We start from the raw sequence: 114,625 nt of genomic DNA, 5'->3' as shown, positions 1-114,625 counted from the left end.
CCCGGCGCACATGGTGCTGGGCCTGTGGCAGCACCTGCAGGCCTCCTGGGGCCCGGCCCGCGACATCCGGGCGAACCAGCCGCTGATGGCGATGTCGTCGGCGCCCTCGGTGGAGCCCGACCCGCTGGTGCGGCGCAGCCAGATGTCCGAGCTGGAGCTGCTGGTCCCGGCCTGCGTGGCGATGTTCACCGAGGAGGTCGGCTACTCGCCGGTGGCGGCGGACGGCGGGGCGGTCTACCGGGCCCAGGTCAGCGGGCTGGTGGCGGCCGGGCGCTCGTACGTGCGGATGGACGAGACGGAGTCCGGCCCGGTCGTGGTCTTCAAGGCCGAGCTGGGCTCGGTGGTCCCGGAAGCCGTTCAGGTGCAGGGAGTCTGGGTGAACCCGCGCTACCGGGGCCAGGGGGTGGCCGCCCCGGCGATGGCGGCGCTGGTCGAGTCGGTGCGCCGCGAGGTGGCCCCGGTGGTCTCGCTCTACGTCAACGGCTACAACACCAGGGCCATCCGGGCCTACGAACGAGTCGGCTTCCAGACCGTCGGCACCTACGCCACCATCCTCTTCTGATCGGCCGACACCAGGCTCCGGACCACCCGCATCCAGACCTCCCGATCCAGCCGGCCAACTCAGCGCTCGCCCACCGGCAGCGCGGCGGCCGGGCAGTTGGACGTGTCCGACCAGACCGGCTCAGCTTGTCGCCTCGCCGCACCGCCTCATCGCCTTGCCACCTCATCGCCTTGCCTTGCCGCACCGCCTCATCGCCTTGCCTAGCCTCATCGCCTCATCGCCTCATCGCCTTGTTTGCCGCACCGGCCTGCGCAGCCCACCACGCGATGTGTACACCTGGCACATCCGGTACCGGATGTGCCAGGTGTACACATTCGAGGGTGGCCACTGCGGACGCTGACGGTGACCGACCAGGCAGGTTCGTAGCTGTCGGTGAATGGCGGGCGGAGGCGGCTACTGGGCCATGCGCTCGCGGGCCCGGGCACGGGCCCAGGTGTCGGCGGCCAGGACGCCTTCGATGCTGAGCTCGCCGGCCTCGGTGTGGTCGGCCAGGACGTCGCCGACCACGTCGAGAATCTGGGTGAAGCCGAGCCGGCCCTCGTGGAAGGCCCAGACGCATTCCTCGTTGGCGGCGTTGTAGACGGCGGGGAACGTACCCGCCTGCTCACCGGCGGCCCGGGCCAGGCGCACTCCGGGGAAGGCCTCGTCGTCGAGGGGGAAGAAGTCCCAGCTGGAGGCCGTGGTCCAGTCCAGGCCGGGATTGGCGCCGGGCACCCGGGCGGGCCAGCCCATCCCCAGGGCGATCGGCAGGCGCATGTCGGGCGGCGAGCACTGGGCCAGGGTCGAGCCGTCGGTGAACTCGACCATCGAGTGCACGATCGACTGCGGGTGCACCACCACGTCGATCCGGTCGAACGGGATGCCGAAGAGCAGGTGCGCCTCGATCACCTCCAGACCCTTGTTCACCAGGGTGGCCGAGTTCGTGGTCACCATCAGGCCCATGTCCCAGGTCGGGTGCTTCAACGCCTCGGCCGGGGTGACGGCCGAGAGCTCGGCCCGGGTCCGGCCGCGGAACGGGCCCCCGCTGGCGGTCAGCACCAGGCGCTTGACCTCGTCCGCGGTCCCCCCGCGCAGCGCCTGGGCCAGGGCCGAGTGCTCCGAGTCGACCGGCACGATCTGGCCGGGCGCGGCGGCGGCCGTGACCAGCTCGCCGCCGATGATCAGCGATTCCTTGTTGGCCAGGGCCAGGGTGTGCCCGGCGCCGAGCGCGGCCAGGGTGGGCGCCAGGCCGATCGCGCCGGTGATGCCGTTCAGCACCACGTCGCAGGGCCGGGCCGCGAGCTCGGCCGCGGCGTCCGGGCCGGCCAGGATCTCGATGCCGTGGTCCTTCCCGGCGAACGCGGTCAGGGCCGCCTCGAGATCCGGCAGCCGGGACGCGTCCCCGATCGAGACCACCGGAACCTGCAGCTGCGCCGCCTGCTCGGCCAGCAGACCGACCTGGCTGCCGGCCGCCAGGCCGACGATCCGGAAGCGGTCGGGGTTGTTCTTGACCACGTCGATCGCCTGGGTCCCGATCGACCCGGTGGAACCCAGCAGCACGACGTCACGACGCTCGACAGACATGCCGCGCATCTTGCCAGTCAGAGAGCTATGCCCACGTACTTGGTCTCCAGGTACTCCTCGATCCCCTCGACGCCGCCCTCGCGCCCGTAGCCGGAGTGCTTCACCCCGCCGAAGGGAGCCGCCGGGTTGGACACGATGCCCTGGTTCAGTGCGACCATGCCGGTCTCCAGGCCCTCGGCCACCCGCAGCGACCGCGCGACGTCCCGGGTGAACACGTAGGCGACCAGCCCGAACTGGGTGTCGTTGGCCATCGCGAGGGACTCTTCCTCGGAGTGGAAGGTGGTGATCGGGGCGACCGGCCCGAAGATCTCCTCGGACAGCATCCGGGCGCCCGGTTCGACCCCGGTGAGCACGGTCGGGGCGTAGAAGTACCCCCGTTCTCCTACCGCTGAGCCGCCGACCAGGACCTTCGCGCCCGCGTCGACCGCATCGGCGACCAGCTCGGCCACCTTGTCCCGGGACTTACCGTCCACCAGCGGGCCGACGTCCACACCTGCTTCGGTACCCCGGCCCAGTTTCAGAGCCCCCATCCGCCCGGCCAAGCGGGCCGCGAACTCCTCGGCCACCTTCTCGTGCACCAGGAATCGGTTGGCGGCCGTGCAGGCCTCACCGATGTTGCGCATCTTGGCCAGCATCGCGCCGTCGACCGCGGCGTCCAGATCGGCGTCGGGGTAGACCAGGAACGGCGCGTTGCCACCGAGTTCCATCGAGACCCGCAGCAACTGGGTGGCGGACTGCTCGACCAGCTTGCGCCCGACCGGGGTGGACCCGGTGAACGAGAGCTTGCGCAGGCGATGGTCACGCACCAGCGGCTCCACCACCTCCGGGGTGCGCGAGGTGGAGATCACGTTGAGCACGCCGTCGGGCAGACCGGCCTCGGCCAGCAGGCCGGCCAGCGCATACATCGACAGCGGGGTCTGCGGCGCGGGCTTGACCACCATCGTGCAGCCGGCCGCGATCGCCGGGCCGATCTTGCGGGTGCCCATGGCCAGGGGGAAGTTCCACGGGGTGATGAAAAGGCAGGGCCCGACCGGCTGTTTCATGGTGAGCAGCCGGGTGGCGCCGTTCGGGGCGGTGGACCAGCGCCCGGCCACCCGCACCGCCTCCTCGGAGAACCAGCGGAAGAACTCCGCGGCGTAGGCGATCTCGGCCCGCGACTCGCCCAGCGCCTTGCCCATCTCCAGGGTCATCAGCAGGGCCAGGTCGTCGGCCCGGTCCACCATCAGCTCGTAGGCCCGGCGCAGGATCTCGCCCCGATCGCGGGGCGCGGTGGCCGCCCATTCCTTCTGTTTGTCCGCCGCCGCGGCCAGCGCGTCCCGGGCGTCGGCCACCCCGGCGTCGGCCACCTGGGCAATCACCTGACCGGTCGAAGGATCTTCGACGTCCATCCGGGCCGAGTCGGCCGCCGGGCGCCACTGGCCGTCGATGAACAGGCCGCTCGGGACGCCGTCGAGAACCGCGGCCTCATCGGCCGCCAGGCCGGTCGTCGTGCTCATCTGCCAGCTCCTTCGCACCGGTCGAACAAGATCCGACCAGATCGGACAGGGTGGAAGAACCCTATGCTGGGCGCATGCCCGACTCCACCCTCCCCCAGTCCGGCGCGGCGCGCGAGGTCACCCAGAAACGTTCGTTGGTCACCGAGCTGCCGGGCCCCCGGTCCCGGGAACTGGCGGCCCGTCGGGATGCCGCGGTGGCCTCGGGCGTGAGCAGCCTGATGCCGGTGTTCGCGGCCCGGGCGGCCGGGGCGATCGTCGTCGACGTGGACGGCAACCAGCTGATCGACCTGGGCTCCGGCATCGCGGTCACCACGGTCGGCCACAGCGTGCCGGCCATCGTGACGGGCGTGCAGGAGCAGATCGAGGCGTTCAGTCACACCTGCTTCACGATCACCCCGTACGAGGGGTACGTGGCGGTCTGCGAGGCGCTGAACCGGCTCACCCCGGGCGACTTCGAGAAGCGCTCGGCGCTGTTCAACTCGGGTGCCGAGGCGGTGGAGAACGCGGTGAAGATCGCCCGCCGGGCCACCGGCCGCGACACGGTAGTGGTGTTCGACCACGCGTACCACGGCCGGACCAACCTGACCATGGCGATGACCGCCAAGAACATGCCCTACAAGGACGGTTTCGGCCCGTTCGCCGGTGAGGTCTTCCGGGCGCCGATGTCGTACCCGCTGCGCGATCCGCTGGGCACCGACGGCGCGGCCGCGGCGGCCCGGGCGATCACCGAGATCGAGAGCCAGGTCGGGGCGCAGCGGGTGGCCTGCCTGGTGATCGAGCCGATCCAGGGCGAGGGCGGATTCATCGAGCCGGCCCCGGGTTTCCTGCCCGCGCTGGCCGCCTGGTGCACGGCGAACGACGTGGTGTTCGTGGCCGACGAGGTCCAGTCCGGCTTCGCCCGGACCGGCCGGATGTTCGCGGTGGAGCACGAGGGGGTCGTACCCGACCTGGTGGTGACGGCGAAGGGGATCGCGGGCGGGATGCCGCTGTCGGCGGTCACCGGGCGAGCCGAGATCATGGACGCGGCGCACGCCGGCGGGATCGGCGGCACCTACACGGGCAATCCGGTTTCGTGTGCGGCCGCGCTCGGCGTAATCGCCACGATCGAGAGCGAGGGGCTGGTGGAGACCGGCCGTCGCCTGGGTGAGCGGCTGCGCAGCTTCCTGCTCGGCCTGCAGGAGCGGTTCCCGGAAATTGGAGACGTCCGGGGGCGCGGGGCGATGCAGGCGATCGAACTCGTGGTTCCCGGCACCCACACACCCGACGCGGCGCTGGCCGGGCGGGTGGCCAAGTACTGCCACCAGCAGGGCGTGATCACGCTGACCTGCGGCACCTACGGCAACGTGCTGCGGTTCCTGCCGCCGGTGACGATCGGGGACGAGTTGCTCGACGACGCGCTGTCGGTGCTGGCCGAGGCGTTCGAGACCGTGCGGTGAAGCTGGACCGGGGGCGGCTTCGGCGGCTTCAGGCGCTCGAGGAGGAACGCTTCGTCGCCGAGCGCCCGCGGTCCCAGGGCCTGGCCGAGCAGGCCCGCGAGCACCTGACCGGTGGCGTGCCGATGTCGTGGATGGTGAAGTGGCCCGGGCCTTTCCCGGTGTTCGTGAACGAGGCCTACGGCGCGCACTTCACCTGCGCCGACAGCATCGATCACGTGGATCTGTGCCTGGGCGACACCGGCGCGATGAGCGGCCACTCCCCCGCCGCCACCGCGGCCGCGGTCCGCGAGCAGGTGGTGCGCGGCATCACCTCGATGCTGCCCACCGCCGACGCGGCGCTGGCCGGGGCCGAGCTGGCCCGCCGGTTCGGCCTGCCGCAGTGGCAGTTCACGCTGACCGCCACCGACGCCAACCGGCACGTGATCCGTTACGCCCGGCACCTGACCAGGCGCAGCAAGATCGTGGTGATCGACTACTGCTACCACGGCACGGTCGACGAGACGTTCGCCGTGCTCTCGCCCGAGGGCAGGACCGTCTCGCGGCCCGGCAACATCGGTGCACCGGTGGCCCTGGACCAGACCACCGTCGTGGTGCCGTTCAACGATCTGGCGGCGATGGAACGAGCTCTGGCCACCGGTGACGTGGCGGCCGTGCTGCTGGAACCGGCGATGACGAACATCGGCATCGTGCTGCCGGATCCGGGCTATCACGCCGGCCTGCGCGCCCTGACCAGGCGGTTCGGCTCGCTGCTGGTGATCGACGAGACGCACACGCTGTGCGCGGGCCCGGGCGGCAGCACGGCGGCCTGGGGTCTGGAGCCGGACGTGGTCGTGGTGGGCAAGACCATCGGCGGCGGCATCCCGGCCGCCGCGTTCGGCATGACCAGCGAGATCTCGGCGCAGATCCAGGCTTCGGTAGAGCTGCCGGACATCGACGTGGGCGGGATCGGCGGCACGCTGGCCGGTAATGCCCTGTCGATGGCGGCGGTCCGGGCCACCCTGACCGAGGTGCTGACCGACGAGGCGTTCGCCCGGATGGAACAGCTGGCGGTGCGCTGGACCGAGGGCGTGCAGGCGGTGCTCGAGGAGTTCGGCGTGCCCTGGCACGTAACCCGCCTGGGCTGCCGCGCCGAGTACGCCTTTTCGGCGCAGGCCCCGCGGACCGGTGGTGAGGCCGCAGCGGCCGACGACTTCGAACTGCAGCAGTACCTGCACCTACAGGCGCTGAACCGGCACGTCCTGCTCACGCCGTTCCACAACATGGCCCTGATCAGCCCGGCCACCACCGAGGCCGACGTGGACCAGCACTCGGCGGCGTTCCGGGAAGCGGTCAGCGCCCTGTTCTCGTAGGGGCCTAATGCCGGTAGTAGGGCGCGTTCTCGGGAGCCAGCGGGGTGTTGCCGAGGATCAGGTCGGCGGCCTTCTCGGCAAGCATCAGCACCGGGGCGTAAATGTTGCCGTTGGTCACGTAGGGCATGGCCGAGGCGTCGACCACGCGCAGCCCCTCCACTCCGTACACGCCCATCGTGGCCGGGTCGAGCACGCTCATCTCGTCGGCGCCGAGCTTGGTGGTGCAGGAAGGGTGCAGGCCCGTCTCGGAGTTGTCGCAGACCCAGGAGATGATCTGCTCGTCGGTGACCACGTCGGGCCCGGGCGCCATCTCACCGTCGTTGTACTCGTCGAAGGCGGCCTGGGCGAAGATCTTCCGGGCCACCCCGATCGCCTCGACCCACTCGCGCCGGTCGTTCTCGGTGGACATGTAGTTGAAGCGCAGCGCCGGATGCTGCCGCGGATCGGTCGACTTGATCTTCACCGAGCCGCGGGAGTCGGAGAACATCGGCCCGATGTGCACCTGGTAGCCGTGACCGTTGGTGGGCCGGCTGCCGTCCCGGTCCACCGCCAGGGGCAGGAAGTGGAACATCAGGTTGGGGTAGGGCACCGAGTCGTTGCTGCGGACGAATCCGCCGCTCTCCAGATGGTTCGAGGCGGCCGGGCCGTCGCGGTGCAGCAGCCACTGCAGGCCGATCGAGGGCCGCCGGCGGATCCGCAGCCAGGGCGTCAGCGAGACCGGTTCCTTGCAGCCGTACTGCACGAACGCCTCGAGGTGGTCCTGCAGGTTCTCGCCGACCCCGGGCAGGTCCTGGTTGACCTTGATCCCCAGGGACCGCAGTTCCTGCGCGTTGCCGATGCCGGACAGCTGCAGCAGCTGTGGGCTGTTGAACGCGCCGCCGCAGAGAATCACCTGACCGGCCCGGACCGTGCGCGGCCCGCCGAGCCGGCCGCCGCCGAGCATCTGCGAGTACTCCACGCCGACCGCCCGGCCGTCCTCCACGATCACCCGGTGCACCAGCCGCAGCGTCTTCACCGTGAGGTTGCGGCGGTGCTTGACGGGGTGCAGGTAGGCGTCGGCCGCGGACATCCGCCGGCCGTCGTGAATGGTCTGGTCGAACCGCGAGAAGCCTTCCTGGCGGTAGCCGTTCACGTCGTCCACCAGCTCGTAGCCGGCCTGCTGGGCGGCGGCGAAGAACGCGTCGTAGAGCGGGTTGGGGGTGGCGGCGCGCTCCAGGGTGAGCGGGCCCGCGGAGCCGCGCCACTCGTCGCCGCCGGCCAGACAGGTCTCCAGCCGCTTGAAATACGGCAGGCAGTGCGCGTAGTCCCAGTCCTGCATGCCCTTGTCGGCGGCCCAGCGCTCGTAGTCGAGCGGGTTACCGCGCTGGAAGACCATGCCGTTGATGCTGCTGGAGCCGCCCAGCATCCGGCCCCGGGGATGCGGCACCCGGCGGTTGTGCAGGTAGGGCTCGGGCTCGCTGAAGTACGACCAGTCGTACAGCGGGTTGCCGATCACCATCGGCAGCGCGGCCGGCATGTGGGTGAGCACGTCCAGGCCGAAGTCGGGCCGCCCGGCCTCCAGCACCAGCACCTTGACCGAGGGGTCGGCGGACAGCCGGTTCGCCAGGATGCAGCCCGCCGACCCACCGCCGACGATCACGAAGTCGTACTGCATCGGGCTTTCGTCTCCTCAACGCCGGCGGAACCCGGGCAGATCGGATCGGCCTGCTCAGCGGGGGTTTTGGCCAGAGTACACATTCACCGGAATACCCGTCGCAGCCCACGGTAAGACTATTTCTGGCCTTACGTAAGGGTTGGGTCGGACATATTCGCAGGGATAACCTGACGCGCCGTCAGAAATAAGCGGCGCGACACTGCCCAAAGTGAAATGCAATATACGGACGGTGGTCCCGGACCAACGTCCCGAATCCCTTTCCTTACGTCAGGTCAGAGTTGCCCGCACTCCTGGGCGAACCCCGCGCAATTCTCACGCTACGGGAGACAGCGCAGGTCAGCGGGGTGGAAAGTGTTCTCGGGCAACCTGACTCGTTGATACGGTGACCCCGTCCCGAGCGGCTTGCGCCGGGGCACCGGAAAACTTTTCGGGTAAACATTTCGCCAGCGCATATCCCCCTTCAGGAGAGCCATGTCCACGCCAGTCGCCGAGAATCGTGTGCCTGTCTACCGGCCTTACCTCGGCGCCGAGGTCGCCTCCGCAGCCCAGTCCGCGCTGGAGGCCGGCTGGCTCGGCATGGGCAAACTCAGCAGGGAGTTCGAACTCGAACTAGAACGCTTCCTCCACCTGGACGAACGCCGAGTCGTCTCCACCAACTCCTGCACCGAGGCCCTGCACATCGCCGCCCGACTCATCGGCCTCGGCCCCGGCGACGAAGTCATCGCCCCCGCCTTCACCTACGTCGCCGGTCACCAAGCCATGAGCCGCACCGGCGCCGACATCGTCTTCTGCGACATCGAAGACGAATACCTCAGCATCGACCCCGCCCGGGTCGAGGAACTGATCACCGAGCGCACCAAGGCCATCCTTGCCGTCGACTACCTGGGCCTGCCCTGCCAACTCGACCGCCTGATGGAAATCGCCGCCAAGCACAACCTGCGCGTCATCGAAGATGCCGCCCACGCCTTCGGTTCGTACAACCAGGGCCGGGCAGTCGGCTCGTTCGGCGACATCACCTGTTTCAGCTTCGGACCGGTGAAGACCATCACCACCCTCGAAGGCGGCGCAGTCGTCACCTCCAACCCCGCCGACGTCCAAGCCCTGCACGAACTGCGTCACCTCGGCATCGACTCAGACACCGACGCCAGGTACAAGAACCAGCGCAACTGGGAATTCGACGTCGTCCGCCAGGGCTACCGCTGTCATCTCGGCTCCGTCCCCGCCGCGATCGGCCTGGCCCAACTCGCCAAGGCCGACGAGTTCATCCACAACCGCCAGGAATACTGCCGGACTTACGACAAGGCCTTCGCCGAGCTCGCTGCCCGTGGCGACATCAAGCTGTTCGACACCGAATGGAAAGACGTGGCGCCGTACATCTACGTGCTGCGCCTGAGCGACGGCGGCCGGCGCCAGGCCCTGATCGAGCACCTGAACGCCCGGGGCATCGCCACCGGCATCCATTTCCTCGGCGCCCACGAGTTCAGTTTCTATGCGGGCAGCCGGCGTGGTGAGATGCCGGTGACCGAGGCTGCCACCCAACAGGTGCTGACCCTGCCGCTGCACCCGTACATGGACGAGGACACCCTGAACCGGGTCTCGCAGGCAGTCATCGAGTTCTTCGCCCCCGACCTGGAGACCGCATGAGCACCGCCGACCCGACCGAGACGCTGCCCACCCTCAGCGTGATCGTGACCTGTCGCAACAGCGCGGCCACGCTGGAGCGCACGCTGAACTCCATCGCCCGGCAGGAGTACGCGGGCTGGTGGGAGGTGGTCGTGGTGGACAACGCCTCCACCGACGCCACCGTGGCGATCGCACAGAAGTTCCAGAACCGGCTGCCGAACTTCCGGGTGCTGCGGGTGCCGAAGCCCGGTTTCCAGGCCTCCGGGCTGAACCACGGCATCGAGCAGACCACCGGCGAGGCCATCGTCTTCATGGACAGCGACGACCTGGCGGCCGACGGGTACCTGGACAAGATGGCCCGGGCGATGGCCACCGAACCGTACGTGGGCGGCCAGCTCGACGTGCTCCGGCTGAACCCGCTGGAGGTGCGTGACCGGCGAGAACTGCTGCAGGTCGAGCGGATCGACAAGTACTGCGGTTATCTGCCCGCGGTGGTCGGGGCCTCGATGGGCGCCCGGCGGGAGGCGGTGCTCAAGGTGAAGGGCTTCGACGAGTCGCTGCCCACCCAGCACGACCTGGACATCTCCTGGCGCCTGGCCGCCGCCGGGGTGCCGGCCACCTTCGTCCCCGGCGCGGTGCTGCACTACCGCTACCGCACCGGCCCGCGCCAGATCTTCGAGCAGGAGCGCGGTTACGGCGTGGGCGAAGTGGTGCTGTACCGCAAGTTCCGCAAGCAGGGCATGCCCGGCCGGGGGCTGCGGGAGGCGGCCGGCGACTGGGTGCGGGTGCTGCGGGCTCTGTCCCAAGTGCTGTTGCCCGGCGGTCCGGCGCGAGTGGCCACGGCGGCCGGGATTGCGGTCGGCCGGCTCGAAGGCAGCTGGCGCTACCGCACGCCGTATCTCTAGGAGAGCTCCTAATGCCCCAGTAGCGGCGACATCAGGCGGGCGGCGACCGAGGGACGCGAGGTCAGGCGTTCCTCGGCGTCGGCTGCGGTCATCGCCCGCAGCCCGGCGTTGGTGCCCAGCCAGCGCAGCGGTTCCGGCTCCCAGTTCGGTGAGCGGTGTCCCACCCAGGGCAGCTGCACCAGCTCGGTCTCCTGCTGCAGCACCAGATCGCGCAACGTCCGGCCGGCCAGGTTCGTGGTCGAGAGCCCGTCGCCCACGTAGCCTCCGGCCCAGCCGATTCCCGAGAACCGGTCCAGCCCCACCGAGGCGTTCCAGTCCCGGGCGATTCCGAGCGGGCCACCCCAGCGATGGGTGATGCCGAAGCCGCGCAGCGCCGGGAACAGGCCGTTCAAGGTCTGCCGCAGCCCCGCGAACACCTTCGGATCCTGATCGAAGTCCGGTCTGATCCGGGAACCGAAATGGTAAGGCGCACCGCGGCCACCGAAGGCGAGTCGATCGTCCCTGGTTCGCTGCCCGTAGATCACCAGATGCCGCGCATCGGTGAAGGTCTCTCCACGCGACAAGCCGACGCCGGCCCAGAATTCCGGGGGCAACGGTTCGGTCGCGACCATCAGCGAGTAGATCGGGGCGATCGTCCGGCGTGCCCCGGGCAGCTGCGAAGTCCAGGCCTCGGTCGCCCGGATCACGTGCTCGGCCCGCACCGTTCCCCGGGCCGTGCGAACGCGCGGGCCACCGGCCGAAGAACGCGGCAGAATCTCCAGCGCAGCAGTCTGTTCCAGGACCAGCCCGCCGAGCTGCTCAACCTTCTCGGCCAGACCCCGCACCAGGAAGGCGGGCTGAATCCGGGCGCAGTTCGGGGTGTATCCGGCCCCGACCACCCGATCAGCCCGCAGCCGCTCGCCGGTCTCCACAACGTCCCATAATTGGTATCCGTCCACCCCGCCGAGCTTCTGATCAGCCTCGACGGCCGCGCGCACGCGTTCCAGCTGCACCTGCGAGCGGGCCAGTTCGATGGTGCCGCCGCGCTCGAAATGGCAGTCGATGCCCTCCGCCGCGGCCACCCGGCCGACCTCGTCCACCGTCTCGTTCATCGCCCGGCGCATCGCCAGGGCCTGGTCCAGCCCGTGCTTGCGGGCCATCGCCTCGACCCCGGACGGGAACAGGGCCGAACACCAGCCACCGTTGCGACCGCTCGCCCCGAACCCCGCGATCTGTGCCTCGAGCACCGCCACCCGCAGCATCGGCCGGGCCTTGAGCAGGTAGTACGCCGTCCACAGACCGGTCAGGCCGCCGCCGACGATGCAGACGTCCACGTCCAGATCTCCGTCCAGCCCGGCGCGGGGCTGAAGCGGATCACCAGCCGCCGCGGCCTGGTCCAGCCACAGCGACACCGACCGGTAGTTCACGATCTTCTGTCCGTGGGGCTCACAGCTGGTTCCACGCCTGTGTCAGCACCGAGCGCAGAATGCCCTCGATCTCGTCGAAGTCGGCCGGACCCAGGGTGAGCGGCGGGGACAGCTGGATCACCGGGTCTCCCCGGTCGTCGGCCCGGCAGTACAGACCGGCCTCGAACAGCGCCTTGGACAGGAAACCCCGCAGCAGCCGCTCGGACTCGTCCTCGTCGAAGGTGGCTCGGGTGGTCTTGTCCTTGACCAGTTCGATGCCGTAGAAGAAGCCTTCGCCGCGCACGTCGCCGACGATCGGCAGGTCGAGCAGCTTCTCCAGGGTGGCGCGGAAGATCGGGGCGTTGCGCCGGACGTTGTCCAGCAGGCCTTCGCTCTCGAACAGGTCCAGGTTGGCCAGCGCGACCGCGGAGGAGACCGGATGCCCACCGAAGGTGTAGCCGTGCGGGAAGTAGTTCGTGCCCTCCTTGAACGGCTCGAACAGCCTATCGCTCGCGATCATCGCCCCGATCGGCGAGTAGCCGCTGGTCATGCCCTTGGCACAGGTGATCATGTCGGGCACGAAGCCCATCTCGGCGCAGGCGAACATGCCACCGACCCGGCCGAACGCGCAGATCGTCTCGTCCGAGACCAGCAGCACGTCGTACTTGTCGCAGATCTCGCGGACCCGCTCGAAATAGCCCGGGGGCGCGGGAAAACAACCGCCGGCGTTCTGCACCGGCTCCAGGAACACCGCGGCCACCGTGTCCGGGCCCTCGAACTCGATCGCCTCGGCGATCCGGTCGGCGGCCCAGCGGCCGAACTGCTTCGGGTCGTCCCGCAGGTCTTCCGCGGCCCGGTAGATGTTGGTGTTGGGCACCCGGAAGGCACCCGGGACCAGCGGCTCGAACATCTGCTTCAGACCCGGGATACCGGTGATCGACAGCGCGCCCTGAGTGGTGCCGTGGTAGGCGATCGAGCGGGAGATCACCTTGGTCTTCAGCGGTTTGCCGTTCAGCTTCCAGTACTGCTTGGCCAGCTTCCAGGCGCTCTCCACCGCCTCCCCGCCGCCGGTGGTGAAGAAGACGCGGTTCAGGTCGCCGGGGGCGTACTGAGCCAAACGGTCGGCCAGTTCGATCGCAGGGGGCGTGGCGTACGACCAAAGGGGGAAGTAGGCCAGCTCCTTGGCCTGTTTCGCCGCCGCCTCGGCCAGTTGCTCACGGCCGTGCCCGGCCTGGACCACGAACAGCCCGGCCAGGCCGTCGATGTACTTGCGGCCCTCGGAGTCGAAGATGTGGTGGCCCCGGCCGCGGACGATCACCGGTACCGGTTCCGGCTCGGGAGCGAAATAGCCTGAGTGGCGGGTGAAGTGCAGCCACAGGTTCTCGCGCGCCTTCTCCTGCAGGGCCTGGGTCAGCGCATCCTGCGGCGGGCTCGTCGGGCCGGTCGGGCTCTCGGGCGTCGTGGTCAACGGGTCCCCCAGTTGTAGAGCTGCTTGCGGAGCTTGAGATAGACGAAGGTCTCGGTGGCGCGGACCCCGGGCAGCGCCCGGATCCGCCGGCTGACCACCTCGAGCAGGTGGTCGTCGTCCTCGCAGACCACCTCGACCAGCAGGTCGAACGAGCCCGCGGTGACCACCACGTAGTCCACCTCGGTCATCGCCGACAGCTCGTCGGCGACCGACTCGATCTCCCCGTGCACGGTGACGCCGATCATCGCCTGCCGGGTGAAGCCCACCTGCAGCGGATCGGTGACGGCGACGATCTGCATGACTCCGTTGTCCAGCAGGCGCTGTACGCGCTGCCGGACCGCGGCTTCGGACAGGCCCACCGCCTTGCCGATCGCGGCGTAAGGGCGCCGGCCGTCTTCCTGCAGCTGCTCGATGATCTGCTTCGAGGTCTCGTCGAGCGGCTGTGCGGCGTGCGGGCGGCCGGCCGGCCGTACGGGTTTGCGCGTCACCCCTCGATCTTGACCGCGCTATGGGCGATTGACAATAGATTCCGTCGTTTCGGGAGGCGGGACGATCGCTTTCCTCGCCCACGGCGTGCTTCAGCTCACGAAACCGCAAACCAGAATTGAGGACGTCGTGGCTGGGTGGCGGCCACCTCTGGGGGCACCTCCCGGCCCGCTAGGGCTGGGGGACCGTTGCTCTGTGTTTCGGTTCCGAAGCCCTTCCCCGCCTGTGGGTAACGAACACGTTGCTTTTACCTGGCAAACGCCACGGAAACCTACGCTGACTCCTTGCCGTGCATCTTTACTCCGTGTCAGTATCCGAGGCGATCCGTCCCGGTTCCTCCTGCCGCTGACGCACCGCTGTCGAGTGCTGGTCGCCGCGCAGATCAACTACGTGGTGCGAGACCGGCGCCGCTGCCGAATTCCGCACTTAGGTCTGAGGTCTCGCCCTCCGGCCGGTCCCGAAAGCGCTCCGCCGAAGTGCCGCCGAAAGTGCGCTGTCGAAGTGCGCTACCGAAGTGCCAGGAAAGGACTCCTGTCTCATGACCCAGCGCCGCCGACCCCTCTCCCCCGAAGCCGCGGCCGTGATCCGCGCGCAACAGGCGGCCGGGCGATTCAGCCGCCGATCACTGTTCACCGGCGCGGGTACCGTCGGGCTCGGCGCCGCCCTCGCCGCCTGCGGTACCTCGGCCCCGGCCAGTTCCGGCGGCAGCGACGAGGAGCCCTCGGCGGTGCAGGACAAGTCCGCCTCCGAGAAGGTGGTCAACTGGGCCAACTGGACGCTGTACCTGGACTACGACGAGAGCACCAAGACATACCCCACGCTGCAGGCCTTTTCCCAGGAGACCGGGATCAAGGCCAGCTACGACGAGGCGATCGAGGACAACGACTCGTACTACGCCAAGATCCAGGGTCAGCTGCGCAACGGGCAGGACATCGGCCAGGACATCGTGGTCTTCACCGACTACATGGCCGCCCGGGTGATCCAGCAGAAGTACGCGCAGGAGCTGGACCAGGCCAGGATCCCGAACGCCGGGAACCTGCTCGAGAACCTGAAGACGGTCAGCTACGACAACGGCCGCAAGTACTCGCTGACCTGGCAGTCCGGCTACGCCGGCCTGGCCTGGAACAAGGAGAAGCTGCCGCAGGGGCTCAAGAGCGTCGACGACCTGTGGAAGCCCGAGCTCAAGGGCAAGGTCGAGGTGCTCTCGGAGATGCGCGACACGCTCGGGCTGATCATGCTCCAGCAGGGCGTGGACCCCTCCGGCGCGTTCACCGCCGATCAGTTCGGCAACGCCCTGGACGTTCTCGACGAGCAGCTCTCCAGCGGCCAGATCCGCCAGGTCAAGGGCAACTCCTACACCCAGGACCTGATCTCCGGGGATGCGCTCGCGGTGATCGCCTGGTCGGGCGACATCACCACGCTGAACGCCGAGAACGGCGACAAGTGGGAGTTCGCGATCCCCGAGGCCGGCGGCACGATGTGGAGCGACAACATGCTGGTGCCGATCGGCTCGCCGCACAAGGCGAACGCCGAGGCGCTGATGAACTACTACTACGACCCGGAGGTGGCGGCCCAGGTCGCCGCCTACGTGAGCTACGTCTGCCCGGTCCAGGGCGCTCAGGAGGTCATGCTGGCCAGCCCGGACAAGGAGATGCAGGCGCTGGCCGAGAACCCGAACATCTTCCCGACCGAGGCCGATCTGGCCAAGGTCAAGGTCTTCCGGGCGCTGGAGGGCACCGAGGAGACCGAGTTCAGCTCCGAGTTCCAGCGCGTGCTGGGCAACTGAGGCATGACCGCCTCGCGATCGGACCTGCGGCTGACCGGGCTGACCAAGCGGTTCTCCGGGTTCACGGCCGTCGACGGGCTCGACCTGACCATCTCCCAGGGTGAGTTCTTCGCCCTGCTCGGGCCTTCCGGCTGCGGCAAGACCACCACGCTGCGGATGATCGCCGGCCTGGAGGAACCCACCGGCGGATCGATCCACCTGGGCGATCTGGACGTCACCGAGAAGAAGCCGTACCAGCGGCCGGTGAACACCGTCTTCCAGAACTACGCGTTGTTCCCGCACCTTTCGGTGTTCGAGAACGTGGCCTTCGGTCTGCGCCGGCGCGGGGTCAAGGACGTGAAGAAGCAGGCACTGGAGGCCCTCGACCTGGTCGAGCTGGGGCATCTGGCCCAGCGCCGGCCGGCCCAGCTGTCCGGTGGGCAGCAGCAGCGCATCGCCCTGGCCCGGGCCGTGGTGAACCGGCCGCAGGTGCTGCTGCTGGACGAGCCGCTGGGGGCGCTGGACCTGAAACTGCGCCGCCAGATGCAGATCGAGCTCAAACGGATCCAGACCGAGGTCGGCATCACCTTCGTGCATGTCACGCACGACCAGGAAGAGGCCATGACGATGGCCGACCGGGTGGCGGTGATGAACCACGGGAAGATCGAGCAGCTGGGTGCGCCCGCGGAGCTGTACGAGGCGCCGGGAACCACTTTCGTGGCCAACTTCCTGGGCCAGTCCAACCTGGTGGCGGTCACCCGCTCGGGCACCGACGGCCAGTACACAATGGTGGACGTCGGTGGGCAGAAGCTGCGGATCCGCACCGACCGCTGTTCGAGTGAGGGCGAGCTGCTGCTCGGCGTCCGCCCGGAGAAGATCCGTCTGCACAGTGCGGCCGATCCGGTGCCCTCCGGGCTGAACCAGCTGACCGGCGGCGTCGTGCTGGACGCCAGCTACCTGGGTGTCTCCACGCAGTACCTGGTGCGGATGCCGTGGGGTCAGAACCTCACCGTGTTCGCGCAGAACCTGGGCATCGGCGAACGTTTCTCCGACGGCTCGGCGGTGCAACTGGCCTGGGAGCCGGACCACAGCTTCGGCCTGGCCGGTGACGCCGGGGCGGGCGTCGAGTCCACCTTGGAGGACTGAGCGATGGCTGCTCTTACCCCGGCCTCGGTGGAGCCGGACGAGCTGCCCCGGGCCTCCGGCCGTCAGCTGCGGACCGTCCTGCTCCTGCTGATCCCCGGCCTGCTCTGGCTCGGCGTCTTCTTCGTCGTGCCGATCTTCACGCTGGCCGGCACCTCCACCCAGACTCCCTCCGGCAGCGGCCTGCCCGGCGAGTTCGTGCAGACCTTCCACCTGGCCAACTACTGGGACGCGATCAGCGCCTACCGCGGCCATTTCGCCCGCTCGTTCTTCTACTCGATCCTGGCCACGCTGCTGTGCCTGGCGATCGGCTACCCGCTGGCCTACCTGATCGCCTTCCGCGCGGGCCGGCTGCGCAACCTGCTGCTGGTCCTGGTGGTGGCGCCGTTCTTCACCAGCTTCGTGCTGCGCACCCTGGCCTGGCGGCAGATCCTGGCCGACGACGGCTGGGTGGTCTCGGCGCTGAAGTGGCTGCACCTGATCCCCTCGGACCTGGCGGTGACGGCCAGCCCGATCGCCGTGGTCGCCGGGATCACCTACAACTTCCTGCCGTTCATGGTGCTGCCGCTGTACTCCAGCCTGGAACGCATCGACCCGCGGCTGATCGAGGCCGGCGGCGACCTGTACGGCACCAGCTTCACCGTGCTGCGCAAGGTCACCTTCCCGTTGTCGATGCCCGGGGTGGTGGCCGGCACCCTGCTCACCTTCATCCCGGCCTCCGGGGACTACGTGAACGCCGCGCTGCTCGGCAACACCCGCACCACGATGATCGGGAACGTGGTGGAGAGCCGCTTCTTCCGGGTGGTGGACTACCCGACGGCGGCCGCGCTCAGCTTCATCCTGATGGCGATCATCCTGGTGCTGGTGATCCTGTACGTGCGCCGGGCCGGAACCGAGGAACTGGTATGAGCCGCTGGTTGTCGAAGCACGCCCTGCACATCTACGGCGTGCTGGCCTTCGCCTACATCTTCACCCCGATCGCCTACGTGATGGTGTTCAGCTTCAACCAGCCGGCCCGCTCCAACCTGACCTGGCGCGGATTCACGCTGGAGAACTGGACCAACCCGTGCGGGGCCCCGGAGGTCTGCTCGGCGCTGGGCAACAGCCTGAAGATCGGCCTGGCCTCGACCCTGATCGCCACCGTGCTCGGCACCATGGTGGCGTTCGCCCTGGCCCGGTACCGGTTTCGCGGCCGGACCCCGACCAACCTGCTGATCTTCCTGCCGATGGCCACCCCGGAGGTGGTGCTGGCGGCCTCGCTGCTGACGCTGTTCCTGAACCTGCGGGTGCCGCTGGGGACGGCCACGATCGTCATCGCGCACGTGATGTTCAGCATCAGCTTCGTGGTGGTGGCGGTGAAGGCCCGGATCGCCTCGCTGGACCCGCGCCTGGAGCAGGCCGCGCAGGACCTGTACGCCAACGAGTTCGAGACCTTCCGCCGGATCACCCTGCCCCTGGTGGCGCCGGGTATCGCCGGCGCCGCGCTGCTGGCCTTCAGCCTCTCCTTCGACGACTTCATCATCACCAACTTCGTCTCCGGCGACGTGAACACGTTCCCGAAGTTCGTGTATGTCTCGGCCCAGCGCGGCATTCCGGCCGATGCCTACGTGATCGGCTCGGCCATGTTCCTGCTGGCGATGGGCCTGGTGCTGGCGGCCGAACTGTTCCGCTGGCGGCGTTCCCGGCGGCTGTGACCCGTCCCGGCCCCAGCAACTACGGAACATGAGAATTTCGCACCGCACCTGCCGCCGACCGTGCAGAACCGACAGGACGCTGCCTGCCCCGCTGATCCGGCCACTCTTATTACCCCGCTCGATCCGCTCGTCCTCCTGATCCCTCAGCCCGGCGGCCTCGCCCGTCCTGCTTGCGCCTCTCCCCAGGTACCTGGGGTGACCAGGCTGCTCTCGTAGGCCAGCACCACCAACTGCACCCGGTCCCGGGCCCTGAGCTTGGTGAGCAGACGGCTGACATGCGTCTTCACCGTGTTGAGGGAGACCATCAGATCGTCGGCGATCTCGGTGTTGGACCGGCCCGAGGCCACCCGTAGCAGGATCTCGCGCTCCCGCTCGGTCAGCAGAGCCAGCTCCGGTCGTTGCACCGGACGTTTCCTGGGCTCGGTACGAACGAACGCGCGCACCAGACGGGTGGTGAGCCTGGGCGAGAGCAGGGATTCGCCCGACGCGGTGACGGTGATCGCGGTGAGCAGGTCTTCGGGCGGCGTGTCCTTCAGCACGAAACCGCTGGCCCCACCGCGCAGGGCGGCGAAGACGTGAGGGTCCTCGCCGAACGTGGTGACGATCAGGACCCGGCTCTCCAGCGACTCGTCACTGGCGATGTGCTGAGTCGCTTCCAGCCCGTCCATGATCGGCATGCGGATGTCCATCAGCACCACGTCCGGCCGGAGCGCTCGGCATTGACGCACCGCGGTGGCCCCGTCGCCGGCCTCGCCCACGCAGGTGTATCCGGGGGCGGCGTCGAGCAGCACCCGGAATCCCGCGCGAATCAGGGCCTCGTCATCGACCACCAGAACAGAGACGTCGGTCATCGCTCGCCTGCCCGAGGTGATCGTGCGCGCTCGTGGCGGGCATCCGGGGATGAGAGCAGGCCGGGTTCCGGGGGTTCGGGTGGGTCGGGCAGGACGACTCTCACCCGGAAGCCACCGTCGGCCAAGGGTTCGGCCTCGAAAGTGCCACCGTGCAACTCGGCACGTTGCCGCATACCGCTGAGACCGAGACCGCTGCCCGCTCCTGCCGCCGAACTCGCCGCCACGATTGCAGGACCCTCCCCCGGGCAGTTCTGGACGCAGATCTGCAAGGAGCCCCAAGCATGCTCGATCTTCACGCTGGTTGCTGGTCTTCCGGCGTGCCGGACCACGTTCGTCAAGGCTTCCTGCACGATGCGGTAGGCCGTCTCCTCGATCAGTGACGAGCTTTTCGAACCGGGGGGCTGCGCCAGCTCGATCGGCATACCGTCCTCCCGTAGCCGCTGGACCAATGGCGGCACGTCGGCGAGGGTGCGGCGGCGCGGCTCCTCGTCCTCATCCCCGGTCCGGATCGTGCGGAGCACCTCGCGCAGCTCGTCCAGGGCGCTGCGGCTGGCGGCCTCGATCGCGGTGAGCGCTGACTTCGCCTCGTCGGGGCGTTGTTCCAGCACCATCCGGGCAACGCCGGAGCGTACGGCGATCAGGCTCAGCGCGTGAGAGACGATGTCGTGAACGTCGGCCGAGATCTTGAGCCGTTCCTCGGCCCGGATCCGGCGCTCGGCCTCAGCCGCGCGTTCGGCCCGCTCGGCGTGCAGTTGCCGGTCGAGTCCCTGGCGGGTGCGCAGGGCATGACCGAGCAGCCAGCCCGCGGGACCGATCAAGAGGTGCACGGCATTCTGTTCGGTGCCCGGATGCAGGCCGTAGGCAACGAGTTCGGCCGCCGCGACGCAGGCGATCGCGGCTGTGCTGAGCCGCAGCGAGGTGCGGCGCGGGTACCGTTCGGCGACGGTGAACACGGCAATGCCCAAGGCCGGGCCAAAGTTGCTGACCCACGGCGTGAAGCGGATCCCGCCGAGGGCGGCCAGGATCAGCGCGAGCGATACCAGGAGCAGCACCGGGACCGGGGCCCGGCGGCGCAGGGCCAGCGGGGCTGCCGCCGCCAGGCCGAAGGCCGCGATCGCCCAGACCGGCCCCTGCCCCTCAGCACTGCCGCTGAGGATCGGCCCGGTGAACACACTGAACGTGATCAGCGCCAGGAGGACGTCGCGGGTGGGCATTGGTGAACGGTATCCGGGGTTCGGACGGATTGGCGTCACTCCTGAGAATGACGGCCCGAATCATGGTTCATGCGCTGGAGTGACGCGGACCGGCCGGTGCAGCGCGCATGCTGCTGCCATGAATCCAGTGATGCAGAAGAAACTTTCGACCAAGAGCCTGGGAGTTGCGGCCGGGCTGTTCGGGGCCGGAGTGCTCAGCGGGGTGCCGTTCTACCTGGCCGCGGGTGAGCCGACCGAGCATCACGTGCCGGGCACCGAGGCCTTTCCGGCTTTCGTTGTCCTGATCATGGTGGTGGCGCTGAGTTTGCTGCAGGCGGTGCGCCAGGGCGGGGTAGGAGTTTTGACCGCCCCCTTCAGCCGAAAAGCTGGACAGCGACTACGTTCCACCCTGCGCAAGGGTGGGGCGGCGCGACGGGGGCTCGTGCTTTTCCTTCTCCTGCTGAACGGCTACGACCTGTGGCGGTGCGGGCTGCAGGTAACCGGCGGACTGGACGCGGACTTCACCACGAACGCCTGGGGCGGGCCCTCGTACCTGGGTGCGATGTACGCCCACTACCTGGTGGGGGTGGCGATCTGGGGCGCCTCCGCGGTGCTGCTGAACCGAGTGCTGCTCAGCGCCCCGGGCAACGATTCGGACAGCGCTCCAGTCGATGGTCCAGGCAGAGCTCCGATCAGTGGTCCGACGCTGGCTGGTCCAACCTCTTCAGCTCTGTGCTCGGCAGGCTCATCGGGTCATGGCCGGGAACGACCGGGGCCGGAGCCTCGCCGGCGAAGCCGTAGGAACCGGCCTTGATCCGCTCCAGCACGTCCGCCACCCACTGTTTCTCCGCGCGCAGCAACGCATCCTGGAAGTGGAACATCTCCACCACATGCTCCGGCTTGCCCGGGGCGGAGGGGATCAATTCCCGGGCCGTGTACCCGATGCTGGCCATCCGGGCGTCGAGCAGGTTGATCCGGGCGGACAACGCGGCAACCACCTCCTCGCGGGACAGCACCCACCAGAACGACAGGCCGGCGCTGATCCAGTCCTGTTCGTGGGGGTGCAACTGCCACACCGCCTCGCGCACGAGCCGGAGGAACTCGGCGTCGCCGTCGACGGTGAGCCGGTAGACCATCTTCTTCTTGGCACCGGCGGACGGATCGGGCTCCTCGACCAGCAGACCTTCCTTGGTCAGGGTCCGCAGCGCGTTGTAGATCGATCCCGGGTTCAGGTGCGCCCACTCCGCCACCTGCCAACTGGCCAGTTCGCGGCGGACGAAATATCCGTGAGTGGGCTGGAAGGTACGCACGGCTCCCAGCACTAGCAACCTGGTCACCGACATGCCGGACAGCCTACGGCGCCAGGTGGGCGAGCCGATTCGGGTGAAACGCGGGGGCCGGGCTCACTCCTGCGCCGAGCGGTCCGACAGGGACCCGGATATGCCCTAGGTCCTCAGGTTGCTCCTTGCTGGACAACCTTGACGCAACGTAAGCTTCTATGTGATCTAGGTCATTTCGCGCAAGTAACCCAGCCCGGTGGAACGCGAGTGATGAGGAGCCCCATGCCCACCCCCACAACCGCTCTGGAACGCATCCCGGTGTACCGGCCGTACCTCGGCCCGGAGGTCACCGCCGCAGCCCAGTCCGCGCTGGAGGCCGGCTGGCTCGGCATGGGCAAACTCAGCCAGCAGTTCGAGCTGGAGCTGGAGCGTTTCCTGCGGCTGGACGAACGGCGGGTGGTCTCGACCAACTCGTGCACCGAGGCCCTGCACATCGCCGCCCGGCTGATCGGTCTCGGGCCCGGCGACGAAGTCATCGCTCCGGCTTTCACGTATGTGGCTGGGCACCAGGCCATGAGCCGCACCGGCGCCGACATCGTCTTCTGCGACATCGAAGATCGGTTCCTGAGCATCGATCCGGCCCGGGTGGAAGAACTGATCACCGAGCGGACCAAGGCCATTCTCGCCGTCGACTACCTGGGCCTGCCCTGCCAGCTCGACCGGCTGATGGAGATCGCGGCCAAGCACAACCTGCGCGTCATCGAGGACGCCGCCCACGCCTTCGGATCCTCGAGCAAAGGACGCCCGGTGGGGTCTTTCGGGGACATCACCTGCTTCAGCTTCGGACCGGTCAAGACCATCACCACCCTCGAAGGCGGCGCAGTCGTCACCTCCAACCCCGCCGACGTCCAAGCCCTCCACGAACTGCGTCACCTCGGCATCGACTCAGACACCGACGCCCGCTACAAAAACCAGCGCAACTGGGAATTCGACGTCGTCCGCCAGGGCTACCGCTGCCACCTCGGCTCCGTCCCCGCCGCCATCGGCCTGGCCCAACTCGCCAAGGCCGACGAGTTCATCCACAACCGCCAGGAATACTGCCGGACCTACGACAAGGCCTTCGCAGGGCTGGAAGAAGCCGGTCACGTCCAGCTGTTCGACACCGCCTGGAAGGACGTCGCGCCGTACATCTACGTGCTCCGGTTGCGGGACGGCGCCCGGCGTAAGGACCTGATCCAGCACCTGAACGAGCACGGCGTGGCCAGCGGCATCCATTTCCTGGGCGCCCACGAGTTCAGTTTCTATGCGGGCAGCCGGCGTGGTGAGATGCCGGTGACCGAGGCTGCCACCGAGCAGGTGCTGACCCTGCCGCTGCACCCGTACATGGAGGAGGCCACCCTGTCCCGGGTGATTGATGCCGTTAAGTCGTTCTTCGGATGAGCGCCGGCCTTCCCACGCTGAGCGTGGTGATCTGCTGCCGCAACAGCGCCTCCACGCTGGCCGACACCCTGGACTCGATCGCGCTCCAGGAGTATCCGGGCTGGTGGGAAGTCGTCGTCGTGGACAACGGCTCGAGCGACGCCACCATCCCGGTTGCCCAGCGTTTCGCCGACCGGCTGCCCAACTTCCGGGTCCTGCCGGTGCCGAAGCCCGGTTTTCAGGCCACGGCGCTGAACCACGGCATCGCGCAGACCACCGGCGAGGTCTTCGTCTTCGTCGACAGCGACGACCTGCTGGCCCCGGGCTACCTGGAGAAGATGGCCCAGGCCCTGGCCACCGAGCCGTACGTCGGGGGTGAGCTCGACGTCGAGCGGCTGAACCCGCCGGCCGTCCGGGCCCGGCGTGACCTGCTGCAGAGCCACCGGATCGACGAGTACTGCGGCTATCTGCCCGCCGTGGTCGGCGCTTCGATGGGTGCCCGGCGCGAGGCGATCACCAAGGTCCAGGGCTTCGACGAGTCGCTGCCCACCCAGCACGACCTGGACATCTCCTGGCGCCTGGCCGCGGTGGGAGTGCCCGCGAGCTTCGTGCCCGGCGCGGTGCTGCACTACCGCTACCGCACCGGCCCGCGCCAGATCTTCGAGCAGGAGCGCGGTTACGGCGTGGGCGAAGTGGTGCTGTACCGCAAGTTCCGCCAGCAGGGCATGCCGCGGCGCGGGCCTCGGCAAGCGATCGGCAGCTGGGCGCGGGTACTGCTCGCCCTGCCCGGTGTGCTCAACCCCGAGGGCCGGGCCCGCTTCGCCACGGTGGCGGGCATGGCGGTCGGCCGGCTGGAAGGCAGCCTGCGGTACCGCACGCCCTACCTGTAACCAACCCACGACTCGCCCCTCTGCCGGCCGGAAGGCCCAGAGGGGCGATGGCTTTTTGCCGGTATCCCTCTCAACCGGCGGCTGACCGTCGCACCCGCCCACAGCGTCCATTGATTCAAAGCCATTTTGTGATGCCAGCCACATAGTCAAACTTGACTAAAGACGCCTGTCGGCCCACCATGGTGCACGTTGCGAACTCCTCGCACACCGCGTGACGTATTGCTGCTCAATGCTTTTCCCACGTCGAACCGGCATTCTTGGGGGCCTTCTGATGATCCATGCCCGGGCACTGTCCAGAACGTTCACAACCCGCACCGGGCCGGTCGAGGCCGTGCGCGGCGTCGACCTCGACGTGGAACGCGGGGAGATCGTCGGCTTCCTGGGACCGAACGGGGCCGGTAAGACCACAACATTGCGGATGCTGACCACCCTGCTCACCCCGACCAGCGGGCAGGCCACGGTGGCGGGGCACGATCTGATCCGCGATCCGATCGGCGTGCGGCGCAACATCGGCTACGTGGCCCAGGGCGGGGTGACGTTGCCTGAGGCCATCGCCGGCGAGGAGTGCGTGGATCAGGCCCGGCTGTACGGCCTGGGCAAGTCTGCCGCCGCGGCCCGCGGGAAGGAACTGTTCGATCAGCTTGACCTGGGCGGACTTTGGGAACGTAAGTGCTCGTCACTGTCCGGGGGTCAGCGGCGGCGACTCGACATCGTGATCGGCCTGATGCACTCGCCCGGCCTGGTCTTTCTGGACGAGCCCACCACCGGCCTGGACCCGCAGTCCCGGGCCAATCTGTGGAACCACATCGGCGGCCTGCGCGACGAACTGGGCAGCACCGTCTTCATCACGACTCACTACCTCGACGAGGCCGACCACCTGTGCGACCGGCTACTGGTCATCGACCACGGCCAGATCGTCGCCTCGGGCACCAAGGAGGAACTCAAGGCCGGGGTCGGCGGTGACGCGGTGATCGTGACGCTGGCCGATCCGGCCCGTACCCCGGACGCGAGCGGAGTCATGGCCACCCTGCCCGGGGCAGACGAACCGGTGGTCGGCGATGGCCAGATCACGGTGCACGTACCCGAAGGCGGTGGACTGCTGCCACGTCTACTGCGCGAGCTCGACGCCAAAGGGGTGGAACTGGCCGGGGTAGAGGTGCGCCGCCCCACCCTGGACGACGTCTTCCTCAGCCTGACCGGGCGCTCGCTGCGCGACGAACCCGCCGCGTGAGCGTAGGGGAACCCGCAAACGTCCGTTGCCTGAAACCCACAAGGAGCCAACGATGAACAACGTATGGCGTGACACCTGGCTGACGTTCGAGCGGCAGATGCGCCTGAGCCTGCGCAATCCGATCTGGGTGGCCCTCGGCCTGATCCAGCCGCTGATGTACCTGGCCCTGTTCGGGCCGCTGCTGAAGCCGGTGGTGGCGAACACCCCGGGCCTGCCTCCGGGCGACGAGTGGCAGGTCTTCGCGCCCGGCCTGCTGGTCCAGCTGGGCCTGTTCGGTGCCGCGTTCGTCGGCTTCGGCCTGGTCGCCGAGTACCGGGCCGGGGTGATCGAGCGGCAGCGGGTGAGTCCGGCGAGCCGGGTGTCGCTGCTGGCCGGGCGGGTGCTGCGCGACGTGGTGGTGATCGTGGTGCAGACCCTGCTCCTCCTGGCTGCGGCGGTGCCGTTCGGGCTGCGGGCGCCGATCGCCGGAGTACTGCTGTCGCTGCTGATCGTGGCCGGCCTGGGCGCCGCGTTCGCCTCACTGTCCTACGGCTGCGCCCTGCTGCTGAAGAGCGAGGACGCGCTGGCCCCGCTGCTCAACGGCCTGGCCATGCCACTGCTCCTGCTGTCCGGGATCCTGCTGCCGATGTCGCTGGCACCCGGCTGGCTGCGCCGGCTGTCCGACGTCAACCCGCTCAAGCACACGGTCGATGCCACCCGCTCCTTCTTCACCGGGGACCTGACCAGTTCGGCAGCACTGTGGGGTTCGCTGGCCACGATCGGGCTGGTGGCGGTCTCGCTCTGGTTCGGCGCCCGCACGTTCCGCCGCGAGTCCGCATGAGGCACACCACGGGCCATTTGCCCCTTGGCCACAAGAGCGCCAACAATCACCATTTACTACCCAGAAACGGACAATACTGAATGGCTGGACGCCCTCGACCGGGGGTTTTCCCCTTGGCCTTCTGCTCCATTCGGGTGACCCTTTCCCGCACTCTTTACCGCCGACACCGACAGCCAAGGGAAAACACCGGAAGGCGTTCCACCGGCTCCGCCGAAACGCCGCCGAGCCCGAATAAGAATCGGCCCGCCCGCCAGTCAAGAATGCCGACAGTGACAGTGCAATTACACTGGGATTACCCGGCGCCCCCACCGGCCGAATTCCATGCCAGTGCGTCACGAAGCCAGCACCGAGCGTCAGATTGCCTCTGCCGGGCCGGTTCCCGCCGAACGGCGACCCCCGAGCCAGCCGCCAGACCACACCGCACAACCGATCACACATTCGTCACCCAGCGTCGGCCGGCACCGCCCGTCGGGTGTTTTCACCTAAGCTTGAGCACGAATTACCGGAGGCATTTATCAATCCAGCTTCCCTGCCCTGACAACGTGTGTTTCCATTGTCCGGACAGTGGGGAGGGCCTACATCTCCGTATGAGCCGCCAGCCCTGGATGACTGGAGACTCTGTTGAACAATTCACCCCGTGGCTTCGCCGGACTCCGCCAGCGGATGTCCCGAGGCGATGCCAAGCACGCCAACTCCGGGCAGAACTCCGCCGGTAGCCCGGCGAGTGCCATCCCCGCGCCGACCCCGACCGACTCCGGGGAGATGCCGGTCCCGCTGCGGCCGGAGGACATGCGCGAGGGCGACCACATCGATCTGCGCGTCAGCTCCGAGTCGCAGGAGCACCGGTTCGCCTTCGAGCCGGGCGCGCCGTTGCCGGCCCGGGCCCGGCGTTCGCCCAAGCCGCAGACCCCGGCCAGCGGTGTGCCGGAGGCGCAGCAGAGCGTTCCCCCGGTCACCGGTGCGGAGGCGATCATCGCCTCGGCCACCGTGATCTCACCGGTCTCGGGCACCTACCTGGTCTCGTCCGAGCCGATCGACGAGATGGAGCGCCAGCGTCTGGCCGCAGCCGCGCACGCCGCGGCGGCCCAGGTCGGTACCGGTGCTCCCGCTGCCGGTCAGAACGCGGGCGCCTACCGCCACGAGGAGCGCCGCCGGGTGCCCCGTTCCCCGCACTCCGCTCCCCGTCCCTCGGCCCAGCCCTCGCGGCCCGCCGCTTACGGCAACGCGCCGCAGGGGTACGAGGGCTACGACGGCACCGGCTACGGCACTCCCCCGGGCGGTACCCCGGGTCAGTCGCACCCCGCCGCTCCCCTGCAGCCCGCACCGCAGATACCACCGGCTGCTCCGATGCAGCCGGCCGCGCGCCGTCCGGTGCAACCCCCGCCGGCGTCGCCGAGCACCGAACCTCTTGACCTCCGGCACCTTCAGGGTCAGCCGGTCCGCAGCACGCCGGACACCACCGTCCGTCGCCGGAACGACCAAACGGCCGATTGGATCCCGCCCCGCCCTGCCGAAAGGCAAGCGGACAGTCATCTCGGTCTCCGGTCTTCCGGCCCGGCTGCGAACCCTGCCCGCCGGTCCCTTGGTTCCGGTCCGATCGAACGGCCCGGAACCGCACTGCAACTCCGCTCCCCTCAGAAGGAAGACAACGTGGCAAACATCGACATCGTGCTCAAGGAAGCCATGCAGATCGACGGCGCCGTCGGCGTCGCGCTGGTGGACTACACCAGCGGCATGACGCTCGGCCAGGCCGGTGGCGCCAACCTGAACCTCGAGGTCGCTGCGGCCGGTAACACCGAGGTGGTGCGGGCCAAGCTGCGCACGATGGAGGCGCTGGGTCTGCGTGAGGGCATCGAGGACATCCTGATCACGCTGGACACCCAGTACCACCTGATCCGGCTGATCACCGACCAGACCGGCATCGGGCTCTTCCTGTACCTGGCGCTGGACAAGCACCGCTCGAACCTGGCGCTGGCCCGCCGCAAGCTGGCCAACCTGGAGCGCACCATCGAGATCTGAGGGCGTACCCCCGCCCCGAGGGCAATCGAGGCCCGGCCTGCGGACGTCCAGACGATCCGCAGCGTCCGGTTCGACGGTTCCCTGAAGATCGACCTTTAGGGCGCAACCTCCTCACCGGGGTTGCGCCCTAAAGGCGTTCTACCACTTGAGGATCGGTGACAGCGCTTCCAGCACCGACGCGTCCTCGATCGTGCTCGGAACCATCACCTCGGCGCCGTCCGCGATCTGCCGCATGGTCTTGCGCAGGATCTTGCCCGAGCGGGTCTTGGGCAGGGCGTTCACCACGTCGATCCGGCGCAGCGAGGCCACCGCGCCGATCTCCGCCCGCACCAGCTCGACCAGTTCGTCCTGAAGTTGCGCGGGCGGGGTGTCTACGCCGGACTTGAGCACCACGAATCCCCTTGGCTGCTGGCCCTTCAGCGCGTCGTGCACACCGATCACCGCGCACTCGGCCACGGCCGGATGAGCCGCCAGAACCGCTTCCATCGAGCCGGTGGAGAGCCGGTGGCCGGCCACGTTGATCACGTCGTCGGTGCGGCCCATCACGAAGACGTACCCGTCCTCGTCCTTGTAGCCGCCGTCTCCGGAGAGGTACCAGCCCTCGAAAGCCGACAGATAACTGGAGACGTAGCGGTCGTCATCCTGCCAAAGGGTCGCCAAAGTGCCTGGGGGCATGGGTAGCCGGATGCAGATCGCGCCCTCTTGACCGGCTTCCAGGGCTTGGCCGTCGGGGCCCAGCACCTGCACGTCGTACCCAGGGATCGGTACGGACGGGGAGCCGGGCTTGAGCGGCAGGTCGTCCAGACCGCGGGGGTTGGCGCAGATCGGCCACCCTGTTTCGGTCTGCCACCAGTTGTCCACCACCGGTACCCCGAGCTTTTCCGTAGCCCAGGCGTAGGTGTCGGGGTCCAGCCGTTCTCCGGCCAGGAAGAGCGTTTTCAGGCTCTGGATGTTCTTCCCTGCGAGCAGTTCGGCGTTAGGGTCGGCCCGGCGGATCGCCCGGAAGGCGGTTGGCGCGGTGAAGACGGCGTTGACCCCGTACTCCTCGACCACGCGCCAGAACGCGCCCGCGTCAGGGGTTCCCACCGGCTTACCTTCATAGAGGACAGTGGTGGCGCCGGCGAGCAGCGGACCGTAGACGATGTACGAGTGGCCGACGACCCAGCCGACGTCGCTGGCTGTGAACATGACGTCGCCCGGCCCGACTCCGTAGATCGCCTTCATCGACCACGTCAGCGCGACGGCATAGCCCCCGCTGTCCCTGACGATTCCCTTGGGACGCCCGGTGGTTCCGGACGTGTAGAGGATGTACAGAGGGTCGGTGGCCTCCACGGTGACGCAACCGGCCGGGGGTACGGCGTTCGGCGTCATCAGAGTGCGCCACTCAACGTCTTTCGGGCCCATTTCGGCCTGTGCCTGCTGGCGCTGCAGGATCACGTTGGTCTCGGGCTGGTGCTCGGCCCGCCGTAGGGCCTCGTCCAGCAGGGGCTTGTACTCCACCACCCGGGTGGGCTCGACCCCGCACGAGGCCGAGACGATCACCTTGGGCCGGGCGTCATCGATCCGCACCGCCAGCTCGGCCGGGGCGAAGCCGCCGAACACCACCGAGTGCACGGCGCCGATCCGGGCGCAGGCCAGCATGGCGATCACCGCTTCGGGGACCATCGGCATGTAGATCAGCACGGTGTCGCCCTTGGTCACGCCGAGCGCCTCCAGCCCGCCGGCGAACCGGGCGGTGAGGTCGAGCAGTTCGGCGTAGGTGTAGCGGCGCTTGGTCCCCGTGACCGGGGAGTCGTAGATCAGCGCGTCCTGGTCGGCGCGGCCTTCGATGATGTGCCGGTCCAGCGCGTTGTAGCAGACGTTGAGCCGGGCGCCGGGGTACCAGCGGTAGATCGGAGGGTTGCTCTCGTCCAGGATCTGCTTCGGCTTCCTGATCCAGGACACGCCTTTGGCCGCGTCGGCCCAGAACGCCGCCGGGTCCTCCAGGCTCCTCCGGTACGCGTCCGCGTAGCCACCCTGTCCGCTGCTCATGAGTTCTCCCGATCGTGATTCCTGACCCTGGCGGATCCGGTGCCCATCATCCGTGACACCCTGACACGGTGTCCCTCGACCCCGCCTGCCTGCCCGACGGTGCGCTCCCCCTGCTGACCGAGCGGCATCTCGCCACCCTGACCACGCTGCGCGCCGACGGCAGTCCGCACGTCACTCCGGTGGGGTTCACCTGGGACGCCGAGGCGCAGCTGGTGCGGGTGATCTGCTCCGGAACCAGCGTGAAGGCGCGCAATGCCGCACGGGGTGGCCGAGCGGCAGTAGCGGTGGTGGACGGACGCTACTGGCTCACTCTGGAGGGGAAGGCCTCGGTGCTTACGGACGCTTCCGACGTCCAGGAAGCGGAGCGGCGGTACACCGAGCGCTACAAGCCCCCGCGCGAGAACCCGGCCCGGGTCGTGGTGACGATCAAGGTCGACCGGGTCCTCGGTCACGTGCCCACCCCCTGATCCGCAATGTCATAGCCGCATGATGCTGCGGCAAAGGTTGCGCCGGGGTTGCCCCGCCCTGGTCCAACCTGTCCGCTCGAGTCAGCGGGCTTGGGTCGCAGCTGGCGGGCCTAGGTCGCAGTTGGCCGGCTCGTGGGGCATGGCCGCGAGCAGGGTGATCAGGCAGTGCCGGCGATCAGGCAGCGCCGGTAGTCAGGCGGCGTCGGTAGTCAGGCGGCGTCGGTAGTCAGGCGGCGTCGATGATGAGGCGTTCGACGGCGTCGGGGGCGAAGATGGCGTCGGCCACGGACAGGGCCAGGCCGATCGGGCCGGCGTTGTTGTCCAGCGAGCTGCGCACGATCTGCAGACGTGTGGTGGCCAGGGGCAGTGAGCGGCGGTAGACCATTTCGCGGATGCCGGCGAAAAGTTGCCCCTCCACGCGGGCCAGTTGACCCCCGATCACGATCACCCGGGGGTTGAAAAGGCTGACCGCCCCGGCAATCGCCGCGCCTAGGACGCGACCGGCCCGACGGGTGATCTGCACGGCAACCGGATCTCCGGACAAGGCCAACTCGATCGCCGCATCCACGCTGGACACGTCTCGGCCAGCCGCCTGCAGGTCGCGCATCAGGGCCCAGCCGCCGACGTAAGCCTCGACGCAGCCGATGTTTCCGCACCGGCACAGCGGCTGGTCCTCATCGTCCGGCTGGCTGAGCTGGGAGTGCCCGATGTCCCCGGCCGCACCGTCGGCCCCGCGGTAGATCTGCCCGCCCATCACCACGCCGGCCCCGATACCGGTGCCCAGCTTCAGCATCAGCAGATGGCTGACCGTGGCGTAGTTTCGCCGGTACTCGCCGAACGCCATCGCGTTGACGTCCTTCTCCACCTGCACCGGGCAGTCGTAGACCGCGGCGAACCGGCCCCGGATGTCGTAGCCGTCCCAGCCGGTCATGATCGGCGGGTTCACCACGGCGCCGCGGGCGAAGTCCACCGGGCCGGGTACCGACAGACCGATGCCGTGCACCTCCAGCGCAGAGTTGCCGGTCTCGGCCAGCAGCGCGGTGAACTCCTGCTCGACCAGGGTCAGGATGGCGTCCGGGCCGGTCGTGATGTCGATCCGCTGCTGCCGCTCCGAAGCAATGACCCCGTTCAGGTCGCAGACCGCTGCCCGCATCCCGGTGGCGCCGAGATCGGCCACCAGCAGCACCCCGCGCCCGGCGTTGAAGGCGAAGCGGGTGGCCGGCCGGCCGCGGGTGGGGCTGTCCTCCCCCGCCGGGGCGATCAGCCGGGCCTGAAGGAGCTGGTCCAGCCGCTGGTTCACCGTGGTGCGGGAGAGCCCGGTGCTGGTCATCACCTCGGACCGGGTGAGCGCACGACCGCTGCGGAACAAAGCCAGCACTTCGCCCACACCGCTGTTCACGCTCCCGGACGCAGCAGTACCTGCGCCGTCCGGGTGCAGTTGGGACGCGGTGGGGACCTGGGGGGCGGCACTCATCGCAACATCTCCGTGGGGACTGGGCAGCACGCCGACGAGTCAACGCTGAACTCGTGGGTATCGAACACCGGACCATCCTAGTTCTGCCTAGTCGGTTTACAAAAGGCTCGCTCTAAATGATTGACAGCCGACGCAAGTGGGCGTGTAATCGACCAGTCAGTTGGCGGTACGAAGCCGTACCCGTTCGCAAAGGAGGCTCCAACGTGGGAGCCAGCACCTCGATCCGACGCATCGCCACGCTCGGCGTGACCATGACCTTCGCCGCCGCTGCCCTGGCAGCCTGCGGTGACTCCTCGTCCTCCGGCGACGCCGGCTCCGGCGGTTCCGCCGAGTCGGCCAAGGTCGCCGCCGTGATCAAGGGCCTCGACAACCCGTTCTTCCAGACCATGGAGGACGGCATCGAGGCCGGCGCCGACACGCAGGGCCTGGACACCACCATCCAGGCCGCGAACTCGATCACCGACACCACCGGCCAGGCCGACAAGCTCACCGCCCTCGCCGGGCAGGACTTCAGCTGCTACATCGTCAACCCGATCACCGGGACCAACCTGGTGCAGGGCCTGGCGCAGCTGGCGGCCAAGGACAAGACGATCGTCAACATCGACTCCCCGGTCGAGGAAGAGGCCGCCAAGGCCGCCGGCGCCACCCCCGCCACCTACATCGGCACCGACAACGTCGAGGCCGGCAAGCTGGCCGGCGCCGAGATGGTCAAGCAGATCACCTCGGGCGAGGTGGCCGTGATCGGCGGCACCGCCGGCGACGTGACCAGCGGCAAGCGGGTCGAGGGCTTCAAGTCCGGCCTCAGCGCCGACGTGAAGGTCGTGCAGGAGGTCGCCGCCGACTGGAACCGCGAGAAGGCGCTGACCCAGGCCACCACCGTGCTGCGCGCGCACCCCGACCTGAAGGGCTTCTACGTCGCCAACGACGACATGGCCCTGGGCGTGGTCCGGGCCGTGGAGGACGCCAAGAAGACCGGCGACGTCAAGGTGATCGGCACCGACGGCGTCGAAGAGGCACTGACCTCGGTCAAGGACGGTGGCCTGACCGCCACCGTGGCCCAGTACCCCTACACCATCGGTGAAATGGGCATCGAGGCGTGCGCCGCCGCGGCCAAGGGCGCCACCCTGCCGGCCACGGTCAACGCCCCGGTCGAGCTGGTCACCGCCGACGTCGCGGACAAGGCCCTGGCCGCCACCCCGAAGCCGTTCGGCGAGTACGAAGACCCGATCGCCGACCTGCTCAAGTAGGTCCCCCGCCGCATCCGGAACGCGGGGACGGCTTACCCCTTCGCAGAGCCGTCCCCGCCCTCCGGCGAGCCAGCGCGCCCGAACCGCGCGCAAACGTCCCCCATTCTTTTCGAAAGCATAAGGCTCGAAAGGTTTTTCGATGTCAGCGACCACCCTCGACGCGCCCCCGGCATCCCCGGCCCAGGCCCGTAGCCAGCGACTGCGAGACCCCGCCTTCTGGGCCGACTGGGCCGCCCTCGTCGGCCTGATCGGCCTGACCATCGTGTTCCAGTCGCTGAACTCGACCTTCCTCAGCTCCGGCAACGTCCAGTCGATCCTGGTCGCCGCCGCCATCCTGATCATCCTGTCGATCGGGCAGACCTACACCATCGCCACCGGCGGCATCGACCTCTCGGTGGCCTCCGTGATGACCTTCGCCGCAGTGGTTTTCGGCTGGAGCTTCACCGAGGGCTGGGCACTGCCGCTGTGCATGGCCGCCGCGGTGGCCACCGGTCTGCTGGCCGGCGCGCTGAACGGTTTCATCATCGCCAAGGGCAAGATCCCCGACTTCGTGGTCACCCTGGGCTCGCTCAGCGCCGCCTCCGGCCTCGCGCTGATCCTCTCCGACGGCAAGCCCACCACCGTGATCAGCCCGTTCCTGCTCAAGCTGTCCACCCAGGGCATCGGCATCTTCGGCTGGACCTTCCTGCTCGCCCTGGTGCTGGCCGCGCTCACCCACGTGCTGCTGTTCAACACCCGATTCGGCACCCACGTGCTGGCCGCCGGCGGCTCCGCCGAGGCCGCGACCGCCACCGGGATCAGCACCGCCCGGATCAAGATCGCCGTCTACACCATCTCCGGTACCCTGGCCGGCCTGTGCGGGATCCTGCTGGTGGCCCGGATCGGCGCCTCCTCCCCCGCCGCCGACACCACGATGACTCTGAACACCGTCGCCGCCGTCGTGCTCGGCGGGGTCAGCCTGCTCGGCGGCCGCGCCACCATCATCGGCCCGGTCCTCGGCGCCCTGGTGCTGACCGTCCTGGTCAACGGCCTGACCCTGGTCGGCGTCTCGCAGTTCTACCAGCCGCTGTCGGTCGGCATCGTCGTGGTGCTCGCCGCTCTGTTGATGAGGTTCCAGAAGTGACTGCTGCAACCACCACCCAGGCCCTCGTCTCGGTCGAGGACATCAGCCTCTCCTTCGGCAGCGTGCGCGCCCTGCGCGACGTCTCCCTGACCCTGCGCCCGGGCGAGATCACCGCGCTCGTCGGGGACAACGGCGCCGGCAAATCCACGCTGGTGCGCTGCCTTTCGGGCATCCACCGGCCGGACAGCGGCCGGATCGTGTTCGACGGCGAGGAGACGAAGTTCTCCAGCCCGGAGGACGCCCGCAAGGCTGGGATCGAGACCGTGCACCAGAACCTGGCGCTGGTCGAGGACCTCACGGTCTGGCAGAACCTGTTCCTGAACCGCGAGCTCACCAACCCGCTCGGCCTGCTCGACCGCAAGGCGATGAAGCGCGAGGCCCAGCGCATGGTCTCGACCCTGGCGGTGAACGTGCCGAACGTGACCTCCACGGTGCGGCGCCTTTCCGGAGGCCAGCGCCAGGCGGTCTCGATCTGCCGGGCCGCCGGTTTCAGCTCCAAGCTGGTGATCATGGACGAGCCCACCGCCGCGCTGGGGGTCCAGGAGACCGAGCGGGTGGAGCAGCTGATCCTCAAGCTTCGCGAGGACGGCCACGCCGTGCTCCTGATCAGCCACAACTTCGCCCAGGTGATGCGGCTTTCCGACCAGGTCTGGGTGATGCGCTCGGGCCGCTGCGTGGCCGGCCGGCGCACCGCGGAGACCACTGGCGAGGAGATCGTCGCGCTGATCACCGGCGCCAAGCAGTCCTGAACCCTCTGAGACCTAAGGAAAACCATCATGAACCCGTTGGGCGTTCACGCACTGGTCTGGGCCGGCAGCACCTCCCGCGAAGAGGTCGAGCTGGCGGTCCGCAGCACCAAGGAAGCCGGCTACGACCTCCTCGAGTTCTCCCTGCACGACGGCCTGGACATGGACGTCGCGCACGCCCGCGCCGAGCTGGAGAAGGCCGGCCTGCAGGTGGCCTGCTCCCGGGGGCTCGCCCCGGACGCCGACGTCTCCAGTGAGGACCCGGCCGTGGTTGCCCGCGGCGCGCAGCTGCTGAGCTCCTCCCTGGAGATCACCGCCGGACTGGGCGGCAAGATGTTCGCCGGGGCGCTGTACAGCGCGTTCGGCAAGGCTTCGCAGCCGCTGTCGGACCGGGGCCGGTCGAACGTGGTCGGCGTGCTGCGCGATCTCGCCGCCCAGGCGGCCAAGGACGACGTCACGCTGATGCTGGAGATCTGCAACCGGTACGAGACCAACGTCATCAACACCGCGCACGACGCGCTGCTGCTGGCTGACGACATCGGCGCCGACAACGTGAAGATCCACCTGGACACGTACCACATGAACATCGAGGAGACCGACATGGTCCGCCCGGTGCTCGAGGTCGGCGACCGGCTGGGCTACGTGCACATCGGCGAGAACCACCGGGGTTACCTGGGCAGCGGGCACATCGACTTCACCGGGTTCTTCCACGCCCTGGCCGACATCGACTACACCGGCCCGATCACCTTCGAGTCGTTCTCCTCGGCCGTGGTCGCCCCCGGTCTGTCGAACGACCTGGCAATCTGGCGCAACCTGTGGTCCGACGGCATGGACCTGGCCAAGCACGCGCAGTCCTACCTGAGCAACGGACTCGCCGCAGCGCGGCACCCGTGAACGGCGTGCCCGTGCCCGCCCAGCACACCACGGCAGGGCATGATGCCTTGGTGCGACCGACGCTGGACGAACTGGCCGCCCGGGTACTCAAGCTGGCCGCGGGGAGGATGGGCGATCGGGTCATCGTCGGCATCGCCGGGGTACCCGGGGCCGGCAAGAGCACCCTGGCCGAGAAGCTGACTTTGGTGCTGGCCGACCGGATCGGCGCCGAGCAGGTGGCGCACGTGCCGATGGACGGCTTCCACCTGGCCGACGTGAGTCTGGACCGGCTCGGGCTGCGGGATCGCAAGGGAGCACCGGAGACCTTCGACGCCCTCGGGTACGCGGCGCTGCTGCAGCGGCTGCGGGACTCCGGCGGTGTGGTGTACGCGCCGGGGTTCGAGCGGACCATCGAGCAGCCGATCGCCGGGGCGATCCCGGTGGCGCCGGGAGCCCGCGTGGTGGTCACGGAGGGGAACTACCTGCTCCTCGGCGGCGACTGGGACAAGGCCAAGGAACAGCTCGACGAGGTGTGGTTCTGCCGTACCCCCGAGGACCTGCGGCTGGAGCGGCTGCTGGCCCGGCACGTGCGGTTCGGCAAGACCCCGGAGTTCGCCGCGCAGTGGATCGAGCAGACGGATCAGCCCAACGCCGCCCTGATCGAGGCCTCCAGCCACCGGGCCGATCTCGTGGTGGAGATGGACTGAAACCCTTCAAAAACTAAGGACGGGGTGCGCACCTGGGTGCGCACCCCGTCCTTACGTTGTTGGTTCAGACGGTCTGGACGACCAAAAGCTCCACCACGCGGTCCAGGAACGCGTCGACCGAGGCCTCGCGATACCCCCGGGAACCCCGCCGGCTCTTGAACACCGCCAGGCGCACCGCGTCGGGCGGCAGCGGCTGCCCGACCGCGAACGACTCCTCGATGCGGATGCACAGGTCGTCCACCGCGTCGATGTCGTAGGTGAGCTCCATCCCGCTGCCGCGCGGGAACCGCTCGCCGTCGGCCCGGCCGAGCTGGGCCCGCAGCGACTGCTCCTGCGTGCGCAGCTGGGTCTGCCAGGCCTGGCTGCCGCTGCGCTCTTCACCGCGCTGCTTCTCGCGGCGGGCGAAGGCATCCTCGATCCGGTCCAGCGCAGCGTCCACCGCGTCCACGTCGTACCCGCCGCGCACCAGGTCGAAACCGACCGTGCGGACGTGCCACGACGTCATCGCGGGCCCACGCCCGTTCTCCTCGTACGCGGCCCGGGCCCGGCCGAGGAACGACTCGACCTGGTCGACGTCGTAGCCCTTGGACATGCGGCCTGCCCGCGGAAAGGTCTCGCTCACAGCAGCCATTCTGCACCCGACAACCGGGTCCGTGTGACCTCGTCGCCCACGAGGACACGTGAAATTTGCGGCTGCGAACCAGTCGTGATGCCTCTGTTACTCAGAGCGGCGACTGTGCCCACTTCGGCCGAGACATTTACCCCGGTAAAAGATCAGGCCGTTTGCCTTCCGGTAAAAGGTCACACGGTGGCGGCGAGCTGACCGCAGGCCCCGTCGATCTCCTTACCCCGGGTGTCGCGAACGGTGGTCGGCACCCCGCGTTCCCGGAGCGCATTCACGAACGCGTTCTGGGCCCGCATCGTGCTGGCCGTCCACTTCGAGCCCGGCGTGGGGTTCAGCGGGATCGGGTTGACGTGCACCCAGCCCTTACCCCGGCGGTTCAGCTCCCGGCCCAGCAGATCGCCGCGCCACTCGTGGTCGTTGATGTCCTTGATCAGCGCGTACTCGATGCTGACCCGGCGGCCGGTGGCGTCGAAGTAGCGGCGCGCGGCGTCGAGCGTCTCCCCCACCTTCCAGCGGGTGTTGATCGGCACCAGTTCGTTACGTAGTTCGTCGTCCGGGGCGTGCAGGCTGAGCGCCAGGGTGACCGGAATGCCCTCCCCGGCCAGCTTGTCGATGGCGGGGACCAGGCCGACGGTGGACATCGTGATGCCCCGCGCGGACATGCCCAGACCTTCGGGGGCCGGATCGGTGAGCCGGCGGATCGCCCCGACCGCGGCCTTGTAGTTGGCCAGGGCCTCGCCCATGCCCATGAAGACCACGTTGCTGACCCGGGTGGGCTGGGTCTCGGTGTCGTCGCCCAGGGGTGCGCCCTCCTGGGAGTGCTGCTTCAGCGGGGCGGCGGTACGCATCATCCGGGCGGCGGTACGGACCTGCTCGACGATCTCCGCGGTGGACAGGTTGCGGGTCAGCCCGGCCTGGCCGGTGGCGCAGAACGGGCAGTTCATCCCGCAGCCGGCCTGGCTGGAGATGCAGACCGTGGCCCGGTCCGGGTAGCGCATCAGCACGCTCTCGACCAGGGCGCCGTCGAACAGCCGCCAGACCGTCTTGATCGTGGCGCCGTCGTCGCAGACCAGCTCGCGCACCGGGGAGATGAGCTGCGGTGCGAGTGCATCGAGCAGGCGCTGCCGGGAGGCGGCGGGCAGGTCGGTGAGCTCGTCGGGCACCAGTTCGGCCAGCCGCTCGAAGTAGTGCACCGACAGCTGGCGGCCCCGGAACCCCTTCTCGCCCAGTTCCTTGACCGCCTCCATCCGCTCGGCGAGCGTCAGGTCGGCCAGGTGCTTGGGCGGCTTGCCCCGGCGCGGGGCGATCATCAGCAGCTTGCCCGGCTCGGGAGCGGTCGGCTTCGGCTCGGGAAGGGGTTCGGGGCTCATCTTTGCTTTCTTCGGGATCAGAGCAAGAAGTGCAGGAGGAGGTAGACCACGGGGGCCGTCGGGAGCAACGAGTCCATCCGGTCCATGATTCCGCCGTGACCGGGCAGCAGGTTGCCCATGTCCTTGATACCGAGGTCGCGCTTGAGCAGCGACTCGGACAGATCGCCCATGGTGGCGGTGAGCACCGCCGCGACGCCGATCGCCAGGCCCACCCAGGGCGCGCCATCGAGCAGGAACACCACGCACGCGGTGCCCGCGATCAGGCAGGTCAGCAGCGATCCGGCGAAGCCCTCCCAGGACTTCTTGGGGCTGACCTTGGGCGCCATCGGATGTTTGCCGAAGAGCACCCCGGCGATGTAACCGCCGATGTCGCTGGCCGCGGTGACCACCAGGAAGGTGACCACCTGCTTGGGGCCCTGGTCGGCGGCCAGCATCAGGATCGCGAAACCGGCCAGCAGCGGCACGTAGGCGGCCACGAACAGGCCCGAGGTGACGTCCCGCAGGGCCCCGTCCAGGCCCTCCACGATCCGCCACAGCAGGATGCCGAACCCGGTGAGCATGTAGCTGGCCAGCAGACCCTCGGGTCCGGCCACGTAGGCGGACACCAGCATGCCGAGCGAGCCCACGGCCACCGGGATGACCGGCACCACGATCTGCTTGGCGGCCAGTGCGCCGGACAGTTCCCAGACCGCCAGGACCACGACGAACGAGGTCAGGGCGACGAACGCCTCGGGTCGGGTGAACAGCGAGAGCAGAGCCAGGCCGGCCAGGGCCGCACCGACGCCGATCGCCGCGGGCAGGTTGCGCCCGGCCCGGCCGTGATCCTTCGCCGCCACGGCCACGATGGTGGCATCCGGTTCGGGTGGGTGCTCCATGTTGCGCAGTGCGGCGACGGCCCGGCGCTGGCGCACCGGACGGGTGTGTTCCTCGATGTCGTCGGACTCCGGGGTGTCGTAGGCGGGGTGGTAGCCGCGCTCGGTCTGGGCCTGCTCGCGCGGATCCGGGTGGCTGCGCTGGCCGGCGTGCGGGGTGCGGTGATCCGGCGTGCGCTGATCGGGGTCGCGGCGGCGCTGGCGGACCGGGCGGGTGCGGCCCTCGTCCTCATCGGACTGGTTACGGGCCGGATCAGCGGACGGGTACGGCTGGCCGCCGCTCTCGGGGAACGGGTCCGGCTCGTGGCGGTCCCGGCCGAACGGGCCGGTCCCACCGGTCTCCGGGCCTCGGCGCGCGCCTCGGCCACTGGCGCGGTTGCGCCCGGTGTCGGGGAACGGGTCGTCCACTGCGTCGTCCCGGCCGGTCATCCGGGTCCGGCCGCTCACGCTGTTCCGGCCGGCCGTGTCATTGCGGCCGGTCATGCCGTTGGGGCCGGTCGTGCCGTCACGGCCGGTCGTGCTGTTGCGGCCCGTTGTGCTGTTGCGGCCGGGGCTGGGGAACGGATCCTCGTCCCGGTCGAAGGGGCTGCCGGTCTCGCCGGTCGGCGGACCACGGCGGGCATCGCGCGCCGACGGACCCGGACGGTGACGGTCGAACCCGCCCTGCGGGGTCTGCGCACGGGAGTCCGAGCGGCCACGAGCGGCAAAGCCGCGCCGGCCATCGTCTCCCATTTGGTCTTCGTAACCCCGCTGGCCCTCGTAGCCCCGCTGGTCGTCGTGGCCCCGCTGGCCCTCGTAGCCCCGCGCCCGGTGGCCCTCGGCCGGCGTGCCCGGGCGTGCGAAACCACCCGAACGCGCTTCGTCGGCGGGCGGGTTGCGGTACGGGTTCACGATCGGGATCCCGCCGGACAGGGTGTTGCGCTGGGGCAGCCCGGGATGCGACTTGCCGCGCTGGGGCACGCCCTGCTGCGGTTCCGGCTCGTCCCAGGGCTGCTGCTGGCTTCGGGGGGAAGGCGATGGTGACTGCTGCGGCCGTTGCCGGCCCCAGGGCTGCTTCGGCTCGCCCGGCTCACCGGACGAACGGTTCAGCACCTGGTCGAACGACGACGTGGAAGGGCCGTTGCTGCGCAGGCCGTGGCCGCGATTGCGGCCGAAACCGCGCTCGCCGCGCTGCCCGTCGTCCTCAGGCTCCGCGGACGCCCCCAGCGCACCGGCGCCCCGGTTGTCGCGGCCGAACCGGCCGCCACCGAGACCCGGCCGCTGACGTCGCGCCGCGCCGAACGCACCACCGGAGGTCTGCTCCCCGCCACGGGGTGTGCCCTCGGGCCCCCAGGCGCTGTCTTCCCCGGGCGCGTCCGGCCCAGGAGCGTCCTGCCAGAAATCACCGGCACCAGGCGCGGAATCGCGCGCGGCCCGGCGTCCCCGGCGGGACGGGGGGTCGGACGGACCAGAACCTCCGGCCACGCTCATACCTCGAGGAGCTCGGTCTCCTTGTGCCGGAGCAGCTCGTCGATCGAGTCCACGTGGGACTTGGTCGCCTGCTCCAGCTCCTTCTCGGCGCGGGCACCCTCGTCCTCGCCGATCTCACTGTCCTTGACCGCCCGGTCGAGCGTCTCCTTGGCCTTGCGGCGCACGCTGCGGATCGAGATCCGGGCGTCCTCGGCCTTGGTGCGGGCCAGCTTGATGTACTCCTTGCGGCGCTCCTCGGTCAGCACCGGCAGCACGCAGCGGATGATCTTGCCGTCGTTGCTGGGGTTGACCCCCAGGTTGGAGGCCCGCAGCGCCTTCTCGATGTCGTTCATCGCGCTGACGTCGTACGGCTGGATCAGGATCTGCCGGGCCTCGGGCACGGTGAAGGAGGCCAGCTGCTGCAGCGGGGTCGGGGCGCCGTAGTAATCGACCACGATCTTGTTGAACATGGCCGGGTTCGCCCGGCCGGTGCGGATGGCGCCGAAGTCTTCCTTGGCGACCTCGACCGCCTTGTCCATCTTCTCCTCGGCCTCGAGGAGGGTCTCGTCGATCACTGTCGCTCCTTCATCGCTACCTGCTTACAGGCTGTACCAACCGTGGTGCGCGGCCGCGAAGGCCGTCAAGCTTGCTAGGGAGTACCGGGACTGCCCGTCCTACGCCGCTCAGGACGTGACAAGCGTTCCGATTCTCTCACCCCGTACGGCGGCCGCGATGTTGCCTTCGCCCTCCATGCCGAAGACCACCATGGGCAGCTTGTTGTCCATGCAGAGGCTGAAGGCGGTGGCGTCGACCACCTTGAGCTGACGGGTCAGCGCGTCGGTGTAGGTGACCTCGTCCAGCTTGCGGGCGGTGGGGTCCTTGCGGGGGTCGGCGCTGTACACCCCGTCCACCCCGTTCTTGCTCATCAGGACCGCGTGCGCCTTGATCTCGAGGGCGCGCTGGGCGGCCGCGGTGTCGGTGGAGAAGTACGGCGCGCCGAGCCCGGCGCCGAAGATCACCACGCGGCCCTTCTCCAGGTGCCGGATCGCCTTGCGCGGGATGTAGGGCTCGGCGACCTGGCCCATCGTGATCGCCGTCTGGACCCGGGTGTCGATCCCCTGCTTCTCCAGGAAGTCCTGCAGCGCAAGGCAGTTCAGAACGGTGCCGAGCATGCCCATGTAGTCGGCGCGGCCGCGGTCCATGCCGCGCTGCGACAGTTCCGCACCCCGCAGGAAGTTGCCACCGCCGATGACGATGGCGATCTGGATGCCCTCCTTGGACACGCCGGCGATCTGCGCGGCGAGCTGGGCGACGACGTCGGGGTCGACACCGAGCTGGCCGTTGCCGAAGACCTCACCTGAGAGCTTCAGCAGCACCCGGCGGTAGGACCCACCGGCGATCGGGGACTCTGACATCCAGCTGTACCTCCTGTTTCGTGTGTTGGGGGCAGTCTGCCGTATCCGGCGCGCGGGGCAGAAAAAAGCCGGTGAGAGGCTGGTCTGCCTCTCACCGGCTGAAGACCGGCAAGCTTGCGCGCGAGCGCGGTTCGCCACCGGGTGGTACTACCGGCTGAGTGGATCAGCAGCCGGTTCGGTTCAGACGCCCACCCGGAAGCGGTAGAAGCCGACGGCCGTGATGCCGGCCTCGTCCAGGACCTTCTGGACGGTCTTGCCCTGGTCCTTGGCGAACTTCTGCTCGACGAGCGCGTTCTCCTTGAAGAAGCCGCTCACCCGGCCCTCGACGATCTTCGGCAGGGCGCCCTCGGGCTTGCCCTCCTCGCGAGCGGTCGCCTCGGCCACGCGGCGCTCGTTCTCCACCACGTCGGCGGGGACCTGGTCGCGGGTCAGGAACTTCGGCGGCAGGGCGGCGATGTGCATCGCGATGTCGCGCACCACGTCGCTCTCGCCGCTGGCGCCGAACAGCACGCCCACCTGCGGCGGCAGGTCGGGGCTGGTGCGGTGCAGGTAGGACGCCACGGCGGGGGCCTCGAGGCGGGCCACGGCCCGCAGCTCGATCTTCTCGCCGATCGAGGCGTTGCCGTCGTCGAGCAGACCCTGCACGGTGCGGCCGTCGGCCAGCTCGCTCTTGAGCAGGCTGTCCACGTCGGCGGCCTTGACCGCGACGGCCTGGTCCAGGACCTGCTGCAGCAGGGTGGCGAACTTCTCGCCCTTGGAGACGAAGTCCGTCTCGCAGTCGAGCTCGATCAGAACGCCGACGCCGGCCTCGGTGTGAGCCGCGACCGCGCCCTGGGACGTGGTGCGGGACTCCCGCTTGGCCACGCCCTTCTGGCCCTTGACGCGCAGGTACTCGACGGCCTTGTCGTAGTCGCCGTCGCTCTCGACGAGCGCGTTCTTGCAGTCCAGCATGCCGGCGCCGGTGCTGTCACGCAGCTTCTTGACGTCGGCGGCGGTGTAGTTCGCCATTGCCATGACTCCTGTTGGTATTGAAGGAGGTCGTCAGGTTTTCTTCGGGAAAGGGTGCGCCAGGGATCCCCCGGCGCACCCTTGTCACCGGATCAGTTGGAGGCAGCCTCGGCGGCGGGGGCCTCCGTGGCCTCAGCCGCGGGGGCCTCGGCAGCCTCGGGGGCGGAGGTCTCGGCGGCGGTGCCCTCAGCGGCAGCGCCCTCGACGACCGGCGCGCTCTCGGCCTGGCCGGCCAGCAGCTCGCGCTCCCACTCCGGCAGCGGCTCGGCCGCAGCGGCGGGGGCTTCGGCGGCCGCGGCGGTGTTCTGTCCACCACCGTGACGCGTCATCAGGCCCTCGGCGACGGCGTCGGCGACCACGCGGGTGAGCAGCGTGACGGAGCGGATCGCGTCGTCGTTGCCCGGGATCTTGTAGTCGACCTCGTCCGGGTCGCAGTTGGTGTCGAGGATGGCGACGACCGGGATGCCCAGCTTGCGGGCCTCGTCGACGGCCAGGTGCTCCTTCTTGGTGTCCACGATCCAGACCGCGCTCGGGACGCGGGCCATGTCGCGGATACCGCCGAGGGTGCGCTCGAGCTTGTCCTTCTCACGACGCAGGACGAGCAGTTCCTTCTTGGTCATGCCCGACTTCGCCACGTCGTCGAAGTCGATGACCTCGAGCTCCTTGAGGCGCTGCAGCCGCTTGTGGACGGTCTGGAAGTTGGTGAGCATGCCGCCCAGCCAGCGCTGGTTGACGTAGGGCATGCCGACCCGGGTGGCCTGCTCGGCGATCGGCTCCTGCGCCTGCTTCTTGGTGCCGACGAAGAGGATGCTGCCGCCGTGGGCGACCGTCTCCTTGACGAAGTCGTAGGCGTTGTCGATGAACGACAGCGACTGCTGCAGGTCGATGATGTAGATGCCGTTGCGCTCGGTGAGGATGAAGCGCTTCATCTTCGGGTTCCAGCGACGGGTCTGGTGCCCGAAGTGCACACCGCTGCCCAGCAGCTGGCGCATCGTGACGACGGCCATGTCATTCTCCTTGGCGCGCACCACCAGGGGGTGGGCGCAGTTCTCTCGGTTGGTTCACGGCACCGGGTGGTGCCGTGCCTGGTGTCCGCGACGTCCTGAGACCCTTCCGCCGGCCGCCCAGGGGGCCGTCAGGTGCAGGACCGAGCGAGACGCCGCGCCGCCGATGAGGCGGACTGCATGCGGACACGCGAAGTCGACCGGCATACGCCGACCGCAGGTGAAGTCTACCCGCACTCGCAGGTGCGGGATGACGACGGTCTGATAACCACGGGGCGGTGCTGGACATTCCGGGTCAATGAGGGACGGGGTGGCTGGGGTGACGGCGAGAGCTCGGACGTGGGGGTGGCCAGGTTGAGCGGCACGGGTGACTGGCTCGCCCGGCGGGCGGTGCGGGCTGATCGTGAAGACCAGGGGCGCCGCTTCGGTCTTCACGATGGCGGCTGATCGCGGCGATATTCGGTGACGATGCGGTAGTCCTTGGCCGGGCCGTCCACCTTCATGTCCACCTTCAGCACGCCTTGCTGGTCCAGGCGGTAGGTGCCGCGGTACTGGTCGGCCAGGCAGTCGTGCACGTCGGCAGCGCTCCAGACCGGGCCGGCGGGGTCGGTGCCTTCCAGATCGAAGGAGAGCAGGTGCATGGTTGCGCCGTCGGCGAGCAGGACCCGGATCCGGCCGTCGGGTTCGAGCACGTACTCGTACTCGCGGTAGGCATCGCCCACGTGACCGGTGGCCAGGCGCAGCTCCACGTCTTCGCGGTAGTGCAGGCGCCCCGAGCCGGCCTCGGCGAACGTGGCGACGCCAGTGGCTGTGCCCAGACCGGGCTCGATCACCCGATTCAGCACCCAGCGACCAGGAAGAGTGGCGAACACCCTCCCGGCGATCCCGCCCGCGGTTTCCGCTGCTGGCCCGGTACCCGCTGGCTTGGCGGCAGCTGTAGCGGTGGCCGCTGCTCCGGTGGCCGGAAGTTCGACCGCCCGGACGTCCGCCTTGATCGCCGCTTCGTCTGCGAGCCCGTCTGGAACCGGGTCCCCGTTCACCGTCACTTGCACAGCTCATCGCATCGGAACAGCTGCAGTCCATCCAGATCGGCCAAGGCCGTCAGAGCCTCCTGTTCCGGGGTTCAGAGCGTTGCGGCGCGGGTGGCCGGTGCGCAACGTCTGGTGGGACCTCTTCTGGCCTAGGGCCCGTCCTGTGGATCATGGCCGTAGCGAGGAGGTGCCCGGGGCGTCGGCTGGGCGTGGCCGGTGGGGCCCCTCGCAATGGTTTTGCGTGGGGCCACACCGGACGCGTCCAGACGGCGTCCCGGGTGCCCCGCAGTAGGCAAAGATCCACAGGACAGGCCCTAGGGTTCGGGCATGGTGGACGGCACTTGGCGCAAGGTCGCGAAGGCGGCGGGGCTGCTCGACTCCAGCGGGGTTCCGGCGCCCACGATCTTCGCCCGGATGAGCGCTCTGGCGACGCAGACCGGCGCGATCAACCTGGGGCAGGGTTTTCCGGACACGGACGGGCCGGCGGTGGTGCTGGAGGCTGCCGTGTCGGCGATCCGGGGTGGGCAGAACCAGTACCCGCCGGGTAAGGGAATCGCGCCGCTGCGCCGGGCGATCGCCGAGCACCAGGGGCACTGGTACGGCCTGGACGTGAACCCGGACACCGAGGTGCTGGTCACGGCCGGGGCCACCGAGGCGCTCACCGCCAGCATCGTCGCGCTGACCGAGCCGGGCGACGAAGTGGTGGTGCTGGAGCCGATCTACGACTCGTACTCGGCCGCGATCGAGATCGCCGGCGCGGTGCGGCGCACGGTGAAGCTGGAATGGCCCGAGTACCGGCTGCGGGCCGAGGCTCTGGCCGAGGCGGTGACCGACCGGACCCGGCTGATCCTGCTGAACACGCCGCACAACCCGACCGGGCGGGTGCTGGAGCGGACCGAGCTGGAGGCGGTCGCGGCGATCGCCCGCGAGCGCGACCTGATCGTGGTGGCCGACGAGGTGTACGAGCACCTGGCCTTCACCGACGGGGACCGCAACCAGCACGTTCCGATCGCGACGCTGCCGGGCATGGCCGAGCGGACGGTGACGATCTCCTCGGCCGGCAAGACGTTCTCGGTGACCGGGTGGAAGATCGGCTGGCTGCACGCCCGGCCGGAGATCGTCGACGCGGTGACGGCGGTGAAGCAGTTCCTGACCTACGTGAACGGCAGCCCGTTCCAGCCGGCGGTGGCCCAGGGCCTGGCTCTGCCGGACGAGGAGATCCGGGCGATCGGCAGTGACCTGGCCCGGCGCAGCGCGATGCTCACCGAAGGGCTGGCCGCAGCGGATTTCGACGTACGCCCCAGCGACGGAACCTATTTCGTGATCGCCGATGCAGCTCCGCTGGGCTACACCGACGGTGCCGCGCTGTGCAACGACCTGCCCGGACTGGCCGGGGTGGTGGCCGTGCCGGTGCAGGCGTTCGCCGAGGATCCGTCGCAGCCGAGCTCGCTGGTGCGCTTCGCCTGCTGCAAGCGCACCGAGGTGATTGCCGAGGCGGCCGAGCGTCTGGCCCGGATCCGCGGCTAGCTCAGACGTTTGGGCTATGAGCACGCTGGTCACCAGAACGAACCTGTCCCGGCCCGGAACCAGGGCAAGGGCCGGTGCGGAAGCAACACGGCCGGACCGGGCTCGGCGCCGACGAGTTCCAGCGGATCGATGTAGACCCCCTCCCGCCGGGTGCCCCAGTGCAGGCAGACCACCGGCAGGCAGTGACTACCTGGCCCGAAGCCGACCAGCTCCCCCAGCACCGCACCGCCCAGGACCGCCTGCCCACGGTGCACCCGGGTGCGCACCGGCTCGAAGCTGCTGACCAGGCCGTCACCGTGGTCGATGCTGACCACCGGCATCCCGGCGACCACCCCGGCGAAGCTGACCGTGCCCTCAGCCGGCGCCACGACCGGTTGCCCCCGGGCCCCGGCCAGATCCACCCCTCGATGCCCGGGCGACCAGGGATGCGGCCCGAGGACGAAGACCCGCTCGACCGTCGGCCGAGGGCTGAGCGGCCACCGCCACTGAGAGACCGAGGCGGACGGGCGATCGTCCTCAATTGGAAAGCCCGGCGAAAAACCAAGTACTGCGGCAAGAATCAGGATCAGTGAAGTCACTGCTCCAGGCTGCCGGGAGGCCAGGGCCGAGCGACAGCCCGGCGAGCGAACTGTGGATAAACCGGCGTTCCTGCCTACCTGTGGACAACTCGCAGCAGCCCGACGCCTGAGGTCTAGCTGACCTCGGCGAGCTTCCCGCGCAGCTGCAGCACGGCCTTGGTGTGCATCTGGCAGATCCGTGACTCGGTCACACCCAGCACCCGGCCGATCTCGGCCAGCGTGAGGCCCTCGTAGTAGTAGAGGGTGACGACGATCTTCTCCCGCTCGGGCAGCTGGTTGATCGCACGCGAGAGCATGAACTTGGTCTCCTCGCTCTCGAACGCCTGCACCGGGTCCTCGGCCTTGGTGTCCTCGAGGGTGTCGACCAGCGAGAGCTTGTCGCCCTTCTCCCCGCCGACCGTGAGCAGTTCGTCCAGGGCAACCACATTCACGTACGAGACCTGGGAGAACACCGCATGCAGCTCCTCCAGGGTCATCCCCAGCCGCTCGGCCACCTCGGGCTCGGTCGGGGTGCGGTGCAGCTCGCCCTCCAGCGCCGCGTAGGCGCGCTCCACCTCGCGGGCCTTGTAGCGGACCGAACGCGGGATCCAGTCGATCGCGCGCAGCTCGTCGATGATCGCGCCGCGGATCCGGGAGATCGCGTACGTCTCGAACTTGATCGCCCGGTCGATGTCGAACTTCTCGATCGCGTCGATCAGGCCGAAGATCCCGTAGGACACCAGGTCGGCCTGCTCGATGTTCGGCGGCAGGCCCACCCCGACCCGGCCGGCCACGTACTTGACCAGGGGTGAGTAGTGCAGGATCAGCCGCTCACGGGTGGTCTGGTCACCCGTGAGCTTGAACTTCTCCCAGAGCGCCCGCAAGGCGGCTTCGTTGGCCGCTACGGCGTCCTCCGCGGTCGTGTCGACGAGGGCGTCGCTGTTGGCAGTCACCCGGGTCCCTCCCTGCTGAGCGCCTAGTCATCCGGTCAGGCAGCTTCGTCGTACTCAGGCCCTGGGGTGGGCCTGACGGTAGCTGGCGCGCAGCCGGTCCACCGACACATGCGTGTAGAGCTGCGTAGTCGTGAGCGTAGCGTGACCGAGCAGTTCCTGTACGCTACGAAGGTCCGCGCCGCCGTCAAGAAGGTGCGTCGCCGCACTGTGGCGTAACCCGTGCGGCCCAAGCGAGGGCGCGTCATTCACCCGTTCCAGGGCCTGATGCACCACCTGCCGGACTTGGCGCTGGTTGACCCGACCTCCACGCTTTCCCAAAAACGCCGCCGGTCCGCTGTTCTGGCTGGTCAGAGCCGGTCGGCCGCGATCCAGCCAGGTTGTGAGGGCCTGCGCCGCAGGTACTCCGTAGGGCACCACCCGCTCCTTGCCGCCCTTGCCGAGGACCCGGATCGTGCGCCGATCGCGATCGATGTCGTCGACGTCCAGCGAGCAAAGTTCACCCACTCGGACGCCGGTCGCGTAAAGCAGCTCCAGCAGGGCCAGGTCGCGCACGAGTATCGGATCGCCGGGCGGGGTCTTGAGACCTTCGGCCGAATCCTCCGGGACGCCGTGCTCCACCAGCGAGGCCGCTTCGGCCAGCGCGCCGCGCGCCTGGTCCTGCCGTAGAACACCAGGAAGCCGCTGGCCTCGCTTAGGAGCCTGGAGACGGGCACCTGGGTCGACAGCGAGCCGGCCGGTGCGGAACAGCCAGCGGGTGAAGGCGCGCGCGCTGGCTGCCCGTCGAGCCAGGCTGGCGTGAGCCTGACCAGAGGTGGACAGCGCCGCCAGCCAGGAGCGCAGAACCGGCAGAGTGAGCAGGTCGTCGAGGTGATCGGGCCCGGCTCCGGCGGCTCGGGCGTGTCGCAAGAGCTCAACTGCATCGCCGACGTAGGCGCGCACGGTGTGCTCGGAGAGGTTGCGTTCGGCCGCGAGGTGCCGGGCGAACTCCTCGGTCAGATGCTGGTCGGCTGAGTAATTGGAGACGTTTGTGGGCCCGATTTCGTGCGGGTCCGGATCAGCGGGGACGGCGTCAGGATCGGGTGATCGGCCGGGGGGCTGCTCGGGCATCTGCCCACCGTCTCCTCTCCCGGATTGCGGCTCAAGCGCGGCGCGCCGGGGTGCCGCGTGGACTGGACCTATTCTCTGCGGGGTGAATCCTCCCGGTAGTTCGGGCGAGACCGGTCGCATCGTCAGGATCGGTACCCGCTCGTCGCCGATGGCCCTGGCCCAGGTGGAGCGAGTCCGGGCCGAGCTGACTGCACTGGTGCCCGATCTGCAGGTGCTGGTCGTCCCGGTCACCACCAGCGGCGATCGCTGGCAGGGGTCCCTGGCCGCGCTCGGGGGCAAGGGCGCGTTCACCAAAGAGGTGGACCAGCTCCTGCTCACCGGTGCGGTGGACATCGCGGTGCACTGCATGAAGGACGTGCCCGGGGACCGGCCGGTGCCGGCCGGAACCGCGTTCGCCTGCTATCTGGAACGCGACGACATCCGCGACGCCTTGATCCATCCCGGCGGCCTGACCCTCGACGAGCTCCCGCCGGGCACCCGGATCGGCACCTCCGCGGTGCGCCGGATCGCCCAGCTGGCGCGCCGTTACCCGGAACTGGTCACCGTGCCGATCCGGGGCAACGCCAACAGCCGCCTGGCCAAGCTCGAGGCCGGAGAGGCAGACGCGCTGCTGCTGGCCTACTCCGGGCTGGAGCGGATCGGCGAGAGCGCCCGTGCCACGCAGATCCTCGACGTGGACACGATGTGCCCTCCGGTCGGCGCCGGCGTGCTCGGCCTGCAGTGCCGCGAGGACGACTCGGCCATGATCGAGCTGGTCGATCGCCTGGGCAGTCCGGACACCTGGCGGGAGACCACGGCCGAGCGGATGCTGCTGCATGTGCTGCAGGGCAGCTGCAACAGCCCGATCGCCGCACACTCCTCCTCCGGGCCGGACGGCACGCTCTCGCTGCGGGCGATGGTGTTCTCACTCGACGGCAAGACCATCGTGCAGGCCGAGGAAACCGACGGCGCTCTGGACCCGGTGCTGCTGGGCACCTCGGTCGCGATCAGCCTGCTGCGTCAGGGCGGCCGCGAGCTGCTCGACGCCTCGGCGGGCCCGGTCTGAGCCGGGTTCACGGTTTCCTCCGAGGCCGGGCCCGGCGCCACAGATCCGCGTCCGGCTCGGCCAGTTCACGGATCTCCAGCCGGGCCAGCGAAGGCAGGACCAGGCTCTCACTCAGACCGGCCTGGAGGCACAGCTCATCGAGGGTGATGGATTTTCGTACCGGAAGCGTGTCGAGCACCCGCAGGTCGTGGGGTTCCAGGCCGTCGCGCTCACCCGGGGCAGCGCCGCCTTCAGGTAGGACGAAAGTTCCGATCGGACCGGCAAGTTCGCACAGTTCCGCGGCCGAGGTGATGCACACTGCACCGTTGCGCAGCAGCCGGTGAGCTCCGTAGGACGCCGGTGAGGTGACCGGGCCGGGCACAGCTCCCACCGGGCGGCTCAGCCGGTCTGCCCACTGCGCGGTGCCCGTGGTCCCGGAACGGCTACCTGCCTCGACCACGCAGGTGGCCTGCCCCAGCGCCGCAATGATGCGGTTGCGCAGGATGAACCGCCAGCGGGTGGGAGCCGAGCCGACCGGCACCTCACTCACCAGAGCGCCGAACCGGCCGATCTCGTGGATGAGCCGTTCGTTCGTGGCCGGATAGGCCCGGTCCACCCCGCCCGCCAGCACCGCGACGGTCGGCCCGCTGACCGCAAGGGCCCCGCGGTGCGCCGCCGCGTCGATGCCCAGGGCTGCTCCGGAGACCACGGTCAGACCTCGGTCGGCGCAGCCCAGAGCCAGTTCGGTGGCCATGTGCTCGCCGTAGCTGGTGGCGGCCCGGGCACCGACGATCGAGACCGCTTGACCACCGGCCTGGCCCAAGTCGAGTGGGCCGACGACGTAAAGGCAGAAGGGCATTTCGGCTTCCAGCCGCAGCAGGCTCTCGGGCCACTCCGGGTCGGACGGGATCAGCAGACGCCCGCCGAGCGTGGTCAGATTACGGATGTCCCGGACCGGATCGAGCGCGGCAAGCTTGTCGACATAACGCTGCGAGTGCAGCCCGGCCCGGGCCTCGGCCAGCGCCTCGACTGCGCCCAACCGCGCCACCAGGGCTCCGGCCTTGGGATCGGCCGGTTCCACCAGGCGGCTCCAGATCACACGGGCCAGGCGCTCTGCGTCGTCGGTCAGATCTCCTGCTGCGGGTGTTCCGGCGACGGATTCTGCCGCAGGGTGGTCCGCCGAATCCGGCGGGTCGCCTGACAACTCCTTCCCGGCCTGCGGTACTTCCTGCGTGGCCACTGATGATCCTGACCCGGTCTCCGCCCATCCTGGAACAGCCTTCGGCTCTGCCCTCTCGGCTTCCGGCAGTTGCGGCTCAGGGGCCACCACCCCCTGATGCATCCGGCCTGACGCCGCGGGCCCAGCTCCCGGCAATGTCGGCCCGGATCTCGGCAGTGCCGACCCGGCTCCCGCCGATGTCGGCCCGGTTTTCGGCAAAGTCGGCTCGGCTTCCGGCGTCTTCTGGGCCGGCAGATGCATCAGCGCCGGATCAGGCCAGACCAGTCTGGCTGGTTCTGCGGCCGGAACACCGGTGGCCGAAACAGCGGTGGCCGTAACAGCGGTGGCCAGTATCTGTGCGTTGTCCTCTTCGGCCGGAATCCCGATGTCCAGCGTCCCTACTCTGTTCTCTTCTACCCGATCCTCCGTACTCACACCGTCACCTGCCCTCGTCGACGCAGCATCAGGGCCCGGGAGACGTCGTCCCTGGTAGGCCTTTCCTGCCCGGCCAGGTCACTCACAGTCCAAGAGACTTTGAGTACTCGGTCGTGCCCGCGAATCGAGAGACGTCCGTTGTCCAGCGCGTGATCGACGTCCTGAGTCACCGCGGAAGAAAGCTTGAGCCGCCCCCGCAGATAGCTCCCCGGTACCTCGCCGTTGCAGCTCCACGGTGTTCCGGCCAGACGTTCCTTGGCCACGGCACGGGCTTGAAGCACTCGTTCGGCCACCACCGCAGTACTTTCGGCGGGCTCGTCCGCAGCCATGTCCGCCCGGGACACCGGTAGGACGTCCACCTGTAGATCCACCCGGTCCAGCAGAGGGCCCGACAGACGGGAAAGGTAGCGGCGCCGGGCGTTCGGTACGCAGACGCAGTCCAGCCCTCGGCCGGAGGCGAATCCGCAGGGACAGGGATTGCTGGCCAGGACGAGCAGAAAACGGGCCGGGAACCGGGCAGAGCCGTTGGCCCGGTGGATCACCAGATCGCCGTGCTCCAGCGGCTGACGCAGCGAATCCAGTACCTGAGCTGCGAATTCGCCGGCTTCATCCAAGAAGAGAATGCCTCGGTGGGCCAGCGAAGCCGCACCTGGATGCGGCAGGCCGCTACCGCCGCCGACCATCGAGACGACGGTACAGGTGTGGTGCGGGTTCTGGAACGGAGGCCTCCGGATCAGCCCGGTCGCGGCATCCAGGGTTCCGGCGACCGAGTGCACCGCAGTCACTTCCACGGCCGACTCGTCGTCCAGGTCCGGCAGAATGCCGGGCAGCCGAGAGGCGAGCAAGGTCTTCCCCGTTCCGGGTGGGCCCATGAGCAGCAAGTGATGCCCGCCCGCGGCCGCCAGCTCCAGCGCGTAGCGGGCCTGTTTCTGGCCGACCACATCGGCCAGATCGGGTTTGGGCCCGGCCGGTGGACCACCCGGGGCGGGAACCAGGCTGGAAGGCTGCAGCAGAACGTCACCCGGCCCCGTCGGCCGGGCCGATCCGCTGGAACGGGCCGCGCCCGCCCCGGAGATCCCGGGCAGAAGAGCCTGTTCCAGTTCGAGCCGCGGTTCGGAGGGTTCTCCCCCGTGCAACCGGATCAGGTCGGCCAGGGTACGCACCGGATGCACCCGGGCCCCGGGCACCAGCCTCGCCTCGGCCTCGTTGGCGATCGGCACCACGACGTCCGGGTAGCCGCCACGAACCGCTGCCAACGTAGCCGGAAGCACGCCCCGGACCGGCCGGACCCGTCCGTTCAGCCCCAGTTCGCCGACATGGACGAACTGCTGGACCAGCGGCGAGCACAGCACCGACTGGGCGGTGAGCAGGGCCACCGCGACCGCCAGGTCGAAGCTGCTGCCGGCCTTGGGCAGCGCCGCCGGGGAGAGATTCACGGTGATCCGGCGCTGCGGCAGCGGATGCCCGGAGTTGGAGCAGGCGGCCCGCACCCGGTCGCGGGACTCGGCCAGCGAGGCGTCCGGCAGCCCGACCAGCGTGAAAGCAGGCAGGCCGAGGGCGATGTCGGCCTCCACGTCGACCACGTGCCCGGTCATCCCGACGATGGCCACGGCCAGAGCTCTGCCCAGGGCCATTCAGGCCACCGCCTTCAGGTGCACCAGCCGGGCGGTGCCGGACAGCGGCCGGACGATGCCCACCACGTCGATCCGCACGTCCCGGTAGAAACGCTCCTGCGAGGACAGCCAGGCCCCGGCCAGCCGGCGCAACCGGCCGGCCTTGAGCGCGGTCACCGCCTCGATCGGATCACCGGCCCGCAGCGACTGTCTGGTCTTGACCTCGCACACCACCAGGCACTCCTGATCCAGGGCGACCAGATCGATCTCCCCGTGCCGGCACCGCCAGTTGCGGGCCAGGATCCGGCAGCCCGTTGCCTCCAGGTGCGCGGCCGCCAGATCTTCCCCGTACCGGCCGAGTTCGGCCTTCTCCAACTGCATCCTCACCACCTCCGTCCCGAAAGCATCCAGGCATGAACAGGTTCCGGTCATCTCCGGATCGGCAACTGTGGACAAACCCCGGTTCGTGTACGTCAGTGGAGCGGCTCTCGGCCGGAGCGACTCCAGCCAGGGTTTACCCCTACATGCCCCTGAAGACCGATCAGGGTCAGCCCAGGGGATGATTTGCAGAAATGGGGATCGGGACCGGGCCGAAATGTCGGAGGGCCGCACTAGAGTCGGCCAGGTCATGATGATCTCGGTCGAGAACCTCTCGAAGCGCTACGGCGCTGTCACCGCGCTCGACGGGCTGACCTTCGCCATCGAGCCGGGAGTCGTCGGGCTGGTCGGAGCCAACGGGGCCGGCAAGTCCACGATGATCAAGATCCTGCTCGGGCTGCTGCCGGCCACCACCGGTGGCGCCCGGGTCCTGGGTCTCGACGTCGCCACCGACGGCCCCGCCATCCGGCAACGTGTGGGCTACATGCCCGAGCACGACTGCCTTCCGGCCGACATGTCGGCCACCGAGTTCGTGCTGCACATGGCCCGGATGTCCGGCCTGCCGCTGACCGCGGCCCGCGAGCGCACCGCCGACACCCTGCGCCACGTCGGCCTCTACGAGGAGCGCTACCGCTCGATGGGCGGGTACTCCACCGGGATGAAGCAGCGGGTCAAGCTGGCCCAGTCGCTGGTGCACGACCCGGGTCTGCTGCTGCTGGACGAGCCCACCAACGGCCTGGACCCGGCCGGGCGGGACCAGATGCTCGAGCTGCTGCGCCGGATCGGCACCGAGTTCGGCATCCCGATGCTGGTCACCTCGCACCTGCTGGGTGAGCTGGAGCAGATCTGCGACCACATCGTGGTGGTGGACGGCGGTCGGCTGCTGCGTTCCACCTCCACCGCGGACGTCACCTCGGCCAGCCGCATCCTGGCGATCGAGGTGGACGAGCGGATGGATGAGGTGGGTCGCGCGATGCACGCGGCCGGGCTGCTGGTGCACCCGGCCGGACGCCAGCTCGAGGTCGAACTGGTGGACGACTCCACCTACGACCTGGTGCTCGACGTGGTGGTGCAACTCGGAGTGGGGCTGCACCGGCTGGAGCGCCGCCGTCACCGGATGGCCGAGATCTTCCGGGTCGACCCCAGTCTCGACCCACAGAGCCAGGCTTCGGCTTCCACGGCCGGTCAGGCCGCGGCCGCCGCGCTGCAGCAGCAATGGGTCACGGCCGCGCAGAACCACCGGCCGCAGGAATCGGACCAGCCGAGGGGCGGCGACGATGAGCAGTGACTCCGGAGCCGGTAGCGGTGTCATCCACGACATCGGTTTCCGGCACTACGAGGGCCCCCGGCTCGGCCGCGGTTACCTGATCCGCTCGCTGTACGCCGACAGCCTGCGTGGTTGCTACGGTCTCGGCCGGTCCACGAAGTCGAAGATCATGCCGTTCCTGCTGCTCCTGGTGATGACCGCCCCGGCGGTCATCATGGCCGTGGTGGCCGGTGTGCTGGGGCTGGACGAACTGCCGCTCGACTACGTCAGCTACATCTTCGCGCTGAGCTCGGCGATCACGATCTTCCTGGCTGCCCAGGCGCCGGCCACGGTCTCGCGCGACCTGCGCTTTCGCACCATGCCGCTGTACCTGTCCCGGCCGCTGACCCGCAACGACTACGTGCTGGCCAAATACGGCGCGATGAGCACCGCCCTGTTCATCCTGATCGCCGTCCCGCAGACCGCGCTGTTCATCGGGGCCCTGCTGGCCAAGATGGAGTTCTGGCCGAACGCGAAGGGCTGGGCCGCCGGCCTTCTCGGCGCATTCCTGCTCAGTCTGGTGCTGTCCGGGATCGGCCTGCTGATCGCCTCGATCACCCCGCGCCGGGGCTTCGGGGTGGCTGCCGTGATCACCGTGCTCCTGCTGCTGACCCTGGTCAGCGGCGTGCTCTCGGCCCTGTCCTACGAGAACGACCAGGCCGCCCTGTCCGCCTATTTCGCCCTGCTGAACCCGGTCTCGCTGGTCCAGGGTGTGCTGGTCTGGACCGTCAACGCCGAGTCCACCTACCCCGAACCGCCGCCCGGCACTCTGGGCGGGCTGGTCTTCACCGCGGTCATGCTCCTGGTGATCGCCGGTTCCTACGCCCTGCTGGCCGCCCGCTACCGGAAGGTCTCAGCATCATGACCGCGACTGTGCCCTATCGGCCCCGCACCGCGGGAGCACCGGTCACGATGAAGCTGGAGCAGGTCAGCCGCTGGTTCGGCAATGTCGTGGCGGTGAACGACGTCTCGATGACGATCGGCCCGGGGGTGACCGGCCTGCTCGGTCCCAACGGGGCCGGCAAGTCCACGCTGATCCACCTGATGAGCGGGTTCCTGCCGCCCTCCTCCGGCACGGTCACCATCGACGGCGAGACCACCTGGCACAACGAGAGCATCTACCGCCGGATCGGTCTGGTGCCGGAACGAGAGGCGATGTACGACGGGGTGTCCGGCTGGAACTTCGTGCTCTCCAACGCCAAGCTGCACCGGCTGCCCGACCCGCAGGCCGCGGCCCGGCGGGCGATCGAGACCGTGGACATGGAGTCGGCGGCCGGGCGTGACGTGGGCACCTACTCCAAGGGCATGAAGCAGCGCATCAAGATGGCCACCGCGCTGGTGCACGACCCGGACGTGCTGCTGCTCGACGAGCCCTTCAACGGGATGGATCCGCGTCAGCGCCTGCAACTGATGGACCTGATGGCCGAGCTCGGCCGCAACGGCCGGGTGGTGCTGTTCAGCTCGCACATCCTCGAAGAGGTCGAGCAGATCGCGGCTGGGATCGAGGTGATGGTGGCCGGCCGGCACGCGGCCTCCGGCGACTTCCGCGAGATCCGCCGCCTGATGACCGAACGGCCGCACCAGTACACGATCCGCTCCAGCGACGACCGCGCGCTGGCCGCGGCCCTGATCGCCGACGGCTCCACCGCCGGCGTCGAACTCGGCCGCCGCAGCGGGACGGAGATCCTGAACGTGCAGGCCACCGACTACAACCGGTTCGCCCACCGGCTGCCGGTCTTCGCCCGGGAACGAGGGATCCGGTTGTACGAGGTCACACCCGCCGACGAGTCGCTGGAGAAAGTCTTCTCCTACCTGGTCAGCCGATGAACGCCACCGTAGCCGGGCTCACCTGGCACAGCCTCGTCGGCCGCCGTCGCGCCGTCCTGCTCTTCGTCCTGCCGGCCGTACTGCTGGCCCTGGCCCTGCTGGTGCGGCTGGTCAGCGGTCAGTCCGCCGGCGCCGCCGCCGATCTGCTCGGCTCGTTCTCGCTCGGGTTCCTGATCCCGCTGCTGTGCCTGATCGCCGGCACCGGAGCGATCGGCCCGGAGATCGACGACGGCTCGATCGTCTATCTGCTGGCCAAACCCCTGAACCGCTACGTCATCGCGGTCAGCAAGTGGGTGGTGGCACTCGGCGTGATCGTCATCTTCGGCGTGCTGCCCACCCTGGCCGCAGGTTTCATCATGGCGGGCAGCGACAGCAACCTGGCCACCGGCTACGCCGCGGGCGCGCTGCTGGCCGGCATCGCCTACGCCACGGTGTTCCTGCTGCTGGCCGTGCTCACCCGCAACGCCGTGGTGATCGGTCTGCTCTACGCGCTGGTCTGGGAAGCCGCGATCGGCGGCTACGTGCCCGGGGCCCAGGCCCTGAGCATTCAGCAGTGGGCCCTCGCCGTCACCCAGAAGATGGTCGGTGATCAGGCGTCCGGTCTGGGCATCGAGTCGGCCGTGGGGCTGGGCGCCGGGGTGACCCTGCTGGTGGTGGTCACTGTGGCCGGGCTGGCCTACACCGGTTACCGCCTGCGCAGCATCCGGATCAACGGCGACGAGTAGACGATGCGTGGGGCAGCGCACTCGGTGGACCACCGGTACCAGGTGTACACATTCGAGGAGGTTCCCTGAGTTTGCTGCCGAGCCACTGCGGGTCAGGGGGCTCAGCCAGAAGCATGACCAGCGAAGCCGAGCAGCGAGCCGAGGCAAGCTGGAAGGTTCGGTTGGCGAGGCCGGTTGGCGAGGCCGGTTGGCGAGGCCGGTTGAAAAGTCAGGCCAGCGAGATCAGCTGAGCGCAGGATCCGCGAATCCGTCCGGAAAGGCGGGTTGGGCAGGGCTGGCCGGGGCAGAACTTCGCCTGGGGTGCGGAGACAGGCATACGGAGCCCGTGATCGCGAGAAGCTCCTCCCGCGGTCACGGGCTCGTTCGCCGGTTCAGGAGGCGGAGCCGAAGCCACCGTTCTTCGGTAGCTGGAGATCGTTCGGCGTGAGCTCTTCCACGTTCACGTCCTTGAACGTGACCACTTTGACCGCCTTGACGAAGCGGGCCGGGCGGTAGACGTCCCAGACCCAGGCGTCGCTCATCGAGACCTCGAAGTAGACCTCGCCGTCGGCCGAGCGCACCTGCAGGTCGACCTGGTTGGCCAGGTAGAAACGCCGCTCGGTCTCGACCACGTAGCTGAAGAGACCGACCACGTCGCGGTACTCGCGATAGAGCTGCAGCTCCATCTCGGTCTCGTAGTTCTCCAGGTCCTCGGCGCTCATCCCGCCTCCCTGCCGCCACGGGCCCGCGATCTGGAGGCTTGCCGTCGCTCGTTCATACCTGCCGCTTGCTCCTGTGTGCCGCTGGTCGGACCATCCCGTCCCATGATGGCGCAGAACCGTGCCGCCGGGGACGTCAGCCGCGCCCCTCTTCACCGGCAAAGGCCCGACGGTCCGGATACACCCCGCTCCGGCCTGCAACGATGCCAAGCAGACGGATGATCCGAATCGGTTGGAAGAAATGCCCGGAGCGTCCGGCTCAGGCCAGTGCCAGACCGATCTCCACCCCGCCCCAGGCCAGGAGCAGCCCTCCCAGGACCGAGAGCGCCACGTAACCGGCGGCCCAGCCGAGCCGTTCCTGGCGAGCCAGCTGAACCGTCTCGAAGCTGAACGTGCTGTAGGTGGTGAACGCGCCGCACCAGCCGGTCCCGGCCGCCGCCAGCGCCTCGCCGGGCAGCGCTCCCCCAGCCGCCAGCCCGAGCAGCAGACCGAGCCCGGCCGAGCCCAGCAGATTGATCAGCAGCGTGCCCAGGGGCAGCCCGGTCTCGTGCCGGGCCTGCACCCAGCGGTCCAGCAGATAGCGGCTGGGCGCCCCCAGAGCTGCTCCGAGCCCCACCATCAACGGCAGAAGCATCAGTGCTCACCGGCCCGGACCACCAGCCGCGAGCCCAGGACAACCCCCAGCAGCGCCCCGGCCAGGGTCAGCCCCGCGTAGAGCACCGCCGCCAGCGGCCGACCGGCATCGATCAGCTGAAAGGTGTCCGTGCTGTAGGTGGAGAAGGTGGTGAAGCCGCCGAGGATGCCTACCCCGAAGAACGGCCGGATCAGCGGGTGCGGCTCGGCCAAGCGCCCCGAGCGCCCCGAGCGCCCCAGCCAGGCCATCAGAGCGCCCATGAACAGCCCGCCGGAGATGTTGATGATCAGGATCGCCCAGGGCACTCCCCCGGGCGAGGAGGGAATCAGCTGGGTCAGGCCGTACCGTGCCTGCGCGCCGATCACACCGCCCAGCGCGATCACCGCCAGCACCCGGCCGCCGGTCATGGGAAGAGCGTCAGCTCTTCGTGGTCGTACCCCACCGCCCGGCCGTGCTCCGGCGGCGGCAGCTCGGCCGAAGGCGAAGAAACCGAAGGTGAAGAAACCTCAGAAGCAGCAGCCAGATCGGCGTCGCCCAGCTCCTCCGCCGAATCAGCCGCCGATTCCGCCTCGGCGACCACCACGTCCTCAATTTCGGAAACAGACTCCAGATCCAGGGTCTCGCCGAACACCCCGTCCGAACCCGGGATGTTCCACGAAAGCCGGTGCAGCCGGCTGGGGCCCAGCCGCCGCAGGGCCGCCAGGTGGTCCGGCGCCGAGTAACCCTTGTTCAGTTCCCAGCCGTACCCCGGGTACTGGTCCGCGAAAGACACCATCAGCGCGTCGCGTTCGACCTTGGCCAGCACACTCGCCGCGGCCACGGCCGCGCACCGCAGGTCGGCCTTGACCTGGGTGGTCACCCGCCCCGGCACGATCGACGCCAGCGGCTCACCGTCGATGAAGCTCAGCGGGTGCCCGACCGCCACCGGCTCCTCGTCGAAGTCGAACAGCGAGGTGCCCTGCGGCGCCTCTTCCACCGGATCGACCGGAACGCTCAGCCAGTCGTGCGAACCGTCCAGCAGCGCGCAGTCCGGCCGGATCTCCAGCGTGGCGAAGGCCCGGGCGGCGGCGAGCCGGAGCGCGGAGATGATCCCGATCTCGTCGATCTCGTCCGAGGTGGCATGCCCGACCGCGCTCATCGGCGCCCAGCGCCGCAACCGCGGCACCAGCTTCTCGCGGGCGGCCGGAGCCAGGAGCTTGGAATCCCGGACGCCGGTCGGCGCGGACTTCGTCTCCAGGTCAACCACGACCACGCCGACCGTCACCGGACCGGCCAGTGCGCCTCGCCCCACCTCGTCGATCCCGGCGACGAAACGGTGCCCCTCGCGCAGCAGCTTGCGCTCCTCGCGCAGCGTGGGCGGCTGGGCCGTGAGCTTCTTCAGCAGGGCCTTCTTGGCCGCCGCCTTACGTGCCTTGGCCCGCTGCGCGGCGTCCTGCTTGGCCAGCGCCTTCTTCGACAACGGCCGGGCGGCCCGGGAACCGGACAAAGGCTGGGAGCCCGAAGGACCGGACGTCGGGGTCATCGCGCGCTCACCACCTGCAAAGCTGAGAAGACGGAATGATTCGGACTGCCCGACGCTACCGGACTTGGGCGGGTTCACCGCGCGAAGGGGCAGAAGTTGCGCGTGTTTCCGTGGTCACGTCACTCCGGCCGACCGACGTCACGGCGGCCCGACCCCCTGATAGACCGACGACGGATTGGTCAGCACACCCATCCGCCCCAGCGGCCAGACCCGGGCGAACGAGACCCCCACTACGTTCTCCAGTGGCACCCCGCCGTCCGCATTGTCGCGGTGGTAGCGCGAATCGGCCGAGTCGCCACGGTTGTCCCCCAGGACCCACACATGGTCCGCGGGCACCGTGACCTCGAACTCCTCTTCGCTGGGCACCACCGTGGACTTGATGTAGGGCTCGTCGATCGCCACCCCGTTCACGGTGAGCCGGCCCTGCTCGTCGCAGCAGACCACCTTGTCGCCGGGCAGCCCGACCAGCCGCTTGATCAGGTGGTTGTCGGCGTCGCTGGGCATCAGGCCGACGAACATCAGGGCACCGTGCACCCGCTCCATGGCCGGGCTCTGGGCCTCCTTGGCCGGGGCGGGCGGCAGCCAGCCCCCCGGGTCCTCGAACACCACGATGTCGCCGCGCTGCAGGTTGAACGGACCCGGCGTGAGCTTGCTGACCAGCACCCGGTCGCCGATCTGGAGGGTGTCCTCCATCGACGAGGAGGGGATGAAGAACGCCTGCATCAGGTACGTCTTGATCACCAGCGACAGCACCAGCGCGATGGCCATCACCAGGAAGATCTCACGGAACAGGTACCCGGCCGCCTGCACCGCGGTCAGCGGCGGGTCTTCCGGCTTGGGACGGTGCGCGAGCGGGCGGAACTTACCGGGCGGCTTACGCTGCCGGGGAGGCTTGCCGGCCCGTACCCGCTCGGCGTCCAGCGCATCGCGGCGGCTGGGCCCCCGGGGCCGGCTCGGCGGGGTACGGCGGGCGCGTCTCCAGGCGTCCTCCCCGTCGTCCGGCTCCCACGAACCCGTGGAGCGGTGCGTATTCACGCCCGAGGTCACGGTGCCGGGACGTTGACGAACGTCGAGGACGGATTCCTGAGCAGACCGAACCGGCTCAGCGGCCAGACGTTCACGAAGGCCCGCCCGACGATGTTGGCCTCGGGCACCATCCCGTTGTTGACGTCGGGGTGGTAGCGGGAGTCCTGCGACACCGAGCGGTGATCACCGAGGACCCAGATGTGCCCGGCCGCCACCGTGACGGAGAACGTCTTGTCGCTCGGCGAGTCGCCCGGGTACAGGTACGGCTCGTCGATCGCCACCCCGTTCACGGTGATCCGGCCCTGCTCGTCGCAGCAGGCCACGACGTCGCCGGGCATCCCGATGACCCGCTTGATCAGGTGGTCGTCGGAGTTGCTGGGCACCAGGCCGACGAAGCTGAGCACCTTGTGCACCGCCCCGGCCTCGGCCACCGTGCTGTCGCCCAGCCAGCCGCCCGGGTCCTTGAACACCACGATGTCGCCGCGCTTGAGGTCGAACGGGCCCGGCGTCAGCTTGCTCACCAGCACCCGGTCGCCGGTCAGCAGGGTGTTCTCCATCGACGGCGAGGGGATGAAGAAGGCCTGCACCAGGAAGGTCTTGATCAGCAGGGACAGCCCGAGGGCGATCACCAGCACCATGACCAGTTCGCGGACCAGGCTGAAGAACTGCGACATCGCGGAGGGACGCGGTGCTTCCGGGGCAGTCGCCGCCGCAGCCGGCTCCGGACGGGTCGGCACCTCCGCCGTGGCGGCGTGGTCCGCGTCCGGGTTCCACGGATCAGCCGGGGTCACCTGGTCGTCCCAGGCGTCTCCTTCGCGCGAGCTCTTCACCGGCCACCTCCGTTGTCCAGACCACCCACGCGCGACATCGGCCAGTAGATGCCCATGACCTTGCCCACCACGTGATCGACCGGGACCGTACCGCCGCCGGGAGCACCCAGATAGGCGCGGGAATCGGCCGATTCGGAACGATGGTCACCCATCACCCACAGGCGGCCCTCGGGCACCTCGATGTCGAACTTCACGTCGCTCGGTGCGTTGCCCTCGGCCAGGTACGGCTCGTCGACCGGAGTGCCGTTGACCGTCAGACGCCCCTCGGCGTCGCAGCACACCACACGATCACCAGACACACCTATCACTCGCTTGACGTAGTCACGCGATCCGACCGGCATGCTGAAGACCGTCGCCAGCGCCCGGCCGAGACCGGCCAGCAGCGTGTCCGGCCCGTCGTCCAGCGGGTCGAACACCCCGGCGCCGTTGAACACGATCACGTCGCCGCGCTGCACGTCCGAGGTCAGATAGGAGAAGCGGGATACCAGCACCCGGTCGCCGATCTGCACGGTCGGCTCCATCGAACCGGTCGGGACCACGAACGACTGCAGGACCAGCGCCCGGATCAGCGCGATCGTCACCGCGACCGCGACCAGGCCGGTGGCGGCCCGGCGCAGCGGGCTCGCCGAAGTGCGCTCAGGCATCGCCGGACGGGGTGACGTCGGCACGGTACGGCCACCTCGCACCCGAAGCTACCCCTTCGTCCAGCCGCCGGGCCGAGGCCCGACGCCGAGAAGATCCACCCGGATTCGGGCCGATCTGCACCACACAAGAAAACACGCCGATCTTCGCACGCGTGTGCCCGGCGCGCCGCCGAACCACGCGCCCGCACCGCCCGCGGGCGAACTCACAGCTTCTCATCCCTACCTGTGCCGACCGCAGCCGGACCGGGCAAGGAGTACCAAAGCGGAACCGGCCCCGGCTTCCCTCGGGAAGCCAGGGCCGCAACCACTGGAGCAGCTGGATCAGCGGGCCGGAACGGCGTCGCGCTTCTCCTTGATCTTGGCGGCCTTGCCGCGCAGCGAACGCAGGTAGTACAGCTTGGCGCGACGCACGTCACCGCGGGTCGCCACCTCGATCTTCTCGATGATCGGGGTGTGCACCGGGAAGGTGCGCTCGACGCCGACGCCGAAGCTGACCTTGCGGACGGTGAAGGTCTCGCGGATGCCACCACCCGAGCGGCGGATCACGACGCCCTGGAAGAGCTGCACCCGGGAGCGGTTGCCCTCGACCACGCGGACGTGGACCTTGACCGTGTCACCGGCCCGGAAGTCGGGAACGTCGCTCTTCAGGGAGGAGGCGTCGAGGTTGTCGAGTGCGTGCATAGCGGATTCGCTCTCTCGCGGATGCCACAGGTCACACGCGCAGGTAGAAGGTTCTACGGGTTACGGTTCGTGGCCGGCTCTCGTGTCGGTTCCGCGCACTCCCCCTGTGGCAGGGGCGCAGCCGACAGGCGGCACGAGGATTCAGTCTGCCACAGAGTCGGTCACGGGCTGAAATCGGGAACCCGCCAGGGCCCAGCCCTCGTCGGCCAGAACGGCCCGGTCCTTCTTGTCCAGATCGGCCGGGTCGAGCAGGCCGATCAGATCGGGACGACGCCGGGCGGTGCGGCGCAGCCGTTCGTCCCTACGCCAGCGCTCGATCTGCGCGTGGTGCCCCGACATCAGCACCGGGGGTACGTCGCGGCCCTGCCAGGAGGCGGGTTTGGTGTACACGGGGTACTCCAGCAGACCGTCCTCGTGGCTCTCCTCGACCAGGCTCTCGGCATTACCGATTACCCCCGGGATCAGGCGGGCCACAGCTTCGACGATCGCCAGTACTGCTACTTCGCCACCGTTGAGCACATAGTCGCCCAGACTGACCGGCTGCACCCGCATCTGGCTTGAGGCGTGTTCGTAGACCCGCTCGTCGATGCCTTCGTAGCGCCCGCAGGCAAAAGCCAGCCACGGCTCGGCCGCCAGCTCCCGGGCCATCGCTTGGGTGAACGGGCGACCAGAAGGGCTAGGTACGAGCAAAAGGGGAAACGCGTGGGGAGACTCGCCCTCAGGAGCGGTCACGGCTGCAGGGGGCTGAGTTTCGGTTGGGTCCCCGGGCAACGCATCAGCGGCCGGGGCAGCGGGTTGCGTCTGGTTCAGGGCAACAGAAGACGTTTGTGGCGAGTCGAGCTCTCCGGCACCAGTTTGCGCACCGGCCCGGCGGCCCTCGGCCACGATGTGGTCAAGCGCTTCGGCCCACGGCTCGGGTTTCATCACCATGCCCGCTCCCCCGCCGGCCGGTGCATCGTCCACTGTTCGATGCCGGTCGTGGGTGAACTCGCGCAGATCGTGCACGGTGAGGTCGAGCAGGCCGGTGCGCCGGGCCTTGCCGATCAGCGAGAGCTCGAGCGGGGTCAGGTACTCGGGAAAGATCGAGACGACGTCGATACGCACTAGTCGTCGAGGTCTTCCAGCAGCCCGGCGGGTGGGTCGAGGACGATCCGGCCGCCGGCGATGTCGACCTCGGGCACGATCGCGCTGACGAACGGCACCAGCCGGTCCTGACCGCCGGTGGTGCGAATGACCAGCAGGTCCTGCGCCCCCGGATGCTGCACGGAGACGACCTCGCCGAGCTTCTCCCCGGCCGGGTTCGTCGCGGCCAGGCCGACCAGCTCGTGGTCGTACCAGGCGTCCTCCTCGTCGGAGGCCTCCGGCAGGTCCACCTCGAGCACGGCGTTGCGCAGATCCTCGGCGCCGTTGCGGTCGGTGATCTCTTCGAACGTGAGCAGGTACGTGCCGTTGTTGTCACGGACGCGGGCCAGGGTGAGCGTCGTGGTGTGCCCGGAGGCCACCAGGGAACGGCTGAGGGAGCCGTCTTCCACGTGGAAGACGGCTCCCTTGACGAACCGCTGGTCCGGCGCATCCGTCCGGACCTCGATGCTCACCTCGCCGCGCAGACCATGGGCACGACCGACCCGGGCTACCACGAGACGCATGGTGAAACAGTTCTCCAGTTGGGGTTGGTCAGCGACCGCGGTCGACGTCGACGACGTCGACCCGGACCGGCTCACCGTTGCTGATCGCCTTGACCACGGTGCGCAGCGCGGTGGCGGTGCGACCGGACCGGCCGATCACCCGGCCGAGGTCTTCGGGGTGCACCCGGACCTCGAGCAGGGAACCCCGACGGAGGGAGCGATTGCGCACGACCACGTCGTCCGGATGGGCGACGATGCCACGCACCAGGTGCTCCAGCGCGTCGACCAGCACGTCAGGCCTGCTCGGCCGGGGCCTCGGCGGGCTTCTCCTCGGCCGCAGCCTCGGTCTTCGCCTCGGCCTTGGCCTTCTTCTCTTCCTCGCGCTTGGTGCGCAGGGTCTTGGCCTCGTTCTCGTTCAGGCTCTTCGCCTCGGCGAAGGCCGAACGGTCCTCGACCTTCTTCTCGGCGACGCGCAGGGTGCCCTCGGCGCCCGGCAGGCCCTTGAACTTCTGCCAGTCACCGGTGACCTTGAGGATGGCCAGAACCTGCTCGGTCGGCTGCGCGCCGACACCCAGCCAGTACTGGGCGCGCTCGCTGTCGAGCTCGATCACCGACGGGTCGTAGGTCGGGTGGTACTTGCCGATCTCCTCGATCGCGCGACCGTCACGCTTGGTGCGCGAGTCGGCGACGACGATGCGGTAGTGCGGGGCGCGGATCTTGCCCATCCGCTTGAGACGGATCTTGACTGCCACGGGTGTGGACTCCTCATATGCATGGATGCGGCCGCACTGCTTCACCGGGTGGGTTTCCGGTGGCACGGATTGGCCTAGGACTCGGCATCGCCTGCGGTGAGAGGGTCCGCACCGGCCGGGTTCAGCGGACCATTCTGCCAGATGCCCCGGCCGATTGTGGCCAGCACCTGTTCCGGCGCCCGTCCGGCCTCGTTCAACTCCCGTTCCAGCCTCTCAGCCGGACGTCCGGGCACCTCGCAGGATCACCGCTCGCGGCGCGGCGAGCACCCTCAGGTCGGCCCGCGGATCGGCGTCGTAGACCACCAGATCGGCCGAAGCCCCCTCGGCCAGCCCCGGCCTGCCCAGCCAGGCCCGGGCCGACCAGCAGGCCGCGTCCAGAGCAGCGGTACGCGGCAGCCCGGCCGCGTGCAGCTCGGCGATCTCGGAAACCACCAGCCCGTGCGGCAGGCTGCCCCCGGCGTCGGTCCCGCAGAACACCGGCACCCCCTCGTCGTACGCCGCCTTCACCGTCTCGAACCGGCGCTGGTGCAGCGCCCGCATGTGCGCGGCGTAGACCGGGAACTTGCTCTCGGCCTGCCCGGCGATCTGCGGGAAGGTGGCGATGTTGATCAAAGTGGGGACGATCGGCACGCCTTGGGCAGCGGCCCGCGCCCTGGTCCCGGGGTCGAGTCCGGTGGCGTGCTCGATGCAGTCGATCCCGGCGGTGAGCAGATCGGGCAGGCAGTCCTCGCCGAAGCAGTGCGCGGTGACCCGGGCGCCCTCGGCGTGCGCCGCGGCCATCCCGGCGGTGAGCGCCTCGAGCGGCCAGCAGGGCGCCAGGTCGCCGGTGGAGCGGTCGATCCAGTCACCGACGATCTTGACCCAGCCGTCGCCCAGGCGGGCCTGCGCGGCCATCATCGCGGGCAGCTGTTCGGGCTCGATCTCGTGCGCGTAGTTGCGCAGATAGCGGCGGGTGCGAGCGATGTGCCGGCCGGCCCGCACGATCACCGGCAGGTCTTCGCGCTCGTCGATCCAGCGGGTGTCGGCCGGTGACCCGGCATCGCGCAGCAGCAGAGCCCCGGCGTCGCGGTCGGCCAGCGCCTGCTTCTCGCTGGTCTCGGCGTCGACCGCGCCTTGGCCGTCGAGGCCGACATGACTGTGCGCATCGACCAGCCCGGGCAGCACCCAGCCCTCGAGTGTGCTCTCGTCCAGACCCGGCCCGGTGGGTCGCTCGAAGGTGATGCGACCGCCGATGACCCAGGCACCGTCACGCACCTCGTCCGGCCCGGTCAGCACCGGTCCGTTCAGCCGGATCATCCGCACGAGAACACCGCCTCCTCCGCCCGCCGGCGCTCGTCTTCGACCGCCGGGTTCAGCCTAGGGCCTGTTCTGTGGATCATGGCCGTAGCGAGGAGGTGCCCGGACGTCGGCTGACGTGGCCGGTGGGGCCCCTCGCAATGGTTTTGCGTGGGGCCACGCCGGACACGGTCAGACGGCGTCCCGGGTGCCCTGCAGTAGGCAAAGATCCACAGGACAGGCCCTAAGCGCCCGGCTCTGCGAGGCCGGCCGCAGCGACCCGACCGAATCGACAGGTGCCCGACCCGCCGAGGCGAGCACCCACGTCCCTCATTGGCCCCGGAACGCCAAGGGACGCCGGCCCACCCAAGGCGAGCACGACGTCCCCTGCTGATTGTTCTGGATCAGCGGCCCAGGAACTTCTCGAAACCGGGCGGCAGGTCGAAGTTGGCCGGGTCCACGTTCGAGGGCTGGTTGCCCATCCCGAACGCGCCACCGCTGGGCGCCGCCGCGCTCTTCTTGCCACCGTCGGCCAGCTGCTGGGCCCGCTTGGCCGGGTTGCCCGACTTGGCCTTGCCCTTACGCGGCGCGGTGTTCTTGCCCTTGCCCTTCTTGCCACCCGGAAGCCCGGGCATCCCCGGCATCCCGCCCATGCCCGGAGGCATGCCCGGCATCCCGCCGCCCTTACGCATCGCGCGCATCATCTTCTGCGCCTCGCCGAACCGCTCGATCAGCGTGTTGACCTCGCTGACCTGGGTGCCCGAGCCCTTGGCGATGCGCAGCCGGCGCGAGCCGTTGAGCACCCGCGGCGAGCGGCGCTCCAGCGGCGTCATCGACTTGATGATCGCCTCGACCCGGTCCATCTCGCGCTCGTCGAAGTTGTCGAGCTGCTCGCGCAGTTCGCCCATGCCCGGCAGCATCCCGAGCATCTTCTTCAGCGAGCCCATGTTCTTCAGGGCGGCCATCTGGGCCAGGAAGTCCTCGAGGGTGAAGTCGTCCCCGTCGGCGAACTTGGTGGCCATCTTCTCGGCCTGCTCGGCGTCGAACGCCTTCTCGGCCTGCTCGATCAGGGTGAGGATGTCACCCATGTCGAGGATGCGGGAGGCCATCCGGTCGGGGTGGAAGAGCTCGAACTCCTCCAGCTTCTCGCCGGTGGAGGCGAACATCACCGGCTGACCGGTGACCCCGACGACCGAAAGTGCCGCACCACCGCGGGCGTCACCGTCCAGCTTGGACAGCACCACACCGGTGAAGCCGACGCCCTCCATGAACGCCATCGCGGTGGTCACCGCGTCCTGGCCGATCATCGCGTCGACGACGAAGAGGACCTCGTCGGGGCTGGTGGCGGCCTTGATGTCGGCGGCCTGCTGCATCAGCTCACCGTCGACGCCGAGGCGGCCGGCGGTGTCGATGATGACCACGTCGTGGTGCTTGTCCCGGGCGAAGGCGACACCGTCGCGCGCCACCTGGACCGGGTCGCCCTGGCTGGTGCCGGAGACGCCCTGGCCCTCGGAGACACCGCGCTCGGGAGCGAACACCGGCACGCCGGCCCGCTCACCGACCACCTCGAGCTGGGTGACCGCGTTGGGGCGCTGCAGGTCGGAGGCCACCAGCAGCGGGGTGTGCCCCTGCTCGCGCAGCCAGCGGCCGAGCTTTCCGGCCAGGGTGGTCTTACCCGCACCCTGCAGACCGGCCAGCATGATCACGGTGGGCGGGTTCTTGGCGAACCGCAGCCGCCGGGTCTCCCCGCCGAGGATGCCGATGAGCTCCTCGTTGACGATCTTGACGACCTGCTGCGCCGGGTTCAGCGCCTGCGAGACCTCGGTACCGACGGTGCGCTCACGGATGCGCGCGGTGAACTGCTTGACGACGGGCAGCGCCACGTCGGCGTCCAGCAGCGCGCGGCGGATCTCGCGGATCGTCGCGTCGACGTCGGCCTCGGAGAGCCGGCCCTTGCCGCGCAGCGACTTGAACGTGGCGGTCAGGCGATCGGAAAGGGTGGCGAACACCCCAACAGCTTAATGCAACGGGGGATCCGGCTCCCTCGTCGAGGCCGTACCGCTCCCGACCGTCACGAAGAAGGCACCTGATGAACGACGAGCCACTGCCGAAAGAGCCGCCGGCCCCGCTCGAGCCCGGCAGCTACCAGGCCCGGCCGCAGCCCACCACGCAGATATCCCTCGGGGCCCGGCTGTGGGCCCTGGCCATCCTGATCGTGCTCACCGTTCCCGGCGCTCCGATGGCCTTCTTGTTCGTCGCCGTGGAATGGCACCCCTGCGGCTCCCCCTGGGCCTGGTTGTGCGGCAACGACAGCGTGATCCCGCTAACCCTGATGCCATTGGCTGCCGGCGCGCTCGGGATCTGGCTCGGCGTGATCGCCGCGCTCCTGCCGTCCCGCCGCGGGCTGCTGTTCGGCGTGGCCTACCTGATCGCCATCACCGGATCGCTGCTCCCGCTGATCGTCATCGGTTTTCCCGCCTGAGCCACCGAAGCCGGCGAAAAGCCTCTCACCTGGTGCAACAGCCGGCCCGGGAACCTCGTCCATCCGCTGTCGTCCTTCTCCGACCCGAGGTGACCCATGTCCACGAACCTTCGCCGGCGAGCGGTCTGGCCGCTGGCCGGTGTCGGCGTCCTGGCCGCGGTGATCGCCCTGGCCGGGTACGTCCAGCCGATCAGCGCCGACAGCGGGCTGGAACCCGGCCGGTACGAGCGCCGCTTCGCGTACACCGACGAGACCTGGATCGAAGAGGTGGAACGCTGCGTCGTCACCACTTCGGCGGGTGCTCTGCGCGCTACCTGGACGGAGCCCGCCTGGAACCTGCGGGGCCCGGGCTGGAGCTCACCGCGGTTGTCCGACGTGAAGACCGAGATCGAGATCAAGGACGCGTGCGGTGACCAGGGCCGCCGGACGATGGTCGAGTCGCTCCGGGCCGGTACTTCCTGGGCGAGTGAGACCTGCGCCGAACCGCTCGTCGAGGCCGACAGCATCTGGGGCCTGGCCTCCGGCGACTCGCCGGACTGCTCGGCCGACCGGATCGTCGAAGGCGGCCTGCTGCACGAAGACCCGCTGCCTGAGGACGAGGCCGAAGGATCGGGGCCCACCACCGGTCTGCAGCACAGTTACGGCCAGGACCTGGCCTGGGACGGCCCGATCCACGAAGCGGCGCTGTGCCTGCACGGTGCCGTGGTCGTCGAACTCGAGGTAGCCCTCGACGAGGGCTCGACCGTCACCTACGCACAGCCCGAGCCGGACCAGATCTGCCTGGACCAGAACAACGCCTGGGCGCTGCGATGAACGAGCAGGCGACCGAGCGTCCGCTGCCGGTATGGGTGGTCGCCCTGGTCCTCGCCCTCACCCTGGTACAGAACCTGTTTTTCGGCTTCGTGCTACTGATGGCCATCCTGATGAGCACGGTGGACTGCGGTCCTGTATCGGCAATTCCCGGCTGGTTCTGCAACACCGACCTGAACACGGCTCTCGCGCTCACCCCGCTGCTCTCCGGCGTGGTCGGCGCCGGCGTTGTCGGGATCAGCCTCGCGGTCCGGACCCACCGAGGCCTGCTGACCAGCGTCGGCTACCTGATCGCGCTGATGGGCCTGCTCATCCCGTGGACGCTGCTCGACTCGGCCATGAACGCTTCCTAGGGCTGAGGCACCGAGCCCGCGTCCACCAGCACCGACACGGTTTCGGCCACGCGCGGGGGCGAGAGCGGGCCCCCACCGCGTTCGCAGACGTACAGCACGTCGACTGCTTGCCCGGCGTGGGTAGCCACGTGGGCGGAGCGCAGGTCTACCCCTACCCCGGCCAGGGCTGAACCGATGGCGTGCATCAGGCCGGGACGGTCAGCGGCGCGAACCTCCAGCACGGTGGCTTCTTCGGAGGCTCCGGGCAGGAGTACTACGCGGGGGCGGGCGGGGGCGCCGGTGCGGCTGCGGAAGCCTGCGTCACGGCGGATCAGGGGCTCGAGGACGGTCTGGTCACCTTCGCTGAGCCGGCGCAGGTGCTGCTCCAGCAACTCCGGCGCGGGCATGTCGCCGCGAGTCTGCACCCACCAGGTGTCCACCGCGATGTACGGGCCTTCCGAACCCAGGTGCACGGTGCGGACCAGGGCGGACTTCACCGTGAGCCGGAAGCTGGCCATCACCCCGGCGATGTCGGCGAGCAGGCCGGAGCGGTCCGGGGCGACCACGGTGACCACGTGCAGCTCGTCCATCGGCGTGACTGCCACCCGCGGGCGTCCGTCGGTGAGAACGGTCTGGACCAGCTCCACCTCGGCCTGGGCGATCGGCGCCGGACCGGGCGGTTCCTCTCCGCGCAGGGCGGTCGCAGCCCGGGCCATCAGGTCGTCCACCAGCCGGGCCCGCCAGGCCGTCCAGGCCACCGCGCCGACCGCAGCCGCGTCGGCCTCGGTGAGAGCCCGCAGCAGAAGCAGGGTTTCCTGGCGCTCGCCGACCGCGCCGACCAGAGCCTCGACGGTACGCGGGTCGTCCGGGTCGCGACGGGTGGCCAGCTCGATCAGGGTGAGGTGCTCGCGGACCAGGCGCTCGATCAGCTCGCTGTCCTCGTCGCTGAGGCCGATCCGCCGGGCGATCTTCTCGGCGATCGGGGCACCGGTGAGCGAGTGGTCCTGCGCTCCGGAGATCTTGCCGATGTCGTGCAGCAGGGCGGCCAGGACCAGCAGGTCCGGGCGTGAGGTCTCGCGTAGGGCACCCTGGATCTGGATCACCGTCTCGATCAGGTGCCGGTCCACGGTATGGCGGTGAACGGCGTTGCGCTGCGGGCGGTTACGGACCGATGACCATTCCGGGATCCACTGCGTGATCACGCCGGCGCGGTCGAGCGATTCCCACACCTGGGCCAGGTGCGGCCCACCGGCCAGCATGGCGACGAATTCTTCGCGCGCGGCCACCGGCCAGGGGTCGGGCAGCGGGGGGCAGTCCTGGGCCAGGTGCTCGACGGTGACCGGGGAGAGCGGAAGCCCCACGCGCACAGCAGTAGCGGCGGCCCGCAGAGGCAGTACCGGGTCCTGTGCCGCTTCTACCCCTACGCCCAGCACTACCTCGCCGTCGTGCTCGACCAGGCCATGGCCGAGCGGACGTAGACGGGGACGGCGGGGGCCGGGGCGGAGGCGGCGGGCGGGCAGAGATTGCCGGGCGCGACGGGCGGTGACGTCTACGGCGTAGGCGATGGATCGGGTGCAGTCAGCCACGCGGGCAAGCAATTCGTCGGCGTCGGTAAGCCCGCAGAGCACCGCCACGGCATCCTGTTCGGCCAGCAGCAGACGGTCGTTGCTCTTGCCGGTGACCGCCTGCAAGGCATCTCGGATGTCCAGCAGGCTGGCGTGCACATCGTCCACCGAGCCGTGAGGGCGGTCCGTAACCCAACTCGCCGCGAGCGCCCGGAGAACCGTCACGTCGCGCAGGCCGCCGCGAGCGTCCTTGATGTCGGGTTCCAGGAGGTGCGCCGCTTCGCCGTACCTCTCGGCGCGTTCGGCCAGGGAGTCGAGAACCTGCGGCAGGCGGCGCCGGATCCCTCCCCGCCAGTCACTGAGCAGCGAGGTGCGGGTTTTCACGACCAGCGCCGCGTCGCCCGCGATCACCCGCAGGTCGAGCATGCCGATCGCTGCGGACAGGTCGGCGGCGGCCACCTCGCGGCACTGGTTGGGGGTACGCACCGAGTGGTCGATGCGAAGTCCCCCGTCCCACAACGGGTACCACAGGCGCTGGGCCATCTCGCCCACCTCGTCGGCAGGCAGCCTCCGGCCGTCGTGCAGCAGTACTAGGTCCAGATCGCTGGCCGGGCCGGCATCGCCGCGGGCCACGCTGCCGACGGCGGCCAGGGCCAGGCCGTCGAGTCCGCTCTGCCGTCGGCGCTTGGGCTGTTCGTTCAGGGGGGCGACGGCCGCGGCCCAGTCCAGCTGGAGGGCCCGCTCGACCATCTCGGTGAGGGTGCGGCGGCGCTCGGCGCCCGGGCTTCCCGAGCGCAGCGCCAGCGCGAGTCTGTCTTTGCGAAGGTCACGCGCGGCGTGCAGGGCTGCCTGAGCCAGATCCTCGGCGTTCTCCCCCTCCTCGAGGGCGGGATCTTCCTCCAGGCCGTCGAACTGGCCAGCCGTCACCGTTCACCTTTCGTCCCAGCTCCCGGATCGGTCAGGGCTTTCACCGGTCGGGTTTTGCCACCAGCACCGGAAACTCCCAATACCCCTGGGGGTACCGGGAGTCACCGGTGTTCTGGAGTTCCTTACAGGGCGTCCGCGCCGTGCTCGCCGGTGCGGACCCGGATCACGTCGTCGACCGGGGTGACCCAGACCTTGCCGTCACCGATCCGGCCGGTCGCGGCGGCCTTCACGATCACGTCGGCCACGTCCACCACGTCGGTGTCGTCGACCAGCACCTCGAGCCGGGACTTGGGGACCAGGTCGACGGTGTACTCGGCGCCGCGGTAGACCTCGGTGTGGCCCTTCTGCCGGCCGTAGCCGCTGGCCTCACTGACGGTCATGCCCTGGACCCCGAAGGTCTCCAGCGCGGCCTTCACCTCGTCGAGCTTGTGCGGCTTGATCACAGCCGTGATCAGCTTCATGCCGGAACCTCGCTCTCAGCAGTCTTCTGGGCGGTGGCCGAGGCTACCGGGCGCTTGGCCGAGCCACCGGTGGAGGAGTCGTACGCGGACTCGGCGTGCTCGTGCCCGTCGATGCCCTCGACCTCGGACTCCTCGTCGAGCCGGAAGCCGACGGTCTTCTGGATGATCAGACCGATGATGTAGGTCAGGATGAACGAGTAGGCGAGGACCGCGAACGCACCCACGGCCTGCCGCCACAACTGGTCGACGCCACCGCCGAAGAACAGGCCGTCGATGCCGGCCGGGGTGGTGGAGGAGGCGACCAGACCGATGGCCAGGGTGCCCCAGAGGCCACCCACCAGGTGCACGCCGACCACGTCGAGCGAGTCGTCGTAACCGAAGCGGTACTTCAGGCCGACCGCCAGGGCGCACAGCACACCGGCGATGACACCGATGATGAGCGAACCGATCGGGGTGACCGAGCCCGCCGCCGGGGTGATGGCGACCAGACCGGCAACCACACCGGAGGCAGCGCCCAGCGAGGTGGCGTGACCGTCACGGATGCGCTCGGTGATCATCCAGCCGACGATCGCGGCAGCGGTTGCGGCGAGGGTGTTGACCCAGGCCAGGGCCGCGAGCTCGTTCGCACCGAGAGCGGAACCGGCGTTGAAACCGAACCAGCCGAACCACAGCAGACCGGCGCCGAGCATCACGAACGGCAGGTTGTGCGGCCGCATGGCTTCCTTCGGCCAGCCCACCCGCTTGCCCAGGACCAGCGCCAGGGCCAGGCCCGCCGCACCGGCGTTGATGTGAACCGCAGTACCACCGGCGAAGTCGAGGGCCGCCAGGTTGTTCGCGATCCAGCCACCGGTGTGGGTGACCGCGCCGGTCGCCTCGTCCGTCACGGTGAAGTCGAAGACCCAGTGCGCCACCGGGAAGTAGACGATCGTCGCCCACACCACGGTGAACAGGCACCAGGCGCCGAACTTGGCCCGGTCGGCGATCGCACCGGAGATCAGGGCCACGGTGATGATCGCGAAGACCGCCTGGAAACCGACGAACGCCAGCGTCGGGATCGTGCCGACGTCGGAGATCAGGCCCTTGAGGCCAAGGAACTCGCCCGGGTTACCGAGCAGGCCGCCGCCGATGTCGTCGCCGAAGGCGAACGAGTAGCCGTACAGGACCCACAGGACGGTGACGATGGCCAGCGAGCTGAAGCTCATCATCATCATGTTGAGAACGCTCTTCGTGCGGACCATGCCGCCGTAGAAGAACGCCAGACCTGGAGTCATGAGCAGGACGAGCGCCGCGCTCGTCATCACCCAAGCGGTGTCGCCGGTATCCATCCGCACCCCTTCAAGGAGAGAACCGCCCCTCGGTGAAGGGGCCGTCGTATTCGGGACCATCGAGTTCTAGGGCGCCGCAGCTCAGGGTGACCGCGGCGGGCAGCGACCCCGCGAGGGAGTCGAACGCTCACCGATGAAATTGCTGTGTTCCGGTTTCCTGACGACACCCGCGGGGTTTCCCCGCCGTAACGTTTGGCGCCGGGATGTTTCCGCTCAGTTACTCGTGCTGGGCGTTAGGCCATTCGGGCGTGATGCGCTAGACCCGGTCCGGTCTTCTGCGCCAGGTGTGACCGAACAGTGACCAGAACGTTGCCCGGCCAAGGATCGGGTCACTCAGGGATCACCTTCATGACGGCTCAATCTCCTACCCGCAGCGCCCCGATCCCCTCCCCGCGACGGAGGTGCCGACCCGGCGGGCTTCGCAGACTTCAGACATGGACATCACACGTGGTCAGCTGCTGAGGGGTACCGCGTTGGCGGGTCTGGCCGTCGCCTCGACCCCGACCGTCGCGAGTGCTCAGCCGAATCCGGTCACTACTCAACCCAAGCGACGGGAAGTGCGGTTCCGGGGGGTTACTTACGGGGTCAACGACGGCGAAAGCCCGGGGACCGGCTGGCAGGCGCGTCGCATGCGGGCGGACCTGAAGGCAATCAAAGAACGCCTGCACGCCAACACGGTTGCAGTGCTCGGCGACGGAGTGGAACGGCTGGCGGCCACCGCCACGGAAGCCGCCGAGCGGGGGCTCACGGTTTTTCTGCAGCCCCGACTCGGCGACGTACCGGAGGGCGAAATACTGGAGCATCTGGCCGAAACCGGCAGGGTCGCGGAACAGTTGCGTAAGGACGGGGCACGGGTTCACCTCAGTGTCGGCTGCGAGTTCTGGCTCTTCGTGCCCGGAATTGTGCCCGGGGAGCACGCCCTGGAGCGGGTCCAGAATCTGCTCAAGGGCAACTTCGATCCGGTGCACATGCAGCGCGAACTGGAGCGCTTCATCGGCCAGAGTGCCGGCACCGCCCGCCGGGTGTTCAAGGGCCCGCTGACCTACGGCGCGGCCGAGGGTGACGAGGTCGACTGGAAGCTGTTCGACCTGGTCAGCGTCAACTACTACAGCTATTACGCCCGGCGCGGTGACTACCTGCGCGATCTACGGACGTACCAGAAGCACGGAAAGCCGGTCGTGGTGCAGGAATACGGGTCCTGCACCTTTGTCGGGGCGCCCAAGGAAGGCGGAATGGCCTGGTACGCGGTCGACTACGAGCAGGACCCGCCGCGGCTGAGGGCCGACGTGGTGCGCAGCGAGCAGGTCCAGGCCGATCACATCACCCGGATGTACGACATCTTCGCCGAAGCAGGCATCCACGCGGCCACGGTCTACGACTTCGTCAGCCCCGACTCGCCACACAACCCGGACGAACCCCGGTACGACTACGACGCCGCGAGCTACTCGATCGTCAAGGTGCAGCAGGAGGGCGAGAACTGGCGCTGGGAGCCCAAGCGGGCCTTCCACGCGCTCGCTCACCGCTGGCGTCACGCTCCGGCCTAAGAACTCAGAACCCAGCAACGGACGAGGTGGCCGACTCGATCGGACGGCTCACCGACCTCCTCAAGCACCTAAACCCAGCAACGGACGTAGGTGCGCGCCTCAATCAGGCGGCCCACCGACGTCCTCAAGCCCCTAAACCCAGCAACGGACGTAGGTGCGCGCCTCGATCAGGCGGCCCACCGACGTCCTCAAGCACCTAGAAAGCCCACCAGTAGACGAGGCGGCCGGTCACGGGGGCCGGCTGAGTCGTCCTCTGGTGGGCTTTCTGGTTCTCGGGCCCTCAGGCGAGCAGGGCCTCCACGAAGGCGTCCGGCTCGAACGGGGCCAGGTCGTCCGGGCCTTCGCCCAGGCCGATCAGCTTCACCGGCACCCCGAGCGTGCGCTGCACCGCGACCACGATGCCGCCCTTGGCCGTGCCGTCCAGCTTGGTCAGCACGATCCCGGTGATCGCCACCACCTCGCTGAACACCTTGGCCTGCTGCATGCCGTTCTGCCCGGTGGTGGCGTCCAGGACCAGCAGCACCTCGTCGACCGGGCCGTGCTTCTCCACCACCCGCTTGACCTTGCCCAGCTCGTCCATCAGGCCGACCTTGTTCTGCAGCCGGCCCGCGGTGTCGATCAGCACCACGTCGGCCTCGGTCTCGATGCCGGCCTTGACCGCGTCGAACGCCACCGACGCCGGGTCGGCCCCGTCCCGATCGCTGCGGATGGTCGGCACGCCGACCTTGTCGCCCCAGGTGGCCAGCTGATCGGCGGCGGCGGCCCGGAAGGTGTCGGCGGCGCCGAGCACCACGTCCTTGTCCTCGGCCACCAGGACCCGGGCCAGTTTGCCCACCGTCGTGGTCTTGCCCGTGCCGTTCACCCCGACGACCATGACCACCGACGGACGATCGGGCGCGTTCTCGATGTTGAGCGAGCGGTCCAGCCCCTCCCCCGGGTCGACGAGCGCCTTGAGCTCTTCCTTCAGCAGCACCCGCACCTGCTCGGTGTCCCGCACGCCGAGCACCGAGACGCGCTCGCGCAGCCGGTCGATCAGCTCGGTGGTGGGATCGACGCCGAGGTCGGCCAGCAGCAGCGTCTCCTCGATCTCGTCCCAGGTGTCGGCGTCGAGCTTGTCCCGGCTGAGCAGCTCGAGCAGTCCCCGGCCGAGCGCGTTGGAGCGAGCCAGCCGGGCGCGCAGCCGGACCAGACGACCGCGCGGCGCCTCTGGCCGCTCGACCTCCGGAATGACGATGACCGGTTCGGCGACCTCAGGCTCGGCCTCGGCCTCCGGCTCGACGGTCGGCGCCGACGGCTCGAGGACGTCTACCCCGCCTGAGCGGTCTACCTCGTCTTCGGTAGTGCTCGGGGGACGCCGCTCAAGGGTTGCGGTGCTTCCGCCGCTTTCGGTGTTTTCCGGGGGTAGCGGCGGCTGCCGACGCCCGCGCCCCGCGAGCAGACCGACGGTACCGCCGAGCGCCGCCAGCGCGACGATCGCGATGAGAATGATCCACTGGACGGTGTCCACTCCGGGCGAGCCTCCTCAGGCACAGGCCGGCGCCGGACCCCCGACGCCGAAGAAAGATAAAGATGACGTGTCGGCGTACCTGAGCATGCCAGCCCCACCGCCAGGACGCCCGCGCCGGGTGTCTCTCCAGCGCGGCGCGTCATCCAGTCGAGACCTGGCCGCTGCTCCTGCGGGTGGTGCGCTGACCGGCCGGGCGGCCCGGCGAGAGGTTTGCTGATCGTGTACATCGAGTACGCCCGGGACCATGTGTACACGAAATCTGCAGGCAGCTTCCCTCCCGCTGGTACGGGCGATTCAAGGGAGTGCGTAAACAAAGTGCCGCCAGAGACACTTTGTTTACGCGTTGTCGTGATCTCGCCGGGCAACAGCAGGGTGGGGAAAACAGCGCGGGCCCGGCCTCCCCTACTGGAGAGAACCGAGCCCTACGTCTGCTCGTAGCCGCCTCGGACCGCCGACCGGATCCTCCGGCGCCGTGCTTCCAACCGCGTCGCGCGCGGCTACCGACCGCGGTGCGGGTAGCTAGCGGCTGTGCCGCACCCGGCCACCGCGAGCCTTCTTGCCCCGCGACCGGTTCTTGTTGTGCGACTTGTTCGGCCGCCCGTCGGAGTCCACCTGCTCGTCGACGGGGTCCATCACCGCGGTCTCGTCCGGGTCCTGAACCGGATCCATCAGCGCCGTCGCGTCGGTGCTACCGGCTTCTGCCACCGGCGTCATCACAACCGTCTCGTCCGTGCTCACCGGCTCCGCGGCCGGAGCCATCACGACCGTCTCGTCCGTGCTCGCCAGCTCAGAGACCGGAGCCATCACCACCGTCTCGTCCGTGCTCGCCGATCCTGTCGCCGCGGGTTCGTCCTTGCCGGTCCGATCCGTCTGCGGCTTCGCTTCAGCCTGGGCTTCGGCGGAGTCCCGCGCCGGCGCCATCACTTCGGTCTCGGCGGCGTTGGCCAGCCCTTGCTGCACCGGCTTCGCCGCGTCCTCGTCTGCGTTGGCTCGTTCCGTCTGCGGCTTCGCTTCGGCTTCGGCTTCGGCAGAGTTCCGCATCGGCGCCACGACCTCGGTCTCGCCTGCGTTGACCGGTTGCGGCACCGGTTTGGCTTCGGCAGGCGCCGTCTTGGTCTCAGTCCCGGTCTTCGCCTCAGTCTCGGCTCCAGCGACACGCTGGTCGGTGCTTTCGCCGGCCGAGCTGTTCTTGGCGGCGGAAGCACTCTTGTCTGCTCCCGATGCCTGCCCGGCGAGTGCGATGGGCTCGCGGATGGCGGCCATGATCATGACGTCGTCCGCGTTCCGCTGCGGCGCCTCAGCCTCCGCGACGACCGGCGCGATCATCACCGTCTCGTCGGACAGCGTCACGTTCTGCGCCGACTCGCCCTCGGTGGCCTGGTCGGTGGCCGCTGCAGTCTGTGCGGCTGCTGCCTTCTGTTCGTCTGCCTTCTTGGGTGCGGCGGCTTCCCGAGCTGCGGCGTTTTCCTCGGCAGCCTTCTCAGCGGCTTCCTTCTCCGCCCCAGTCAGGTCAGCGGCAACCTTGTCGGCAGCCGCTCTCTCCGCCGCAGCCTTGTCAGCAACCACCTTCGCTGCGGCCGCCTCGTCCACCGCAGCCTGCTTCTGAGCAGCAGCCTTCTCGACAGCAGCCCGCTCGGCAGCCTTCTCCTCAGCAGCAACTGCGTCCGCCGCGGCCCTCTCAGCCGCAGCCTGCTCGGCAGCCTTCTTGTCAGCGGCCGCCTTATCCGCAGCCACCTTCTCCGCTGCGGCTCGCTCAGCAGCCTCCTGCTCAGCAGCAGCCTGATCCGCCGCAACCTTGTCCGCAGCCGCCTTCTCCGCAGCTACCCTCTCGGCTACGGCTCGCTCAGCAGCCTCCTGCTCAGCAGCAGCCTGATCCGCCGCAACCTTGTCCGCGGCCGCCTTCTCCGTGGCCACCTTCTCGGCGGTGGCCCGCTCCGCAGTCTTCTCCGACGCTGCCTTGTCCGCAGCCTTCTTCTCTGCCGCCGCCTTCTCTGCCGCCGACTTCTCGGCGGCGGCCTCCTCGGCAGCCTTCTTCTCCGCAGCCACCTTCTCCGCCGCGGCCTCCTCGGCAGCCTTCTTCTCCGCAGCCGCCTTCTCCGCCGCGGCCTTCTCGGCGGCGGGTTCGGGGGTGGAGCGGGCTACCGGTTCCTTGACGGGGGCGATCATCACGGTCTCGTCGGCGGCAGACACGGGCGCCGGGACGGGGGTGCTGACCACGGTGTCGTCGGATGTGCTGGGCTGGGGCTTGGCGGTGCTGCTCTTGGCGGTGGTGTTCGTGGGGGCGGAGGGCCAGGCCTGGGGCTTGGGGGCCTTGGCCGGGGTGGGCTCCTTGACCGAGGCGGAGACCCGGGGGGCGGCCGAGGTGCTGACCGCGGCAGCGACGGGGGCCTTGACCGGGGGCATGACGACGGTCTCGTCGGCGGGGTCGACGGCGCGGACCGGGGGCATGATCACGGTTTCGTCGCCGGGAGCGACCGGAGCCTGGGAGGGCTTGGTGCTGGCTTCGGCCGCCGCCTGCTGGTCGGCCTTGGCAGCAGCCTCCTTGGCGGCGGCTTCCTTGGCGGCGTTGTCCTTGGACCGGCCGCGGTTGCCGATGATGGCCGCGACGTCGAACTTGTCGCGCCGGGGGCCCTTGGGCTTGGAAGTGGGGCGAGCAGGGGTGCTGGCGTGACGCACGCCGCTCTGAACAGCGCCGGAGGCGGCATCCGAGTCAGAGCCGCCACGGGTGGCAGCCTTGGCGGCGGCGGGGGCAGCGGCGGCCGCGGAACCAGGGGTGGTGCCGCGGGCGGCGGGAGCCTGGGCGCCGGGGGTACGGCCGACCCGCACCGCCGGAGCCACGATCGTGTCGTCGGACGGGCTCACGCTCTGCTTGGCAGCGGCGGCAGGAGCAGCGTTCGTCGGTGAGGCAGCCACCGCGGCAACGCCCGGGGTGGCACCGTGGGCGTTGCTGAGCGGCGTACGAGTGTTGGCGCGGGCACCGGCGGAGGCCGGTACTGCACCGGGAACCGGGGCCATCGGGCGGGTGATCTCGGCATCGGCCAGCGGGCGGTCACCATCGTCAACCATCTCCGGGTCGGACGGCACCGCGATGTCCCGCATCGGGATCTCGCCGGTGTTGCCCAGCCACGCCGAAGCTGGATGCGTACGACCACCGGGGGCAGCAGCGGAGCGGGTGTGACCGCGGGGCTGCGAGCGGCCCATGCGCGCGGTGAGGTCGGCCGCACCGACGCTGTTGGCCGAACGGCCCGGCTGCTGCGCCCGGGAACCGGAGGCCTCGCGATCCTCCAGGCGGTCGAGCGCACCGTGGATGGCCTCGCTCACCGGGTGCCAGATCCGCTGGAACCAATGGGCCGTGGCGATCGATGCGCGCCACGAGGCGATGACGCCGCGGACCGTGCCCCGCCCGGCGGCCGCCGGGGCGTGCGCCGCCGTCATCACCGCCTTTTCTCCCTCGGGCGTGAGAATCCTTGAGCCCGAGCGTAATTGAGGCGCGGCGATCAGGTACAGAAATCCGATCGCAATGGTCAGGATGAGCAACAGTCCCACGATCGCGGCAAGCACATGTCTACGTTACGAGGTATTTCGCCTCGACCCAATGGGAACGGGCCTGTCAATTGTTGCGATCGCGTCACTTCGACCCGCCAGGCCTGGACACCTGACCGAATCCGTGCCGCGCAACGCGCATCAAAACCTGTTCCCGCGCAGCGTCTTTCCCAAGGGCCCGCTGGTCACGGTGATGCCCGAAGTGAGACCGATCATGCTTCCCCCGAGTGGAGCAGTCACAGGAACGACACCGGTAACTACCGGAAAAGTCCCAGCGCGCAAGGGGAACTGCCACCGGCGCCCAGTCGTTGGGCATCCGGAGCGAAAACAGGCCATCGGCAGGGCAATCGAAAAGGCCCCCGGGATGCACCCGAAGGCCCTTACGATGTCATGCGCACCTCAGGCCCGCATCATGAACGCTTTATCCGATCGGGTCCGGCCCGGCGTCTTCGGCCGAATTCCGGGCCGCCGCATCGAGATCGATCACCCGATGCGCCGAAGCATCAACCTCTGCGTCAGCATCCGGCTGCACAGCATCACCGCCGGCCTCCGGTGCAGCAGCCGGCTTCTCCCGTCGCGCCCGCCCGTCGGAGGAGTCCTCGTCGGCCAGCCGCTGACTGATCACCGTGGTCACCCCGTCACCACGCATCGTCACGCCGTACAGCGCATCCGCCACCTCCATGGTGCGCTTCTGGTGCGTGATCACGATCAGCTGGGACGACTCCCGCAGTTCCTCGAAGATCCCGATCAGCCGGCCCAGGTTGGTGTCGTCCAGCGCCGCCTCGACCTCGTCCATCACGTAGAACGGGCTGGGCCGGGCCTTGAAGATCGAGACCAGCAGGGCGACCGCGGTGAGTGAGCGCTCACCGCCGGACAGCAGCGACAGGCGCTTGACCTTCTTGCCCGGCGGGCGGGCCTCCACGTCCAGGCCGGTGGTCAGCATGTTCGAGGGGTCGGTGAGGATCAGCTTGCCCTCACCCCCGGGGAACAGCCGGCCGAACACCCCGACGAACTCGCGCGCGGTGTCGTTGAAGGCCTCGGTGAAGACCTCCTCCACCCGCCGGTCCACGTCCTCGATGATCTGCAACAGGTCACGACGGGAGACCTTGAGGTCGTCGAGCTGCTTGTTCAGGAAGGTGTGCCGTTCCTCCAGCGCCGCGAACTCCTCCAGGGCCAGCGGGTTGACCGTGCCCAGCAGGTTCAGCGCCCGCTCGGCCTTGCGCAGCCGCTTCTCCTGGGTGGCCCGGTGGAACGGGGTGGGCTCGGGCGGGGTCTCGGGCTCCGGATCGCCCGGGGCCGGCGGGCTGGGCGGCACCAGCTGGTGCGGGCCGTACTCGTCGATCAGCACGTCCGGGTCCATCCCCAGCTCGTCCACGCTGCGCTGGCGCAGGCCGTCGATCCGCAGCCGCTGCTCGGTCCGCACCACCTCGTCGCGGTGGGCCGAGTCGATCAGCCGGGCCTGCTCCGCCGCCAGCCGCTGCTCGGCCTCACGCACCGCCTGCAACTCGGTGTTACGGGCGTCCCGCTCGGCCTCCAGCTGCAGCCGCACCTGCTCGGCGGTGGCCAGCGACTTCTCCAGCAGCACGAGCATGTACTCACCACCGGCCAGCACCGCCCGGGCGATCTGCATCTGCCGCCGGCGCCGCTCCTGCCGGGCCACCGCCCGGGCCCGGGCCTCGCGCTCCTCGGCCGCCTGCCGAATCAGCTGGTCAGCCCGGCCGGCCACGGCCCGGGCGCGTTCCTCCGCGGTACGCAGCGCCAGCCGGGCATCGGTCTCGGCGCCCCGGGCGCGGGCCGTGGCATCGTTCAGCCGATCACGTTCGGAGGTGTCCGGCTCTTCCTCGGCCTCCTCGGAAGCCTCCGAAGCGGCCTCCAGCTGGGCCTCGAGCTCGAACAGAGCCTCCCGGGCGGACTCCGACGCCTGCACCGCGCGCTCACGCTGCGCGATCAGCCGCTCGACCTCGGCCTCGGCCGCCCGGGCGGTAGCGGCCAGGCTGCCCCGCTCGGCGGCCAGCTTGGCCGCGGCCTTGGCCCGGCGGTTCTCCAGCTCACCGATCCGGCTCTCGACCCGGCGCAGATCGCCCTGGGCCTGCTTCACCGCGCTCTGCAGATCACGTACCTGCTGCTGCACCGAGGTCTGCCGGTCCCCGGCCTCGGCCAGTGCGGCGCCGGCCGTCTCCGCCTTCTCGGCCGCCGCGGCCACGTGCTCCTCGGCCTGCTCGACGGCGGCCTGGGTCTCGATCTGGGAGGGGGCAGAGGCCGAGCCGCCGCGTACCAGCGCCGCCGAGACCAGCTCGCCGGAGGTGGTGACCACCGTGACGTCCGGCCACAACCGCACCACCTCGGCCGCCGAGTCGAGGTCGGGCACGACCGCGACCTTGTACAGCAGCCGGTCGATCGCCGCGGTCAGGCTAGAAGGCTCCCGCACCAGCGAGCGCACCCAGCGTCCACCGGCGGGCAGCACCGGCCAACCGGAAGGATCGGCGTCCACCAGCCCGGCCCCGCCGGAGGCGGGCACCAGCACTGCCTGCCCGCCGTCCTCCGCCGCCAGAAGTCGCAGCGCGGCCAGGGCGCCGCCCAGATCCCCGACCGCAACCGCTTCCGCCGCCGGCCCCAGGGCCGCGGCCACGGACGTCTCAAATCCGGGTTCTACCGCCAGCACCGCAGCAAGCGAGCCGATCAGACCCGGCACCCCGGCCGCGAGAACTGCACCGGCACCGTCCTTACGCCGTAGCCCCAGCGCCAGGGTGTCCCGCCGGGCCGCCCACTCCTTACGTTCACCATGCGCCTCGCGCTCGGTGTGCCGCAGCGCCTCCAGCTCGCGGTTCAGCGCGGTCAGCGAAGCCTGGGCCTCTTCCAGCCGGCTCTCGTCCGCCGCGATCCGCGCGGAAACCTGCTCGGCCTCGACCGCCAGCGCCTCGGCGACAACCTCGTCCTCCGAAGCGTCACCCTCGGCGGAAACCGGCACCGAATCCAGCGCTTGAGCAGCCTCGGCCGAGCGCTGCTGAGCGTCCGCGATCGTGCCGGAGAGCCGTTCCACCGCGTCCACCGAGGCGTCCACCGTGCTGCGCTGCGCGGCCACCCGGCCGGCCAGCCGGGCCAGCTGTTCGCGCCGGTCCGCGGCCCGCCGGGCGAGCTCGACCAAGCGCTGGTCCTCGGCCCGGGCCGCCTGCTCGGCCTCGCGTCGCCGGTCCTCGGCGATCAGCATCAGCTCGTTCGCGCCCTCGACCTCGGCCTGGAGCTGTTCCTCCTGCTCACGCACCAGCTCGGCCTGGGCCTCGAGGTCCTCCGGATCGCGCCCGGTCTGCTGCGCGTCGGGCTCGGCCTCGGACAGCAACCGCAACCGGTCGGCGGCCAGGCTGTTGGTACCCCGGGTGCGTTCCCGCAGCGAGGACAGCTGGTACCAGGTGTTCTGGGCCTTGGACAGCTGGGGCGCGGCCGCGCTGGTGGCCAGCTCGAGCGCCGACAGCCGGGCCCGGGTGGAGCCCAGCTCGGTCTCCACCGCGGCCTTGCGCTCCTGCACCGCGGCCTCGTCGGCCAGTTCCTCGGCGATCTTCTCGGTCAGCGTGACCAGGTCGTCGGCCAGCAGCCGGGCCCGGGAGTCGCGCAGGTCGGCCTGGACCACCTGGGCCTTGCGGGCCACCTCGGCCTGTCGGCCCAGCGGTTTCAGCTGGCGCCGGATCTCGGTGGTCAGGTCGGCCAGCCGGGTCAGGTTGCCCTGCATCGCGTCGAGCTTGCGGATCGCCTTCTCTTTGCGCTTGCGGTGCTTGAGCACCCCCGCGGCCTCTTCGATGAACGAGCGCCGTTCCTCGGGGGTGGCCTGGAGCACCGCATCGAGCTGGCCCTGGCCGACGATCACGTGCATCTCACGGCCGATGCCGGAGTCAGAGAGCAGTTCCTGGATGTCCAGCAGCCGGCACGGGGAGCCGTTGATCGCGTACTCGCTGCCGCCGGAGCGGAACATCGTCCGCGAGATCGTCACCTCGGTGTAGTCGATCGGCAGCGCACCGTCGGTGTTGTCGATGGTCAGCGCGACCTCGGCGCGGCCCAGCGGGGGCCGCCCGGAGGTGCCGGCGAAGATGACGTCCTCCATCTTGCCGCCACGCAGGCTCTTGGCCCCCTGCTCGCCCATCACCCAGCTCAGCGCGTCCACCACGTTCGACTTGCCCGAGCCGTTGGGGCCGACCACACAGGTGATCCCCGGCTCCAGGCGCAGCGTGGTGGCGGAGGCGAACGACTTGAACCCGCGCAGGGTCAGGGTCTTCAGGTGCACGGGCGGCTGACTCCTCGGCAGATGCGGACGGCCCCAGGGTAACCGCCTCCGTGAACTGGACCGGACGAGTGCTGAAGTCCTGGCACACTGGCCAGCGATCACTCGAGCTGCCCGTCGCGCGGGCGAATCCGCTTGGAGGAAGAGCCCCACCATGACGATCGCTCCCTCGGCCAAGGTCCTCTCCGGTATCACCGTCCCCGACCACCAGGCCTCCCAGGTCTGCATCGACGCCCCCGGCGCCGGGCCGGGTCACTGGGCCGGAGCCCCCAGCGTCTGTTTCGAGGACGGGGTGTTCTGGCTGGCCTACCGGGTGCGCCGGCCGCTGGACGCGGGTCGCGGGGTTGCGGTCACGATCGCCCGCAGCGAGGACGGGGTGCACTTCGAGACGGTGGCCTCGGTCGGCCGGGACATCTTCGGGGCCGCCTCGCTGGAGCGGCCGGCGCTGCTGAAGACCGCCGAGGGCGGCTGGCGGCTGTACCTGAGCTGTTCCACGCCGAACTCCAAGCACTGGTGGATCGAGGCCCTGGACGCCGACGAGGTGGCGGACCTGCCTGAGGGCAGGCGCACGGTGGTGCTGCCGGGCGACGATCTGACCGGGGTGAAGGATCCGGTGGTGCACCTCGACGAGAACGGCTGGCGGATGTGGGTGTGCTGCCATCCCCTGGACGACCCGGACGCCACCGACCGGATGAACTCCCGCTTCGCCACCAGTGCGGACGGGCTCGCCTGGGAACTCGGGCCGGTGGCGATCGAAGGACGCGTGGGGCGCTGGGACGCTCGCGGCGCGCGGGTCACTGCGGTGGTGGAGCAGGGCGAACGGCTGATCGCGTACTACGACGGCCGGGCCACATCGGCGGAGAACTGGTTCGAGCGCACCGGGGTGGCCGAGGGGCCGGCCGTGGGTGAAGGGGCGGGCACGTTCACCGCGATCGGGGAGCAGCCGATCGCCCGCAGCCCGCACGGTGACCACGCGCTGCGTTACCTCGACGTGGTGAAGCTGCCCGACGGGCGGCAGCGGCTGTACTACGAGGCAGCCCTGCCGGACGGCTCGCACGACCTGCGGACCGAGTTGGTAGAGCCTGCTTAGGGACGTTTGCGGCGAGTTGTGGCATCAGGTGCAGTAACGCTGGCACCGGGTGCACTATGGACGGGTGTCCGGACTCCCCTTCTCCCCGCGGGCAACGGTGCGTGGCTGGGGTCTCACTGAACTCCGCCCGCACGAGCATGCTCACTGGGGAGCGCTGCGCGCCGTCGTCTCGGTCGGGGTACCGGTCGCCGTCCTGGTCGCGCTGGGCCGAACCGACCTGACCCTGTTCGCCAGCTTCGGCGCGTTCTGCAGTCTGTACGGCCGGCACTCGATCTACTCCTCGCGACTGCGCATGCAGACCGAGACCGGCGTGTTCATGGTTTGCGCGGTGACGCTCGGCGTACTCGTCGCCGCCGTCGGGGGCACCGCGCTGGCGATCACCGCGACCGCCGCGGTGAGCGTCCTCAGTTATCTGATTTCCCGCTGGGCGCACTGGGCTCCGCCCGGTGCCCTGTTCCCGGTCTTCGCGGTCGGCGCCTGTGCCGCGCACCACCAGCCCTGGAGCATGGTCCCGATCGCCCTGGGCGTCAGCGCGGCCACGGCCGTCTTCGCCGTGCTGGTGGGTCAGGGCGGACAGCTGTTCGCGGCCGGGCGCAACCGCGAGAAACGGCCGCACAAGCGCCGTCTCAGCCGAGCCGAACTGTTCAACGCCCCCGGCGTGCGCGGAGACCTGCTCGCCTACGCCGTTGGCCCGGCGCTCGCCGGAACCATCGCCGTGGCCGCAGGCGGCGCGCACCCTTACTGGGCCATGGTTTCCGCGGTGGCGCCACTGACCGGCCCAAGCAGCACGCATCGGGTGGCCCGCGCGATGCACCGGATCTGGGGCACCCTGGCCGGGGTTCTGCTGAGTCTGGCGATTCTCTCGTTCGACCCGAATGTGGTGACCACACTCGTCCTTGCCCTGATCGCGCAGGCCTGGGCCGAACTGTTCGTGGCCCGCAACTACGGCCTGGCCGTCATCGGGATCACTCCCCTGGCGCTGCTCATGCAACACCTGGCGGTGGAGAGCGACCCCCTGAGCACAGCCGCCGACCGACTGGCCGAGACCGCCCTAGGTCTGGCCATCGCCATCGCCCTGGTGCTGCTCAGCTCTCGGTGGGCGCGAACTGCCCCCGCGAAGTAGTACCCATCCAGTCCGCAAAAGACTGCCCCGCCAACTCATTGAGCAACGCGTTGTCCTCGGCGTAGGACTCGACCAACCGCATCCGGACCGCCTGGTCGAGAACCGGGCGCCGCGCGTCCCCTTGTTGTAACCACTGCAGCAACGGCCGGCTACCCCGCCGCCAAACCTGGGGTGGCACAAAGGACCCGGCCGCCGCGCCCGCTCGCAGTACCCGCGACAGCACCGCCGTACGGGGCCCCGGCGCGACGTACGAGCGCGAGTTCTCCCGGGCGGGCTGCTCCACGTGCCCCGACTCCACCCCGAGGAACGCGCAGACCTTGTCCAGCGCCGAGTCCGGAGTCTCGACCAGATCGCGATAGCGCAGCACGTGAATCTGCTCCCGGCCGAACAACTCGATCAGGTCACGCAACTGCTCTCCGTAGAGCCCGAGCCGACGGTAGTGCCAGAACGGCGCCCAGCCCGCCGCCACCCGCTCGTCCTCGGCAGCCCAGGCCTCGGCGAAGTTCCCGATCGGCTCCAGCCCGTCCGACCACAGGTGCATCCAGTTCGAGTACGCCCGGTCGATCGGATCCCGCAGCACCACCAGCAACTTGGCGCCGGGCACGTCCGATCTGATCCGGCGCTGGGCCAGCCGGTCGTACAGGTAGAAGGGAGTGCTCTCACCCTTCAACGTCCCCGTGGGCGCCAGGTCGAACAGCGCCTCGTACTCACTGCGCCGCCACACCCACTCCTGCGCACTGTGCGCGTCCCCCGGCCCACGCTGCTGCGAACGCGGCGGCGGACGACCGTCACACAGGTAGAACTTCGGTTCCTTCACCGCCGACAGATACAGGCCGGGGTGCTGAGCCAGGGCGGCGTGCAGGGCCGTGGTTCCGGCCTTGGGCGCGCCGAGCAGGAAGAAGTCGGGCAAGGACATCGCAACGCCTCCGGGATCAGGATTACCAGAAATTCTAGACCAATCCGATAGAGTTACTTGTAGACCGGCCTCACGGGTGCTTCACTCGATCTCATGGGGAATTGACCAGGACGACGCACCTGCGCCGCGGCTGTGCTTATTGATCTACGCGACCGGAGCTTCTCAATGCTGACCTCACCGGGAACAGATGCCAATCGAGGCGACCACTCCCCCCAGGCGGGCCTGGTGGTGCGTCTGAGCGTGCCCGGCGCCACGGCCGACGGTCAGCCTTCGCGGGCCCCGAAACCCGGGCCCGACCTGCGGGGTATCGCTCGCGCGGTGGAAGACCTGGTGCATGCGGTAGCGCCCGACGTGGTCACCAGCGTGGAGATCGAGCTGCGGGAGCCGGCCGCCCGGACCCGCCCGAGCGAACCGCCGAGCACCCCGGCCCGGCCGAACCCGTTGGTAGGCCCGCGCCGCTGGAGCGCTCCGGCTGCTGATGACGGAGCCCGGGCGGCGGCGCTGACCCCGGTTCCGGCCACTGATCCTCCGGCGCCGCGTGAACCGGGTGAGCCGTTCGACGTCGATACCACCCGCCGCACGCTGGAACTCGACGGGGAGCCGGTCGAGCTCACCCGCCGGGAGTTCGACCTCCTGGCGTTCCTGGAGCGGCACCGCGGGCAGGCGCTCGGGCGTGACGAGCTGATGCGGGCCGTCTGGCACACCGGTTACATCTCCGGCGACCGCACCATCGACGTGCACGTGCGCCGGCTACGGGTGAAGCTCGGCCATCACGCCGACCGGCTGGTCACCCTGCGGGGGTACGGGTACCGGCTGGACTAGTACGCGAAAAAGCACGCGCCGGGCAGTTTCCTGCCCGGCGCGTGCTTTTTGGCCCTAGGGAGTGTTTTGGAAGTCGCTGCCGTAGCGAGGAGGTGCCCGGTGGTCGTCTGGCAAGCCGTTGGGGCGCCCTCGTAGCGGTGTTCTACGTGGGCGTCCCAACGGCGCAGTCCAGGCGGCCACCGGGTGCCCCGCAGTAGGCATGGACTTCCAAAACACGACCTAGGTCAGGCGACGATCCGGAACGGGTTCTGGATCAGCTGGGTCAGCGTGGCCAGGAACTGGGCGGCCAGCGCGCCGTCGATGATCCGGTGGTCGGCGGTCAGCGTGAAGCGGATCTTCTTGCGCTGGACCACCTCACCGTCCACCAGAGCAAGCTCGGTCGAGGCCCCGCCGACGGCCAGGATGGCGCCCTGCGGCGGGTTGATGATCGCGGTGAAGTGCTCCACCCCGAACATCCCGAGGTTGCTGACGGTGAAGGTGCCGTCGGCCATCTCGGTGGTGCTCAGCGTCCGGTCGTTGGCCTTGGCCACCAGCTTCTTGGTGCGCGCGGAGATCGCGGACACCGAGGCCTGGTCGGCGTCGTGGATCACCGGCACCATCAGCCCGGCCGGGGCGGCGACCGCCACGCCCACGTTGATCCGCTGGTGCAGCACAGTCTGACCCCGGCCCTCGGCCGAGTACGAGGCGTTGATCCCCGGGTGCTCGCGCAGCGCCAGGGCGACGGCGCGGACGATCAGGTCGTTGACGCTGACCTTGACGCCGGAACCGTCCAGGGCCGAGTTCAGCTGGGCCCGCAGGGCCATCAGCTTGTCCGCCTCGGCGCCGACCGTGACGGTGAACGTCGGGATGGTGGTGGCGCTCTCGGTCAGGCGGGTGGCGATGGCCTGACGTACCGCATCGAACGGGACCGCGGTGGATTCGCGGGCGTCAGTCGTCTGCGGGGCCGCCGGGGCACTGCTGGCGGACGGGGTGGGCGCCGCCGGCGCGGCCGGCGCCTTGAGCGCGTTGTCCAGATCCGAACGGACGATTCGTCCCCCCGGGCCGCTGCCGGTCACCGTGGAGAGGTCGATGTTGTTCTCGCGGGCCAGCTTCCGCACCAGCGGAGTGGCGGCGCGGCGCTCGCCGTTCTCTTCTGCCTTGACCGGCTTCTCGACGACCGGGGCAGGGGCTGCTTCGGCCGGGGCCTCCTGCGGGGCGGGCTCTTCGGCCTTGGGGGCAGGTGCAGGTGCGTCGCCGGTGCCGTTGTCCAGGCGGGCGATCGGGGTGCCGATCGCGACGTTCTCGCCCTCGGGGACCAGGATCTCGGCGAGCGTGCCGGCCTCGTAGGCCTCCTGCTCCATGATCGCCTTGTCGGTCTCGATCTCGACCAGCAGGTCACCGGCGGCGACCGGGTCACCGGGCTTCTTGTGCCAGGCCGAGACGGTGCCGTCGGTCATCGTGTCCGAGAGGCGGGGCATCAGGATGTCGATCATTGCTGCGGTCCTCTCAGCGACGCCGGGCCACGGCGTCGAGCGTTTCACGAATGGCGTTGGCGGCGTCCGCGGCCGAGGGCAGGGCGGCGGTCTCGAGCGACTTGGCGTAGGGCAGCGGCACCTCGGCCATCGCCACCCGGCGGACCGGGGCGTCGAGGTAGTCGAAGGCACCGTCGGAGATGGTCGCCGCGATCTCGGCGCCGATCCCGTAGGTCAGCCAGTCGTCCTCGAGAACGACCGCGCAGTTGGTCTTCTTGACCGACTCGACGACCGTGTCCCGGTCCAGCGGGCGCAGGCTGCGCAGGTCCACGACCTCCACGTCGATGCCCTCCTCGCGGGCCAGCTGCTCGGCGACCTGCAGGGCCACGTGCGCCATCCGGGAGTAGGCGACGACGGTGATGTCCTTGCCCTCCCGGGTGACCTTGGCCTTGCCGATCTCGGCGGGCTCGACCACGTCGGGCACCTCGCCGGTGGTGTTGTACAGCGCCAGGTTCTCCAGTACCAGCACCGGGTCGTCGTCGCGGATCGCGGCCAGCATCAGCGCCTTGGCGTCGGCCGGGCTGGAGGGCGCGACCACCTTCATGCCGGGCACGAACGCGTAGAACAGCTCGATGTTCTGCGAGTGGGTGGCGCCCAGCTGCTGGCCACCACCACCGGGGGTGCGGATCACCAGCGGCACCCGGGCCTGGCCGCCGAACATGCCGTAGATCTTGGCCGCGTGGTTGATGATCTGGTCGATCGCGATCAGCGAGAAGTTGATCGTCATCAGCTCGACCACCGGGCGCAGGCCCAGCATCGCGGCGCCGATCGCGGCGCCGGTGAAGCCCTCCTCGGCGATCGGGGTGTCGCGCACCCGCTTCTCGCCGAACTCCTCGAGCATCCCCGCAGTGATCTTGTACGAGCCCTCGAACAGCCCGATCTCCTCGCCGATCAGGAACACGTCCTGGTCGCGGAGCATCTCCTCGCGCAGCGCGTCGTGCAGCGCCTGGCGGTAGGTGATCACGCTCATGCCGAAGCTCCCTTGCTGCTCGGGCGCGGAGCGGCCGGGTAGAGGGCCTCGCCCGGCAGCCGCCGGGAGTCGTTGGCCACCGGGGTGGCGTAGGTGTAGTCGAACAAGGTCTTGACCTCCGGGTGCGGACTGGCGTCGGCGAACTCGGCGGCGGCCGTGACCTCGGCCCTCACCTCGGCGTCGATCTGCGCGATGAGTTCCTCGGTGAGCACGCCCTTCTCGCTCAGCCGGGTGGCGTAGGCGGCGACCGGGTCGCCCGCCCGGGCTGCCTCGGTCTCCTCCTTGCTGCGGTACTTGGCCGGGTCCACCACCGAGTGGCCCTTCATCCGCCCGGAGACGGCCTCCAGCAGGTACGGCTTGCCCGCCCGGGCGCTGGCCAGGGCGACCTTGGTGGCTTCGTGCACGGCTTCGGGGTCGTTGCCGTCCACCCGGGCCGAGGCCATCCGGTACGAGGCGGCCCGCTTGTACAGCTCGGGCTCGGCCGAGGACTTCTCCACCGTGGTGCCCATGCCCAGACCGTTGTTGATCACCACGTAGACGATCGGCAGGTTCCACAGCGCGGCGATGTTGAGCGACTCGTGGAAGGCCCCGATGTTGGTGGTGCCCTCACCCATCTGGCAGATCACCGCCTCGCTGCCGCCGCGGTAGTCGATCGCCAGCGCGGCGCCGGTGGCCAGCGGCACCTGGCCGCCGACGATGCCGTAGCCGCCCATGAAGCGGGACTCGATGTCGAACATGTGCATCGAGCCGCCCCAGCCGCGGGAGACGCCGTCGCTGCGGCCGTACAGCTCGGCCATCACGCGCTCGGGGGCGATGCCGCGGGCCAGGGCGTACCCGTGCTCGCGGTAGTTCGTGAAGATGTAGTCGTCCGGCTGCATCGCGGCCATCAGGCCTGCGACGGTGCCTTCCTCACCCAGGTTCAGATGGCAGTAGCCGCCGATCTTCGCCTCGGTGTACGCGCGGGCCGCTCGCTCCTCGAAGCGGCGCACCTGCACCATCTGCCGGTAGAAGGCGAGCTGCTCGTCCGGTGTGGGAGCAACTGCCCTGGCCTTGCGGGGCATGGGGATCTCCTTCGTGCCCAGATCAGGCGTGGCCGGGCCGGTCCACGCCGGTGTGGATCGCTGCCGGGAGGTGCGGTGCGGCGACCCGTAATGAAACGGACTTCGTTTCATTCTATGATTCGCGTGATCATAGAGCCGCGAGGGGGGCCGATGACAGACCAGGTCGGGAAGAGGCCTCGTAAGCGCGGCCGACCGACCGAGGCCGAGCGGGCCCGGCGGCGTGACGACATCCTGGACGCAGCGGTCCGGCTGCTCGTCGCCGGCGGCTACAACCAGGTCACTCTGGACGACATCGTGGCCGAGGCCCGGGTCACGAAACGCACCATCTACGGCTACTTCGGCGACCGCACCGAGATCTTCCTGGCCGGGGTGGAGCGGCTGCGCCGGCAGACCCTGGAGCAGCCGACCACCGAGGGCAGCCTGGTCGAGCTGGCGATCAACATCGTGGTGACCGCGCACTCGGACGGGTCGGTGGGCCTGCACCGGCTGATGATCATCGAGTCGCAGAGTTTTCCCGAACTTGCCCAGCGGTTCTACCGGGAAGGGCCTTCCGGGTACATCGACGCGATCGAGGCCCGGCTGCCGCAGCCCGACCGGGAACTGGCCACCTCACTGTTCACGCTGCTGCTCGGTGAGGCGCACCGGCAGCGTCTGCTCGGGCTGCGCCGGGCGCCCTCACGTGAGGAGGCGGAGGCTCACGCCCGCCGGGCGCTGCGCCACCTCGGGCTGGACTAGGCCCTAGCTACCGCGGGGTTTCGGCTGGCACTTGGGGCAGAAGAACGACGAGCGGTTCATGAAGGTCTCGCGCCGGATCTGGGTACCGCACCGGTGACAGGCCTCACCCTCGCGCCCGTACGCGTCCAAACCTCTTTCGAAATAACCGCTCTGGCCGTTCACGTCGACGTACAGGCTGTCGAAGCTGGTGCCACCCTGGGCCAGCGCCTCCCGCATCACGTTCTGGGCATCGGCCAGAATCCGGTTCAGGGTGGGGCGGTTCAGCTTGTGGGTGGGCCGCTCGTAGTGCAGCCGGGCGCGCCACAGCGCCTCGTCGGCGTAGATGTTGCCGATGCCGGAGATCAGCGTCTGGTCCAGAAGGGCGCGCTTCAGGCCGGTTTCGCGGCGCTTCAGCCGGGCGGCGAGCAGATCCACGTCGAGCGCCGGGTCCAGCGCGTCGCGGGCGATGTGGGCCACCGGCACCGGGATCAGCGCTTCCTCGGCCGAGTACTCCCCCTCGACCGGGCCCTCGCCCCGAGCCGGTTCGGGCCGGCCGGGCGGAATCTCGGCGTCGTCGGGCACGCCACCCAGGCCGCCCGGACCGCCGTCCGTCGTCTTGATCATCTCGACCACGGCCAGCCCGCCGAACATCCGCTGGTCCACGAACCGCAGTTCCCGGCCGGTGCCGCCCTGCAGGCCCAGGCGCACGCGAAGATGTTTCTCGTCCGGGGCGTCGGGGGCCTCCAGCAGCAGCTGGCCGCTCATCCCGAGGTGAGCCATCAGGGCCTCACCGGAGTCGAGGGTGAGCCAGAGAAACTTGCCGCGCCGGACCACGTCGGTCACGGTGACGCCGTTCAGCCGAGCCACGAAGTCGTCGATGCCGGCCTCGTGCCGGCGGACCGGCCGCGGGTGCAGCACCTCGACCTGATCGATCGTGGTGCCGATCATCCACCGCGCCAGGCCGCGCCGGACCACCTCGACCTCGGGCAGTTCCGGCACGGCTCAGCTCTTCTCAGTCGTCGGCCAGGCTTGGCGCTGACCTACTCGCCCGGATCAGGCTTGTCGTTCTGCTCCGCGGCGGCCTTCTCGGCCCGCTCGGCGGTCAGCCGGCCGAAAGCAGCCGCGGCCGCCTCCTGCTCGGCTTCCTTCTTGCTGCGCCCACTGCCCTCACCACGCGGGACACCCTGCACCAGGGCAGCGGCGTGGAAGATCTTGGCGTGGTCGGGCCCCTCTTCGGTGACCGCGTACTCCGGTACCCCGAGGCCCTCCATCGCGGTGAGCTCCTGCAGGCTGGTCTTCCAGTCCAGGCCGGCCCCGAGCTCGGCGCTCGTCTCCAGCAGCGGATCGACCAGGCGGTGCACCAGCTCGCCGGCCACGTCCATCCCGGACTCCAGGTAGACCGCGCCGATCAGCGCCTCGACGGTGTCCGCGAGGATGGACGACTTGTCCCGTCCGCCGCTGGCCTCTTCACCCCGGCCGAGCATCAGGTACTCGCCCAGGCCGAGGCGGCGGCCGACCCCGGCCAGCGCCCGCATGTTGACCACCGCGGCGCGCAGCTTGGCCAGCTGGCCCTCGGCCAGATCCGGGTGCGAGCGGTACAGGGCGGAGGTGACCACCAGACCCAGTACGGAGTCGCCCAGGAACTCCAGCCGCTCGTTCGTCGGCAGCCCGCCGTTCTCGTACGCGTACGAGCGGTGGGTGAGCGACTTGAACAGCAGCCCATGACTGACCTGGACGCCGAGAACCTCGACAAGCTTGTCGTGCTTGGCGAGCGCCTCGGCGTCCAGGCCGACGGGCGGTACGTCGTTCGGGTCAGTCACAACTGTGTGGGCTTCCTGACCTGAGAGGGAGACCGAGGTCCCCTCGCCGGACGCATGCCCTGCCGTCATGATCAGACTCAGAGGTCCTTGACCTTGCGGCCCTTGTACTCCAGGTACAGCGGGGTGCCGGCCGAGTCGGTGACGACCTGCGCCTGGTGCGGCCGGGAGTAGGTGGTGGTGCCACCCGACGTCGTGGCGGTGAGCGCCGTCGGCGTCGCCTTCCACTGCGCCCGGCGAGACCGCGTGTTGCTGCGGGACATCTTCCGCTTAGGAACGGCCACGCCGTCAGCTCTCCTTCGTATCGTCCGGGCCGCCCACTGCGGACGCTCCGGATTCCTGGTTCGGCACCCCATCGGTCAGGATGCCCTGAAGCGCCGACCACCGGGGGTCGGCCACCTCGTGCTGGTGGTCCGGGTCGTCCGCGAGCCGCGCTCCGCACTCGGAGCACAGACCCGGGCAGTCTTCCCGGCAGACCGGCTGGAACGGCAGGTTGGAAACCGCCGCGTCGCGCAGGGCGGGCTCGAGGTCGATCAAGTCGCCCTCGACCTCCTGCCGGTCCTCGTCCTCGTCTTCGGCGACCCGGTTCTCGGGGTAGCTGAACAGCTCCCCGATCCGTACCGCCTGGTCCAGCTTCACCTCGTCCAGGCAGCGGATGCACTCACCCACCGCCGTGGTCGAGACCGTGCCACTGACCAGCACGCCCTCCATCACCGCCTCGAGCCGTAGAGCCAGCTCGACGTCGGAGCCCTCGGGCACGCCGATCACCTCGGTGCCGAGCTCGGCCGGGGCCGGGACGGTCCGCTCAACCTTTCGCATCATGCCCGGGCGCCGGCCGAGTTCCCTCGTGTCGAGAACATAGGGCGATCGGGCGTTCAGACGAATGGTGCACTCCTCACAAGCACGGGCGAACCTGTCCGGCCGATGAAGGCCGAGCAGACACAGTAAGACCAGCGAGCAAGGCTACTTCAGGTCGTGGGCTTATCCCAAACCGGAACGCTCGGCGGCCCGCTCCACCGCGGTCAGATCGAGCACTCGTCTTTCCGGCCCGGCCCCGACCGGGATCGGGATCCGCCCGTTCTCGTCGTGTTCGGGATGATTCTGGGCATCGGAGGACGCGGCGGCGCCGGTCAGATCGGCCCCGGCCGTATCGGGGGTATCACGTGCAGCAGGGCGGGAATGCCTGGCCCCGGGCTCGTCCCGGGCATCGGGCCGATGCTCGAACTCCGGCCCGGACCGCGAGGCCCGGGGCGCGCCGGCCCGGTCCGGCTCGGCCGCCCGGTCCTGGTCGTAGGCGTCCTGGTCGTACGCGTCCTCGGTGTCGGCCCGGTGGTCGTACGCCTGGTCACGCTGGTGGTCGTAGGCCTGGTCACGCGCCCGCCGCTGCTCCTGCTGAAGCTCGCGGGCCCGCTGCCGTTCCACCGCCTCGTAGTCGACCTGGACGTCGCGGCCCTCCGGATCGGCCTCGTCGGCCAGCGGGTCCAGGTAGTCCAGCTCGCTGCGCTCGCGCAGCCGGTCCCGGCCGCGCTGCACCTGCCCCAGGGTGCGGGCCAGATCGGCCTGCAGGGCGGCGAGCCGGTTGTCGGTGTACAGGTCACACTCGCGCAGCAACCGGGCCGCCTCGGCCCGGGCCGCGTCCAGGATCTGGTCCGAACGCGCGCGAGCACTGGCCACCAGCGCGCTCTCCATGATCAGCCGTTCGGCGTCGGCCTGGGCCTGGGCCAGGAGCTGTTCCGCCTCGGACTCCGCCCGGGAGATCACCTCCTGATGGGCGACCAGCAGTTCGGCGGCCTGATCCAGCTCCACCGGCAGCTCGGCCCGGGCGCGCTCCACCAGGGCCAGCATCTCGGCGCGGTTGACCATGCAGGACGCCGAGAGCGGCACCGACGACGCCCGCTCCACCATTGCGCCCATTGCGTCCAAGGTTCGGCGAAGACTCACCGAGGACCTCCCTCATACCGCTTCGGTCCGATGCGAGGGGAAGTGGTCGATTCACCGAGAGCAACTATGTAGCTACTTAAGGTCCTCAACCGGCCGCATCGGGCTGACCGTTTTCAGTCTGACCAACCCGCCCGACTCGTGCCAGGAGGCGCGCCAGGACATGCTCTGGGACAAGACCGGACACGTCGCCCCCGTGAGCGGCCACCTCCTTGATCAAACTACTCGAAACGTGCTCGAAGCGGGGCTCTCCGGGCAGAAAGACGGTCTCGACGCCGCTCAGATGCCGGTTCATCAGGGCCATCGGAAGTTCGTAGGCGAAGTCGGTGCCGCCGCGCAGGCCCTTGACGACGGCCACCGCCTCGACCTGGCGGCAGAAGTCGACCAGCAGTCCGCCGGGCACGGTGGCGACCCGCACGTTGGGCAGGCCGGACAGGCTCTGCTCGATCAGCCCGACCCGTTCGGGGACGGTGAAGAGGGACTTCTTGGCCGGGTTGCCGGCCACCGCGACGACCACCTCGTCGAACAGCCCGGCAGCCCGCTCGATCACGTCGAGGTGACCGTTGGTCACCGGGTCGAAACTGCCGGGGCACACGCAACGACGGGTCACAGCAGCGACGCTAGACGAACTCGGGCGTCAGTCCCACTGGAACTGGATCACATCCATAACTGGATCACATCCGCGGCCGGAGCCTGACCACCCCTCGCCCAGCTGCCCTGATCGGCGGGCTGGACACCGACGGAACTCGTGTACACATGGCACCGGATGTACTCGATGTACGCATTCACCCGATCCCCGACCGCAGCCGCCAGACCGCCAGACCGTCAGACCGAAGCCGGCGCCGGGTCCCAGACCGCCTGCCACACCGACGTCTCGCCGTAGCGCCGGACGGCCTCGCGGAACATGCCCTCGGGCCAGCGCGGCTCGGGCGAGCGCCCACTACGTTCCACCACCACCGTGGCGTCCTCGGCCAACCACCCGTGCGAAGCCAGCGAGGCCAGCAGCGCGGCCAGCTCGCCCTCCCCCAGCGGGTACGGCGGATCGGCGAACACCAGATCCGCGGCCACCGCCGGGCGCCCGTCGAGATACTTCTGCACCGATGAGAGCACCACCGCGGCCCGCGGGAACTGCAGCGTGGCCACGTTCTTGCGAGCGGTGTCGACTGCTTGCCGGGCGGCGTCCACCAGCACCACCTCGGCCGCTCCCCGGCTGATCGCCTCCAGCCCCAGCGCGCCCGAACCGCAGAACAGGTCCAGCACCCGTGCGCCCTGCACCAGCCCGCGCGCCTCCAGCGCCGCGAACAGTGCCTCCCGCACCCGGTCGCTGGTCGGCCGGGTGGTGTCACCCTTGGGCACCACCAGCCGCCGGCCGCCCGCACTACCCGCAATGATCCTGGTCATCCATCAGCCTCGGTCCAAGAAGGCGGCCCGGTCCGAGCCCACCCAGGGGCGCAGCGCATCCACCAGCTGCGGGTGCGCGCGCAGCCGGACGTCCTCGTCCAGCAGCAGGGTGGCCTCCTTCCGGGCGGCCGTGATCACATCTTCGTCCCGCAGCACGCGCAGCAGCTTCAGCGAACTGCCCAGCCCCGACTGCCGGGAGCCGAGCACATCACCCTCCCGGCGCGTCTCCAGGTCGATCCGGGCCAGCTCGAAACCGTCCCGGGTGCTCGCCACCGAGCGCAGCCGGTCCAGCGAGGGGCCCGGCCCGGCCTCGGTCAGCAACAGGCAGACCCCCGCGGCCTTGCCCCGGCCGACCCGTCCGCGCAGCTGGTGCAGCTGCGAGACCCCGAACCGGTCGGCGTCGGTGATCACCATCGCGGTGGCGTTCGGCACGTCCACCCCGACCTCGATCACGGTGGTGGCGACCAGCACGTGGATCTCGTTGGCGGCGAAGCGGCGCATCACGTCCTCGCGCTCCTCGGCCGGCATCCGGCCGTGCAGCATCTCGATCACCAGGCCGTCCAGCTCGGGCTGCACCTTCATCGCGGCCAGGATGTCGATCGCGGCCGCGGCCGGGCGCCGCTCCTCGCCGATCTTCAGGTCGAAGGTGGCGGCCTCGGCGTCGGAGACCACGTGCAGACCCTCGTCCGGGACGAACTCCTCCTCCACCTCGTCCGAGCCGATCCGCGCGCAGACGATGTAGGCCTGGTGCCCGGCGTGACACTCCTCGGCCACCCGCTGCCAGGTGCGGCTGAGCCAGCGCTCGTCGCGCACGTTCACCACGTGCGTGGCGATCTCGCTGCGCCCGGCCGGGAGCTGGTCCAGCACCGACGTCTCCAGGTCGCCGAACACCGTCATCGCCACCGTGCGCGGGATCGGGGTGGCGGTCATCACCAGCAGGTGCGGGGTGTTCTGGCCCTTGCGCCGCAACGCGTCGCGCTGCTCCACGCCGAAGCGGTGCTGCTCGTCCACCACCACCAGGCCGAGATCGGCGAACTGCACCGTGTCCTGGATCAGGGCGTGCGTGCCGACCACGATGCCCGCCTCCCCGGAGGCCGCCTCGAGCAGGGCCTGGCGCCGGGTGGCGGTGTTCATCGAGCCGGTCAGCAGGGTGACCTTGGTGCCACGCTCGTGCCCGCCGAGCATCCCGCCGCCGGCCAGGTCGCCGAGCATCGCGGTGATCGAGCGGTGGTGCTGCATGGCCAGCACCTCGGTGGGGGCCAGCAGCGCGGCCTGACCGCCGGAGTCGACCACCCGGGCCATCGCCCGCAGCGCCACCAGCGTCTTGCCCGAGCCCACCTCACCCTGCAGCAGCCGGTGCATGGGGTATTCCTCGGCCAGGTCGGCGGCGATCTCCTCGCCCACCTTCTTCTGCCCGTCGGTCAGCTCGAACGGCAGCCGATCGTCCAGCGCGTCCAGAAAACCACCGGGCACGTACGGGCGCGGGGTGGCCTGCTGGCGCCGGTCCACCGCCTTACGCCAGACCAGCAGGCTCTGCAGGATGAACGCCTCTTCGAACTTCAGCCGCCGTTTGGCCGCGGCCAGCTGGGCCCGATCGCCCGGCCGGTGGATCTGGCGCAGCGCCGAACTCAGGTCGATCAGGCCGAGTTTCATCCGGACCGGGGCCGGCACCGGATCGGGCAGATTCTTCGGCAGCGTGTCCAGGATCGGGCGCAGCGAGTCCCGGATCCGGTTGGAGGGCATCTTGCCGGTGGCCGGGTAGATCGGCAGCGGCATCTCCAGCCGTTCCTGCAGCTTCTCCTCGCTGAGGTCGGACTCCTCGTCCAGCAGCTCGTACATCGGCTGGGCGAGCTGCTTGCCGTCCCGGTACCGCGAGACCTTGCCGCTGAACAGCGCCCGCCGGCCGACCTTCAGATCCTTCTGCGGCTTGTGCACCTGGTTGAAGAAGGTCAGGTCCAGCGAACCGTGGCCGTCGGTCACCTCGACGTTCATGATCTTGCCGCGCCGGGTCTTCATCTCCCGCACGCTGACCTTCTTGACCTCGGCGACCAGGCTGACCGGCTCGTCCTCGGGCAGCGAGTCGATCGGGGTGAGCTCACCCAGTTCCATGTAGCGGCGCGGGTAGTGCCGCAGCAGATCGCCCACCGTCTCCAGGCCCAGCTCCCGGCCCAGCGCGTTCGCCGCCCGGGCGCCCAGCGACTTGACCAGGGGCTCTCTGAGCCGTTCGGGCATCGATTCGGTCGGCCCTGCCGTGGTCACCGAGCACTCACCCCTGTCCGCGTCTGTCTACTCCACCCCGATCAGCAGCGGGTACCTGGGCTGACCGCCGTCCACGACGTTCACCTCCAGGCCCCGGCCGAGACCGCGGGCGTGCGCCGCAACCGTGCGCGCAAGGGAATCATGCCCGCCGGCACCGACAACGATGGTGACCAGCTCCCCGCCGGAGGCCAGCAACCGGTGCAGCACGTCGATCGCAACCGTCTCGAGGCCGGACCCGATCACCACGAAATCACCGTCGAGGACGCCCAGCGCGTCTCCGATCCTGCACTCCCCCGCGCTGGTGAGTCCATTCCGGACGGCCACGGTCACGGCGCCGTCGCGCGCCGCCCCGGCCGCCGCCGACATCGAGACCACGTCATCGTCGAAGCGCCGATCCGGATCGTGCACCGCCGCCGCGGCCAGCCCCTGCACCTGGGCGCGGGTGGGCACGACCGTCACCCGGATCCCCTCGCTCCGGGCCGAGGCCGCGGCGATCCGGGCCACGCTGAGCGTGTCGGCATCGTTGGGCAGCACGGCGACCTCGGTGGCCTGAGTCCGGTGAATAGCGGCCAGGATCGCGGCCGTCGACGGACGACGTCCCGGTCCACCGGCCACGACCACCGCCCCGGTGCTCTCGAACAGATCGGAAAGACCGGGCCCGGCCGCGCAGGCCACCAGCCCGGTCGAAGGAGTGCGGTGCCCGGGCTGCGCGGGCGCCGACTCGGCCTGCGAGCCGCCAAGATGCGTGATCCGGATCTGATGCGGACGCCCGGCCTCGATCGCGCGCTCCACCGCCGCCCCGGCATCCGCCACATGCACATGGACCTGCCAAAGGTCAGGCCCACCAACCACTACCAGCGAGTCACCGAGCGTTCCCAGCCGTTCCCGCAGGGCACCGACCCGCTCGTCACCGTGCTGCGGATCGGTGTCGAGCAGGAACATCACCTCGTAAAGCCCAGAACCTTCATGCTTATGGACGTCTGTGGGCCCCGACGCTGCCTCCGTCGCCCTCGCATGGGGGTCAGGGAAACCAGCAACGGACGCTCCCACCGCACCTCCCAGCGACGCCGTTGCCTCCCCGGCCGCCGTCCCGCCGTCACTCCTGAACTCCGCCCCCACCCCCACGCCTTCTGGCCCGGTACCCAAATCTCCCCCTGCGCCACCTGCACGCCCGGGAAACCAACCTGCCTCCCCAGTCGGCAAACCCGTGACCTCCCCAGGCCATCCACCTCGACCCCCCACGTCCTCGGCCCGAGCCCGTGTGTCCACGCGCGACGGCTGCTCACCGTTCTCCGGGAGACCTTCCCGCCCGCCGCGCGTACCCAGATCACCCGTCCGCGAATGCGCCTCGCTGACAGCGCCTTCAGTTGACCGCGCCGAGTCGCCAGACGACGCACCATCCGAGCGCCTACCCCGACGGCTCCCTGCCCTCTGCCCAGAAGCCTCTCCGGCACGGCCATATCCCAGGTCACCGGCGGCATCCCCCACCACCGAAGCCACAGACCCCTGCTGCGCAGGCTTACGCACACCGCCCCACGTCTCCCCAGCCAGCACCGGCACCCCCACAGCGGGAGTCGCCGGCGCCACGGCCTTCATTCCGTAGCAGGCCGCGAAATCCATCGCAGGGAGGTTCGCCGGACGACGCCGACGCCGGTACTGCCGGTGATGCGTGTGATCGGCCAGCACCACCTCGGCCAAGGCATCGAGCAGCACGACCAGCCCACGTCCCCCTGCGTCCACCACCCCGGCGGCGGCGAGCGCGGGCAACTGCACCGGCGTGTAGGCCAATGCAAGCTGGGCGGCTTCGGCGGCGGCGCTGATCACTGCCTCCAGGTCAGCGCCGAAGTCTGACGCGGCGGCGGCCTGCGCGGCCTGGGCAGCGGCGCGGCTCACCGAGAGGATCGTGCCCTCGACCGGCTGATGCACCGCCTTCCACGCCTGCTCGTCGGCCCGCCGGAAGCATTCCACCGCGGTCTGCGCCGTGAGCTCGGTGTTCTCGGCGAGCACCTGGGCCCATCCCCGCAGCAACTGGGCCCCGATGACCCCCGAGTTACCCCGAGCCCCCAGCAGCGCTCCCCGGGCGAAGGCATCGGCCACTGCAGCGACCGGAGCGTCTGGGGGAAGCGTCTGGGCTGAGGCGACGGCGGCCTCGAGGGTCAGGTACAGGTTGGTCCCGGTGTCTCCGTCCGGCACCGGGAACACGTTGAGGGCGTCGATCTCCTCGCGCGCGTCGGCCAGAGCGGCCAGCGCAGCCATCGCCCAGCGCCGCGCCGCAGGCGGGTCCAGAACGCTCAGCACCGCATTCCTCCCTCACCTGATCGACCGGTACGGCGGCCATCCCTGCGCCGGACAGTATCCGCCGCCCGGCCACACCTGCCATTCATGCCCTGTTCACCCGGACAGGGGCAATTCTGCCCGGCCTGGTCACTCACGCGAGGTGGCTCGGAGGGCTCCGGTTTGGGCTGGGGTTCCCGTTCGGCTAGTCTGTTTCTTCGAGCGTGTTAGGTCATCGCTGCCTGCGGCTGCCCCCGGCGTACCCGGGCCAGCAGATTCGGCCCCACGCATAAGACATCAGTTCGATACTCAGGAGATCACCGTGGCCGCCAACTGCGACGTCTGCCAGAAGGGACCGGGCTTCGGCTTCAGCGTCTCGCACTCGCACCGCCGTACGAAGCGTCGCTGGAACCCGAACATCCAGCGCGTTCGCACCACCATCGGCGGTACGCCGCAGCGCATCAACGTGTGCACCTCCTGCCTGAAGGCGGGCAAGGTCAGCCGCTGACACCAGTCAGGCTTCACGGCCGCCGGGGTTCCTTCGGGACCCCGGCGGCCGTCGTTTTGCCACAGACAATCGAGACCTAGGCCGGCCAGCACCAGGCGCAGCACGAGCCCTAGCTCCAGTGCCGGAAGCCACCTTCGCCGTCGAACGGCTTACCCCCGAGCCGGACCCCAACCCCAGAATCCCCAGCCAGCACGGAACCGATCACCCGGAACGCAGCCGGCACAACGGCAGGGGAAGGGAAGCAGGCGAGCAGGCAGTGGTCCTCGCCGCCGGTCAGAACCCACTCGGCGGCCGCAGCGGCGTCCACGCCCAAAGCCGAAGCGGCACGCAGCAGGTCGTCCGAGGCAGCAAGCGCGCCGGGGTCCAGATCGAGCACCACTGAAGAGCCGAGCACCGCCGAGGAAGCGGTGGCGATCCGCAGGGCATCGCGGACCAGGCCGTCGCTGGTGTCGATCATGGCCGTGGCCCCGGCCAGCGCAGCCTCTACCCCGGCCGGATAAGGCGGTACGGGAGCCCGGTGCTCACTCAGCAAGCCTTCAAAAGCAGAAGAAACCAGCCCGGCCCGCAGCAACGCCCAGCCTGCAGCCGAACGCCCGCTGCCAGGGGTGACCGCAACCACATCCCCAGGCCGGGCCCCTGAGCGCAGCACCGCCGAGGGCGTGGCCAGCGAACCCAGCGCAGTGCCGACGATCACAATCTCCGTGCCGGCCGAAACGTCTCCCCCGGCCACCACCGCGCCGGCCCGGGAGCATTCCGCCGCCAGACCGTCCGCCAGCTCGTGCGCCCAAGAAGCCGGGACATCTGCGGGAGTGGTCAGACTCACCAGCAGGGTGTGAGGCCTGCCACCCATCGCAGCGACGTCGGCGAAGTTCTGAGCGGCGACCTTGATACCGATGTCACGGGCTGTCGACCAGTCCCGGCGGAAGTCCTGACCCTCGACAATCGTGTCGGTGCAGGCGATCAGCGCTCCGGCCCGGCTGCCGGACAGGTCTAGAACTGCTGCGTCATCGCCCGGGCCGACCGTGAGCCAGGGTGCTGATGGATAGCGCTCGATCACACCGGCGACGAGCGGGTCCTCACCGAGAGTGCCGATCGTCGGGCCGAATCCATCCGGAAGGTCCCCGGACGTCCCCAATTGCTTCCCCAATCCTCGGCGGCCGGTGAACAAGTTCCGGCCAACCCACTGCTCTGTCTGCTCCTCGACACGGTAGCGTGACGGCCCAATGTCTGGGTCGGCCCGCACCGTGGAGCCTCTGGAGACCCTCAGGCAGTTCGGACAGGAGAAACACGTGGTGGTGCAGGCTTACATCTTGATCCAGACCGAGGTCGGTCGGTCGACGTCGATCGTCACCGAGATCGCGCAGATCCCGGGCGTGACCTTGGCCGAGGACGTCACCGGTCCCTACGACATCATCGCCCGGATCGAGGCCCCCTCCGTCGACGAGCTCGGCCAGGGCGTGATCGCCAAGATCCAGGACGTGAAGGGCATCACCCGCACGCTCACCTGCACCGTCGTGAAGATGTGAGCTGATGCGCCAGGTCCTTGGAGACAGCGGGCAGATCAGGGTCCGGCCTCGGCGCCGGGCCCTGATCGCTGTCCCGGTGGCCCTCGCCGCGGCGCTCGCCCTGACGGCCTGCGGCGGCAACGACGACGACCCGGCGGACGAGCCGGCCGAGGCGTTCTTCACCCTCACCGAGGAGGCGAAGAGCGCCGAGTGCGCCGATCTGCTCGAGCAGCTGCCCGAGACCGTGCTCGGCCGCTCCCGTACCGCGCAGGACAGCGTGGGCATGGCCACCTGGGGTGATCCGCCGATCTACCTCGCCTGTGGCGCCACCCCGACCGGCCCGACCACCGACGCGTGCATCGACGTCAACGATGTCGCCTGGGTGTTCAGCGAGACGCCCGAGCACTACCGGTTCCTGACCTACGGCCGTACCCCGGCCGTAGAGGTGCAGGTGCCGACCTCGGTGGAGCGCACCCAGGCCACCGGCGCCCTGGTCGATCTGAGCGAGGCCGTAGCGCCTCTGGAGCAGACCGAACGGCGTTGCTACGACGCCGCCGACTCGGCCCCCAGCGCTTCCCCCAGCTAGCTCAACGGCAAAAGATCAACGGCCGGTGACCAGAGGACGTCTCTGGTCACCGGCCGTTGCCGGTTCCGGCTCAGCGGCCGGAACCGGAAAACCTCAGCGCAGCCCGGTGGGCCGCGCCAGCGCCGTCTTGATCAGCCGGTCGATCAGCTCCGGGTACTCCAGACCGGTGGCCGCCCACATCCGCGGGTACATCGAGGAGCTGGTGAAGCCCGGCATGGTGTTGATCTCGTTGACCACCACCGAGCCGTCGGGCAGCACGAAGAAGTCCACCCGGGCCAGGCCCTCGCAGTTCATCGCCTCGAAGGTGCGCACCGACAGCTCGCGCACCCGGGCGATCACCTCGGCCGGCAGGTCGGCCGGGCAGGACAGCTTGGTGGTGCCGTCCAGGTACTTGGCCTCGAAGTCGTAGAACGTGTGCTCACCGACGAACTCGATCTCGCCGGGCAGGCTGGTGGCGCAGCTGCCGTCGGCCGCCTGCAGCACCGCGCACTCGATCTCGCGGCCCACCACGGCGGCCTCGATCACCAGCTTGCGGTCGTGCCGCAGCGCCTCGGTGATCGCGGCGTCCAGCTCGTCCGGGCCGTCGACCTTGGTGATGCCCACGCTGGAACCGGCCCGGGCCGGCTTCACGAACACCGGCCAGCCGAGCTCTTCCACGTCGTCGCGCACCGCGTCGGGCTCGCGCTGCCACTGCCCGGGCCGCACCACCAGGTACTCCCCGACCGGCAGGCCCGCGCCCTTCAGCATGACCTTCATCACGGCCTTGTCCATGCTCGCCGCGGAGGCCAGCACCCCGGCCCCGACGTAGCGCACGTCGGTCAGCTCGAGCAGGCCCTGCAGCGTGCCGTCCTCGCCGAACGGGCCGTGCAGCAGCGGGAACACGACGTCGACCTGGCCGAGCTCCTGCGGCACCTGGCCGGGCTCGAGCACCTGCAGCGAGTGGTCCCCGGTCTGCACCGGGGCGATCACGCCGGGCCCGTCGCCGTCCTTGACCTCGGGCAGCACCCCGGCGCTGATCGCCCAGCGCTGCGGGTCGTCGGCGGCGAGAACCCAGCGACCGGTGCGGGTCACGCCGATCGGGATCACCTCGTAGGCGTCGCGGTCGATGGCGCTGAGCACCGACGAGGCGGTGGCGCAGCTGACCGCGTGCTCGCTCGAGCGCCCGCCGAACAGCACTGCCACCCGCCTCTTGCGGGCCGGGGTCGCGCTGGCTTCCGTGGCATCCACGGACTGGATAGCGTCCATGACCGGCGAGAGTACCGTTCCCGCAGCCACCCCCGATCCCGGTGAACCCCTGCACCCGTACCGCACCTACTCTGTGCGCATGAGCGACGACATCTCCCGGGCCGGGCAGGCTCTGGCCACCGTGGCGGTCACCGCGGGCCGCCCGCCGGCCGCGGCGAACCAGCCGATGAACGTCCCGGTGGTGCTGACCTCTACGTACACCGCCTCCGACTTCGCCCATCAGCCGGGTGATCTGGGGTACGGCCGCTGGGGCAACCCGACCTGGACGGCGCTGGAGGACGCGGTGGGCGCCCTGGAGGGTGGCGCGGCGCTGTCGTTCGGCTCGGGGATGGCGGCGATCTCGGCCGTGCTCAACCTGGTGCCGCTGGGTGGCACAGTGGTGATCCCGGACGTGCCCTACTCCGGAACCGCGCAGCTGTCGGCCGAACTCGCCGCAGCCGGACGACTCAGTGTGCGAGCGGTGCCGGCGGCCGACACGGAGGTCGTGATCCAGGCCCTGGAGGGCGCCGATCTGGTGATCCTGGAGAGCCCGACCAACCCGATGATGGACGTGAGCGACCTGGCCACGATCATCGCCGCGGCTCGGGAGAAGGGTGTGCTGAGCGCGGTCGACAACACGTTCGCCACCCCCCTTCTGCAGCAACCGTTGTCACTGGGCGCACACCTGGTGGTGCATTCGGCGACGAAGTACCTCAGCGGGCACTCCGACGTCCTGCTCGGCATCGTGGTGGCGCAGACCGGCGACCCGGACGGTCTTTTGACCCGCCTGCACGGGCATCGCACGATCAACGGGGCGATTCCGGGCCCGATGGAGGCCTGGCTGGCGCTGCGTGGGCTGCGCACGCTGGCTCTTCGGGTGGATCGGGCGAGCGCTAACGCGGCCGAACTGGCCCGCCGGCTGAGCGATCACCCCTCTGTCACCCAGGTGCGCTACCCCGGGCTGACCTCGCACCCCGGCCACGAACTGGCCAAGCGGCAGATGCGCGGCTTCGGCGCCATGCTTTCGTTCGAGCTGGACGGGAATGCGGAGGCGACGGAAAAAGTCTGCGCCGCCACACAGCTGTGGGTGCACACCACCAGCCTCGGAGGGGTGGAGTCGTCCCTGGAGCGGCGGCGCCGGCACGGAGGGGAGTCCACTCTGGTGCCGGAGACGCTGATCCGGCTCTCCACCGGTATCGAAGACGTCGAGGACCTGTGGGCCGATCTGCTCCAGGCCCTGGAATCTGCCTCCTGACGAGCGCTCCTCCTACCGAGGCACCAAAACCAGCCACCCCGTCCCCTAATTTGAACTAGGGACGGGGCGGCCGGGTCGGTCGGTGAACGCGCCTCAGGCGAACTCGGACTTACGACGACGAGACAGCAGGCTCTGCGCCAGCTCCGAGAGCGGCAGCTCGCCGGAGACCACTCCGGTGACCGCCTCGGCGATCGGCATGTCCACCCCGTGCGCCTTGGCCAGGCCGAGGATCGCCCCCGCGCTCTTGACCCCTTCGGCGGTCTGGTTGGTGATCGCGACGGTCTCGTCCACGCTCATCCCCTGTCCCAGGTGCACCCCGAAGGTGCGGTTCCGCGAGAGCGGAGAAGCGCAGGTGGCGACCAGGTCGCCCATCCCCGCCAGCCCGGCGAAGGTGGCCGGCTCGGCCCCGAGAGACACCCCCAGCCGGGTGATCTCGGCCAGGCCGCGGGTGATGATCGAGGCCTTCGAGTTGTCACCCAGGCCCATCCCCTCGACCATGCCCACGGCCAGGGCGATCACGTTCTTCACCGCGCCGGACAGTTCCACGCCGATCACGTCGTGGTTGGTGTAGGGCCGGAAGTAGGGCGCCGAGCAGGCCGCGGCCACCAGTTCCGCGGTGTTGTGGTCGGTGCAGGCGACCACCGTGGCAGTCGGCTGGCGGGCGGCGATCTCGGTGGCCAGGTTGGGCCCGGAGACCACGGTGTTGCGCTCCGGCCCGATCTCCAGGACCTCGCCGATCACCTCGCTCATCCGCCGTAGGGTGCCCTTCTCGACACCCTTCATCAGGCTCACGGTGACCGCGGACGAGCCGATGAACGGTTTCCAGGCACTCAGATTGGTGCGCAGGGTCTGCGAGGGCACCGCCAGCACAACGATGTCGGCACCCTCGAGCGCCACCGCCGGGTCCGGGTTCGCGGTGATCGTGGCGGGCAGCTCGAGGCCGGGCAGGTACTGCGGGTTACGGTGCTCCTCGGCGATCTCGGCGCAGACCTCGGCCCGCCGGCCCCACATCGTCACCTTGGCGCCCGAATCCGCGAGCACCATGGCGAACGTGGTTCCCCACGATCCCGTGCCCATCACCGCGACCCGACTCATCTACCTGACCTCTTCCGCTTGGGAGCTTTCTGGTTCGGGTTGCCGTAAAGCGGTTTCCCGGTGGTTCTGGGGTCGTGCCGCTGGGCCGGGGCCGGCTCGTCCCGGATCTGCTCGAGCAGGCCGGTGAGCACGTCCATCACGTGCTCGGTGGCCTCGGCCAGCAGCGGCACGGTGATCGGCCGGCCCTGGTAGGGGCTCAGGTCGATCGGCGGCCCGGCGACGACCGAACTGGTGGTGCGCGGGTAGAGCCGAAACCGCCGGGAGTACGGCGCAAGGACGTCCTGGGCACCCCACTGGGCGATCGGCACCAGCGGGGCACCGGTTTCCAGCGCCACCCGGACCGCACCGCTCTTGCCCCGCATCGGCCACAACGCCGGGTCCCGGGTGATCGTGCCCTCGGGGAAGATGGCCACCAGTTCACCTCGGCGCACCGCCGCGACCGCCGCCGAGTAGGCTGCGCCGGCGTCGCGGGTCTCGCGGTAGACCGGGATCTGCCCGGCGCCCCGCACGATCCGGCCCAGCAGCGGCAGCCGGAACAGGCTCTCCTTCGCCAGGAAGCGCGGGTGCCGGCCGTTGTCGTAGACGAAGTGCCCGTAGGTGAACGGGTCGAAGTGGGAGATGTGGTTGGACACCGTGACCACCCCGCCGGTGGCCGGAAGATTCTCCGCGCCCCGCCAGTTCCTCTTCGTCGTCAGCAGCAGGACGGGTTTGAGCAGGATCACGGCCAGCCGGTACCACGGCCCGATCCTTCGCCTCCTCACCAGCGTTCCCACCTTCCGAGTCCGGGACTTCAGCTCATGCATCGCAGGTACCGACCCGCAGTCCGATCACGCCGCATCGGACCATCTTGCCGTGTCCGCAGCGGCATTCCGTCCACCGCCGGCGGCCAGGAGGCCCAGCACCCATGATCGAGGACGCCGGTGCTCCCGGCACGCGCGCCCGGCCACCGGCGCCGCAGTCGCCGGGCTGGACGATGGTGCTGCCGCTCAAGGGTGGCCCGAAGGCCAAGTCCCGGCTGGCCGCCCCGGCCGCGCTGGCCACCGCAATCGCCCTGGACTGCCTGGACGCCGTACTGGCGACGCCGGCCGTGAGCCGGGTCGTGGTGGTCACCGCCGATGCTCTTCTGACCGGCTCGGCCACGGCCGCGGGGGCAGAGGTACGGGGTGAGTCCCGGCCGGGCTCGGGCCTGCTCGCCGCGATCGAGGACGGCCTGCGCGGCCTTGAGGGGCCCTGTGCCGTCCTGCTGGGCGACCTTCCGGCTCTGCGTCCGGCCGATCTGGACCTGGCGCTGCAGAGCGCCTCTCAGGCCCTGACAACGTCGCCCCCAAGCCGCCGAACCGCTCCGGACATGGTCTTCGTCCCGGACGCGGACGGCATCGGCACCGTGCTGCTGGCCGCCCGGGAACCCGGCCGGATGCGTCCCTCGTTCGGCCCTTCCTCGGCCCGCAAGCACGCCGAGTCCGGTGCCCTGAAGCTGGAACTGGACCTGCCCGCGCTCCGCCGGGACGTGGACACCCAGGCCGATCTGCGGGCCGCCGCCGCGCTCGGCCTGGGCCCGCGCACCGGGGCACTACTGCAGGACGGGGCAATTTCGCCGGGCTGAGAACAGCCGATCACGATGCGCAGTTGACTACCCTGAACGGGTGCAGGCCACCGTGTACCGCTACGACGCCGAGACCGGTTCCGGCTCCGTCCTCACCGATTCCGGCGAGGTGCTGCCCTTCGGCACCGGCGCCCTGGAGCACAGCGGCCTGCGCCATCTGCGCCCGGGCCAGCGGCTGAGCGCCGAGCGGCAGGGCGACGAGATCGTCCGGCTCACGCTGGGAACCATTGGCGCCGCCGAACGTTCTGCTGCCCCCGAAAACCCGGCCACCTCCTGAAACGCCACACTCGCGGGTGACCCGGCCACCGCGTCCTTCAATTTCCGCGAGCACCACTGAAGACGTGAGGTGACCGGCGCGTCCTTTATTTTCCGGGCAAACGAAAGTTCCCCCGGAAGCATCGCCTCCGGGGGAACTTCTTCGGCTCAGCGCTCGTAGTTGGCGCCCAGCATCTGCAGCTTCTGGGTGAAGTGCTCGTAACCGCGGTCGATCAGGCCGATCCCGCGCACCCGGGAGGTGCCCTCGGCGGCCAGCGCGGCGATCAGGTGGCTGAAGCCGCCCCGCAGGTCCGGCACGGTGATGTCGGCGCCGTGCAGCTTGGCCGGGCCCGAGATCACCGCGGAGTGCAGGAAGTTGCGCTGGCCGAACCGGCACGGCCGGCCGCCCAGGCACTCGCGGTACAGCTGGATCTGGGCGCCCATGTCACGCAGCGCCTGGGTGAAGCCCAGCCGGTTCTCGTAGACCGTCTCGTGCACGATGCTCAGGCCGCTGGCCTGGGTCAGGGCCACCACCAGGGGCTGCTGCCAGTCGGTGCCGAAACCCGGGTGCACGTCGGTCTCCAGGACCAGCGAGTTCAGTTCCCCGCCGGGGTGGCTGAACCGGATGCCGTCGTCGCCGATGTCCAGGACACCCCCGACCTTCCGGAACACGTTCAGGTACGTCATCATCTCCTGCTGGCGGGCGCCCAGCACGGTGATGTCGCCCTTGGTGGCCAGCGCGGCGCTGGCCCAGCTGGCCGCCTCCATCCGGTCCGGCATCGCGCGGTGGGTGAAACCACCGAGCCGGTCGACGCCTTCGATCCGGATCGCCCGGTCGGTGTCGACGCTGATGATCGCGCCCATCTTCTGCAGCACCGCGATCAGGTCCATGATCTCGGGCTCGATCGCCGCGTTGGTGAGCTCGGTGACGCCCTCGGCCAGAACGCTGGTCAGCAACACCTGTTCGGTGGCGCCGACGCTCGGGTACTCCAGCTTGACCTTGGTGCCCTGCAGCCGGCGCGGGGCCCGGATGGCAATTCCGTTCGGCTGCTTGTCCACCACCGCGCCGAATTGCCGCAGCACGTCGAGGTGGTAATTGATCGGACGGTCACCGATCCGGCACCCACCGAGATCGGGAATGAATGCCTCACCCAGCCGGTGAAGCAGAGGGCCGCAGAAAAGAATGGGGATACGGCTGGAACCCGCATGCGCGTCGATGTCGGCGACGTGCGCCTGAATGACATTGCTGGGGTCCAGCCGGAGTTCGCCCTCCGGGCCGGGAACCTCCTCGACCTGAACGCCGTGGAGTTCGAGCAGACCACCCACGACACCGACGTCGCGGATCTGCGGGACGTTACGCAGCACGCTCGGCTCCTCACCGAGGAGCGCGGCCACCATCGCCTTGGAGACCAGGTTCTTGGCACCTCGCACCTGGATGCTGCCGACCAGCGGGGTGCCGCCGTGCACGGTGAGTACGTCGTTCATGGAACACATCGTGGCCCACGTCGGGCCAAGTACCAATTCCGGCCCGCTCAAAAGCTCATGTAGCTGCTGTCGGCCCAGGTGGGCGGTTTCTGAAGGGGCGGCCAAAACAGCCACGTGGTGGGCATCCCGGTTCCGGGACGCCCACCACGTGTGGAGGGGTGATGCTTTTGGTGCGTACCGCGAACGAATCAGGCGGTGGTGCTGCGACGACGCGTGGTGGTGCGCTTCGCGGCGGTGGGGGCCGGGGTGGCCTTGGTGGCGGTGCGGCTGGCGGTGGTCGCCGTCTTCTTGGCGGCCGTCTTGCGCGCGGTCGTGGTCTTGGCCGCGGTGGTCTTGGTGGCCGCGGCCTTGGCCGGAGCGGCCTTGGTGGCGGTCTTGCGCGCGGCGGGGGCCTTGGTCGCGGTCTTCTTCGCGG

General features: G+C 69.6%; 104 protein-coding genes (2 of these 104 only partly in view). 40 read left to right on the top strand and 64 right to left on the bottom strand.

The window, feature by feature from the left end; translation table 11 throughout:
• A protein-coding gene (locus tag LR394_RS23330; protein WP_231445638.1) for a GNAT family N-acetyltransferase crosses the window boundary here: on the top strand, nt 1-562 show its 3' portion. 290 nt of this gene lie to the left of the window's left edge; 562 of the gene's 852 nt are visible here — the last part of the coding sequence; the start codon falls outside the window, past its left edge; its stop codon occupies nt 560-562.
• Between the two features lie 393 nt (nt 563-955).
• Here the strand turns inward: LR394_RS23330 and dxr are convergent, their stop codons facing one another.
• Both dxr and LR394_RS23320 read right to left on the bottom strand, forming a co-directional pair.
• Complete coding sequence (gene dxr, locus LR394_RS23325; protein WP_231445636.1) at nt 956-2,125, bottom strand: 1-deoxy-D-xylulose-5-phosphate reductoisomerase; 1,170 nt, start codon at nt 2,123-2,125, stop codon at nt 956-958.
• Nucleotides 2,126-2,142: 17 nt separating this feature from the next.
• Nucleotides 2,143-3,621 carry an NAD-dependent succinate-semialdehyde dehydrogenase gene (locus LR394_RS23320; RefSeq protein ID WP_231445634.1) on the bottom strand — a complete coding sequence of 493 codons (1,479 nt, stop codon included), beginning with the start codon at nt 3,619-3,621 and terminating at the stop codon, nt 2,143-2,145.
• 74 nt (nt 3,622-3,695) lie between these two features.
• On the opposite strand from LR394_RS23320, the gene gabT reads away from it, so the two are divergent.
• Both gabT and LR394_RS23310 read left to right on the top strand, forming a co-directional pair.
• Nucleotides 3,696-5,057 carry a 4-aminobutyrate--2-oxoglutarate transaminase gene (gabT, locus tag LR394_RS23315; protein WP_231445632.1) on the top strand — a complete coding sequence of 454 codons (1,362 nt, stop codon included), beginning with the start codon at nt 3,696-3,698 and terminating at the stop codon, nt 5,055-5,057.
• A complete protein-coding gene (locus tag LR394_RS23310; protein WP_231445630.1) occupies nt 5,054-6,406 on the top strand; it encodes an aspartate aminotransferase family protein in 1,353 nt (450 codons plus the stop codon). The genes gabT and LR394_RS23310 overlap by 4 nt, the downstream gene beginning before the upstream one ends.
• Before the next feature lie 4 nt (nt 6,407-6,410).
• On the opposite strand, the gene betA is transcribed toward LR394_RS23310, so the two are convergent.
• Nucleotides 6,411-8,060 carry a choline dehydrogenase gene (gene betA / locus LR394_RS23305; RefSeq protein ID WP_231445628.1) on the bottom strand — a complete coding sequence of 550 codons (1,650 nt, stop codon included), beginning with the start codon at nt 8,058-8,060 and terminating at the stop codon, nt 6,411-6,413.
• A 471-nt stretch (nt 8,061-8,531) separates the two neighbouring features.
• Between betA and LR394_RS23300 the strand changes: the two genes are divergently transcribed.
• Together LR394_RS23300 and LR394_RS23295 are read left to right on the top strand one after the other, a co-directional pair.
• Nucleotides 8,532-9,704, top strand: a complete 1,173-nt coding sequence (locus LR394_RS23300; protein ID WP_231445566.1) for a DegT/DnrJ/EryC1/StrS family aminotransferase — start codon at nt 8,532-8,534, stop codon at nt 9,702-9,704.
• The gene (locus tag LR394_RS23295; RefSeq protein WP_231445564.1) at nt 9,701-10,588 is read left to right on the top strand and encodes a glycosyltransferase; all 888 of its coding nucleotides are present in this window, start codon (nt 9,701-9,703) and stop codon (nt 10,586-10,588) included. The genes LR394_RS23300 and LR394_RS23295 overlap by 4 nt, the downstream gene beginning before the upstream one ends.
• A gap of 8 nt (nt 10,589-10,596) precedes the next feature.
• Here LR394_RS23295 and LR394_RS23290 read toward each other — a convergent pair whose 3' ends face one another.
• Genes LR394_RS23290 through LR394_RS43130 form a run of 3 tightly spaced genes read right to left on the bottom strand, consistent with a single transcriptional unit; the run spans nt 10,597 to nt 13,929 of the window.
• Nucleotides 10,597-11,994: an NAD(P)/FAD-dependent oxidoreductase gene (locus tag LR394_RS23290; RefSeq protein WP_231445555.1), complete on the bottom strand. Its 1,398-nt coding sequence runs from the start codon at nt 11,992-11,994 to the stop codon at nt 10,597-10,599.
• A gap of 19 nt (nt 11,995-12,013) precedes the next feature.
• Nucleotides 12,014-13,387 (bottom strand): aspartate aminotransferase family protein, encoded by a 1,374-nt coding sequence (locus LR394_RS23285; RefSeq protein ID WP_407937110.1) that lies wholly within the window; start codon nt 13,385-13,387, stop codon nt 12,014-12,016.
• 50 nt (nt 13,388-13,437) lie between these two features.
• Nucleotides 13,438-13,929, bottom strand: a complete 492-nt coding sequence (locus LR394_RS43130; protein ID WP_231445551.1) for an Lrp/AsnC family transcriptional regulator — start codon at nt 13,927-13,929, stop codon at nt 13,438-13,440.
• A 536-nt stretch (nt 13,930-14,465) separates the two neighbouring features.
• On the opposite strand from LR394_RS43130, the gene LR394_RS23275 reads away from it, so the two are divergent.
• From LR394_RS23275 to LR394_RS23260, 4 genes are read left to right on the top strand one after another with little or no spacing between them, the layout of a single operon-like run.
• Entirely contained in the window at nt 14,466-15,713 is a 1,248-nt protein-coding gene (locus LR394_RS23275) for an ABC transporter substrate-binding protein (RefSeq protein WP_231445545.1), read from the top strand.
• Between the two features lie 3 nt (nt 15,714-15,716).
• Entirely contained in the window at nt 15,717-16,838 is a 1,122-nt protein-coding gene (locus tag LR394_RS23270) for an ABC transporter ATP-binding protein (protein WP_231445543.1), read from the top strand.
• Between the two features lie 3 nt (nt 16,839-16,841).
• On the top strand, nt 16,842-17,744 hold the full coding sequence (locus LR394_RS23265; protein WP_231445541.1) for an ABC transporter permease: 903 nt from the start codon (nt 16,842-16,844) through the stop codon (nt 17,742-17,744).
• On the top strand, nt 17,741-18,529 hold the full coding sequence (locus LR394_RS23260; protein ID WP_231445524.1) for an ABC transporter permease: 789 nt from the start codon (nt 17,741-17,743) through the stop codon (nt 18,527-18,529). The genes LR394_RS23265 and LR394_RS23260 overlap by 4 nt, the downstream gene beginning before the upstream one ends.
• A 143-nt stretch (nt 18,530-18,672) precedes the next feature.
• Here the strand turns inward: LR394_RS23260 and LR394_RS23255 are convergent, their stop codons facing one another.
• The 3 genes from LR394_RS23255 to LR394_RS23245 form a co-directional block, all read right to left on the bottom strand.
• Nucleotides 18,673-19,380 carry a response regulator gene (locus LR394_RS23255; RefSeq protein ID WP_231445523.1) on the bottom strand — a complete coding sequence of 236 codons (708 nt, stop codon included), beginning with the start codon at nt 19,378-19,380 and terminating at the stop codon, nt 18,673-18,675.
• Nucleotides 19,377-20,594 (bottom strand): sensor histidine kinase, encoded by a 1,218-nt coding sequence (locus LR394_RS23250; protein ID WP_231445516.1) that lies wholly within the window; start codon nt 20,592-20,594, stop codon nt 19,377-19,379. The genes LR394_RS23255 and LR394_RS23250 overlap by 4 nt, the downstream gene beginning before the upstream one ends.
• 671 nt (nt 20,595-21,265) lie before the next feature.
• Complete coding sequence (locus LR394_RS23245) at nt 21,266-21,916, bottom strand: PadR family transcriptional regulator (protein WP_231445514.1); 651 nt, start codon at nt 21,914-21,916, stop codon at nt 21,266-21,268.
• A gap of 219 nt (nt 21,917-22,135) precedes the next feature.
• On the opposite strand from LR394_RS23245, the gene LR394_RS23240 reads away from it, so the two are divergent.
• The 5 genes from LR394_RS23240 (at nt 22,136) to LR394_RS43705 (ending at nt 28,232) form a co-directional block, all read left to right on the top strand.
• Nucleotides 22,136-23,293, top strand: a complete 1,158-nt coding sequence (locus tag LR394_RS23240; protein WP_231445512.1) for a DegT/DnrJ/EryC1/StrS family aminotransferase — start codon at nt 22,136-22,138, stop codon at nt 23,291-23,293.
• Nucleotides 23,290-24,162 carry a glycosyltransferase gene (locus LR394_RS23235; RefSeq protein ID WP_231445510.1) on the top strand — a complete coding sequence of 291 codons (873 nt, stop codon included), beginning with the start codon at nt 23,290-23,292 and terminating at the stop codon, nt 24,160-24,162. Before LR394_RS23240 ends, LR394_RS23235 begins: the two co-directional genes overlap by 4 nt.
• Nucleotides 24,163-24,433: 271 nt before the next feature.
• On the top strand, nt 24,434-25,393 hold the full coding sequence (locus LR394_RS23230; protein WP_231445508.1) for an ATP-binding cassette domain-containing protein: 960 nt from the start codon (nt 24,434-24,436) through the stop codon (nt 25,391-25,393).
• A gap of 52 nt (nt 25,394-25,445) precedes the next feature.
• The gene (locus tag LR394_RS23225; RefSeq protein ID WP_231445499.1) at nt 25,446-26,213 is read left to right on the top strand and encodes an ABC transporter permease; all 768 of its coding nucleotides are present in this window, start codon (nt 25,446-25,448) and stop codon (nt 26,211-26,213) included.
• Between the two features lie 1,650 nt (nt 26,214-27,863).
• Entirely contained in the window at nt 27,864-28,232 is a 369-nt protein-coding gene (locus LR394_RS43705) for a hypothetical protein (RefSeq protein ID WP_407937109.1), read from the top strand.
• A gap of 138 nt (nt 28,233-28,370) precedes the next feature.
• On the opposite strand, the gene LR394_RS23215 is transcribed toward LR394_RS43705, so the two are convergent.
• Nucleotides 28,371-30,263, bottom strand: a complete 1,893-nt coding sequence (locus LR394_RS23215) for a propionyl-CoA synthetase (protein WP_231445495.1) — start codon at nt 30,261-30,263, stop codon at nt 28,371-28,373.
• A 68-nt stretch (nt 30,264-30,331) separates the two neighbouring features.
• Here LR394_RS23215 and LR394_RS23210 point away from each other — a divergent pair, with 68 nt between their 5' ends.
• Complete coding sequence (locus LR394_RS23210) at nt 30,332-30,730, top strand: TIGR03618 family F420-dependent PPOX class oxidoreductase (protein ID WP_231445493.1); 399 nt, start codon at nt 30,332-30,334, stop codon at nt 30,728-30,730.
• A 226-nt stretch (nt 30,731-30,956) separates the two neighbouring features.
• Here LR394_RS23210 and LR394_RS23205 read toward each other — a convergent pair whose 3' ends face one another.
• Nucleotides 30,957-32,204, bottom strand: coding sequence for an ROK family transcriptional regulator (locus LR394_RS23205; RefSeq protein WP_231445491.1), 1,248 nt, complete (start codon nt 32,202-32,204; stop codon nt 30,957-30,959).
• Nucleotides 32,205-32,407: 203 nt separating this feature from the next.
• Between LR394_RS23205 and LR394_RS23200 the strand changes: the two genes are divergently transcribed.
• From LR394_RS23200 to LR394_RS23180, 5 genes are all read left to right on the top strand, one after another.
• Nucleotides 32,408-33,451 (top strand): substrate-binding domain-containing protein, encoded by a 1,044-nt coding sequence (locus LR394_RS23200; RefSeq protein ID WP_231445489.1) that lies wholly within the window; start codon nt 32,408-32,410, stop codon nt 33,449-33,451.
• A gap of 139 nt (nt 33,452-33,590) precedes the next feature.
• Nucleotides 33,591-34,574, top strand: a complete 984-nt coding sequence (locus tag LR394_RS23195; RefSeq protein ID WP_231445483.1) for an ABC transporter permease — start codon at nt 33,591-33,593, stop codon at nt 34,572-34,574.
• Entirely contained in the window at nt 34,571-35,323 is a 753-nt protein-coding gene (locus LR394_RS23190) for an ATP-binding cassette domain-containing protein (protein WP_231445475.1), read from the top strand. Before LR394_RS23195 ends, LR394_RS23190 begins: the two co-directional genes overlap by 4 nt.
• Nucleotides 35,324-35,350: 27 nt before the next feature.
• Nucleotides 35,351-36,214 carry a sugar phosphate isomerase/epimerase family protein gene (locus LR394_RS23185; protein WP_231445473.1) on the top strand — a complete coding sequence of 288 codons (864 nt, stop codon included), beginning with the start codon at nt 35,351-35,353 and terminating at the stop codon, nt 36,212-36,214.
• A gap of 50 nt (nt 36,215-36,264) precedes the next feature.
• Nucleotides 36,265-36,900, top strand: coding sequence for a nucleoside/nucleotide kinase family protein (locus LR394_RS23180; protein WP_231445471.1), 636 nt, complete (start codon nt 36,265-36,267; stop codon nt 36,898-36,900).
• 64 nt (nt 36,901-36,964) lie between these two features.
• On the opposite strand, the gene LR394_RS23175 is transcribed toward LR394_RS23180, so the two are convergent.
• The 8 genes from LR394_RS23175 to LR394_RS23140 form a co-directional block, all read right to left on the bottom strand.
• On the bottom strand, nt 36,965-37,522 hold the full coding sequence (locus tag LR394_RS23175) for a DivIVA domain-containing protein (protein ID WP_231445469.1): 558 nt from the start codon (nt 37,520-37,522) through the stop codon (nt 36,965-36,967).
• A 179-nt stretch (nt 37,523-37,701) separates the two neighbouring features.
• Nucleotides 37,702-38,895 carry a 23S rRNA (adenine(2503)-C(2))-methyltransferase RlmN gene (rlmN, locus tag LR394_RS23170; RefSeq protein WP_231445461.1) on the bottom strand — a complete coding sequence of 398 codons (1,194 nt, stop codon included), beginning with the start codon at nt 38,893-38,895 and terminating at the stop codon, nt 37,702-37,704.
• Nucleotides 38,896-38,912: 17 nt separating this feature from the next.
• Nucleotides 38,913-41,237, bottom strand: a complete 2,325-nt coding sequence (locus tag LR394_RS23165; protein ID WP_231445454.1) for a phosphatidate cytidylyltransferase — start codon at nt 41,235-41,237, stop codon at nt 38,913-38,915.
• Nucleotides 41,234-41,791 carry a ribosome recycling factor gene (frr, locus tag LR394_RS23160; protein WP_231445452.1) on the bottom strand — a complete coding sequence of 186 codons (558 nt, stop codon included), beginning with the start codon at nt 41,789-41,791 and terminating at the stop codon, nt 41,234-41,236. Before frr ends, LR394_RS23165 begins: the two co-directional genes overlap by 4 nt.
• A 108-nt stretch (nt 41,792-41,899) precedes the next feature.
• A complete protein-coding gene (pyrH, locus tag LR394_RS23155) occupies nt 41,900-42,631 on the bottom strand; it encodes a UMP kinase (protein ID WP_231445450.1) in 732 nt (243 codons plus the stop codon).
• A 180-nt stretch (nt 42,632-42,811) separates the two neighbouring features.
• Entirely contained in the window at nt 42,812-43,639 is an 828-nt protein-coding gene (gene tsf, locus LR394_RS23150) for a translation elongation factor Ts (RefSeq protein ID WP_231445443.1), read from the bottom strand.
• Between the two features lie 92 nt (nt 43,640-43,731).
• Entirely contained in the window at nt 43,732-44,646 is a 915-nt protein-coding gene (gene rpsB, locus LR394_RS23145) for a 30S ribosomal protein S2 (protein ID WP_231445430.1), read from the bottom strand.
• A 428-nt stretch (nt 44,647-45,074) separates the two neighbouring features.
• A complete protein-coding gene (locus LR394_RS23140; RefSeq protein ID WP_231445428.1) occupies nt 45,075-45,689 on the bottom strand; it encodes a DUF6314 family protein in 615 nt (204 codons plus the stop codon).
• Between the two features lie 312 nt (nt 45,690-46,001).
• Between LR394_RS23140 and LR394_RS23135 the strand changes: the two genes are divergently transcribed.
• Nucleotides 46,002-47,201: an aminotransferase class I/II-fold pyridoxal phosphate-dependent enzyme gene (locus LR394_RS23135; RefSeq protein ID WP_231445426.1), complete on the top strand. Its 1,200-nt coding sequence runs from the start codon at nt 46,002-46,004 to the stop codon at nt 47,199-47,201.
• Nucleotides 47,202-47,230: 29 nt separating this feature from the next.
• Here the strand turns inward: LR394_RS23135 and LR394_RS23130 are convergent, their stop codons facing one another.
• The 3 genes from LR394_RS23130 to LR394_RS23120 all read right to left on the bottom strand — a co-directional run bounded on the left by LR394_RS23130 (nt 47,231) and on the right by LR394_RS23120 (nt 49,818).
• The gene (locus LR394_RS23130) at nt 47,231-47,779 is read right to left on the bottom strand and encodes a M23 family metallopeptidase (RefSeq protein WP_231445424.1); all 549 of its coding nucleotides are present in this window, start codon (nt 47,777-47,779) and stop codon (nt 47,231-47,233) included.
• Between the two features lie 113 nt (nt 47,780-47,892).
• On the bottom strand, nt 47,893-48,711 hold the full coding sequence (gene whiG / locus LR394_RS23125) for an RNA polymerase sigma factor WhiG (RefSeq protein ID WP_231445415.1): 819 nt from the start codon (nt 48,709-48,711) through the stop codon (nt 47,893-47,895).
• 54 nt (nt 48,712-48,765) lie between these two features.
• Complete coding sequence (locus tag LR394_RS23120) at nt 48,766-49,818, bottom strand: tyrosine recombinase XerC (RefSeq protein ID WP_231445413.1); 1,053 nt, start codon at nt 49,816-49,818, stop codon at nt 48,766-48,768.
• Between the two features lie 82 nt (nt 49,819-49,900).
• Here LR394_RS23120 and hemC point away from each other — a divergent pair, with 82 nt between their 5' ends.
• The gene (hemC, locus tag LR394_RS23115; protein WP_231445411.1) at nt 49,901-50,863 is read left to right on the top strand and encodes a hydroxymethylbilane synthase; all 963 of its coding nucleotides are present in this window, start codon (nt 49,901-49,903) and stop codon (nt 50,861-50,863) included.
• A 7-nt stretch (nt 50,864-50,870) separates the two neighbouring features.
• On the opposite strand, the gene dprA is transcribed toward hemC, so the two are convergent.
• The 3 genes from dprA to LR394_RS23100 form a co-directional block, all read right to left on the bottom strand.
• Nucleotides 50,871-52,082 carry a DNA-processing protein DprA gene (gene dprA, locus LR394_RS23110; RefSeq protein ID WP_231445403.1) on the bottom strand — a complete coding sequence of 404 codons (1,212 nt, stop codon included), beginning with the start codon at nt 52,080-52,082 and terminating at the stop codon, nt 50,871-50,873.
• Nucleotides 52,083-52,492: 410 nt separating this feature from the next.
• Nucleotides 52,493-54,130: a YifB family Mg chelatase-like AAA ATPase gene (locus tag LR394_RS23105; protein ID WP_231445401.1), complete on the bottom strand. Its 1,638-nt coding sequence runs from the start codon at nt 54,128-54,130 to the stop codon at nt 52,493-52,495.
• The gene (locus tag LR394_RS23100) at nt 54,131-54,490 is read right to left on the bottom strand and encodes a YraN family protein (RefSeq protein ID WP_231445399.1); all 360 of its coding nucleotides are present in this window, start codon (nt 54,488-54,490) and stop codon (nt 54,131-54,133) included. It abuts the gene before it with no gap.
• A gap of 250 nt (nt 54,491-54,740) precedes the next feature.
• Between LR394_RS23100 and LR394_RS23095 the strand changes: the two genes are divergently transcribed.
• The 4 genes from LR394_RS23095 to LR394_RS23080 are packed head-to-tail and all read left to right on the top strand — an operon-like array spanning nt 54,741 to nt 58,345.
• Nucleotides 54,741-55,775, top strand: a complete 1,035-nt coding sequence (locus tag LR394_RS23095) for an ABC transporter ATP-binding protein (RefSeq protein ID WP_407937108.1) — start codon at nt 54,741-54,743, stop codon at nt 55,773-55,775.
• Entirely contained in the window at nt 55,765-56,658 is an 894-nt protein-coding gene (locus LR394_RS23090) for an ABC transporter permease (protein WP_231445395.1), read from the top strand. The genes LR394_RS23095 and LR394_RS23090 overlap by 11 nt, the downstream gene beginning before the upstream one ends.
• A complete protein-coding gene (locus tag LR394_RS23085; protein WP_231445393.1) occupies nt 56,655-57,620 on the top strand; it encodes an ABC transporter ATP-binding protein in 966 nt (321 codons plus the stop codon). The genes LR394_RS23090 and LR394_RS23085 overlap by 4 nt, the downstream gene beginning before the upstream one ends.
• Nucleotides 57,617-58,345, top strand: coding sequence for an ABC transporter permease (locus LR394_RS23080; protein WP_231445391.1), 729 nt, complete (start codon nt 57,617-57,619; stop codon nt 58,343-58,345). The genes LR394_RS23085 and LR394_RS23080 overlap by 4 nt, the downstream gene beginning before the upstream one ends.
• Nucleotides 58,346-58,716: 371 nt before the next feature.
• On the opposite strand, the gene LR394_RS23075 is transcribed toward LR394_RS23080, so the two are convergent.
• The 14 genes from LR394_RS23075 to ffh all read right to left on the bottom strand — a co-directional run bounded on the left by LR394_RS23075 (nt 58,717) and on the right by ffh (nt 70,041).
• Nucleotides 58,717-59,046 (bottom strand): DUF2469 domain-containing protein, encoded by a 330-nt coding sequence (locus tag LR394_RS23075; RefSeq protein ID WP_231445389.1) that lies wholly within the window; start codon nt 59,044-59,046, stop codon nt 58,717-58,719.
• Between the two features lie 256 nt (nt 59,047-59,302).
• Nucleotides 59,303-59,677: a fluoride efflux transporter CrcB gene (crcB, locus tag LR394_RS23070; RefSeq protein WP_231445387.1), complete on the bottom strand. Its 375-nt coding sequence runs from the start codon at nt 59,675-59,677 to the stop codon at nt 59,303-59,305.
• The gene (crcB, locus tag LR394_RS23065) at nt 59,677-60,084 is read right to left on the bottom strand and encodes a fluoride efflux transporter CrcB (protein WP_231445385.1); all 408 of its coding nucleotides are present in this window, start codon (nt 60,082-60,084) and stop codon (nt 59,677-59,679) included. Before crcB (LR394_RS23065) ends, crcB (LR394_RS23070) begins: the two co-directional genes overlap by 1 nt.
• Nucleotides 60,081-61,199: a ribonuclease HII gene (locus LR394_RS23060; protein ID WP_231445383.1), complete on the bottom strand. Its 1,119-nt coding sequence runs from the start codon at nt 61,197-61,199 to the stop codon at nt 60,081-60,083. Before LR394_RS23060 ends, crcB (LR394_RS23065) begins: the two co-directional genes overlap by 4 nt.
• Nucleotides 61,200-61,337: 138 nt before the next feature.
• Complete coding sequence (gene lepB / locus LR394_RS23055) at nt 61,338-62,234, bottom strand: signal peptidase I (protein WP_231445381.1); 897 nt, start codon at nt 62,232-62,234, stop codon at nt 61,338-61,340.
• A gap of 8 nt (nt 62,235-62,242) precedes the next feature.
• Entirely contained in the window at nt 62,243-63,055 is an 813-nt protein-coding gene (gene lepB / locus LR394_RS23050; RefSeq protein WP_231445379.1) for a signal peptidase I, read from the bottom strand.
• Nucleotides 63,052-63,723, bottom strand: a complete 672-nt coding sequence (gene lepB / locus LR394_RS23045; protein WP_231445377.1) for a signal peptidase I — start codon at nt 63,721-63,723, stop codon at nt 63,052-63,054. Before lepB (LR394_RS23045) ends, lepB (LR394_RS23050) begins: the two co-directional genes overlap by 4 nt.
• A gap of 297 nt (nt 63,724-64,020) precedes the next feature.
• Entirely contained in the window at nt 64,021-64,380 is a 360-nt protein-coding gene (gene rplS, locus LR394_RS23040; RefSeq protein WP_231445375.1) for a 50S ribosomal protein L19, read from the bottom strand.
• Nucleotides 64,381-64,521: 141 nt separating this feature from the next.
• Nucleotides 64,522-65,484 carry a tRNA (guanosine(37)-N1)-methyltransferase TrmD gene (trmD, locus tag LR394_RS23035; protein WP_231445373.1) on the bottom strand — a complete coding sequence of 321 codons (963 nt, stop codon included), beginning with the start codon at nt 65,482-65,484 and terminating at the stop codon, nt 64,522-64,524.
• Nucleotides 65,484-66,026, bottom strand: coding sequence for a ribosome maturation factor RimM (rimM, locus tag LR394_RS23030; protein WP_231445371.1), 543 nt, complete (start codon nt 66,024-66,026; stop codon nt 65,484-65,486). Before rimM ends, trmD begins: the two co-directional genes overlap by 1 nt.
• A 28-nt stretch (nt 66,027-66,054) precedes the next feature.
• A complete protein-coding gene (locus LR394_RS23025; protein WP_052533772.1) occupies nt 66,055-66,297 on the bottom strand; it encodes an RNA-binding protein in 243 nt (80 codons plus the stop codon).
• A 1-nt stretch (nt 66,298) separates the two neighbouring features.
• A complete protein-coding gene (rpsP, locus tag LR394_RS23020) occupies nt 66,299-66,757 on the bottom strand; it encodes a 30S ribosomal protein S16 (protein ID WP_231445369.1) in 459 nt (152 codons plus the stop codon).
• Between the two features lie 213 nt (nt 66,758-66,970).
• Nucleotides 66,971-68,053, bottom strand: coding sequence for an amidohydrolase family protein (locus LR394_RS23015; RefSeq protein ID WP_231445850.1), 1,083 nt, complete (start codon nt 68,051-68,053; stop codon nt 66,971-66,973).
• A gap of 383 nt (nt 68,054-68,436) precedes the next feature.
• Nucleotides 68,437-70,041, bottom strand: a complete 1,605-nt coding sequence (gene ffh / locus LR394_RS23010; RefSeq protein WP_231445367.1) for a signal recognition particle protein — start codon at nt 70,039-70,041, stop codon at nt 68,437-68,439.
• A gap of 80 nt (nt 70,042-70,121) precedes the next feature.
• On the opposite strand from ffh, the gene LR394_RS23005 reads away from it, so the two are divergent.
• The 3 genes from LR394_RS23005 to LR394_RS22995 all read left to right on the top strand — a co-directional run bounded on the left by LR394_RS23005 (nt 70,122) and on the right by LR394_RS22995 (nt 71,677).
• Nucleotides 70,122-70,514: a hypothetical protein gene (locus LR394_RS23005; protein WP_231445359.1), complete on the top strand. Its 393-nt coding sequence runs from the start codon at nt 70,122-70,124 to the stop codon at nt 70,512-70,514.
• A gap of 96 nt (nt 70,515-70,610) precedes the next feature.
• Nucleotides 70,611-71,327 (top strand): hypothetical protein, encoded by a 717-nt coding sequence (locus LR394_RS23000; RefSeq protein WP_231445357.1) that lies wholly within the window; start codon nt 70,611-70,613, stop codon nt 71,325-71,327.
• A complete protein-coding gene (locus LR394_RS22995; RefSeq protein ID WP_231445355.1) occupies nt 71,324-71,677 on the top strand; it encodes a hypothetical protein in 354 nt (117 codons plus the stop codon). The genes LR394_RS23000 and LR394_RS22995 overlap by 4 nt, the downstream gene beginning before the upstream one ends.
• Here the strand turns inward: LR394_RS22995 and LR394_RS22990 are convergent.
• From LR394_RS22990 to LR394_RS22980, 3 genes are all read right to left on the bottom strand, one after another.
• Nucleotides 71,674-74,148: a [protein-PII] uridylyltransferase gene (locus LR394_RS22990; protein WP_231445353.1), complete on the bottom strand. Its 2,475-nt coding sequence runs from the start codon at nt 74,146-74,148 to the stop codon at nt 71,674-71,676. The genes LR394_RS22995 and LR394_RS22990 overlap by 4 nt on opposite strands.
• Nucleotides 74,149-74,270: 122 nt before the next feature.
• Nucleotides 74,271-74,609, bottom strand: coding sequence for a P-II family nitrogen regulator (locus LR394_RS22985; RefSeq protein WP_231445350.1), 339 nt, complete (start codon nt 74,607-74,609; stop codon nt 74,271-74,273).
• Nucleotides 74,606-75,934 carry an ammonium transporter gene (locus tag LR394_RS22980; protein WP_231445348.1) on the bottom strand — a complete coding sequence of 443 codons (1,329 nt, stop codon included), beginning with the start codon at nt 75,932-75,934 and terminating at the stop codon, nt 74,606-74,608. The genes LR394_RS22985 and LR394_RS22980 overlap by 4 nt, the downstream gene beginning before the upstream one ends.
• A gap of 434 nt (nt 75,935-76,368) precedes the next feature.
• On the opposite strand from LR394_RS22980, the gene LR394_RS22975 reads away from it, so the two are divergent.
• Nucleotides 76,369-77,478 carry a hypothetical protein gene (locus LR394_RS22975; protein WP_231445346.1) on the top strand — a complete coding sequence of 370 codons (1,110 nt, stop codon included), beginning with the start codon at nt 76,369-76,371 and terminating at the stop codon, nt 77,476-77,478.
• Nucleotides 77,479-77,758: 280 nt separating this feature from the next.
• Here the strand turns inward: LR394_RS22975 and ftsY are convergent, their stop codons facing one another.
• From ftsY to smc, 3 genes are all read right to left on the bottom strand, one after another.
• Nucleotides 77,759-78,985, bottom strand: coding sequence for a signal recognition particle-docking protein FtsY (ftsY, locus tag LR394_RS22970; RefSeq protein WP_231445344.1), 1,227 nt, complete (start codon nt 78,983-78,985; stop codon nt 77,759-77,761).
• Nucleotides 78,986-79,504: 519 nt separating this feature from the next.
• Nucleotides 79,505-82,546, bottom strand: a complete 3,042-nt coding sequence (locus LR394_RS22965; RefSeq protein WP_231445342.1) for a hypothetical protein — start codon at nt 82,544-82,546, stop codon at nt 79,505-79,507.
• A 403-nt stretch (nt 82,547-82,949) separates the two neighbouring features.
• The gene (gene smc, locus LR394_RS22960; protein WP_231445336.1) at nt 82,950-86,801 is read right to left on the bottom strand and encodes a chromosome segregation protein SMC; all 3,852 of its coding nucleotides are present in this window, start codon (nt 86,799-86,801) and stop codon (nt 82,950-82,952) included.
• A 151-nt stretch (nt 86,802-86,952) separates the two neighbouring features.
• On the opposite strand from smc, the gene LR394_RS22955 reads away from it, so the two are divergent.
• The gene (locus tag LR394_RS22955; RefSeq protein ID WP_231445326.1) at nt 86,953-87,888 is read left to right on the top strand and encodes a hypothetical protein; all 936 of its coding nucleotides are present in this window, start codon (nt 86,953-86,955) and stop codon (nt 87,886-87,888) included.
• Nucleotides 87,889-87,952: 64 nt separating this feature from the next.
• Nucleotides 87,953-89,011 (top strand): FUSC family protein, encoded by a 1,059-nt coding sequence (locus tag LR394_RS43125; protein ID WP_231445324.1) that lies wholly within the window; start codon nt 87,953-87,955, stop codon nt 89,009-89,011.
• On the opposite strand, the gene LR394_RS22945 is transcribed toward LR394_RS43125, so the two are convergent.
• On the bottom strand, nt 88,974-89,927 hold the full coding sequence (locus tag LR394_RS22945; protein WP_231445322.1) for a sulfotransferase family protein: 954 nt from the start codon (nt 89,925-89,927) through the stop codon (nt 88,974-88,976). The genes LR394_RS43125 and LR394_RS22945 overlap by 38 nt on opposite strands.
• Before the next feature lie 165 nt (nt 89,928-90,092).
• On the opposite strand from LR394_RS22945, the gene LR394_RS22940 reads away from it, so the two are divergent.
• A complete protein-coding gene (locus tag LR394_RS22940; RefSeq protein WP_231445320.1) occupies nt 90,093-90,749 on the top strand; it encodes a winged helix-turn-helix domain-containing protein in 657 nt (218 codons plus the stop codon).
• A 224-nt stretch (nt 90,750-90,973) separates the two neighbouring features.
• Here the strand turns inward: LR394_RS22940 and LR394_RS22935 are convergent, their stop codons facing one another.
• Genes LR394_RS22935 through pdhA form a run of 3 tightly spaced genes read right to left on the bottom strand, consistent with a single transcriptional unit; the run spans nt 90,974 to nt 94,291 of the window.
• Nucleotides 90,974-92,221: a dihydrolipoamide acetyltransferase family protein gene (locus tag LR394_RS22935; RefSeq protein ID WP_231445318.1), complete on the bottom strand. Its 1,248-nt coding sequence runs from the start codon at nt 92,219-92,221 to the stop codon at nt 90,974-90,976.
• 13 nt (nt 92,222-92,234) lie between these two features.
• On the bottom strand, nt 92,235-93,230 hold the full coding sequence (locus tag LR394_RS22930; RefSeq protein ID WP_231445317.1) for an alpha-ketoacid dehydrogenase subunit beta: 996 nt from the start codon (nt 93,228-93,230) through the stop codon (nt 92,235-92,237).
• Nucleotides 93,227-94,291, bottom strand: coding sequence for a pyruvate dehydrogenase (acetyl-transferring) E1 component subunit alpha (gene pdhA / locus LR394_RS22925; RefSeq protein ID WP_231445315.1), 1,065 nt, complete (start codon nt 94,289-94,291; stop codon nt 93,227-93,229). The genes LR394_RS22930 and pdhA overlap by 4 nt, the downstream gene beginning before the upstream one ends.
• 150 nt (nt 94,292-94,441) lie before the next feature.
• Here pdhA and LR394_RS22920 point away from each other — a divergent pair, with 150 nt between their 5' ends.
• Entirely contained in the window at nt 94,442-95,026 is a 585-nt protein-coding gene (locus LR394_RS22920) for a TetR/AcrR family transcriptional regulator (protein ID WP_231445314.1), read from the top strand.
• 3 nt (nt 95,027-95,029) lie between these two features.
• Here LR394_RS22920 and LR394_RS22915 read toward each other — a convergent pair whose 3' ends face one another.
• From LR394_RS22915 to LR394_RS41895, 9 genes are all read right to left on the bottom strand, one after another.
• Complete coding sequence (locus LR394_RS22915) at nt 95,030-96,004, bottom strand: Fpg/Nei family DNA glycosylase (RefSeq protein WP_231445312.1); 975 nt, start codon at nt 96,002-96,004, stop codon at nt 95,030-95,032.
• A 41-nt stretch (nt 96,005-96,045) separates the two neighbouring features.
• Nucleotides 96,046-96,825 carry a ribonuclease III gene (rnc, locus tag LR394_RS22910; RefSeq protein WP_231445310.1) on the bottom strand — a complete coding sequence of 260 codons (780 nt, stop codon included), beginning with the start codon at nt 96,823-96,825 and terminating at the stop codon, nt 96,046-96,048.
• Nucleotides 96,826-96,902: 77 nt separating this feature from the next.
• Entirely contained in the window at nt 96,903-97,106 is a 204-nt protein-coding gene (gene rpmF, locus LR394_RS22905; protein WP_231445300.1) for a 50S ribosomal protein L32, read from the bottom strand.
• 4 nt (nt 97,107-97,110) lie between these two features.
• Entirely contained in the window at nt 97,111-97,644 is a 534-nt protein-coding gene (locus LR394_RS22900; RefSeq protein WP_231445298.1) for a YceD family protein, read from the bottom strand.
• Nucleotides 97,645-97,803: 159 nt separating this feature from the next.
• On the bottom strand, nt 97,804-98,763 hold the full coding sequence (locus LR394_RS22895) for an ATP synthase subunit B family protein (protein ID WP_231445296.1): 960 nt from the start codon (nt 98,761-98,763) through the stop codon (nt 97,804-97,806).
• Between the two features lie 85 nt (nt 98,764-98,848).
• Nucleotides 98,849-99,355: a pantetheine-phosphate adenylyltransferase gene (coaD, locus tag LR394_RS22890; protein WP_331283097.1), complete on the bottom strand. Its 507-nt coding sequence runs from the start codon at nt 99,353-99,355 to the stop codon at nt 98,849-98,851.
• 230 nt (nt 99,356-99,585) lie between these two features.
• Nucleotides 99,586-100,161, bottom strand: coding sequence for a 16S rRNA (guanine(966)-N(2))-methyltransferase RsmD (gene rsmD / locus LR394_RS22885; RefSeq protein ID WP_231445293.1), 576 nt, complete (start codon nt 100,159-100,161; stop codon nt 99,586-99,588).
• 3 nt (nt 100,162-100,164) lie between these two features.
• On the bottom strand, nt 100,165-102,393 hold the full coding sequence (gene recG / locus LR394_RS22880) for an ATP-dependent DNA helicase RecG (protein ID WP_269329641.1): 2,229 nt from the start codon (nt 102,391-102,393) through the stop codon (nt 100,165-100,167).
• A gap of 54 nt (nt 102,394-102,447) precedes the next feature.
• On the bottom strand, nt 102,448-104,718 hold the full coding sequence (locus tag LR394_RS41895; RefSeq protein ID WP_331283094.1) for a DAK2 domain-containing protein: 2,271 nt from the start codon (nt 104,716-104,718) through the stop codon (nt 102,448-102,450).
• 298 nt (nt 104,719-105,016) lie between these two features.
• Between LR394_RS41895 and rpmB the strand changes: the two genes are divergently transcribed.
• The gene (gene rpmB / locus LR394_RS22865; RefSeq protein WP_231445270.1) at nt 105,017-105,202 is read left to right on the top strand and encodes a 50S ribosomal protein L28; all 186 of its coding nucleotides are present in this window, start codon (nt 105,017-105,019) and stop codon (nt 105,200-105,202) included.
• 109 nt (nt 105,203-105,311) lie between these two features.
• Here the strand turns inward: rpmB and LR394_RS22860 are convergent, their stop codons facing one another.
• The gene (locus tag LR394_RS22860; protein WP_231445268.1) at nt 105,312-106,337 is read right to left on the bottom strand and encodes a thiamine-phosphate kinase; all 1,026 of its coding nucleotides are present in this window, start codon (nt 106,335-106,337) and stop codon (nt 105,312-105,314) included.
• 157 nt (nt 106,338-106,494) lie between these two features.
• On the opposite strand from LR394_RS22860, the gene LR394_RS22855 reads away from it, so the two are divergent.
• The gene (locus LR394_RS22855) at nt 106,495-106,728 is read left to right on the top strand and encodes an Lrp/AsnC family transcriptional regulator (protein WP_231445840.1); all 234 of its coding nucleotides are present in this window, start codon (nt 106,495-106,497) and stop codon (nt 106,726-106,728) included.
• A gap of 4 nt (nt 106,729-106,732) precedes the next feature.
• Nucleotides 106,733-107,293, top strand: a complete 561-nt coding sequence (locus LR394_RS22850) for a DUF3515 family protein (protein WP_231445266.1) — start codon at nt 106,733-106,735, stop codon at nt 107,291-107,293.
• A 93-nt stretch (nt 107,294-107,386) separates the two neighbouring features.
• Here the strand turns inward: LR394_RS22850 and LR394_RS22845 are convergent, their stop codons facing one another.
• Nucleotides 107,387-108,529 (bottom strand): D-alanine--D-alanine ligase family protein, encoded by a 1,143-nt coding sequence (locus LR394_RS22845; RefSeq protein ID WP_407937107.1) that lies wholly within the window; start codon nt 108,527-108,529, stop codon nt 107,387-107,389.
• Nucleotides 108,530-108,617: 88 nt separating this feature from the next.
• Here LR394_RS22845 and LR394_RS22840 point away from each other — a divergent pair, with 88 nt between their 5' ends.
• Complete coding sequence (locus LR394_RS22840) at nt 108,618-109,772, top strand: trans-sulfuration enzyme family protein (protein WP_231445262.1); 1,155 nt, start codon at nt 108,618-108,620, stop codon at nt 109,770-109,772.
• A 93-nt stretch (nt 109,773-109,865) separates the two neighbouring features.
• Here the strand turns inward: LR394_RS22840 and LR394_RS22835 are convergent, their stop codons facing one another.
• Nucleotides 109,866-110,867 (bottom strand): NAD(P)H-dependent glycerol-3-phosphate dehydrogenase, encoded by a 1,002-nt coding sequence (locus LR394_RS22835; protein WP_231445260.1) that lies wholly within the window; start codon nt 110,865-110,867, stop codon nt 109,866-109,868.
• Complete coding sequence (locus LR394_RS22830) at nt 110,864-111,628, bottom strand: lysophospholipid acyltransferase family protein (protein ID WP_231445258.1); 765 nt, start codon at nt 111,626-111,628, stop codon at nt 110,864-110,866. Before LR394_RS22830 ends, LR394_RS22835 begins: the two co-directional genes overlap by 4 nt.
• 143 nt (nt 111,629-111,771) lie before the next feature.
• On the opposite strand from LR394_RS22830, the gene cofC reads away from it, so the two are divergent.
• Together cofC and LR394_RS22820 are read left to right on the top strand one after the other, a co-directional pair.
• Nucleotides 111,772-112,470, top strand: a complete 699-nt coding sequence (gene cofC, locus LR394_RS22825; RefSeq protein ID WP_231445256.1) for a 2-phospho-L-lactate guanylyltransferase — start codon at nt 111,772-111,774, stop codon at nt 112,468-112,470.
• A gap of 40 nt (nt 112,471-112,510) precedes the next feature.
• The gene (locus tag LR394_RS22820) at nt 112,511-112,747 is read left to right on the top strand and encodes a hypothetical protein (protein ID WP_231445254.1); all 237 of its coding nucleotides are present in this window, start codon (nt 112,511-112,513) and stop codon (nt 112,745-112,747) included.
• 146 nt (nt 112,748-112,893) lie between these two features.
• On the opposite strand, the gene murA is transcribed toward LR394_RS22820, so the two are convergent.
• Nucleotides 112,894-114,210 (bottom strand): UDP-N-acetylglucosamine 1-carboxyvinyltransferase, encoded by a 1,317-nt coding sequence (gene murA / locus LR394_RS22815; protein ID WP_231445252.1) that lies wholly within the window; start codon nt 114,208-114,210, stop codon nt 112,894-112,896.
• Between the two features lie 188 nt (nt 114,211-114,398).
• Nucleotides 114,399-114,625 carry the 3' end of an HU family DNA-binding protein gene (locus LR394_RS22810; protein ID WP_231445250.1) on the bottom strand. The gene runs 520 nt beyond the window's last position, so 227 of the gene's 747 nt are visible here — the last part of the coding sequence; its start codon lies off the right edge, out of view — the gene reads right to left on this strand; its stop codon occupies nt 114,399-114,401.

Origin of the sequence: Kineosporia babensis, assembly GCF_021129305.1 — a bacterium.
Classification (GTDB): domain Bacteria; phylum Actinomycetota; class Actinomycetes; order Actinomycetales; family Kineosporiaceae; genus Kineosporia; species Kineosporia babensis.
This window is presented reverse-complemented; position numbering and strand designations above follow the sequence as displayed.

What these genes read in the sequence shown, in the direction of transcription:
- LR394_RS23015 (WP_231445850.1), bottom strand. Translation starts at nt 68,053, where the DNA reads ATGATCCGGCTGAACGGACCGGTGCTGACCGGGCCGGACGAGGTGCGT.
- LR394_RS22900 (WP_231445298.1), bottom strand. Translation starts at nt 97,644, where the DNA reads ATGATGCGAAAGGTTGAGCGGACCGTCCCGGCCCCGGCCGAGCTCGGC.
- LR394_RS23090 (WP_231445395.1), top strand. Translation starts at nt 55,765, where the DNA reads ATGAGCAGTGACTCCGGAGCCGGTAGCGGTGTCATCCACGACATCGGT.
- dxr (WP_231445636.1), bottom strand. Translation starts at nt 2,125, where the DNA reads ATGTCTGTCGAGCGTCGTGACGTCGTGCTGCTGGGTTCCACCGGGTCG.
- LR394_RS23075 (WP_231445389.1), bottom strand. Translation starts at nt 59,046, where the DNA reads ATGAGCGCCGAGGACCTGGAGAACTACGAGACCGAGATGGAGCTGCAG.
- LR394_RS22835 (WP_231445260.1), bottom strand. Translation starts at nt 110,867, where the DNA reads ATGAGTCGGGTCGCGGTGATGGGCACGGGATCGTGGGGAACCACGTTC.
- LR394_RS23320 (WP_231445634.1), bottom strand. Translation starts at nt 3,621, where the DNA reads ATGAGCACGACGACCGGCCTGGCGGCCGATGAGGCCGCGGTTCTCGAC.
- LR394_RS23005 (WP_231445359.1), top strand. Translation starts at nt 70,122, where the DNA reads ATGAACGACGAGCCACTGCCGAAAGAGCCGCCGGCCCCGCTCGAGCCC.
- LR394_RS22850 (WP_231445266.1), top strand. Translation starts at nt 106,733, where the DNA reads ATGCGCCAGGTCCTTGGAGACAGCGGGCAGATCAGGGTCCGGCCTCGG.
- rsmD (WP_231445293.1), bottom strand. Translation starts at nt 100,161, where the DNA reads ATGACCAGGATCATTGCGGGTAGTGCGGGCGGCCGGCGGCTGGTGGTG.
- rlmN (WP_231445461.1), bottom strand. Translation starts at nt 38,895, where the DNA reads ATGAGCCCCGAACCCCTTCCCGAGCCGAAGCCGACCGCTCCCGAGCCG.
- LR394_RS22980 (WP_231445348.1), bottom strand. Translation starts at nt 75,934, where the DNA reads ATGGATACCGGCGACACCGCTTGGGTGATGACGAGCGCGGCGCTCGTC.
- LR394_RS23095 (WP_407937108.1), top strand. Translation starts at nt 54,741, where the DNA reads ATGATCTCGGTCGAGAACCTCTCGAAGCGCTACGGCGCTGTCACCGCG.
- crcB (WP_231445387.1), bottom strand. Translation starts at nt 59,677, where the DNA reads ATGCTTCTGCCGTTGATGGTGGGGCTCGGAGCAGCTCTGGGGGCGCCC.
- LR394_RS23000 (WP_231445357.1), top strand. Translation starts at nt 70,611, where the DNA reads ATGTCCACGAACCTTCGCCGGCGAGCGGTCTGGCCGCTGGCCGGTGTC.
- LR394_RS22935 (WP_231445318.1), bottom strand. Translation starts at nt 92,221, where the DNA reads ATGATCGACATCCTGATGCCCCGCCTCTCGGACACGATGACCGACGGC.
- LR394_RS23295 (WP_231445564.1), top strand. Translation starts at nt 9,701, where the DNA reads ATGAGCACCGCCGACCCGACCGAGACGCTGCCCACCCTCAGCGTGATC.
- LR394_RS23135 (WP_231445426.1), top strand. Translation starts at nt 46,002, where the DNA reads ATGGTGGACGGCACTTGGCGCAAGGTCGCGAAGGCGGCGGGGCTGCTC.
- LR394_RS23300 (WP_231445566.1), top strand. Translation starts at nt 8,532, where the DNA reads ATGTCCACGCCAGTCGCCGAGAATCGTGTGCCTGTCTACCGGCCTTAC.
- gabT (WP_231445632.1), top strand. Translation starts at nt 3,696, where the DNA reads ATGCCCGACTCCACCCTCCCCCAGTCCGGCGCGGCGCGCGAGGTCACC.
- LR394_RS22955 (WP_231445326.1), top strand. Translation starts at nt 86,953, where the DNA reads ATGACGATCGCTCCCTCGGCCAAGGTCCTCTCCGGTATCACCGTCCCC.
- LR394_RS22920 (WP_231445314.1), top strand. Translation starts at nt 94,442, where the DNA reads ATGACAGACCAGGTCGGGAAGAGGCCTCGTAAGCGCGGCCGACCGACC.
- LR394_RS23250 (WP_231445516.1), bottom strand. Translation starts at nt 20,594, where the DNA reads ATGCCCACCCGCGACGTCCTCCTGGCGCTGATCACGTTCAGTGTGTTC.
- LR394_RS23105 (WP_231445401.1), bottom strand. Translation starts at nt 54,130, where the DNA reads ATGGCCCTGGGCAGAGCTCTGGCCGTGGCCATCGTCGGGATGACCGGG.
- LR394_RS23060 (WP_231445383.1), bottom strand. Translation starts at nt 61,199, where the DNA reads ATGACCCCGACGTCCGGTCCTTCGGGCTCCCAGCCTTTGTCCGGTTCC.
- LR394_RS23205 (WP_231445491.1), bottom strand. Translation starts at nt 32,204, where the DNA reads ATGAGTGCCGCCCCCCAGGTCCCCACCGCGTCCCAACTGCACCCGGAC.
- LR394_RS23225 (WP_231445499.1), top strand. Translation starts at nt 25,446, where the DNA reads ATGAACAACGTATGGCGTGACACCTGGCTGACGTTCGAGCGGCAGATG.
- LR394_RS22975 (WP_231445346.1), top strand. Translation starts at nt 76,369, where the DNA reads ATGGACATCACACGTGGTCAGCTGCTGAGGGGTACCGCGTTGGCGGGT.
- rpsB (WP_231445430.1), bottom strand. Translation starts at nt 44,646, where the DNA reads ATGGCCGTCGTCACGATGCGCCAGCTGCTGGGCAGCGGTGTGCACTTC.
- LR394_RS22930 (WP_231445317.1), bottom strand. Translation starts at nt 93,230, where the DNA reads ATGAGCGTGATCACCTACCGCCAGGCGCTGCACGACGCGCTGCGCGAG.
- LR394_RS23195 (WP_231445483.1), top strand. Translation starts at nt 33,591, where the DNA reads ATGTCAGCGACCACCCTCGACGCGCCCCCGGCATCCCCGGCCCAGGCC.
- LR394_RS23235 (WP_231445510.1), top strand. Translation starts at nt 23,290, where the DNA reads ATGAGCGCCGGCCTTCCCACGCTGAGCGTGGTGATCTGCTGCCGCAAC.
- betA (WP_231445628.1), bottom strand. Translation starts at nt 8,060, where the DNA reads ATGCAGTACGACTTCGTGATCGTCGGCGGTGGGTCGGCGGGCTGCATC.
- LR394_RS23255 (WP_231445523.1), bottom strand. Translation starts at nt 19,380, where the DNA reads ATGACCGACGTCTCTGTTCTGGTGGTCGATGACGAGGCCCTGATTCGC.
- pdhA (WP_231445315.1), bottom strand. Translation starts at nt 94,291, where the DNA reads ATGCCCCGCAAGGCCAGGGCAGTTGCTCCCACACCGGACGAGCAGCTC.
- LR394_RS23270 (WP_231445543.1), top strand. Translation starts at nt 15,717, where the DNA reads ATGACCGCCTCGCGATCGGACCTGCGGCTGACCGGGCTGACCAAGCGG.
- LR394_RS22985 (WP_231445350.1), bottom strand. Translation starts at nt 74,609, where the DNA reads ATGAAGCTGATCACGGCTGTGATCAAGCCGCACAAGCTCGACGAGGTG.
- LR394_RS23265 (WP_231445541.1), top strand. Translation starts at nt 16,842, where the DNA reads ATGGCTGCTCTTACCCCGGCCTCGGTGGAGCCGGACGAGCTGCCCCGG.
- LR394_RS22995 (WP_231445355.1), top strand. Translation starts at nt 71,324, where the DNA reads ATGAACGAGCAGGCGACCGAGCGTCCGCTGCCGGTATGGGTGGTCGCC.
- LR394_RS23100 (WP_231445399.1), bottom strand. Translation starts at nt 54,490, where the DNA reads ATGCAGTTGGAGAAGGCCGAACTCGGCCGGTACGGGGAAGATCTGGCG.
- tsf (WP_231445443.1), bottom strand. Translation starts at nt 43,639, where the DNA reads ATGGCGAACTACACCGCCGCCGACGTCAAGAAGCTGCGTGACAGCACC.
- cofC (WP_231445256.1), top strand. Translation starts at nt 111,772, where the DNA reads ATGATCGAGGACGCCGGTGCTCCCGGCACGCGCGCCCGGCCACCGGCG.
- LR394_RS23165 (WP_231445454.1), bottom strand. Translation starts at nt 41,237, where the DNA reads ATGAGCGTGGCCGGAGGTTCTGGTCCGTCCGACCCCCCGTCCCGCCGG.
- crcB (WP_231445385.1), bottom strand. Translation starts at nt 60,084, where the DNA reads ATGACCGGCGGCCGGGTGCTGGCGGTGATCGCGCTGGGCGGTGTGATC.
- rimM (WP_231445371.1), bottom strand. Translation starts at nt 66,026, where the DNA reads ATGCGTCTCGTGGTAGCCCGGGTCGGTCGTGCCCATGGTCTGCGCGGC.
- LR394_RS23245 (WP_231445514.1), bottom strand. Translation starts at nt 21,916, where the DNA reads ATGTCGGTGACCAGGTTGCTAGTGCTGGGAGCCGTGCGTACCTTCCAG.
- recG (WP_269329641.1), bottom strand. Translation starts at nt 102,393, where the DNA reads ATGCCCGAACGGCTCAGAGAGCCCCTGGTCAAGTCGCTGGGCGCCCGG.
- rplS (WP_231445375.1), bottom strand. Translation starts at nt 64,380, where the DNA reads ATGCACGCACTCGACAACCTCGACGCCTCCTCCCTGAAGAGCGACGTT.
- LR394_RS23260 (WP_231445524.1), top strand. Translation starts at nt 17,741, where the DNA reads ATGAGCCGCTGGTTGTCGAAGCACGCCCTGCACATCTACGGCGTGCTG.
- LR394_RS23085 (WP_231445393.1), top strand. Translation starts at nt 56,655, where the DNA reads ATGACCGCGACTGTGCCCTATCGGCCCCGCACCGCGGGAGCACCGGTC.
- LR394_RS23080 (WP_231445391.1), top strand. Translation starts at nt 57,617, where the DNA reads ATGAACGCCACCGTAGCCGGGCTCACCTGGCACAGCCTCGTCGGCCGC.
- LR394_RS22940 (WP_231445320.1), top strand. Translation starts at nt 90,093, where the DNA reads ATGCTGACCTCACCGGGAACAGATGCCAATCGAGGCGACCACTCCCCC.
- pyrH (WP_231445450.1), bottom strand. Translation starts at nt 42,631, where the DNA reads ATGTCAGAGTCCCCGATCGCCGGTGGGTCCTACCGCCGGGTGCTGCTG.
- LR394_RS23120 (WP_231445413.1), bottom strand. Translation starts at nt 49,818, where the DNA reads ATGCCCGAGCAGCCCCCCGGCCGATCACCCGATCCTGACGCCGTCCCC.
- LR394_RS23230 (WP_231445508.1), top strand. Translation starts at nt 24,434, where the DNA reads ATGATCCATGCCCGGGCACTGTCCAGAACGTTCACAACCCGCACCGGG.
- LR394_RS23240 (WP_231445512.1), top strand. Translation starts at nt 22,136, where the DNA reads ATGCCCACCCCCACAACCGCTCTGGAACGCATCCCGGTGTACCGGCCG.
- LR394_RS23185 (WP_231445473.1), top strand. Translation starts at nt 35,351, where the DNA reads ATGAACCCGTTGGGCGTTCACGCACTGGTCTGGGCCGGCAGCACCTCC.
- LR394_RS22945 (WP_231445322.1), bottom strand. Translation starts at nt 89,927, where the DNA reads ATGTCCTTGCCCGACTTCTTCCTGCTCGGCGCGCCCAAGGCCGGAACC.
- LR394_RS23275 (WP_231445545.1), top strand. Translation starts at nt 14,466, where the DNA reads ATGACCCAGCGCCGCCGACCCCTCTCCCCCGAAGCCGCGGCCGTGATC.
- LR394_RS22840 (WP_231445262.1), top strand. Translation starts at nt 108,618, where the DNA reads ATGAGCGACGACATCTCCCGGGCCGGGCAGGCTCTGGCCACCGTGGCG.
- LR394_RS23215 (WP_231445495.1), bottom strand. Translation starts at nt 30,263, where the DNA reads ATGAGCAGCGGACAGGGTGGCTACGCGGACGCGTACCGGAGGAGCCTG.
- murA (WP_231445252.1), bottom strand. Translation starts at nt 114,210, where the DNA reads ATGAACGACGTACTCACCGTGCACGGCGGCACCCCGCTGGTCGGCAGC.